The organism is Rhodococcus sp. IEGM 1307 (assembly GCF_030056915.1).
In the GTDB taxonomy this organism is placed as follows: Bacteria; Actinomycetota; Actinomycetes; order Mycobacteriales; family Mycobacteriaceae; genus Rhodococcus_F; species Rhodococcus_F opacus_D.
In genome coordinates this window covers 170,191-285,533 of record NZ_JASHKW010000009.1, presented here as the reverse complement: position 1 = coordinate 285,533, position 115,343 = coordinate 170,191, and the positions used below count along the sequence as shown (strand labels likewise).

The 115,343-nt window shown below is 66.5% G+C and carries 105 protein-coding genes and 3 pseudogenes (3 of these 108 cut by a window edge); 72 read left to right on the top strand and 36 right to left on the bottom strand.

Going from position 1 to position 115,343, the window contains the following annotated elements:
- Positions 1–1,814 carry the 3' portion of an acyl-CoA dehydrogenase family protein gene (locus tag QM841_RS20040; protein WP_283333273.1) on the top strand. The gene continues 649 nt to the left of window position 1, outside the view, so only the last 1,814 of its 2,463 coding nucleotides appear in the window; its start codon lies beyond the left edge, outside the window; its stop codon occupies positions 1,812–1,814.
- Between the two features lie 199 nt (positions 1,815–2,013).
- Here the strand turns inward: QM841_RS20040 and QM841_RS20035 are convergent, their stop codons facing one another.
- The 3 genes from QM841_RS20035 to QM841_RS20025 all read right to left on the bottom strand — a co-directional run bounded on the left by QM841_RS20035 (position 2,014) and on the right by QM841_RS20025 (position 4,632).
- Positions 2,014–2,595: an NAD-dependent epimerase/dehydratase family protein gene (locus tag QM841_RS20035; RefSeq protein ID WP_283333272.1), complete on the bottom strand. Its 582-nt coding sequence runs from the start codon at positions 2,593–2,595 to the stop codon at positions 2,014–2,016.
- Positions 2,596–3,137: 542 nt separating this feature from the next.
- The gene (locus QM841_RS20030; RefSeq protein ID WP_283333271.1) at positions 3,138–3,950 is read right to left on the bottom strand and encodes an MIP/aquaporin family protein; all 813 of its coding nucleotides are present in this window, start codon (positions 3,948–3,950) and stop codon (positions 3,138–3,140) included.
- A gap of 181 nt (positions 3,951–4,131) precedes the next feature.
- Positions 4,132–4,632 carry a carboxymuconolactone decarboxylase family protein gene (locus QM841_RS20025; RefSeq protein ID WP_283333270.1) on the bottom strand — a complete coding sequence of 167 codons (501 nt, stop codon included), beginning with the start codon at positions 4,630–4,632 and terminating at the stop codon, positions 4,132–4,134.
- A 77-nt stretch (positions 4,633–4,709) separates the two neighbouring features.
- On the opposite strand from QM841_RS20025, the gene pdxR reads away from it, so the two are divergent.
- Entirely contained in the window at positions 4,710–6,119 is a 1,410-nt protein-coding gene (gene pdxR, locus QM841_RS20020) for a MocR-like pyridoxine biosynthesis transcription factor PdxR (protein ID WP_283333269.1), read from the top strand.
- Positions 6,120–6,200: 81 nt separating this feature from the next.
- Here pdxR and QM841_RS20015 read toward each other — a convergent pair whose 3' ends face one another.
- Positions 6,201–6,740 (bottom strand): LOG family protein, encoded by a 540-nt coding sequence (locus QM841_RS20015; protein WP_283333268.1) that lies wholly within the window; start codon positions 6,738–6,740, stop codon positions 6,201–6,203.
- A gap of 383 nt (positions 6,741–7,123) precedes the next feature.
- Between QM841_RS20015 and QM841_RS20010 the strand changes: the two genes are divergently transcribed.
- On the top strand, positions 7,124–8,440 hold the full coding sequence (locus QM841_RS20010; protein WP_283333267.1) for an HNH endonuclease signature motif containing protein: 1,317 nt from the start codon (positions 7,124–7,126) through the stop codon (positions 8,438–8,440).
- 493 nt (positions 8,441–8,933) lie between these two features.
- Here QM841_RS20010 and QM841_RS20005 read toward each other — a convergent pair whose 3' ends face one another.
- On the bottom strand, positions 8,934–9,383 hold the full coding sequence (locus QM841_RS20005) for a hypothetical protein (protein WP_280779375.1): 450 nt from the start codon (positions 9,381–9,383) through the stop codon (positions 8,934–8,936).
- Positions 9,384–9,617: 234 nt separating this feature from the next.
- On the opposite strand from QM841_RS20005, the gene QM841_RS20000 reads away from it, so the two are divergent.
- From QM841_RS20000 to QM841_RS19970, 7 genes and pseudogenes are all read left to right on the top strand, one after another.
- Complete coding sequence (locus QM841_RS20000) at positions 9,618–11,756, top strand: catalase (RefSeq protein WP_283333266.1); 2,139 nt, start codon at positions 9,618–9,620, stop codon at positions 11,754–11,756.
- A gap of 305 nt (positions 11,757–12,061) precedes the next feature.
- Positions 12,062–12,265, top strand: a complete 204-nt coding sequence (locus tag QM841_RS19995) for a hypothetical protein (protein ID WP_283333265.1) — start codon at positions 12,062–12,064, stop codon at positions 12,263–12,265.
- An 88-nt stretch (positions 12,266–12,353) separates the two neighbouring features.
- On the top strand, positions 12,354–12,605 hold the full coding sequence (locus QM841_RS19990; RefSeq protein ID WP_283333264.1) for a hypothetical protein: 252 nt from the start codon (positions 12,354–12,356) through the stop codon (positions 12,603–12,605).
- Between the two features lie 14 nt (positions 12,606–12,619).
- Positions 12,620–12,865 (top strand): hypothetical protein, encoded by a 246-nt coding sequence (locus QM841_RS19985; RefSeq protein ID WP_283333263.1) that lies wholly within the window; start codon positions 12,620–12,622, stop codon positions 12,863–12,865.
- A gap of 3 nt (positions 12,866–12,868) precedes the next feature.
- Positions 12,869–13,650 (top strand): annotated as a pseudogene (locus QM841_RS19980) (ferritin-like domain-containing protein).
- Between the two features lie 66 nt (positions 13,651–13,716).
- A complete protein-coding gene (locus QM841_RS19975) occupies positions 13,717–14,274 on the top strand; it encodes a CsbD family protein (RefSeq protein WP_283333262.1) in 558 nt (185 codons plus the stop codon).
- Between the two features lie 29 nt (positions 14,275–14,303).
- Positions 14,304–14,987 (top strand): IF2 family translation initiation factor, encoded by a 684-nt coding sequence (locus tag QM841_RS19970; protein WP_283333261.1) that lies wholly within the window; start codon positions 14,304–14,306, stop codon positions 14,985–14,987.
- A 21-nt stretch (positions 14,988–15,008) separates the two neighbouring features.
- Here the strand turns inward: QM841_RS19970 and QM841_RS19965 are convergent, their stop codons facing one another.
- On the bottom strand, positions 15,009–15,335 hold the full coding sequence (locus QM841_RS19965; protein WP_283333260.1) for a MerR family transcriptional regulator: 327 nt from the start codon (positions 15,333–15,335) through the stop codon (positions 15,009–15,011).
- On the opposite strand from QM841_RS19965, the gene QM841_RS19960 reads away from it, so the two are divergent.
- The gene (locus QM841_RS19960) at positions 15,321–15,638 is read left to right on the top strand and encodes a hypothetical protein (RefSeq protein WP_283333259.1); all 318 of its coding nucleotides are present in this window, start codon (positions 15,321–15,323) and stop codon (positions 15,636–15,638) included. The two genes, QM841_RS19965 and QM841_RS19960, sit on opposite strands and share 15 nt — an antisense overlap.
- 437 nt (positions 15,639–16,075) lie before the next feature.
- Here QM841_RS19960 and QM841_RS19955 read toward each other — a convergent pair whose 3' ends face one another.
- A complete protein-coding gene (locus tag QM841_RS19955) occupies positions 16,076–16,576 on the bottom strand; it encodes a hemerythrin domain-containing protein (protein ID WP_283333258.1) in 501 nt (166 codons plus the stop codon).
- A 199-nt stretch (positions 16,577–16,775) separates the two neighbouring features.
- Here QM841_RS19955 and QM841_RS19950 point away from each other — a divergent pair, with 199 nt between their 5' ends.
- Both QM841_RS19950 and QM841_RS19945 read left to right on the top strand, forming a co-directional pair.
- Entirely contained in the window at positions 16,776–17,240 is a 465-nt protein-coding gene (locus QM841_RS19950) for a DUF4383 domain-containing protein (RefSeq protein WP_283333257.1), read from the top strand.
- Positions 17,241–17,623: 383 nt separating this feature from the next.
- Positions 17,624–18,304 carry a GAF and ANTAR domain-containing protein gene (locus QM841_RS19945; RefSeq protein WP_283333256.1) on the top strand — a complete coding sequence of 227 codons (681 nt, stop codon included), beginning with the start codon at positions 17,624–17,626 and terminating at the stop codon, positions 18,302–18,304.
- Positions 18,305–18,349: 45 nt separating this feature from the next.
- Here the strand turns inward: QM841_RS19945 and QM841_RS19940 are convergent, their stop codons facing one another.
- On the bottom strand, positions 18,350–19,558 hold the full coding sequence (locus QM841_RS19940; RefSeq protein ID WP_280779388.1) for a fatty acid desaturase family protein: 1,209 nt from the start codon (positions 19,556–19,558) through the stop codon (positions 18,350–18,352).
- 176 nt (positions 19,559–19,734) lie between these two features.
- Between QM841_RS19940 and QM841_RS19935 the strand changes: the two genes are divergently transcribed.
- Entirely contained in the window at positions 19,735–20,085 is a 351-nt protein-coding gene (locus QM841_RS19935) for a YtxH domain-containing protein (RefSeq protein WP_283333255.1), read from the top strand.
- A gap of 106 nt (positions 20,086–20,191) precedes the next feature.
- On the top strand, positions 20,192–20,875 hold the full coding sequence (locus tag QM841_RS19930) for a PAS and ANTAR domain-containing protein (protein WP_283333254.1): 684 nt from the start codon (positions 20,192–20,194) through the stop codon (positions 20,873–20,875).
- Between the two features lie 48 nt (positions 20,876–20,923).
- Here the strand turns inward: QM841_RS19930 and QM841_RS19925 are convergent, their stop codons facing one another.
- Together QM841_RS19925 and QM841_RS19920 are read right to left on the bottom strand one after the other, a co-directional pair.
- Positions 20,924–21,415: a hypothetical protein gene (locus QM841_RS19925; RefSeq protein WP_283333253.1), complete on the bottom strand. Its 492-nt coding sequence runs from the start codon at positions 21,413–21,415 to the stop codon at positions 20,924–20,926.
- A gap of 60 nt (positions 21,416–21,475) precedes the next feature.
- On the bottom strand, positions 21,476–21,841 hold the full coding sequence (locus QM841_RS19920) for an HNH endonuclease (protein WP_283333252.1): 366 nt from the start codon (positions 21,839–21,841) through the stop codon (positions 21,476–21,478).
- 92 nt (positions 21,842–21,933) lie between these two features.
- On the opposite strand from QM841_RS19920, the pseudogene QM841_RS43430 reads away from it, so the two are divergent.
- The 8 genes and pseudogenes from QM841_RS43430 to QM841_RS43425 all read left to right on the top strand — a co-directional run.
- Positions 21,934–22,133: pseudogene (locus tag QM841_RS43430) on the top strand (winged helix-turn-helix domain-containing protein); the annotation flags it as partial.
- 61 nt (positions 22,134–22,194) lie between these two features.
- Complete coding sequence (locus QM841_RS19910; RefSeq protein ID WP_283333250.1) at positions 22,195–22,527, top strand: hypothetical protein; 333 nt, start codon at positions 22,195–22,197, stop codon at positions 22,525–22,527.
- Positions 22,528–22,692: 165 nt separating this feature from the next.
- A complete protein-coding gene (locus QM841_RS19905) occupies positions 22,693–23,664 on the top strand; it encodes a MurR/RpiR family transcriptional regulator (protein ID WP_283333249.1) in 972 nt (323 codons plus the stop codon).
- 128 nt (positions 23,665–23,792) lie between these two features.
- Entirely contained in the window at positions 23,793–25,256 is a 1,464-nt protein-coding gene (locus QM841_RS19900) for a tyrosine-protein phosphatase (protein WP_283333356.1), read from the top strand.
- 51 nt (positions 25,257–25,307) lie between these two features.
- On the top strand, positions 25,308–26,342 hold the full coding sequence (locus QM841_RS19895; RefSeq protein ID WP_283333248.1) for an ABC transporter substrate-binding protein: 1,035 nt from the start codon (positions 25,308–25,310) through the stop codon (positions 26,340–26,342).
- Entirely contained in the window at positions 26,326–27,996 is a 1,671-nt protein-coding gene (locus QM841_RS19890) for an ABC transporter permease (RefSeq protein WP_283333247.1), read from the top strand. Before QM841_RS19895 ends, QM841_RS19890 begins: the two co-directional genes overlap by 17 nt.
- Before the next feature lie 27 nt (positions 27,997–28,023).
- Complete coding sequence (locus QM841_RS19885) at positions 28,024–29,127, top strand: ABC transporter ATP-binding protein (protein ID WP_283333246.1); 1,104 nt, start codon at positions 28,024–28,026, stop codon at positions 29,125–29,127.
- Positions 29,124–29,504 (top strand): annotated as a pseudogene (locus QM841_RS43425) (histidine phosphatase family protein); the annotation flags it as partial. The gene QM841_RS19885 and the pseudogene QM841_RS43425, both read left to right, overlap by 4 nt.
- A gap of 251 nt (positions 29,505–29,755) precedes the next feature.
- Here the strand turns inward: QM841_RS43425 and QM841_RS19880 are convergent.
- The 3 genes from QM841_RS19880 to QM841_RS19870 are packed head-to-tail and all read right to left on the bottom strand — an operon-like array spanning position 29,756 to position 32,922.
- The gene (locus tag QM841_RS19880) at positions 29,756–30,517 is read right to left on the bottom strand and encodes an SDR family NAD(P)-dependent oxidoreductase (protein ID WP_283333245.1); all 762 of its coding nucleotides are present in this window, start codon (positions 30,515–30,517) and stop codon (positions 29,756–29,758) included.
- Positions 30,518–30,565: 48 nt separating this feature from the next.
- Complete coding sequence (locus QM841_RS19875) at positions 30,566–31,747, bottom strand: acetyl-CoA C-acetyltransferase (protein ID WP_283333244.1); 1,182 nt, start codon at positions 31,745–31,747, stop codon at positions 30,566–30,568.
- A gap of 32 nt (positions 31,748–31,779) precedes the next feature.
- Complete coding sequence (locus tag QM841_RS19870) at positions 31,780–32,922, bottom strand: acyl-CoA dehydrogenase family protein (RefSeq protein ID WP_009476363.1); 1,143 nt, start codon at positions 32,920–32,922, stop codon at positions 31,780–31,782.
- Positions 32,923–33,023: 101 nt separating this feature from the next.
- On the opposite strand from QM841_RS19870, the gene QM841_RS19865 reads away from it, so the two are divergent.
- Positions 33,024–33,608, top strand: coding sequence for a TetR/AcrR family transcriptional regulator (locus QM841_RS19865; protein WP_009476362.1), 585 nt, complete (start codon positions 33,024–33,026; stop codon positions 33,606–33,608).
- A 6-nt stretch (positions 33,609–33,614) separates the two neighbouring features.
- On the opposite strand, the gene QM841_RS19860 is transcribed toward QM841_RS19865, so the two are convergent.
- Positions 33,615–35,483: a helix-turn-helix domain-containing protein gene (locus tag QM841_RS19860; RefSeq protein WP_283333243.1), complete on the bottom strand. Its 1,869-nt coding sequence runs from the start codon at positions 35,481–35,483 to the stop codon at positions 33,615–33,617.
- Between the two features lie 105 nt (positions 35,484–35,588).
- On the opposite strand from QM841_RS19860, the gene QM841_RS19855 reads away from it, so the two are divergent.
- Both QM841_RS19855 and QM841_RS19850 read left to right on the top strand, forming a co-directional pair.
- Entirely contained in the window at positions 35,589–36,956 is a 1,368-nt protein-coding gene (locus QM841_RS19855; protein WP_283333242.1) for an FAD-binding oxidoreductase, read from the top strand.
- Positions 36,957–37,052: 96 nt separating this feature from the next.
- Positions 37,053–38,408 carry an MFS transporter gene (locus tag QM841_RS19850; RefSeq protein WP_283333241.1) on the top strand — a complete coding sequence of 452 codons (1,356 nt, stop codon included), beginning with the start codon at positions 37,053–37,055 and terminating at the stop codon, positions 38,406–38,408.
- 43 nt (positions 38,409–38,451) lie between these two features.
- On the opposite strand, the gene QM841_RS19845 is transcribed toward QM841_RS19850, so the two are convergent.
- Positions 38,452–38,925: an Lrp/AsnC family transcriptional regulator gene (locus QM841_RS19845; RefSeq protein WP_016881876.1), complete on the bottom strand. Its 474-nt coding sequence runs from the start codon at positions 38,923–38,925 to the stop codon at positions 38,452–38,454.
- A 169-nt stretch (positions 38,926–39,094) separates the two neighbouring features.
- On the opposite strand from QM841_RS19845, the gene pdhA reads away from it, so the two are divergent.
- From pdhA to lpdA, 4 genes are all read left to right on the top strand, one after another.
- Complete coding sequence (gene pdhA / locus QM841_RS19840) at positions 39,095–40,180, top strand: pyruvate dehydrogenase (acetyl-transferring) E1 component subunit alpha (protein WP_283333240.1); 1,086 nt, start codon at positions 39,095–39,097, stop codon at positions 40,178–40,180.
- A complete protein-coding gene (locus QM841_RS19835) occupies positions 40,177–41,178 on the top strand; it encodes an alpha-ketoacid dehydrogenase subunit beta (RefSeq protein WP_280779404.1) in 1,002 nt (333 codons plus the stop codon). Before pdhA ends, QM841_RS19835 begins: the two co-directional genes overlap by 4 nt.
- A 16-nt stretch (positions 41,179–41,194) precedes the next feature.
- The gene (locus tag QM841_RS19830) at positions 41,195–42,469 is read left to right on the top strand and encodes a dihydrolipoamide acetyltransferase family protein (RefSeq protein WP_283333239.1); all 1,275 of its coding nucleotides are present in this window, start codon (positions 41,195–41,197) and stop codon (positions 42,467–42,469) included.
- A 62-nt stretch (positions 42,470–42,531) separates the two neighbouring features.
- Positions 42,532–43,908: a dihydrolipoyl dehydrogenase gene (gene lpdA, locus QM841_RS19825; RefSeq protein WP_283333238.1), complete on the top strand. Its 1,377-nt coding sequence runs from the start codon at positions 42,532–42,534 to the stop codon at positions 43,906–43,908.
- Positions 43,909–43,954: 46 nt separating this feature from the next.
- On the opposite strand, the gene QM841_RS19820 is transcribed toward lpdA, so the two are convergent.
- Positions 43,955–44,584 (bottom strand): cysteine hydrolase family protein, encoded by a 630-nt coding sequence (locus QM841_RS19820; RefSeq protein ID WP_349307413.1) that lies wholly within the window; start codon positions 44,582–44,584, stop codon positions 43,955–43,957.
- 57 nt (positions 44,585–44,641) lie between these two features.
- Complete coding sequence (locus tag QM841_RS19815; RefSeq protein WP_283333236.1) at positions 44,642–46,168, bottom strand: permease; 1,527 nt, start codon at positions 46,166–46,168, stop codon at positions 44,642–44,644.
- A gap of 780 nt (positions 46,169–46,948) precedes the next feature.
- Here QM841_RS19815 and QM841_RS19810 point away from each other — a divergent pair.
- The 5 genes from QM841_RS19810 (at position 46,949) to QM841_RS19790 (ending at position 55,722) form a co-directional block, all read left to right on the top strand.
- Positions 46,949–47,098 (top strand): hypothetical protein, encoded by a 150-nt coding sequence (locus tag QM841_RS19810; protein WP_280779410.1) that lies wholly within the window; start codon positions 46,949–46,951, stop codon positions 47,096–47,098.
- Between the two features lie 149 nt (positions 47,099–47,247).
- Positions 47,248–50,535, top strand: a complete 3,288-nt coding sequence (locus tag QM841_RS19805) for a protein kinase domain-containing protein (RefSeq protein WP_283333235.1) — start codon at positions 47,248–47,250, stop codon at positions 50,533–50,535.
- A gap of 154 nt (positions 50,536–50,689) precedes the next feature.
- The gene (locus QM841_RS19800) at positions 50,690–50,998 is read left to right on the top strand and encodes a hypothetical protein (RefSeq protein ID WP_283333234.1); all 309 of its coding nucleotides are present in this window, start codon (positions 50,690–50,692) and stop codon (positions 50,996–50,998) included.
- A 79-nt stretch (positions 50,999–51,077) separates the two neighbouring features.
- A complete protein-coding gene (locus QM841_RS19795) occupies positions 51,078–52,265 on the top strand; it encodes an epoxide hydrolase family protein (protein ID WP_283333233.1) in 1,188 nt (395 codons plus the stop codon).
- 217 nt (positions 52,266–52,482) lie between these two features.
- Positions 52,483–55,722 carry a protein kinase domain-containing protein gene (locus QM841_RS19790; protein ID WP_283333232.1) on the top strand — a complete coding sequence of 1,080 codons (3,240 nt, stop codon included), beginning with the start codon at positions 52,483–52,485 and terminating at the stop codon, positions 55,720–55,722.
- Positions 55,723–55,771: 49 nt separating this feature from the next.
- Here QM841_RS19790 and QM841_RS19785 read toward each other — a convergent pair whose 3' ends face one another.
- Positions 55,772–56,686: a LysR family transcriptional regulator gene (locus tag QM841_RS19785; protein ID WP_280779415.1), complete on the bottom strand. Its 915-nt coding sequence runs from the start codon at positions 56,684–56,686 to the stop codon at positions 55,772–55,774.
- Between the two features lie 137 nt (positions 56,687–56,823).
- Between QM841_RS19785 and QM841_RS19780 the strand changes: the two genes are divergently transcribed.
- The 13 genes from QM841_RS19780 to QM841_RS19720 all read left to right on the top strand — a co-directional run bounded on the left by QM841_RS19780 (position 56,824) and on the right by QM841_RS19720 (position 71,820).
- Entirely contained in the window at positions 56,824–58,023 is a 1,200-nt protein-coding gene (locus tag QM841_RS19780; protein WP_283333231.1) for an ATP-grasp domain-containing protein, read from the top strand.
- Positions 58,020–58,925, top strand: a complete 906-nt coding sequence (locus QM841_RS19775) for a succinate--CoA ligase subunit alpha (protein ID WP_283333230.1) — start codon at positions 58,020–58,022, stop codon at positions 58,923–58,925. The genes QM841_RS19780 and QM841_RS19775 overlap by 4 nt, the downstream gene beginning before the upstream one ends.
- A 30-nt stretch (positions 58,926–58,955) precedes the next feature.
- Entirely contained in the window at positions 58,956–60,578 is a 1,623-nt protein-coding gene (locus QM841_RS19770) for an acyl-CoA carboxylase subunit beta (protein ID WP_280779418.1), read from the top strand.
- Between the two features lie 40 nt (positions 60,579–60,618).
- Positions 60,619–61,143, top strand: coding sequence for an acetyl-CoA carboxylase biotin carboxyl carrier protein (locus QM841_RS19765; protein WP_280779419.1), 525 nt, complete (start codon positions 60,619–60,621; stop codon positions 61,141–61,143).
- Positions 61,140–62,543, top strand: a complete 1,404-nt coding sequence (accC, locus tag QM841_RS19760; protein WP_283333229.1) for an acetyl-CoA carboxylase biotin carboxylase subunit — start codon at positions 61,140–61,142, stop codon at positions 62,541–62,543. The genes QM841_RS19765 and accC overlap by 4 nt, the downstream gene beginning before the upstream one ends.
- Entirely contained in the window at positions 62,540–63,970 is a 1,431-nt protein-coding gene (locus tag QM841_RS19755; RefSeq protein ID WP_283333228.1) for a beta/alpha barrel domain-containing protein, read from the top strand. The genes accC and QM841_RS19755 overlap by 4 nt, the downstream gene beginning before the upstream one ends.
- Before the next feature lie 6 nt (positions 63,971–63,976).
- Positions 63,977–65,473 carry a pyruvate carboxylase gene (locus QM841_RS19750; protein WP_283333227.1) on the top strand — a complete coding sequence of 499 codons (1,497 nt, stop codon included), beginning with the start codon at positions 63,977–63,979 and terminating at the stop codon, positions 65,471–65,473.
- A complete protein-coding gene (locus QM841_RS19745) occupies positions 65,466–65,891 on the top strand; it encodes a Zn-ribbon domain-containing OB-fold protein (RefSeq protein ID WP_283333226.1) in 426 nt (141 codons plus the stop codon). Before QM841_RS19750 ends, QM841_RS19745 begins: the two co-directional genes overlap by 8 nt.
- Complete coding sequence (locus QM841_RS19740; RefSeq protein ID WP_283333225.1) at positions 65,888–67,432, top strand: class I adenylate-forming enzyme family protein; 1,545 nt, start codon at positions 65,888–65,890, stop codon at positions 67,430–67,432. The genes QM841_RS19745 and QM841_RS19740 overlap by 4 nt, the downstream gene beginning before the upstream one ends.
- Before the next feature lie 3 nt (positions 67,433–67,435).
- Positions 67,436–68,608 (top strand): thiolase C-terminal domain-containing protein, encoded by a 1,173-nt coding sequence (locus QM841_RS19735; protein WP_283333224.1) that lies wholly within the window; start codon positions 67,436–67,438, stop codon positions 68,606–68,608.
- A gap of 74 nt (positions 68,609–68,682) precedes the next feature.
- On the top strand, positions 68,683–70,086 hold the full coding sequence (locus tag QM841_RS19730; RefSeq protein ID WP_283333223.1) for an MFS transporter: 1,404 nt from the start codon (positions 68,683–68,685) through the stop codon (positions 70,084–70,086).
- Between the two features lie 157 nt (positions 70,087–70,243).
- Positions 70,244–71,203 carry a beta-propeller fold lactonase family protein gene (locus QM841_RS19725; RefSeq protein WP_283333222.1) on the top strand — a complete coding sequence of 320 codons (960 nt, stop codon included), beginning with the start codon at positions 70,244–70,246 and terminating at the stop codon, positions 71,201–71,203.
- A 146-nt stretch (positions 71,204–71,349) separates the two neighbouring features.
- On the top strand, positions 71,350–71,820 hold the full coding sequence (locus QM841_RS19720; RefSeq protein ID WP_283333221.1) for a nuclear transport factor 2 family protein: 471 nt from the start codon (positions 71,350–71,352) through the stop codon (positions 71,818–71,820).
- Positions 71,821–71,834: 14 nt separating this feature from the next.
- On the opposite strand, the gene QM841_RS19715 is transcribed toward QM841_RS19720, so the two are convergent.
- The 5 genes from QM841_RS19715 to QM841_RS19695 all read right to left on the bottom strand — a co-directional run bounded on the left by QM841_RS19715 (position 71,835) and on the right by QM841_RS19695 (position 74,574).
- Positions 71,835–72,242: a hypothetical protein gene (locus QM841_RS19715; protein WP_283333220.1), complete on the bottom strand. Its 408-nt coding sequence runs from the start codon at positions 72,240–72,242 to the stop codon at positions 71,835–71,837.
- 48 nt (positions 72,243–72,290) lie between these two features.
- Positions 72,291–72,698: an arsenate reductase ArsC gene (locus tag QM841_RS19710; protein ID WP_283333219.1), complete on the bottom strand. Its 408-nt coding sequence runs from the start codon at positions 72,696–72,698 to the stop codon at positions 72,291–72,293.
- On the bottom strand, positions 72,695–73,783 hold the full coding sequence (arsB, locus tag QM841_RS19705; RefSeq protein ID WP_283333218.1) for an ACR3 family arsenite efflux transporter: 1,089 nt from the start codon (positions 73,781–73,783) through the stop codon (positions 72,695–72,697). The genes QM841_RS19710 and arsB overlap by 4 nt, the downstream gene beginning before the upstream one ends.
- On the bottom strand, positions 73,780–74,172 hold the full coding sequence (locus QM841_RS19700; RefSeq protein ID WP_280779432.1) for an ArsR/SmtB family transcription factor: 393 nt from the start codon (positions 74,170–74,172) through the stop codon (positions 73,780–73,782). Before QM841_RS19700 ends, arsB begins: the two co-directional genes overlap by 4 nt.
- 69 nt (positions 74,173–74,241) lie before the next feature.
- Positions 74,242–74,574 carry a hypothetical protein gene (locus QM841_RS19695; protein WP_280779433.1) on the bottom strand — a complete coding sequence of 111 codons (333 nt, stop codon included), beginning with the start codon at positions 74,572–74,574 and terminating at the stop codon, positions 74,242–74,244.
- A 323-nt stretch (positions 74,575–74,897) separates the two neighbouring features.
- Here QM841_RS19695 and QM841_RS19690 point away from each other — a divergent pair, with 323 nt between their 5' ends.
- Positions 74,898–76,175, top strand: a complete 1,278-nt coding sequence (locus QM841_RS19690; protein WP_283333217.1) for an APC family permease — start codon at positions 74,898–74,900, stop codon at positions 76,173–76,175.
- 115 nt (positions 76,176–76,290) lie between these two features.
- Positions 76,291–76,758, top strand: a complete 468-nt coding sequence (locus QM841_RS19685) for a SixA phosphatase family protein (RefSeq protein ID WP_283333216.1) — start codon at positions 76,291–76,293, stop codon at positions 76,756–76,758.
- A 9-nt stretch (positions 76,759–76,767) separates the two neighbouring features.
- Here QM841_RS19685 and QM841_RS19680 read toward each other — a convergent pair whose 3' ends face one another.
- On the bottom strand, positions 76,768–78,234 hold the full coding sequence (locus QM841_RS19680; protein WP_283333215.1) for a CYTH and CHAD domain-containing protein: 1,467 nt from the start codon (positions 78,232–78,234) through the stop codon (positions 76,768–76,770).
- A gap of 206 nt (positions 78,235–78,440) precedes the next feature.
- On the opposite strand from QM841_RS19680, the gene QM841_RS19675 reads away from it, so the two are divergent.
- Together QM841_RS19675 and QM841_RS19670 are read left to right on the top strand one after the other, a co-directional pair.
- The gene (locus QM841_RS19675) at positions 78,441–78,869 is read left to right on the top strand and encodes a RidA family protein (protein ID WP_280779437.1); all 429 of its coding nucleotides are present in this window, start codon (positions 78,441–78,443) and stop codon (positions 78,867–78,869) included.
- A 51-nt stretch (positions 78,870–78,920) separates the two neighbouring features.
- Entirely contained in the window at positions 78,921–80,915 is a 1,995-nt protein-coding gene (locus QM841_RS19670) for an oxidoreductase (RefSeq protein WP_283333214.1), read from the top strand.
- Here the strand turns inward: QM841_RS19670 and QM841_RS19665 are convergent.
- The 3 genes from QM841_RS19665 to QM841_RS19655 form a co-directional block, all read right to left on the bottom strand.
- A complete protein-coding gene (locus QM841_RS19665; RefSeq protein WP_283333213.1) occupies positions 80,901–82,391 on the bottom strand; it encodes a PucR family transcriptional regulator in 1,491 nt (496 codons plus the stop codon). The two genes, QM841_RS19670 and QM841_RS19665, sit on opposite strands and share 15 nt — an antisense overlap.
- Positions 82,392–82,408: 17 nt before the next feature.
- Complete coding sequence (locus QM841_RS19660; protein WP_283333212.1) at positions 82,409–83,899, bottom strand: PucR family transcriptional regulator; 1,491 nt, start codon at positions 83,897–83,899, stop codon at positions 82,409–82,411.
- Positions 83,900–84,004: 105 nt separating this feature from the next.
- A complete protein-coding gene (locus tag QM841_RS19655) occupies positions 84,005–84,970 on the bottom strand; it encodes a quinone oxidoreductase family protein (RefSeq protein WP_283333211.1) in 966 nt (321 codons plus the stop codon).
- 265 nt (positions 84,971–85,235) lie between these two features.
- Between QM841_RS19655 and QM841_RS19650 the strand changes: the two genes are divergently transcribed.
- From QM841_RS19650 to QM841_RS19640, 3 genes are all read left to right on the top strand, one after another.
- Positions 85,236–86,621: an LLM class flavin-dependent oxidoreductase gene (locus QM841_RS19650; RefSeq protein ID WP_283333210.1), complete on the top strand. Its 1,386-nt coding sequence runs from the start codon at positions 85,236–85,238 to the stop codon at positions 86,619–86,621.
- A gap of 25 nt (positions 86,622–86,646) precedes the next feature.
- Positions 86,647–87,441, top strand: coding sequence for a 2-keto-4-pentenoate hydratase (locus QM841_RS19645; protein WP_283333209.1), 795 nt, complete (start codon positions 86,647–86,649; stop codon positions 87,439–87,441).
- A 321-nt stretch (positions 87,442–87,762) separates the two neighbouring features.
- The gene (locus tag QM841_RS19640; protein WP_283333208.1) at positions 87,763–88,056 is read left to right on the top strand and encodes a WhiB family transcriptional regulator; all 294 of its coding nucleotides are present in this window, start codon (positions 87,763–87,765) and stop codon (positions 88,054–88,056) included.
- 258 nt (positions 88,057–88,314) lie between these two features.
- Here QM841_RS19640 and QM841_RS19635 read toward each other — a convergent pair whose 3' ends face one another.
- The 4 genes from QM841_RS19635 to QM841_RS19620 form a co-directional block, all read right to left on the bottom strand.
- Positions 88,315–89,508, bottom strand: coding sequence for an NAD(P)-dependent malic enzyme (locus QM841_RS19635; RefSeq protein WP_283333207.1), 1,194 nt, complete (start codon positions 89,506–89,508; stop codon positions 88,315–88,317).
- A gap of 43 nt (positions 89,509–89,551) precedes the next feature.
- Positions 89,552–90,304: an SDR family NAD(P)-dependent oxidoreductase gene (locus QM841_RS19630; protein WP_283333206.1), complete on the bottom strand. Its 753-nt coding sequence runs from the start codon at positions 90,302–90,304 to the stop codon at positions 89,552–89,554.
- A 91-nt stretch (positions 90,305–90,395) separates the two neighbouring features.
- Entirely contained in the window at positions 90,396–91,646 is a 1,251-nt protein-coding gene (ribA, locus tag QM841_RS19625) for a GTP cyclohydrolase II (RefSeq protein WP_283333205.1), read from the bottom strand.
- Positions 91,647–91,765: 119 nt separating this feature from the next.
- Positions 91,766–93,103: an MFS transporter gene (locus tag QM841_RS19620; protein ID WP_280779448.1), complete on the bottom strand. Its 1,338-nt coding sequence runs from the start codon at positions 93,101–93,103 to the stop codon at positions 91,766–91,768.
- A gap of 644 nt (positions 93,104–93,747) precedes the next feature.
- Between QM841_RS19620 and QM841_RS19615 the strand changes: the two genes are divergently transcribed.
- The 4 genes from QM841_RS19615 (at position 93,748) to QM841_RS19600 (ending at position 98,154) form a co-directional block, all read left to right on the top strand.
- A complete protein-coding gene (locus QM841_RS19615) occupies positions 93,748–95,103 on the top strand; it encodes a flavin monoamine oxidase family protein (protein WP_283333204.1) in 1,356 nt (451 codons plus the stop codon).
- Positions 95,104–95,115: 12 nt separating this feature from the next.
- The gene (locus QM841_RS19610) at positions 95,116–95,616 is read left to right on the top strand and encodes a flavin reductase family protein (protein ID WP_283333203.1); all 501 of its coding nucleotides are present in this window, start codon (positions 95,116–95,118) and stop codon (positions 95,614–95,616) included.
- A gap of 66 nt (positions 95,617–95,682) precedes the next feature.
- Positions 95,683–97,209, top strand: coding sequence for an aldehyde dehydrogenase (NADP(+)) (locus QM841_RS19605; RefSeq protein WP_283333202.1), 1,527 nt, complete (start codon positions 95,683–95,685; stop codon positions 97,207–97,209).
- Positions 97,210–97,350: 141 nt separating this feature from the next.
- On the top strand, positions 97,351–98,154 hold the full coding sequence (locus QM841_RS19600) for an IclR family transcriptional regulator (protein ID WP_005249938.1): 804 nt from the start codon (positions 97,351–97,353) through the stop codon (positions 98,152–98,154).
- Positions 98,155–98,268: 114 nt separating this feature from the next.
- On the opposite strand, the gene QM841_RS19595 is transcribed toward QM841_RS19600, so the two are convergent.
- The gene (locus QM841_RS19595) at positions 98,269–99,651 is read right to left on the bottom strand and encodes an MFS transporter (RefSeq protein ID WP_283333201.1); all 1,383 of its coding nucleotides are present in this window, start codon (positions 99,649–99,651) and stop codon (positions 98,269–98,271) included.
- A 534-nt stretch (positions 99,652–100,185) separates the two neighbouring features.
- Here QM841_RS19595 and QM841_RS19590 point away from each other — a divergent pair.
- The 4 genes from QM841_RS19590 to QM841_RS19575 all read left to right on the top strand — a co-directional run bounded on the left by QM841_RS19590 (position 100,186) and on the right by QM841_RS19575 (position 104,201).
- Complete coding sequence (locus QM841_RS19590; RefSeq protein WP_283333200.1) at positions 100,186–101,058, top strand: fumarylacetoacetate hydrolase family protein; 873 nt, start codon at positions 100,186–100,188, stop codon at positions 101,056–101,058.
- Positions 101,059–101,348: 290 nt separating this feature from the next.
- The gene (locus QM841_RS19585) at positions 101,349–102,086 is read left to right on the top strand and encodes an HpcH/HpaI aldolase family protein (RefSeq protein WP_283333199.1); all 738 of its coding nucleotides are present in this window, start codon (positions 101,349–101,351) and stop codon (positions 102,084–102,086) included.
- 734 nt (positions 102,087–102,820) lie between these two features.
- Positions 102,821–103,321 carry a flavin reductase family protein gene (locus QM841_RS19580; protein ID WP_283333198.1) on the top strand — a complete coding sequence of 167 codons (501 nt, stop codon included), beginning with the start codon at positions 102,821–102,823 and terminating at the stop codon, positions 103,319–103,321.
- A 46-nt stretch (positions 103,322–103,367) separates the two neighbouring features.
- Positions 103,368–104,201, top strand: a complete 834-nt coding sequence (locus tag QM841_RS19575; protein ID WP_283333197.1) for an IclR family transcriptional regulator — start codon at positions 103,368–103,370, stop codon at positions 104,199–104,201.
- 126 nt (positions 104,202–104,327) lie between these two features.
- Here QM841_RS19575 and QM841_RS19570 read toward each other — a convergent pair whose 3' ends face one another.
- Both QM841_RS19570 and QM841_RS19565 read right to left on the bottom strand, forming a co-directional pair.
- Entirely contained in the window at positions 104,328–104,981 is a 654-nt protein-coding gene (locus QM841_RS19570; RefSeq protein ID WP_283333196.1) for a hypothetical protein, read from the bottom strand.
- A gap of 114 nt (positions 104,982–105,095) precedes the next feature.
- Complete coding sequence (locus tag QM841_RS19565; RefSeq protein ID WP_280779459.1) at positions 105,096–105,344, bottom strand: hypothetical protein; 249 nt, start codon at positions 105,342–105,344, stop codon at positions 105,096–105,098.
- Between the two features lie 292 nt (positions 105,345–105,636).
- Here QM841_RS19565 and QM841_RS19560 point away from each other — a divergent pair, with 292 nt between their 5' ends.
- From QM841_RS19560 to QM841_RS19550, 3 genes are read left to right on the top strand one after another with little or no spacing between them, the layout of a single operon-like run.
- Positions 105,637–106,170 (top strand): thiamine pyrophosphate-binding protein, encoded by a 534-nt coding sequence (locus tag QM841_RS19560; RefSeq protein WP_283333195.1) that lies wholly within the window; start codon positions 105,637–105,639, stop codon positions 106,168–106,170.
- The gene (locus QM841_RS19555; protein ID WP_283333194.1) at positions 106,167–106,781 is read left to right on the top strand and encodes a thiamine pyrophosphate-dependent enzyme; all 615 of its coding nucleotides are present in this window, start codon (positions 106,167–106,169) and stop codon (positions 106,779–106,781) included. Before QM841_RS19560 ends, QM841_RS19555 begins: the two co-directional genes overlap by 4 nt.
- Before the next feature lie 32 nt (positions 106,782–106,813).
- Positions 106,814–108,289 (top strand): aldehyde dehydrogenase, encoded by a 1,476-nt coding sequence (locus tag QM841_RS19550; protein WP_283333355.1) that lies wholly within the window; start codon positions 106,814–106,816, stop codon positions 108,287–108,289.
- Between the two features lie 43 nt (positions 108,290–108,332).
- Here QM841_RS19550 and QM841_RS19545 read toward each other — a convergent pair whose 3' ends face one another.
- Positions 108,333–109,253 (bottom strand): LysR family transcriptional regulator, encoded by a 921-nt coding sequence (locus QM841_RS19545; RefSeq protein ID WP_283333193.1) that lies wholly within the window; start codon positions 109,251–109,253, stop codon positions 108,333–108,335.
- Between the two features lie 117 nt (positions 109,254–109,370).
- Here QM841_RS19545 and QM841_RS19540 point away from each other — a divergent pair, with 117 nt between their 5' ends.
- The gene (locus tag QM841_RS19540) at positions 109,371–110,564 is read left to right on the top strand and encodes a CaiB/BaiF CoA transferase family protein (RefSeq protein ID WP_283333192.1); all 1,194 of its coding nucleotides are present in this window, start codon (positions 109,371–109,373) and stop codon (positions 110,562–110,564) included.
- A 68-nt stretch (positions 110,565–110,632) separates the two neighbouring features.
- A complete protein-coding gene (locus QM841_RS19535) occupies positions 110,633–111,199 on the top strand; it encodes a MaoC family dehydratase (protein ID WP_283333191.1) in 567 nt (188 codons plus the stop codon).
- Here QM841_RS19535 and QM841_RS19530 read toward each other — a convergent pair.
- Entirely contained in the window at positions 111,173–111,589 is a 417-nt protein-coding gene (locus QM841_RS19530) for a hypothetical protein (protein ID WP_283333190.1), read from the bottom strand. The genes QM841_RS19535 and QM841_RS19530 overlap by 27 nt on opposite strands.
- A gap of 174 nt (positions 111,590–111,763) precedes the next feature.
- On the opposite strand from QM841_RS19530, the gene QM841_RS19525 reads away from it, so the two are divergent.
- Positions 111,764–113,164, top strand: coding sequence for an MFS transporter (locus QM841_RS19525; RefSeq protein WP_283333189.1), 1,401 nt, complete (start codon positions 111,764–111,766; stop codon positions 113,162–113,164).
- A gap of 58 nt (positions 113,165–113,222) precedes the next feature.
- A complete protein-coding gene (locus tag QM841_RS19520) occupies positions 113,223–113,882 on the top strand; it encodes a response regulator transcription factor (RefSeq protein WP_005249969.1) in 660 nt (219 codons plus the stop codon).
- Positions 113,883–113,900: 18 nt separating this feature from the next.
- A protein-coding gene (locus tag QM841_RS19515; RefSeq protein WP_283333188.1) for a sensor histidine kinase crosses the window boundary here: on the top strand, positions 113,901–115,343 show its 5' portion. Its footprint extends 3 nt past the window's final position; the window shows 1,443 of its 1,446 coding nt (coding positions 1–1,443); its start codon is at positions 113,901–113,903; its stop codon lies off the right edge, out of view.
- Positions 115,339–115,343, top strand: the start of a protein-coding gene (locus QM841_RS19510) for a TAXI family TRAP transporter solute-binding subunit (RefSeq protein WP_283333187.1). It continues 922 nt past the right edge of the window; 5 of the gene's 927 nt are visible here — the first part of the coding sequence; it begins with the start codon at positions 115,339–115,341; its stop codon lies off the right edge, out of view. Before QM841_RS19515 ends, QM841_RS19510 begins: the two co-directional genes overlap by 8 nt.

The following is a 115,343-nucleotide window of genomic DNA, read 5'->3' as shown; positions in this document are numbered from 1 at the left end:
ACACGATCGTCGTCGCCGCCCGAACCGAAGACGGGACCGGCCTGTTTCTGGTGGAACCATCGGACGCGAGCATGCTGCGGGTCCGGCAACCCGCGCTGGACCTGACCCGCCCGCTCACGACCATCACCTTCGACAGCGCAGCAGCACAACGGATCAGTGGCACCGCAGACATTTCGGAGGCGCTGTCCCGAGCGCTCGACAAGGCGCTCGTCGTGCAGGCGGCGGAGAGGGTCGGTGGCGCTCGCAGGTGCCTGCACCTGACAGTTGACTATGCGAAGACCCGCAACCAGTTCGGTCGTCCGATCGGTACCAACCAGGCTGTCAAACACGGGCTGGCCGATCTGACCCGTGCGCTCGAACCGATCGCCGCCGCCGTCGACGTCGCCGCTCACGCCGCGGATGACGGAGCACCGGAACTGCCGGCACTGGTGAGCCTGCTCAGCGTCGCGGGGACCGAGAGGTACCTGCAGATCGCCGGCGAGACGATTCAATTGCACGGTGCGATCGGATTCACCTGGGAGCACGAGGCTCATGTTCATCTCAAGCGGGCGAAGACGGATCAGCTGATGTCCGGGTCGTCGGCGTGGCACCGCGAGCGTCTGCTCGCCGGAGTCCTCGCCACCGGCACCGCGTTCGAGGCGCCGGCGCGGGCCGACGAACCCGCTCCGCTGGCGGACCTGCGGACCGAGGTCCGCGCCTGGCTGGCCGACCACCGCGCCGAGGGGATGCCACTCGAATACGCGCAGGAACCGTTCGGGCACGAAGACACCGATGCCGAGAAGCACTGGACCGATCTGTTGCGGAAGGGGCGTTGGCTGTGCGTGTCGTGGCCGGAGGAACACGGCGGCCGGGGCCTGGGACCGGTCGAAACTCTCGTTGTGGAAGAGGAGTTCGCGCGCGCGGGACTTCGACGCCCGCAACTCGGAATGGGCGAGACCCTGCTCGCGCCCGCCCTGTTGGCCCATGGGAGCGAGGACCAGAAGCGCCGGTTCCTGTCCCGCATTCTGTCGGGCGAAGACACGTGGTGCCAGGGCTTCTCCGAACCCGAGACCGGATCCGATCTCGCCTCGCTGCGGACCAGCGGAATCGTGAACGGTGACGAGTTGCGGATAACCGGTGACAAGATCTGGACCAGCAACGGAGCCCGGGCCAACATGATGTTCCTGTTATGCCGCACCGACCGCGAAGCACCGAGACACCGCGGTATCTCGTTTGTCCTTGTTCCCATGACGGACAACAGCATCGACGTCGACTCCATCCGGATGGCGTCGGGCGACAGGGGGTTTGCGCAGGAACGGATAACCGATGCCCGCGCCCCCTTGACCAATGTGGTGGGTGGGCTCGGCAACGGTTGGGTGGTCGCGATGACCACACTCGGCGCCGAACGAGCGGGCAAGGCGGCGACGCAGTACGTCGGCTATCGCCACGAACTGGACGTGCTGGTGGAGCGGCTGGACAAGAACGGTCGGCTCGGCGACGTGATCGTCCGCCAGCGGTTGGCAGATCTGGTGGTCGAGGTCGAGTTGATGCGTGCCGTTGGTTCCGTGATCAGTGCCCGAGTCGCAGAGGGGCAGGCCGTCGACGAGTTGCTGGCTATCGACAAGGTCAACTGGTCGGAGTATCACTGCATCTTCGGCTCGACGGCGCTGGAGCTTCTCGGCGCGTCTGCGTTGACCCGTCCTGAGGGGGACGGATATCAACTCGACTCCCTGCAGCGAGTGTTCCTCGAGAGCCGGGGACGCCGGATCGCTCGCGGGTCGAATCAGATTCAGCGCAACATCATCGGCGAAAGAATCCTGGGTTTGCCGAGGTAGACACTCAACTGTAGGTAGTCGACCAGACGTCCGTGCCGGTCGGAACCCCGTGTGCAACATGTTTACGAGCCCGCTTCTCCAGATGTGAGTCCCACCAACGGTCGATGGCGTCAGTACCGGCGGACAGTTCCACGGAACTGTTGGCGGACAACGTCGTCGCCGTGTCAGGACTGTGGAAACAGTAAGAGCCCGGGAACGCTCAGTCGACTATGACGACGACGCCCGTAGGCTCGCCCAGCGCCTCCACCGTTCGTTCGGCAGCTCGGTCGATACCAACCCGAGGTCCCTCGGGTTGTTGCTGCTCGTGATAGGTACCGGGACCGTAGAACTGTCCATAGCGCAATACAACACCGCCCTCGGCGAGAACGGAACGCTCCAATTCTGCGACCGCCCGAGCGGCGGGCCCATCAGGCAATTGCCAGGCGACGCTTTGAGCCAGGATCTTCGGCGACCCGCTCTGCCGAGCGGCCTCGATAAGATTCTGGGTTCCCTCGGTTCGGATGCGAGCGTTCAGATCTGCGTGTTCACTGATCTGCGCCGAATCATCCGGCAGATCGGTCAGCTCGTTCAGCATGACGTCCGGTGTGAAGTCACGAACCGCCTGAATTACAGCCTCCCGATCGAAGACATCACACAGCACCGGTTCGGCACCGAGGTCGCCCAGTAGCTCCGTCTTGCTGGGTGAGCGCGTCATACCGCCGACTACGTGCCCCGCCTGAATCAACCGGGGAATCAGCCGCTGCCCGATCACGCCGGATGCGCCGGCAAGAAATATCCTCATGATTACTCCTTACTATACGAAATGGAAGTGAGCACGAACCGCCGCTGTCAACCGCGGCACGGTGATGTCATACGGGTCCCTGCCTTTTCGGAAGCGCTGGCCTCTGTGCAGGCCCAAGGAGGCCGACTACCGCGGCCCTCGAGGGAAGCAATGGCTCTGGGGAGAAGAGCCGGGACAGATACCCCACTGGAACGGGTTGAACCTGTGACGTTCTGTTGGGCCTCCCCGCTCGTGACCGAATGGGTTGGGGCCGACGCGGTGAGGGGCGATGGGGTGGTGAGGATGGGGAGGGAACGAGTTTTCGATCGACGACTGGTGGACCGATGCCAGACTGTCCGGAGCGCCTGTCGGATGTGCCGACGCGGCGCCGGCGCCGTACCCTCCGACGACTGTGACGGCCGCAACCGCGATCAGCGCACCACGCGCAAAATTCTTCATGTCGAACTCTTTTCTGTGTTTCCAGGCAATCTGATGCCGAGAAGGGAACGGGGCGAACGCGAATCGGTACGTCCCAGCTTGTGAGGTCAGTGGATGCGATGATGTCATCGCTCCGGCCCCAGGTGACGAGTGTCGGAGGGCTGTGGGCTGCGCAAGTATTCATGCAATCGCGGGCCCCGCTCGTGGTGCGGTGTGCGGAACCGCCGGTTGATTACGTGGTCGAACGAGGCCCCGAGTGCCGCTCCCAGGACCGGCGCGACCAGATAGATCCATAGATCGGTGGTACGCCCAGAGAGTGCAGCAGGACCGAACTGGCGGGCGGGGTTGATCGATCCCCCGCTGCGGGGACCGAGGAGGGCGATGACCAGCCCGACCGACACTCCGATGACGTACGGCAGCAGGCATGCACGGCCGGGACAGGCAAGGAAGAACCCGACGACAACGATCAGGACCATCATCGAGCCCATCTCGGCGAGAAAGACGGACGCGGGCTGCCAGTCGGACGCGGCCCTGATCGCGGCGTAGTCGACAGGAGCGAACGAGACCGCATGCCCCCACACCAGGCGCCCGAGCACCGTCCCCACCGCTGAACCCGCAAGTTGGGCGAGTATGTAGGGCGGAACGCTGCGACCAGGGAAGCCGTTCATGAGCCACAGGGCGATGGTCACGGCGGGATTCATGTGCCCGCCAGCGCGTTTGCCGGGTGGACTGAACATCAGGCCGGTGAGGATGATCCCGCTGAGAACCCCGATGACGGCAAGTGCGACGTGCAGGTCGGCGATGTAGAGGGTGGAGGCCGGATCACGCAACCACCGGACGACAGTCACCGCGAGGAACAGCAGGACGGTGGTGAGCGCGAACTCGTCGGCGGCGCGCGCCAGTGGCTGCCGGCGTGGCAGAGGCGAAGCGGTACTCACCATGATCTCCTAGTGTCGGTGTGTCGGTGCGTCGGTGTGCCGGAAGCGGCGTGGATTCCGGACGCATCCGGACAGCAGGTCCCGGTCGTTCTCGGCTACCGGCCGCCCGGATACCAGATTTCAGACGCGAGCCCCTCCGCGAGTTCGCTGGTCGCCCTATCGCGTTCGCTCGATCGGGTCGTTAGGAGTCCGGCGTGTAGTGACCGGGGACCAATCGGGTGGATACGCCGAAGCGGTTCCACGTGTTGATCGTCGCGATGGCGACGATGAGTCGGGCGAGCTCGGTATCGTCGAACTCGTTCGCGGCCTTCGCGTACACCTCGTCCGGGACGAATCCGTCTGTGAGCACGGTGATCGTCTCGGTCAGCTCGATCGCTGCGATCTCCTTCGCCGTGTAGAAGTGTTTCGACTCCGTCCATGCGTTGAGCTGGATGATCCGCTCCGCCGATTCGCCGGCGGCCAGTGCGTCCTTGCTGTGCATGTCCAGGCAAAAGGCGCAGTGGTTGATCTGCGATGCGCGGATCTTGACCAGGTTGAGCAACGTCGGCTCGACGCCCAGCCCGGCGGCCGTGTCGAGGCGGATCATGGCCTTGTAGGCCTCGGGTGCGAATTTTGCCCAGTCCAGGCGGGGTGCGTGCTCGGGGAGAAGTTCAGTGCTTTCGTGTACTTCGTTCATCGTCATGCCAGCAACGCTACGTCCCGAGTGGCTCTAGAGTATGGTCCATTTCTATGCCAGAAATTCATACCAATTCTGGGGGCTTGCCACCTTCCGGGTTCGGTGCCGACCTGCTGGTGGAACTGAGCGGACCCAAGCTGCGCGCCGGTCTCACGGACGCATTGCGAGAGGCCGTGCGCACGGGGCGGCTGGCGCCTGGCACCCGGCTGCCGGCGTCCCGCTCGCTCGCCGCCGATCTCGGTATCTCACGCAATACCGTGACCGAGTCCTACGCCGAATTGGTAGCCGAGGGCTGGCTCAGCGCGCAGCAGGGTTCCGGGACATGGGTGGCCAGGCGGGCCGTGGCGCGCACGGCCGCGCCTGCAGCTGCCCGTGCGAGGCCGACTCAGCGCCGTCCCACGTACGGACTGCTGCCGGGTTCACCGGACCTCACGGACTTTCCGCGCATGCAGTGGCTATCCGCGGCCCGCCGCGCTCTGACCGCGGCGCCGCACGAAGCGTTCGGCTACGGCGATGCCCTCGGCCGGGTCGAGCTGCGTACCGCCCTGGCGGACTATCTGGCGCGGGCCCGTGGGGTGTACGCCGAGCCGGAGCGGGTCGTCATCTGTTCCGGTTTCCATCATGGTCTGACGTTGATGGCGCAGGCACTCAGGGCGCGGCGGGTGCAGGCGGTGGCAGTCGAGTCGTACGGCCTCGACCTCTATCGGGACCTGCTGACCGGCGCAGGACTGCGTACCCCGCCCCTCTATGTCGACGAATATGGTGCCCGTACAGACGAGTTGGCACGATTGCGCGGAGTAGGTGCGGTTTTGATGACTCCGGCGCATCAGTATCCGACGGGGGTCGCGCTGAGCCCGGACCGGCGCTCGGCGGCTGTCAACTGGGCGCGTGCCACCGGCGGCCTGATCTTGGAGGACGACTACGACGGGGAGTTCCGATACGACCGTCAGCCGGTGGGTGCTCTGCAGGGCCTCGACCGCGAGCGGGTGGTGTATTTCGGTTCGGTGAGCAAGTCGCTGGCGCCGGGGTTGCGGCTCGGCTGGATGGTGCTACCAGAGGAACTCGTCCCGGAGATCGTGACGGCCAAGGCGCACGGCGACTACATGTCGAGTGCGCTGGAGCAGCTGACACTTGCGGAGTTCATCGCATCGGGCGCGTACGACCGTCATGTGCGCTCGATGCGGCTGCGCTACCGGCGCCGCCGTGACCAACTGGTCGCGGCCCTGGCGCAGAGGGCGCCCGGCATCCGCGTGACCGGCATGGCCGCCGGGCTGCAAGCGGTCCTCGAACTCCCGCGCGGGACCGAGCGCACGGTCGTGGAGGCGGCGGCCCGGCAAGGACTGGCGGTCAGCGGAATCGCTCAGTTCTGCTACGAAGTGGCGGACGCCGGGTGGCAGTTGCCCGAGCGGGACGCGTTGGTGGTCAACTACGCGGCTCCCTCGGACAGTGCGTGGGCAGGCGCGCTGGACGCATTGTGCAGGGTGATGCCCTAAACAGGGCGGTGCCGCAGCCCGATGCTGCTGACAGTCGGTTCGCACCGGAGGCGCCAATGTGTTCAGTGCGGCATGATTCCATCACCGGCTCCTGACGGAATCCTCCAGGTGGGCCAGTGCGTCGGCACCCTCGTTGGCGAGGTAGACCAGCTCCATCAGGGGTAGCGGCAGGAACCCTTCGTCCTCCATCCGTCGGAGCTGAAGTATCACCCCGTCATAGAAGCCGACCGTGTTCAGCAGGGCCACCGGCTTGTCGAGCAGTCCGTGTTTCCTCAACTCCAGGATTTCAGTCGCCTCGTCCAGCGTGCCCAGGCCGCCGACCATCACCACCACCGCATCCGATCTGGCGAGCAGCAGCGCCTTGCGTTCGGCGAGATCCTTGGCGATCACCATCTCGTCGGCGTCCTTTCTGGCAAAAGCCCGGAGAAACTCGACCGAGATCCCGACGAGCCGCCCTCCGGTCTCCTGTACTCCGTCGGCGACAACCTTCATCAGCCCGGTATCGGATCCGCCCCATACCAGGGTATGGCCGCCGTTTCCGATGAGTTCTGCGAACTCGCGAGCCGGTCGGGTATAGCGCTCGTCGAGGTCGGCGGAGGAGAGGAAGACACAAATGTTCATGGTTGAACTATAGGACTCTGATTAGAGGACTGCGATGTGCGATGCTGAACGCTTAAGGGGGACAACAGCAAACGGGGCCTTATGGTGGAGGCCCGGCGCACCTTCGCGGTCGAGCATGTGCGTGTGATCAGCCACTGGTCATCCCGATCAGGCCGGTGAAGCCCGGCCATCGGCAGCCGTCTCCGGAAGTTGATGTGGTCCGGCAAGGGCCTTGCTGATCGCGCTGGAACGCCGGAACCCGCGGTCCTTCGGCATCCCGCGTTCGCGTGCGTGCGTTTTCGCGGGGGCTGGGGTCGCGGTCGCCTACGTGTGGTGCTGACCAGGCCTGATGCCGATGGCGGGAGGCCATTGACTCGAAAGTGTGTTCGAACTAGAATTCGAGGATGGGGCTCGGGGGAGATATCCAGGGGGCGTTGTCGGACGAGATTCTGGCGACCGCGGTCGGTGATGCGTGGCGTCTGGCCGAGGCGGAGTTGCTCGAATCGGTCGTTCGTATCTCGGAAGAGATTCAGCGGCTTGAAGCCTTGCGCGTCAAGCTCGTCGGTGCCGTCGACCATCGCTGCAAGGTTGATGTGCTGGGGTTTCCGAACGCCAAGATGTGGCTGGCCTCCAAGACGTTGCTCGAGGTAGGTGCTGCGGGGCGAATCGTGCTGTTGGGCCGAGGGTTGCGTCTCCAACCGGAGATCGCGGACGAGTACTTCGATACGAACATTTCGGCGGAGCATGCTGCGCTGATCATGAAGTTCTGCGAACGGCCACCCAAGGGCATGCCACTCGAAGCGTTGGATGACTGCCGAAATGCTTTGCTGTTCGCGGCAACCGGTCCCACCGCGAACACGGATGCGGTGCGCGCCGTGATCGCCAGGCTGGAACGCGCCTTCGAGTCCGACGATCCGCCGCCCAGTGAAGACACCGACCTCAACGAGTTCCACGCCTCCAAGACACTCAACGGCCGTGTCGCCGTCAAAGGCGACCTGGATGCCGTGACCGGCGAGATGCTGCTCTCGGCGCTCTCCGGACTGTCCAAGCCACGGCCCGCGCAGGACGGAACCAAGGACCCCCGCACGCCCGGACAGCGGCGGGCCGATGGGTTCACCGAACTCCTGCGCCGCTATCTTGACTCCGGGATCGCCGGCGAAGAAGGCGGCGAACGGCCACACGTCTCGCTCCACGTGAACGTCAAAGATCTCGCCGACCGCACCGACTGCAGTGCACGAGCACAGCAGGATGCTGCTTCGTCCGACGACTCGCTCTTCGCCGTCGATGGGGTGGCGTGGACGGAGTGGATGGGGCCGCTGAGTCTCAGGGCGGCCCGGCTCCTCAGCTGCGATTCGATTTACACGCCGATCGTTCTCGACGAGAACAGGGCGCCACTCGATCTCGGTATTTCCACCCGGACCGTCACGAAGAGGCAGCGAAAAGCGTTGGTGGCGAGGGATCGAGGATGTGCGTTCCCCGGGTGTGGTGCGCCGCCGTCCTGGTGCGAAGGTCACCACATCGTCCACTGGTCCGCAGGCGGGCCGTCCGACATGGGAAACCTGGTGCTGCTCTGCGGTTTCCACCACCGCTTGCTGCATCACAGTGACTGGGAGATAGAGATGGGAGCGGATCGGCACCCCACGTTCATTCCACCGCGGCAGGTCGACTGGGAACGGAAGCCGCTGCCGGCGCACAACCGGGCCCGGCCCCGAGCCTCCTGACCGCGCGGCACAGTACATCACCGACTCGGCGACAGGACAATTCCTGTCGCCGAGCCGGCATGCCGCCGTGGCGGGTATGCCAGCCACCCGTGGGATCCTGAATCGGTGGCGGCTGCAACAGCCAGCACCGGCGCGATCGGACCTCAGAAAACCGCCATACGGCCCGAGGGCGCTTCCACTGCGGTTGTGTCCGCCCCGGCACGCGGGAATGGCACCTCAGAAATAAAACAAACCAATTGGCCCGTTTTCTGGTAACGTCTGGGCCGTCATGGTGGTCACATGACGACGCGGACGTCTCAGGCACACGAGTCGGTTCACGCGAGGGGTGGAGTGCAGGTGTCGCCCGAGCTGCTGGTTGGGCGGCACCTGCACCCGACGTCGCCGGCGTCGAGACGAATCGTCCGAAGCGCAGTGGTGCTTCGGAACTCAGTGGTGCTTCGGAACTCAGTGGTGCTTCGGAACTGATATCACACAGCTATTTTCATAGCAACAGTCACTTCTTGTCTTCGGCCTTGCCGACGCCTCCTTGATGCGCGGGTCCCACTCCGGAGTCGCTGCCCTCGGTCTCGGCGGCGTGTGCGGCGGGTGTCTCCTCGGCCGGCGAGGCGACGGCACCGCGGGGAGTCTCCCCGGGCTTCGGTGACTGCGTTCCGCCGGAGTCCACGTGGTCGTCGTGCTCCGGGCGTCCTTCTTTCGTACTGGTCGTCCGGCCGTCGTAGGGCGGTGTCGCCGGCTCGGCGTCGCCTGGGGGCAGCGAGCCACCGGCGGGCGCCGGGTTCGTGCCCGACTCCGCGGAGGAGGTGACTTCCTCCTGGTCCAGAGATCCTGGCTTACGGTCCGTCTGGCCTGCTCCGGCCTGGTCCGGGCCTGCGTCTCGTGAGCCCTTGGGGCCACGCTCCGACTGTGGTTCCTCGTGCAACTGCGTGCCTGGTTCGGTACCCATGATCACTCCTTTCCGACGCAGCAGAACGCCGGATTCTTACTTCGTTGGTGATTGATATCTGTTGTAGCTATGCCCTGGGACGCGAATGCGAAACCGCGTCTTCCGATTGGGGCACGATGCGGCGCAGTGCCCGCCCTGATTCGTTTTGCGAACGTTTGGGCACTCCGAGAAGAACGGCCCGTACAGCCACGATGCGGCGCCGATCCCACGGATTTTTCAGCGAGGAGCTACGCCGTGCCCAAGAAGAACCCGCGCATTCCCGGAACTCCCGGTTCCGGTACCCCGACGCTCGCCGAGCCCACGGAACCCACCGAGCCGTTGCCCCCCAAGCCCGATCAGCGGGCTCCCGCGCTCGGCACCGCGACCGGGCTGCCCGTCGAGGGGCCGGACACGGCCCGCGGCCAGCAGGGTGAGCACCTCACCACGGCGCAGGGGGCGCGGCTGTACGACACCGATCACTCGCTGAAAGCGGGAACCCGGGGACCGACCCTGCTCCAGGACCACCATCTGCGTGAGAAGATCACGCACTTCGATCACGAGCGGATCCCGGAGCGCGTGGTGCACGCACGGGGGGCGGCCGCCCACGGCGTCTTCCGCGGATATGGTTCCGCCGACCCGATCAGCAAGGCGGCGTTCCTCGGCAAGGACGTCGAGACGCCGGTCTTCGTCCGGTTCTCCACCGTCCTCGGCTCCCGGGGGTCGGCCGACGCCGTCCGCGACACCCGGGGGTTCGCGACCAAGTTCTACACCAGCGAAGGCACTTTCGACTTGGTGGGAAACAACATCCCGGTCTTCTTCATTCAGGACGGCATCAAGTTTCCCGACGTCATTCACGCCGCCAAGCCGCACCCCGATCGCGAGATTCCGCAGGCGCAGAGCGCGCACGACACGTTCTGGGACTTCGTGTCCCTGCACACCGAGGCCACCGCGCACACGTTGTGGAACATGTCCGATCGCGGTATCCCGCGGTCGTACCGGATGATGGAAGGTTTCGGCGTCAACACCTTTCGGATGGTGAACGCGGCGGGCGAGAGTTCACTCGTGAAGTTCCATTGGAAACCGAAACTCGGTGTGCACTCACTGGTGTGGGAAGAAGCGCAGATCGTCAACGGCATGGACCCCGACTACCACCGCCGCGACCTCGCCGACGCGATCGAGTCCGGCGCGTACCCGGAATGGGAGCTGGGCATCCAGGCGTTCCCGGACACCCCGGACCAGACGTTCGAGGGCATCGACCTGCTCGACCCGACCAAGATGGTGCCCGAGGAACTGGCCCCCGTGCAGCCGATCGGGCTGATGACGCTCGACGCGAATCCGACGAACTTCTTCGCCGAGACCGAGCAGGTGGCGTTCCATCCCGGGCACCTCGTTCCCGGCATCGACGTCACCGACGACCCGTTACTGCAGGCGCGGCTGTTCTCCTACCTCGACACCCAGATCAGCCGGCTCGGTGGGCCCAACTTCGGTCAGATACCGATCAATCGGCCCCAGGCCGAGGTCAACGACATGCTGCGCGACGGCATGCACCAGACGGGCGTCCACCCGGGTGTCGCGCCGTATCGGCCGAATTCCCTCGACGCCGGTTGCCCGTTCCTGGCTGGAGCGGACACGGCGTTCGTCGAGGTGCCGGTGCCGATGCCGGAGTCGACGAAACTACGCGCCGCCCCCGCGAGCTTCGACGACCACTTCTCGCAGGCCCGACTGTTCTACGCCAGCCTCAGCCCGGTCGAGCAGGCGCACGTCGCGGAGGCTTACACGTTCGAGCTGGGCAAGTGCTACGAGCAGGTGATCAAGGAGCGCGCACTCGGTGTCGTCGCGAACATCGACCCCGGTCTGTGTGAGCAGGTGGCCGCGGGTCTCGGCCTCCCGGCGCCCGCGCCGACCGTCGCCTACGACGTGGCCCCCACGCCCAGTCCCGCGCTGTCGCAGGTCGGAGCCGAGTGGCCGCTGGACGGCCGGATCATCGGCATCGTCGCCGACGACGAGTCGGACCTGTCCGAGGTGGCCGACGCGGTCGAAATGATCGGCAAGAACGGCATGGTGCCGCTCGTCATCGGACCGCACGGTGGCAAATTGGGGTCCGGTAAGGGCGCCGTCCCGGTGTCCCGGACGTTCCTCACCATGCGGTCGGTGGAGTTCGACGCCATTCTCGTCGCGGCGCCGGCATCGGACCCGCGGGTACAGGTGTTGCTGACGGAAGCGTTTCGCCACTGCAAGGCGATCGGGGGATGGGCCGCCGGCCGCGGCCTCCTCGAAGCGGCCGGAATCCCGGCAGAGGCCCCGGGCATCGTGATCGCCGACGACGCGTCCGCGCTGTTCGACGGCCTCACGGCGCTGATGAAGTCCCACCGGGTCTGGGAGCGTCAGGTGTGACGTGACCGGATGAAGTGAATGGTCTGGACGAGGGTCTCGACGCCGCCGGTGGTGGTGTCGGGACCCTCGTCGAGCTGTGTTGCGTACCGGCATAGTCGGCGAATACGAAAGCGAGGCAGCGTAACCGGTGAAATTCGCCGTCGGTGCCTACGCTGTAGAATTGCACTGAAGTTACTAATGGGTATACTTGCGGTGTATGGGTTCGCTCCAGCAGAGGGTCGCGCTCACCAACGTCCACCTCATTCGAGGAGACGTACGTGGTGACCCGAATCTGCAATGCCGGGCACCCCATTGAAAGGTCGTCCATGACCTCCACCAACCCCGTCGCCCGCACCGCAACCGGAACCGCAGCCCACGGCCCACGCGCCGATCGCGATCCACGCCGCAGCACCGAGACGAAGGCCGCGTTCAAGACCACCGAATTCTTCGGCTACATCGCCAGCCGGGGCAACGTGAAGACCGGTAGCCGCGAGCACTACACGGACACCGATCGGAATACCGGCGTCTAACCCTTCCTCGCCACGTCGTTGTCGATCGAATCCGTGACACCTCTCTCGAACGAGATGTGTTCGCGCCCCAGACAGTTGGATCGAAATCGTGCCAGAATTGTTCTCACCCTTGTTCGTTGACGGTGCAGCGCCGTCGCAAATCCACACCGCTCCCCCCGTCCACGCCGTGCACCCGTCCCTGGTCGAACTACCCACCGTCCGGCGTGTCCTCGACCTCGCGGCGCTCACCATGTTGTCGGTGGCCGCGGCCGCCACGACATCCTTCTCAATTGCGACCCTCGGTCTGCTCACCGTGATCGGCGCCCGGGTTGCGCTGCGCCGCAGCTTGACTGCACGATAAGAAAGGTTCTCCCTATGTGGATTCTCGTCAGCCGTCTGCTACGCCGATGGAAGATGATCGTTCTCGCTCTTCCCCTCGTGGCCACCGTACTGTCCCGACTCGGTAACCACCTCGAACGCCGCGCTGGTAAACCGACCACCACATCACGCGGGCTGCTCGGAATCTCGCGGTTCGCTCGTCGCAGGGCCGGCGCCGATGACGCCCGCAAGCGTCCGGCCGGCGTACACCGCACACCCGACCTCACTCGACCTCAGGAATAATGCATGACCGACAACACCGCCACAGTGATCAACCAGCTGCGAGTCGTACTGGATCTGACGCACACGGAAATTCAGGTCGCGGAGACCAGGATCGGGCAAGCCCGAACAGAGCCGTCCGCCGGGAGCTGTCGCAGAATGCCGGCAATGCGCGTGAGCGCGCCGGTGCGGTGGAGGAAGCAGTCCGTTCCCTGGGTGGACTTCCCGATGTCGTGGGCCCGTTCCTCGGTCGCGCGACTGCGATGGTGAAGGCGATGGCCGAGCAGGCCCAGCCGTTCGACGGTGCTGGCGGAGGGCGCCCTCGGTGGCCCGGCGGCATTGCGACGCACCCCGATGCAGGCCGCGACCGGGTCCCGGCAACATGGTCGGCGCGCGGACTCGATCGCGCCATCGACACCGTCCGGGCAACCCCGAACCGGATCGGTGCGCTTCTCAGCCGGGGCGCCCACGCCGGTGACGTGGCCACGAAGACGCTCGTCGCCAGTCGCGACGCGGCACTCGAGTCGGCCGAAGAGGTGACCCGCCGAGAAGGCGCGTCCGGCGTCGCGAACGCCATCCGCAATGCCCGAACCGTCAACGGTTCACTCGTCGACGAAGAGCTCCCGATATCCGACTACACGGAACTCAATGTTTCCGGCGCCGTGGCCGCGGTGAAGGAACTCACTGCACCCGCCGAAATCCGCATCATCGTCGCCCACGAAGAGGTGAACAAGAACCGCCACGGGGTGGTATCGGCAGCGCAGACCCGCCTCGCCGCCATCGCGCAGGAAGTCGTCGGCATCAACTGATCTGGCGCCACCGCCCCACGCGGGTGGCGGTTCCGTCGCCCGCCCGAATACCAGGAGAACATTCCCATGAACGAGCAGAACACGTCCGGACAAGCGCGCAAGGGTCTCCTCGACTCGGTCAAGGGCAAGGTGAAGGAAGTGGCCGGGGCAGTGACCGGCAACGACTCGCTGGCCACCGAGGGACAGCTGCAACAGGCCCAGGCGCAGCAACGTAAAGAGGCGAACAGTGCAGAGGCCGTCGCACGGGCGGAAACCTCGCAGGCCGCAGAGGAACTCGGACAGGTGCGTCGCGAGAGTGCCGAGGAACGCGCTGCGATCGGCGCCGAGACGGCAGCCGCCGAGGAAGATGCCCGGAACCGGCAGCACGCAGAGCACAGGGCCGCGGAGCAGCAACAGCACCGCCTGGTTGCGCAGGAGCAGTCCCGCGCGGCGGCCGACGCCCGCGACGAAGCGGCCCGAGCGGAAACTGTCGAACGAGCGAAGACGGCCGCCGCCGCCGAAGAAGCCGTCGACGCCACCGACGAACACAGGCGCGCCGTCCGTGAAGCGAACGCCGCCCGCGACGAGGCAGAACGAGTTCGGCGCGCCGCCGAGGACCTCACTGGCGACGCCGGCCTGTCCTGATCCACACCCCACGAATCATCGGAGATTCCATGAACATCCTCACCGTCCCCATCACGATCTTGCGGTTGCAGTACACGATCCTGCGGATTCCTCTGCAACTCGTCGAAGACCAGCTGATGTCCCGGCTGGCAACCGAATCACCGGCCCGGCTGATGTACGAACGCACCCTCGGAGTGCTCGACGGCGCCGTCGGCAGTGCGCTCGGCGATCGTGACACCGAGCGTCGCGGCGACGCACTCACCGAGCGCAGCGACGCACTGGCGCGGGCAGCGGAACTCGACCAGGAAGCGGCACGCACCGAGGGCGAGGCCGACACCGCACTGGAAATCAAGCGTAAGCAGGTTCACGACGAGCAGGCGGCGGCGCGCGAGGCGAAGCAGCGCGACATCGAGCAGGCACGCCGACGTGAGGACGAGCGCAAACAAGCCGCCGAACGAGACGCCGAGCAGCGCAAGCAGGTCGCGAAGAAGAACGCCGATCAGCTTGCCGCCCAACGCACCCAGGCTGCAGAGGCCGAGCACCGCGCCGAGCAGGCCACACTCCGGGAGGCGGAGAAAGCGGCGGCAGCGCCGGCCAAGGCCCAGCTGAAGGACGCCGCGAACAAACAGGACGAGGCAGCGGACAAACGCGCTCGCGCCGACCGCGTCGAGAAACTGGCCGAAGCGGAAAAGTCCAAGCGCCGCAACGAGACGGTAGCCAACGGGCAACGCTGACCGGACAGCCTGATTGGGTGCTCAGGTCGGCCCGCCGCGAGTCTCGTCCGTTCTGAGTCGAGCGTTGTCGCTCTCGAGCCGGCTATTGGCCTCGACGAGCCGAGCGTTGTCGCTCGCGAGTTCCATATTGAGGTGCTCGAGGTCGAGGACGCGAGCGATGCCCGTCAGGTTGACCCCGTCCGCAATCAGCTCGGCGATGCGCCGCAAGCGTAGGAGGTCGTCGTCGCTGTAGCGGCGGGTTCCGCCGCTGGTGCGCGCCGGGTTGATCAGGCCGTGCTGCTCGTAGAAACGTAGCGCCTGGCCGATCCGACATACCGCGGAGGGATGAACACGATGGTGTACGCACAAATCAGCCCCTCGACCGTGGAACCGGAACTGCCACAGGCCGAGTACGAATGGGATGACCTCGAGTGTCTGATGCTGGCCGCCGAGGTGGACCTGATCTTCGCCGACGCGCTCGCCCCCGTCCACACGGACTCGGCACCGGCTGTGACCGCCGACGCCGACGGCGAGAACACCAGGACCCCGCTGCGCGCGGTGTCGCCCACCACGCGACGCTGGGTTCCGAACCCGGAAGTATCTGCCACCCAACGCTCGCCACCGCAGGGGGACAATCGACGGCCACCGGTGTGGAAGGTAGGTGATGAATAGCGCATGAATACCTCTGAGGTGCAGCACCCACCTCTCTGTCTGCGATGTCCATCCGTGTGCCCCCGGCGCTCGAGGTGAAAGCAATTGCGATGACACGGATTACTCTCGCTCGCCGCGGGGTACTTCGATACTCACGTCCTCGTCGTGTCCGGACGCGACGACGGCCAGGCTCCCCGGTTAAGCCCATAGCCGGCGGGGCCGCCCAAAGCGAGAGGGCGGCAACAAGCCCGGCGCAGAGCACGATTGGAGGCAACGCTGACCGGCGGGGTCTCCGGGGACGGTTCGCCGCGTCCGTGGCGACTTCCCCCGCGTCGGTGAGGGACTGCCTCCCCGCAACGCGGCGGCCGCCTGAAATGGTGCGCGGACGAACACGGTCCTCGCCGCACCGACAGCGTGTCCGGTCAGGTTCGCCGTGCCGGCCCTCCACGCGATCGCCGCTACTTGATCACCGCGTCGACCGTCTTCTTCAGGGCCGACGGCTGGGCGGGAGACCTGGGTGCCTTGTCCCTCAGCTCCAGCATCCGCGCCCCCATTTCCCGGAGTTGTTTACGCCCCAGCTCTTCTCGCACCTTCGGGAACCACTCCTGTTCTTCTTCTTCGATGTGGTGCTCGACGCTCTCGATCAGCACGGTGGTCTTCGCGTCGAACCTCTCGTCGTCGGGTTTCATGGCTGCCGGCTCGACGACCAGCACGTCCGCGACGTGGTGCTTTTCGTAGGATTCGAGGATGTCGTCCTCGAGATCGGGGGCGAGATCACGCACCTCCGGGTACATGCCCTCGTTCTCGATGTAGGTGTGCACCGTGAGGGCTTCGATGATGTCGTCGACGATGCGTCCTTTTTCGACGCGGGCGTTCGGCCCGGCACCGCGGAAGTCGCGGAACAGTTTCCGGATCTCCCTGTGGTCGTTCTTCAGGAGCACGATCGCATCAGTGGACATGTATACCTCACAGTTGGTCGGGACGTGCACGTCATCCATCGCAACTGACCGCGGGCACGGTGACGTCGTCCTTACGCTGTACCCAACCGCGCCGTTCGCTAACACGGCCCGCTGTTCCCGTGACTGTTTCACGGTGGGATGCAGGGGTACCACTCGGGAACAGACATTCGAGTTCCTACCCTCCGAGAAAGGCACTCCCATGACTCGACCGGCTGCGTCACCAACGACGCGCTCACCACTCCAACTCGCCGCCCTGATCGTCGGTGCGGTCTTTCTCCTGGTCGGAGTCCTCGGCTTCATCCCGGGTATCACCACCAACTACGACATGCTCACCTTCGCCGGCCACCACTCCGAAGCCAAGCTGCTGGGCGTGTTCGAGGTCTCGATCCTGCACAACATCGTGCACCTGTTGTTCGGTGTCGCCGGTATCGCGATGTCCCGCCGAGCGGACACCGCCAAACTGTTCCTCATCGGTGGCGGAGTCATCTACCTCGTCCTGTGGATCTACGGCCTGCTCATCGACCAGAACAGTGGCGCGAACTTCGTGCCCGTCAACAGTGCCGACAACTGGCTGCACTTCGCACTCGGTGTCGCCATGGTTGCGCTCGGGTTCCTGCTCTCCCGTAACACCGCGGCGACCGCGCCCCGAGCCGGGAGGCTGTGAGCACCGGACCGTCCTCCGGATGACCAGACACTCGGCCCGGGGTGCGCCGGCGGGGCATCGATTCGGTGATTATCGTTCTCGGTGAAGGGTATTCGGCTTCCATGCGCAGCGAGCTCGGACTGAGAGTCCTGGAGTATTCCCCGCATCCGGCTCGCTCGACGAGGGAGGGGCGAGCAGAACGGGTGCCACGGCGTCACTCGCACCGCTGCTGCTTCATCCCGACCACCGCGAAAACGGCGTGCTGCTTCCTTCACCGAAACAGCGCCGCACTCCCTGCCAATGGAAAGAACCTGCATTTCGGGTTCGGCACATGAGCCGGGGTGCTTATGGTGGTATGGGTGGCTTCCTGTAGCCATCCTTTTCGATCGAACCGAGGAGCGGTAATGAGCGATTCCGGCGCCGGGGACCTCAGTCGCACCATGGCTGAGCTGGCTCGCAGTCTCTCCGGTCCACGCACCCTCGACGAACGCCTGCGCGCAGTCACCGCCGCAGTGGTCGAGCTGATGCCGCACGAGACATGCGCGGGTATTCTGCTCATATCCGGCGGCAAGAAATTCGAGACCGTTGCGCCGACATCCGAGCTGCTCCGAAAGCTCGACCACGCTCAGCAGCAACTCGGGCAGGGACCGTGTGTGGCGGCGGCGCTCAACAACCTCGTGGTGCGAAGCGACGACTTTCGCTCGGAACCGCGATGGCCGCAGTTCGCTGCCGCCGCCGTCGATGTGGGAATTCTCAGTTCGATGTCTTTTCAGTTGTATACCTCCGAAGGAAAGATGGGGGCACTCAACCTCTTTGCATTCACTCCGAACGCGTTCGGTCCCAACGAGGAGGTAGCGGGCGAGGTTCTGGCCGCCCACGCCGCGCTGGCGCTCACCGCTGTACGCACCGAAGAGCAGCTGCGGTCGGCGGTCGCCTCACGTGACGTCATCGGGCAGGCGAAGGGCATGCTGATGGAGCGATTCGACATCGACGCGATCCGTGCGTTCGAGCTGCTCAGCAGACTCTCCCAGGAAACCAACACCCGGTTGAGTGTTATCGCGCAGCGGATTACCGAACGCAGATGAGAGTGCCGGCCACGAACCGGCACTTGCCCCATCCTCCGGCGATCCTCAGACTCCCGCCCGAGCGCGAAGCGCTGACAGCAGCCCACGACGCTTGCCCGTGACCGGATCGATCTGTGGGCGCGGGTCGGTGAACTTGTGTTCCGATGCCGTTTCAGGCGCGTCGTCGGCGGTTGCTGTGAGGAACTTGTTCGGCAGCGCCAGCTTGGCGATGGTCCGCCACGACTCGAAGTACTGCGTCGACATCGAACCCGTGGTGTAGGGCAGGTCGTACTTCTGGGCCAGCGCCTGCACCCGCACGGAAATCTCACGCAGGCGGTTGCTCGGCAGGTCCGGAAACAGGTGGTGCTCGATCTGGTAGCAGAGGTTGCCACTCATGAACTCCATGACCGGGCCGGCCTCGAAGTTCGCGCTACCCAGCATCTGCCGCAGGTACCACTGACCGCGCGTCTCGCTCTCGAGGTCCTTCGTAGTGAACTTCTCGGCGCCGTCGGGGAAATGACCGCAGAAGATCACGGCGTTCGTCCACACGTTGCGGATCATGTTCGCCGTCAGGTTCGCGGTGAAGGTCGTCAGGAACGCCGGACCGGTGAGCGCCGGGTAGACGACGTAGTCCTTGCGCACCTGGCGGCCGACCTTCTCGAGCACCTCGCGGAACCGGCGTTCGAGCTCGTCGCGGTCGAAATCGCCCGTGGCCACCTTGCCGAGCTCGAGGTGCTGGAGGGCAACGCCGTACTCGAAGAACAACTGCAGCAACAGATTGTAGACCGGGTTGCCGACGCTCAACGGCGTCCACTGCTGATCGCGAGTGACCCGCAGCATGCCGTAGCCCACGTCGTCATCCATTCCTAGCACATTGGTGTACTTGTGGTGAACGTAGTTGTGGGTCTGCTTCCAATGCTCCGACAGGCCGGCGATGTCCCACTCCCAGAACGACGAGTGGATCTCCGGATCGTTCATCCAATCCCACTGACCATGCAACACGTTGTGACCGAGTTCCATGTTCTCGATGATCTTGGCGGTGCCGAGCATCGCGGTGCCCGCGAGCCATGCCGGCGGAAACAGGCTCGCGAACAGCATTGCGCGCCCACCGATTTCGAGTGACCGCTGCAGTCGGATCGCGTTTCTGATGTAGCGGGCATCACTCTCCCCGCGCGAGGCTTCGATGTCTCGCCGGATCGCGTCGAACTCGATCCCGAGGGCTTCTACATCGGCCTCGCTCAGGTGGGTGTACATCTTGACATCCGAAATCGCCATGACCTAACGCTACGGCAAGTTACGCAACCGTAGGTTACGTGCAGATGAGATGTGGGTGAGTTCGGAGGTCGTCGCCGGCGCGGTTTGGGTTCGGCAGTTGAGGGCAAGCTGTGCAGGAGGGCGTTCGGACGATGATTCGGCCGACCGCTCGTGCCCCACAACAATCAGGAGATGTCATGCAGAAAGCGTTGATCTTCGCAGCTGGCGCGGCCGCGGGGTTCGTCCTGGGCACTCGGTCCGGCCGGCAGACCTACGAGAAGATGAGGCATCAGTCCGTCGAACTCTGGCACAACCCCACCGTGCAGGAGAAGGTGAGCGAGGCCACGGAGGCCGTGAAGGACAAGGCGCCGCAGGTGCAGCACAAGGTCGGCGAACTGGCGAAGAAGGCCACCCACCGCGGCTCCGACACGAACACCCCCGCCAATGGAGTGTCACTGGGGGACGCTGCGGGCCGCACTCCGATGACCACGGAACCGGCAACCGTCACGTCGCCGACGGAGGGCAAGCACACCCAGGGCCCGAACTGAGCGAGTAGGCGGTAGTGCGGGCAGCTGATTTCTGCGCATTCGGATGTCAGTTCTCGGCATACTGTGACAGTGGCGTCGAGGCGAGGGTGGTCGAGCACGGCCGGCTGTGGGTGTCGTCGTGGACAGTCATGAGCTCCTCGGCTCGAACGCTCCCCCACAGGGCGGAAGTTTCCGGTTCTACCTCGACGGCGAGCGCTGGGAATGGTCCGATCCCGTCGCTCGGATGCACGGCTACCACCCGGGCGAGATCATCCCCACCACCGAACTGATGCTCTCCCACAAGCATCCGGACGATCATGCGCAGGTCGCCGCACTCTTCGACAGGATGATCCACGCGGGTGAGCCGTTCAGCAGCAAGCACCGCATCATCGACACCGACCGCCGCATCCACCACGTCATCGTGGTCGGCGATCAGATGCTCGACGAGAAGTGCCAGGTCATCGGCACCTCGGGTTACTACATCGACGTCACCGAAACGTTGGAGACCGACCTCCGCGAGTTCAACGCGGCGCTCACCGAGGCCGTCGCCGAACTCGAACAATCGCGGGCGGTGATCGAGCAGGCCAAGGGTGCACTCATGCTCGTCTACGGCATCTCCTCCGAGCGTGCCTTCGGCATCCTCACCTGGCGCTCACAGGAGACCAACACCAAACTTCACACCCTCGCCCAGCGCTTCGTCGACGCCCTCGCCGCCGAGGCGACCCTCCCCGAATCGTTTCGCGCCCGGTTCGACCACCTACTCCTGACCGCACACGTGCACCTCGACACCCATCCGGGGGCACCGGGCTGACTGGTGGCCGGCATCCCGCAGAAACCGCTCCCGACCAGGTGTCCCTCCCTATGCGGTGGTGACGTCCGGTGGGTCGGGAAGGTCGACCTCGAGAACGAAGTCGAGCCAGATGAGTGCGTCGGCCAGGGTTTCCGCGCGCATGGTGAGGTCGAATTGCTGTTCGGCGGCGGTGAGCGACCGCTGCACCTCTTCGTGATCCTCGGCGAGAAAGGCCGACACCGTCCGCAGCACCCACCGCGCCGATGCCGGCAGGGCATCGACGTCGACGTACCCGCCGTCCGTGAAGCGCAGGTCGAGGATGAACCTCTCTCCCGGGCCTGCGGCGCCCAGGCGCGCGATCACCACTCCGACGATGGAATCGACAACCCAGGCGAGCAGATCGCCGTAGAGCGACCGCTCTCCGACGGGGTGCGGTTCGGCGGACACTCGGGATATCTCGCACGAGAACCGGGCGGCGTCGCGGTCTCCGACCAGTTTCATCAGGCGACCACCGAGTGCAGCGGCCGTCGAGCCGGCGGGGCGGCCTGCGTTCGATCCCATACTGGAGAGTGCCCGGACCCGGGCGCAGCCACACAGGCCGCCATCACGCGCTCGCGCACATCACTGGCCGCCCCGGCAGCGCCGCAGTTGGCCGGACAGGTACCGCTTGGCGCGGCGATGCCCACCCACGTGGTCGAGTTCGACGTCCAACGCGTTCAGGAGGGTCGCGAGCAGGCTTGCCTGCGGGGCCCAACCGTGTCGGCTCCGGCACTGCGCGAGCCAGTCGACCGGACCGGTGTGGCCGCGGTCCGCATTGCATCGCGGGCAGGCGGCGGCCTCGTTGGCTGCGATGCTGGGTCCGCCCTTGAGTCGTGGCACGAGGTGTTCAGTGGTCGGCGGAATCAACGGTCCGAAACGACGACCGCACCACAGGCATCGTCCGCCCTGCCGGTCGACGGCGAGGGCGAGTCGGGCGGTGCGGTCCACCCGTCGATCGTGACCGATCCGCCCGCCGATGGCCAGTGCTCCGCCGGCCCACGGGCCGAGACCAGTTTCGCTACCTCTCCTCCTCCACCGAACTTCTCGACTTCCTGATGGTCACTGCGGTTCCGGAACGAATCAGCGGCGACCTCGCGGGGTCCTTGCCGACACGACCCGCGGGCAGCTGCTCGAGGAGGTCGAAGAGCGGGATCTTTTCCTGCGCAGCCTCGACGTCGACCGCGACTGGTTCCGTTATCACCATCTGTTCGCCGAGTTTCTCCGCCGCCGACTCGAGCGCGCCAGCCGCGATCAGCACACGAACAACCGAAATCGACGAAGATTCCCAGATCCGGCTGCTCGTGACCGCTCACGCCTACGACCATGCCTGTGCCCGTGTGGAAGCGGTGGTACGGGCACTCGAAACAGCGCGGCGACCGCGGGCCCTCCTCGAGGCCAGGATTCTGCACGCCCGGTGCCTGGCCGCCGCGGGAAGGGCCACGGACGCGAAACGGGTCCTCATTCCCGTTACCGCCGACTGCGCCGAATACGGACTGCCCCGCCTGGTGGCCGACGGCGGCGAACCCGTCACCGGTCTCCTCACCGAAATCGCCGACGATCAACGCCGCGGCCGCTGGCAGCCCGAATGGCCGTCCATCCCGGAGACGTTCCTTGGCCAGACGCGCCCGCACTAGTGTCGCGGAGTGCACCCCTCGCGCCCGAGAGGTATCGCACCTAGCGCACCCTCACCCACCCGGACTGTGAAATCCGATCGTCACCGGTGGCGAGCCGATGGACGGTGTGCAACCGTTCGATGACGCCGTGGTGAACCGGCGCCGCCCCTCGTCGACAGCCGTGCAATGGTGGCTACCCTGACGATCCTGACACCGCCGGAGTCCACCGGCGTGGGGACGAACAGGACAGCAGCCGACATGTCGCATTCCTTCGCCGACCCGTGGCGTTCGAGCGCCACTCTCGCCCGGCTGCGTGCCGGTCTGGCCACACTCGGCCCCGGTGAACAGCGAGTCGCGCGGGCTGTACTCGCTGAGCCGGCGGCGGTGGTCGAGCTGTCGACGGCGGAACTCGCGGCGGCATCGGGCACGTCCCCGGCTACTGTGGTGCGCGCATGTCAGAGACTGGGATTTCGTGGATTTCAGCATCTCCGGCTCGAACTGGCCCGCGTCACAACGGACCCCGAGCATCAGGCGGCTACCCCGGTGGACGCGGCGTTCGGGGCTGCCACCGAGGCGCTCACCGCGACCCACGCGACGATCGATGCCGCCGGATTCGCGGTCGTCGTGGACCTGATCGTCCGGGCCCGACGGATCCTGATGGTGGGTAACGGCTTCTCGTCCCCACCGATCCAGGACGCGGCGTTACGTTTCACCACCGCAGGTCGCAGTGTGGAGGCGCCGCTCGACATCCTCGGGCAGCAGTTCTCGGCGCGGTTGCTGAACGCCGAGGATGTGTGTCTCGCGGTCAGCTACTCCGGCGCGAACACCCACACGTTGAGGGCGTGCGCGGCGGCGCGTGAACGGAACGCGTCGGTAATAGCGATCACGAGTTACTCCAATACCCCGCTGACCCGTATCTCCGAGCACGTCTTGTGGGCAGGAGCAGGTCTGCACGAGAACGAGGCGGATTCGTTCTCGGCGAGGATCAGCCAGTTCACGATCCTGTATGCCCTGCAACGTGCGGTGCTGGGCCATCCCGAGCGGGGTGCGGTGGACACCGGGGCGCGCGACGTCGTCGCTGACGCGCTCAGCGATTCACTTCCCGATGAACCGCATCGTACGAGCGGTTGCGACACTCGGAACCCCTCTGACTGTTAGCGTTCCCGCCACCGATTGTTGGGCGACGCGGTCCCACCCGTTCAATCCCGCCCCACACGATGTCACCGACGGAACGCCGTTCCGGAACGAATGGAACGTTGAGTGGTGAAAGGTGGATCGTGGAGGCGATGGAGGTTGCCGGCACATTTAATGTGCGGGCGGTCGCGGGGCCCGGCCTCTCACCGGGCGTACTGTTCCGCTCCGCAGCGCTCGATCACCTTCGCGACGAAGGTCGGAACAGTTTGCGCGCGTGTGGTATCCGCACGGTGATAGACCTGCGCGACGTCACCGAACGTGCCACCGCGGATACGACGGGCGACTGGTCAGTGGCGCACCATCCGCTGTACGACCCGCGCACGGGTCCGCCGCAGATCGGGGACGTCGCCGTCGTCTACCGGACACTGCTCGACGAACGTGGCGGCGCCCTCACGGAGGCGCTACGCGCCCTCGCCTACGCCCCCGCCCCGGTCTTGGTGCACTGCACCGCGGGTAAGGACCGCACGGGACTGGTCGTCGCCCTGGCTCTCGCGGCAGTGGGCGTTCCGGACGCGGTGATCCTCGACGACTACGCCCGGTCGGGAACGCAGGTGCGACCCCACCGTGAGGAACCGGTGCGGCGACTGTTGGCGGGGCTTTCACTCGACCCCGCCGACTACACCCGGGCACTCGAACTCCACCTGGATTCGCCACCGCCGGCGATGGCCTCCGCCCTCGCTCACGTCCGCGGCCGGTACGAAACAGTCACGAACTATCTTCGTGCCCACGGGTTCACGGAGACCGACTTCGAGGCGCTGCGCGTGCGATTGCTCGACACCACCGAACTCACGGTGCTGCACCTGAGCGACGTGCACGCCACCGCCGCCGCACCGCTCTACACACAGGTCGACGGCACCGCCCGGGTGCGGCAGGTCGCCGAGCGCGTGGAATCGTCGATGCTGCGTCCGGACGTCGTCGTGGTCACCGGAGACCTGTCGCACCACGGTGAATCCTCGACCTACCCGGCCCTCGCCGCGGCGTTCGCCGAGTTGCGCGCCCGGCTCGGATGCCCGGTGGTCGTCGTCCCCGGAAACCACGACGAATCATCGAGCTTCACAACGGTTTTCGGGCGAAACCCGATAGAACACGTGCACGGATTCCGGGTGATCGGGCTCGACACCGCGGCCGGATCGGTGTCGCGGGAGGACCTGGACCGGCTGCGCGCCGAGCTTGGCTCGCCCGCACCGAACGGCACGATCCTGGCCCTGCACCACCCACCGGTACCGTCACCGGCGGCCACACTCGCCGGACGTGAACTGGCGGCCCCGGATGAACTGGCCGCGGCGCTCGACGGCTCCGACGTCATGGCGATCCTCGCCGGCCATTTCCACCACCCGATGAGTGGGATGTTCGCCGGGATCCCGTTGTGGGTGGGTGGTTCGCTCGCCTACCTGCAGGACATCGGGACGTCCGCCGACACCGTCGTCGGGTTCGATGCCCCGACGTATTCGATAGTCCGCTGCTCACGGCACGGGGTGAGCGCGCTGCCTATTCCCCTGCACACCCCCGACGTGCTGTTCAGGTCGAGCCCCACCCTCACCGCCGCCGCGCCCTGACCCGAACTCCTCATCCCATCGATACCCACCCCTTTCGACCAGGAGAAACTTGTGAAATCCCTGTCCCGCCGCATATCGGTCGCCGCGCTCGGCACCGTCGCCGTGCTCACCCTCGCCGCGTGCTCCGAGCCCGCCGCATCCGACGCCGAACAGACCGGCACCGCCGCGAGCGGCGACGCCCAGACTCTGACGGTGTACACCTCCGAACCGCAGGCCAAGATCGATGCGCTCGTCGCCGCGTTCACCGAGGAGACGGGCATCGACGTCGAGGTGTTCCGCGCGGGCACCGGCGACCTCACCGCCCGCATCGAGGCCGAGCGCACAACCGGCACGATCGGCGCCGACGTGCTGCTCGCCGCCGACGCCCCGACCTTCGAGGGCTACAAGGCCGAAGGGCTCCTGCAGCAGTACACCCCCGCCGACGTGGACGCACTGAACCCGGACGTCGTCGACCCCGACGGCTTCTACGTGGGCACCCGCATCATCCCGACGGTGATCGCGTACAACACCGCGGCGGTCGACGCGCCTCCCACCTCGTGGAAGGACTTGGCCGACCCGAAGTACCTCGGCAAGATCACGCTGCCGAACCCCGATGTGTCCGGTGCCGCCGCCTTCAACACCGCGGTGTGGCTCAGCACCCCCGAACTCGGCGAGAGCTGGCTCGAGGCACTGGCCGCGAACGAACCGGTGGTCGCCGAAAGTAATGGACCGGTCGGGCAGGCCGTCGCGGCCGGAACGCAGCCGGTGGGCATCGTCGTCGACTACCTGGTGCGGGAACTGGCGGCGAAGGGATCTCCGATCGGGCTGGCCTATCCCACGGACGGCATTCCCTACATCTCGCAGCCGGCAGGCATCTTCACCGACTCGGACGCCGCCGAGGCGGCACGCAAGTTCGTCGACTTCCTCGTGAGCAAGCAGGGTCAGGAACTGGCCGTCGAGCAGCAGTATTTGCCGGTGCGCGGCGACGTCGGCACCCCCGACGGAGCACCGGCACTGTCCGAACTCGCGCTGCTCACCCCGGATCTGCAGAAGATCACGCAGATCCAGGACGAGGCAGTCCGGAAGTTCAATGGCCTCGTCGGTTAGCACCGAATCTTCTCCCGCCGCCCGAGCCCTGCCCGGGCGGCGGTTCGAGCCCGTCGGCGCCGTGCGGGTGGCGGTGTGGTTGTTCGTCGCGGCGGTGATCGTCGCGCCGCTCGCCACTGTCGTGTCACTCGGCTTCGGCGGCAACCACATCGGACAGCTGATCGACGACGATATCGTCGGCGCCGCGACCCACAGCGTGGTGTCGGCCGGTCTGTCGGCGGTGTTCGCGGTGGTTCTCGCGACCGTGATGGCGTTGCTGCTCGACCGCACCGATCTGCCCGGTCGCGGTATTCTGCGCCTGATTCTGTTGTCGCCGCTGCTGATCCCGCCCTTCGTCGGGGCGATTGCGTGGACCGGCCTTCTCGGCGCGAGCGGAATGGTGAACCGGGTCTGGTCCGAACGGTTCGGTGGTCCGCTGTGGAACATCTACGGCGGCGACGGCGTCGTGTTCCTGCTGACGGTGCACTCGTACCCGATGGCGTACCTGATCGTCGCGACGGCGTTGCGGAGGGTGCCCGGCGACCTCGAACAGATCGCCCGCATCGGCGGTGCCTCACCTGTGCACGCGATGCGCACCGTGACGCTGCCGCTGCTGCGGCCCGCCCTTCTCGCCGCGTTCACCCTCACGGCGGTGTCGAACCTGGCCGACTTCGGGATTCCCGCCCTGATCGGTCTGCCGGACCGGTACGTGACGTTGTCGACGATGGTGTATCGCTACATCCAGTCCGGCACGGTGGACCGGCCGCTCGAGGTGGTCTCCACCATCGGGATCGTGCTGCTGCTGCTCGCCGTACTCGCGGTGGTCGTCGATCGGCGACTGTCTCGGCGCAGCCGGCAACTCGACGGCCCGGTCACCGCCCCGCAACTGCTGCCGCTCGGCGGTGTCCGGATCCTGTCCGGTGCACTGGCCTGGACCGTGGGTCTCGCGCTGACGGGACTCCCGATCCTCGCGCTGGCGTCCCAGGCGCTCCTCCCCGCGCCCGGCGTGCCGTTGACCTTGGACAATCTGACACTCGACAGCATCGTGGCAGCGGTGACCGCGCCGGGAACCCTGGTCGGCGTACAGAACTCCCTCTTCCTCGCCGTCGGTGCGGGAATCGTGTGCGCGGTCGCCGGGCTGGTCGTCGGAGTGCTCACCACCCGCACCCGTGCGCGGGACAACACGAGCCTGGATCTGCTCACGATGCTGCCGCAGGCCGTGCCCGGGCTGGTCATCGCTGTGGGCTGGCTGATCGTCGGCCGCTACACGAGCTTGTTCGACACACGCTGGGTGATCCTGTGCGCGTACGTCACCGCATTCCTGGCGATCGTCGTGCAAGCGGTGCGTGCGCCGTTGTCCACCACCCCCACCTCGCTGGAAGAGGCTGCGCGCGCGTCCGGTGCGTCCCGCCTGCGGTCATTACGGGACGTGCCGTGGGCGATGACGGTGCCGGCCGCGACGACAGGCGGCATGCTGGTGGCGTTGACCGCGGTGCGCGAGCTGACCATGTCGGTGCTGCTTGTGGCACCGGGCACCCAGACCCTCGGGGTGTCCATCTTCAACCTGCAGCAGGCCGGCGACTACAACGCCGCGTCCGCGCTGTCCCTGCTCGTCGCGCTCGTCGGCATCGCGGGTATCGGCCTGCTCGCCGGCAGCCGCGCCGGGCGCTTTTGACCCATTCACAGATCGGAAGTCATCGTCATGTCCGCGATCACCCTCACCGGTGTCGACCTTCACTACCCCGACCGCACCGTGGGACTGTCCGGTATCGACCTGGACGTGCGTGATGGCGAGTTCGTCGCGCTCGTCGGACCGTCAGGTTCGGGTAAGACCACCCTGCTGCGGACCGTCGCCGGTTTTCTCGCCCCCACCGCCGGCCTCGTGCGCCTGGGCGACGAGGTCGTCGCCGACGGCGCACACACCGTGCCCCCGGAGAAGCGCAACCTGGGAATGGTCTTCCAGCAGCATGCGATCTGGCCGCACCGCAGCGTCGGGCGCAACGTTGCGTACCCGCTCGAGGTCGGGAAGGTGCCGCGCGCCCGGCGGGCCGAGCGGGTCGCCGAAGTGCTCGAGCTGGTGGGACTGCCCGGGTTGGCGAAGCGCGATCCGGCGACCCTGTCCGGTGGTCAGCGCCAGCGCGTCGCGCTCGCCAGGGCACTGGTGGCACAGCCGCGCGCGTTGCTGCTCGACGAGGCGCTGTCTGCGTTGGACGAACCGCTGCGCGATCGGTTACGTCTGGAACTGCGCACCCTCACCCGCACGCAGAACCTAACAGTCGTGCACGTCACGCACGACCGCGCCGAGGCCCTCGCCCTGGCCGATCGGGTCGTCGTGCTCGACAGCGGGCAGATTCAGCAGGTCGGCACACCGGAGGAACTGGTGCAGCGACCGCGCTCGGCATTCGTCGCGAAATTCCTCTCGGACGCGAATCTATTGCACGGCACCGTGTCCGATAACGGGTTCTCGAGCGCCGACGGCACCGTTCACGTGGGGCGGGATCGGCTGGCCGACACGTCGTCCGGCGTGGGCACCCTCGCCGTGCTGCCCACCGACATCGCGGTGACGACGGTGGAGAACGTGGGAACCACGCAGGGGATCGTCATGTCGTCTCTGTTCGGGCGTGACGCGAGCGACGTCGTCGTATCCTGCGACGGTGCGCAATTCCGTTGTGCTGTAAGCGGAACCCGTCCGGTGGTCGGCGACCGCGTCGGGCTGACGATTCGCCGAGCCCTGTTCTACCCGGACCCGACGCAGGTCGCCGCACCCGCTCTCGGTGCGGCAGCGCTGGCAAGTACGTCGCGATGAGCCAGACGACCCGATTGGCGCTGGTGCGTCACGGCCGCACAGACTGGAACCGGCGAGGGCTGCTGCAGGGCCACACCGACACACCACTCGACGACGTCGGCCGCGCGCAGGCCCGCGATACCGCGCGGATGCTCGGAGCCGATGCGTGGGATACGGTGGTCACCTCCCCGCTCTCGCGAGCGGTCGACACCGGCAGGATCATCGCCGCGCACCTCGGAAACGGTATCGCAAGAACATACTCCGACCTCATCGAACGAAGCTACGGTGCCGCCGAAGGGCTGACCCGGGCGGACGCCGAGCAGCGATGGCCCGACTGCGACTTCCCCGACCTCGAGCCCCTCGAGGCGGTTTCTGCACGTGGACGCCGCGCCCTCGATGCGATCGTCCCGGATGCCGGATCGTGGTCATTACGCACGGGGCGCTCATCCGCGCGGTGCTCGGCGATCTCTGTGGCATTGCGGTGCCGCGCATCGTCCACGGCGCGGTCAGCGAGATCGAATGGGCAGGAGTGTGGCGGATACGGTCGGTCAACCGCACGACCACAACACGGTCCCCGAGCCGTTGACCGTCCCGGCGTTCATCGGCGGCACCCGCTGACTGGGTGCCGCCTGCAGCGACCGTCGGTCGCCTACCTGGGACCCATCCGGATGGCTCCGTCGAGGCGGATGGTTTCGCCGTTGAGCATGGCGTTGTCGATGATGTGCGCGGCGAGGGCGGCGTATTCGGCAGCCTTGCCGAGCCGGGAGGGGTGCGGCACCTGCTGTCCGAGGGACTTCTGGGCCTCCTCGGGAAGCCCGGCCATCATGGGCGTTTCGAAGATTCCGGGCGCGATGATGACGACGCGGATGAGGTGGCGGGCCAGTTCGCGGGCGATCGGCAGTGTCATCGCGGCGACGCCGCCCTTCGACGCCGCGTAGGCGGGCTGACCGATCTGGCCGTCGAATGCGGCGACGGAGGCGGTGTCGATGATGACGCCGCGTTCCCCGTCGACGGGGTCGGTCTGGGCGATCTTCTCGGCGGCGAGGCGCAGGACGTTGAACGTGCCGACGAGGTTGATGCGGACGACGCGTTCGAAGTCCGCGAGGGGAAGGGTGCCGGCCTTGCCGAGAACCTTGCCGGGCGTGGCAATTCCGGCGCAGTTGACCACCACGCGAAGGTCGCCGAGCGACGCGGCGAAGTCGATCGCGGAGGTGACGTCACCGGCGGAGGTGACGTCGGCGGCCGTGAAGTAGGCGCCCTTCCCGATTTCCTTGGCGGCCACTTCCCCGTCGGACGACGGAAGGTCGAGCAGCACGACCTGGGCGCCGCGCTCGTGCAGGGCCCGGGCGGTGGCGTTGCCGAGTCCGGATGCTCCGCCGGTGACGACAGCGACGGCTCCATCGATCTTCACAAAGTTCTCCTCGAATAGGGTTGCGGCAGTGTTGGGTAAGCGGGGTTGTCAGGGGACGCGCAGGATCAGGGCGTCGCCCTGTCCGCCGCCGCCGCAGAGAGCGACGGCGCCGGTGCCGCCGCCGCGGCGCTGCAACTCGAGCGCGAGGTGCAGCGTGATCCGGGCGCCGGACATGCCGATCGGATGACCGAGGGCGATCGCACCGCCGTTGACGTTGACCCGGTCGGGGTCGACGCCGAGTTCCCGGGTCGAGGCGATCCCGACCGCCGCGAACGCCTCGTTGATCTCGATCAGATCCAGCTCGGCCGGCGCGATACCTGCCGCATCACAGGCTTTCGCGATGGCACCCGACGGCTGGAACTGCAGACCCGAATCCGGTCCGGCGACCATGCCGTGCTCGCCGATCTCGGCCAGCCAGGTCAGCCCCTCCGCCTCGGCGCGTTCCTTGCTCATCACCACCACCGCGGCGGCACCGTCGTTGATCGTCGACGCGTTCCCCGCGGTGACGGTGCCACCGTCCCGGAACGCGCCACGCAACCGCGCCAGGGTTTCGGGCGTGGTGTCGGGGCGGATGCCCTCGTCGCGGCGCAGCCAGGTGCTCTCACCGCGGCGGGCGGGGATCTCGACCGGGACGACCTCGTCGTCGAAGATCCCGTTGTCCCATGCCTTGGCGGCCAGCTGGTGGGAGCGGGCCGCGAACGCGTCCTGGTCCTCGCGGGCGATGACGTCCCTGTCGTTGCCGGCCTCGGTGAGCAGGCCCATCGGCTGATCGGTGAACGCGTCGTGCAACCCGTCGAGGGCCATGTGGTCGACGAGGGTGACGTCGCCGTACTTGAAACCGCCGCGTGAACCGGGCAGCAGGTGCGGTGCCTGGCTCATCGACTCCATGCCACCGGCGACGATCACGTCGAATGCGCCGGACCGGATGAACTGGTCGGCGAGGATGATCGACTCGACCCCCGACAAACAGACCTTGTTGATGTTCAGCGACGGGGTGCTCATCGGGATGCCGGCCTTCGCGGCGGCCTGACGGGCGGGCATCTGCCCGGCGCCGGCGGTGAGGACCTGACCCATGATGACGTACTGCACCTGGTCCGGGGCCACACCGGCCTTGCCGAGCGCCGCGTCGATGGCGATTCCGCCGAGGTCGGCGCCGGAGAACCCGGCGAGCAAACCCTGCAGCCGGCCGATCGGGGTGCGGGCGCCTGCGACGATCACAGAGGTGGGCATGAGTGGAGGAGCCTTTCTCGAAGGTGGATGCGTCAGTTCGCGGCGAGGGTGCGGCTGATGACCAGGCGCTGAATCTGGTTGGTGCCCTCGAAGATCTGCGTGATCTTCGCTTCCCGCATGTACCGCTCGACGCGGAAGTCGCGGGTGTAGCCGTAGCCGCCGAGCACCTGGACGGCGTCGGTGGTGACCTTCATGGCGGCATCGGTGGCGACGAGCTTGGCGACAGACGCGTTGCGGGAGTACGGCAGGCCGGCGTCGCGGCGGCGGGCCGCGTCGATGTAGGTGGCGCGCGCGGAGTCGACGGCCGCCGCCATGTCGGCGAGCAGGAAGCCGAGCCCCTGGTGGTCGATGATCTTCTTGCCGAACGCAGTCCGTTCCTGGGCGTAGGCGACTGCCTCGTCGAGGGCGGCCTGCGCGAGACCGACGGCGACGGCGGCGATGCCGAGCCGGCCGGAATCGAGTGCGCTGAACGCGATCTGCAGACCCTGGCCTTCCGTGCCGATACGTCGTTCCGCGGGCACGAAGGCGTCGTCGTAGTGCGCGGACGTCGTGGGCACGGCGTGCAGGCCCATCTTCTCCTCGGGCTTGCCGAACGTCAGGCCCTCGGTGTCCTTGGGGACCAGGAAGCAGGAGATTCCCTTCGATCCCTCACCGGTGCGGGCGAAGAGGTTGTAGAAATCGGCGATGCCGCCGTGGGTGATCCACGCCTTCGCGCCGTTGACGACGTACCCGCCGTCGGTTGCGGAGGCCTTGCAGGTCAGTGCGGCGGCGTCGGATCCGGCCTGCGGCTCGGACAGGCTGTAGGCGCCGATGGTGTTGCCGCCGAGCATCTCCGGGAGCCACTGCTGCTTCTGCTCGTCCGTGCCGAACGCCATCAGCGGGTGGCAGGCGAGGCTGTGGACGCTGACCGCGACCGCGACCGATGCCCAGCGGGCGGCGATCTCCTCGAGCACCTGCAGGTACACCTCGTACGGCTGCGCGCCGCCGCCCCACTCCTCCGGGTACGGCAGGCTCAGCAGTCCGGCCTCGCCGAGGGTGGCGAACACGCCTTCGGGGTAGGTCTCCGCCTTCTCGTGCTCGTCGACGATCGGCGTCAGGACCTTGTCGGCGACGTCACGCGTGAGCTGGATCAGGTCACGGGCTTCGTCAGTAGGCAGCAAGCGATCGACGGCCACGGTTTCTCCTCGAGAAGGCTACGGAAAACAGTACTGGATTACGCCCCAGGGTACTGATTGCGAAATAGTACTGCAAGGCATCGCCCAGTACTATTTCTGTCATGGAGCAGCCCACCCGAACCGGTTTCGCCACCCGACGGCGCACCCAGCTCTTCGACGCCCTCGTCGACCTGATCCTGGTCGAGGGGTTCGCCCACTTGACGCTCGACGAGATCGCGAACCGGCTGCGCTGTTCGAAGTCGACGCTGTACACCCTCGCCGGCAGCAAGGAACAGCTGGTCCGGGCCGCCACCGTGCACTTCTTCCGCCGCGCGACCGACGACGTCGAGTCGCACATCGAGCCGATCACCGGGGCCCGCGAGCGGATCACCGCCTATCTGTCGGCCGTGGGCACCGCACTGTCGGCCGCGTCCGACCAGTTCATGACCGACCTCGACGCCTTCCCGCCGGCACGGGAGGTATACGAACGGAACACGCAGTTCGCGGCCGGCCGGGTCCAGGAGTTGATCACCGAAGGCGTCGCCGGCGGGGACTTCCGCGACGTGCACGCCGCCTTCGCCGCCGACCTCGCCGCCACCATGATGGTCCGCATCCAGCAGCGCGGGGTCCGCGACAGCACCGGGCTCGACGACGCGCACGCCTACGCCGAACTCGCCGCCATCCTCACGGGCGGCATCAGCGCCTGAACCGTGTCACCGAGTTCGTGCGCCGAGTAGTTCTGCGGTTCTCCGCAACCGCATCAGCACCTGCAGATCGAGAGCCTTGTCGGGGTCGCGCCAGTCCGGGCCGAGGAGGCGGTCGATCGCGTCGAGACGCTGGTAGAGGGTGTTGACGTGCACGCCGAGACTCGACGCGGTCGCCGAATGGTGACGGCCGTGAGCCAGATACTCGGACAGTGTTTCCAGCAGTGGCACTCCGCGTTTGGCCTGCTCGGCCATCAGCGGGCCCAGTTGCGCCTCGGTGAGCTCGTCGAGGTGCTCACGCGCCATGTGGCTCAGCAGGATCCGGTAGATGCCCAGACCGCGCGCGGACGAGACCTCGCCTGCGCGTCCCAATGTGTCGAGCACATCGACGGTCTGCTGGGCTTCGACGTAGGCGCGCGCGAGCGCCTTCGCGCCACGCGCGGGCTCCGCGATACCGATCGTCGCGCCGAGCCGTCCGGCGGTGAACACCGCCTGGGCGGAGGCCGAATTTTTGGCGGGCACGACCGCCAGGGCGCGGGAGCCATGCTCCGCTGCAACGGTTCCCGAGGGGAAGGGCAATGTCCCGAGAGCGGTGCGGACCGTGTCCTGGCCCGCGGCGATCGCCACGGCGACGCAGTACGTCGTGTCGGGGTTGAGTCCGGCCAACCGCAGTTGGCGGCGCTCGTCCTGTGCGGTGGCGGCGGGATGGGTCAGGAGGTCGACGAGAAACGCATCCCGTGCGCGACGCGTCGCCTCCCCCGCCGCACGTTCCTCGGCGAGCGACAGTGCGATCGCGGGTGCCGCGCGTTCGAGCAGGAGGCGAGTGGTCGGCTGCCCGGCTCCCACGGACAGGAGCGCGCCGAGCATCTCGCCGGCAGCCGCGACACGCTGCGCGATCACCTCGCCGCGTTCGGCGTGGTCGTTGCCGCCCGCGCGCAGCTCACGGACCGCCGCCGACACCTCGTCGGCGTGCGGCATCAGGTCCACGGGCAACTCGGATTCGTCCTGCACGAAATAGGCCGGTTGCCGGGAGAGTTGGGCGACCTCCTGCACCAGACGCTGCACCCCGGCGCCGAGCAGCACCACCTGAGTCAGCGTCCGATCCCATTGCAGTATCTGTTCGAGCTCGGTTGTGCGCTGCGATAATTCGGCGTTCACCGATTCGAGCCGTGCGATGGTGTCTCGCTCACGTTCCAACGAGCGAACGTTCTCGATCGCGATCGCCGCATGGGCTGCCAGCGCCGACAACAGCGCGATCTCGGATTCGGTGAAGGCCCGTTCCTGACGCTTGCACGCGAACAGGGCACCGATGACGCGGTCGGCGACGCGCAGGGGCACCCCGAGCAGGCCGCGCATGTTCTCCGACCGCGCTGCGCTGTCGGCTCCGGTGATGTGCCGGAACGCCGGTTCGCTCTGGTAGTCGGGCGTCCACTCCGGCGCGGACCTGCGGACGATCAGGCCCACGAGTCCTTCGTCCAGGGACAACCGGATTCCGACGAGGTTCGGGGTCAGGGCCCCGCTGGTGACCTCGATGACGAATTCCTCGTCGTAGACCGACCCCATGTAGGCGAGATCCACACCGAGCAGCTGCCGCGCCTGATCGACCACTTCCTGCAGCAACACCCGGTCGTAGCGGACGGTCGTCAATCGGGCGGCGATGTCGTTGAGCGCCGCCAACTCCCTACTGCGCTGTTGGCGCTGGTCGAGCTGCGCCCGGAGCCGAAGTGCGGCGTTGGCTTCGCGTTCGACCGCGGCCCTGTCGGACGCGTCGGATTCCTCGATCAACGTGCGCCGGAGGGCATCGAGTTCGTCGATGGGTGCGTCGTCGAGCAGCAGTTCCATCCAGCCGCGATCGGCAGTACTCACTGGTGCCTCCATCCATGGATTCCTGGATTTGATAGATGAAATCTACATTGGCCGAGATGCAGATCACAGCTAGATTCGAGACATCACCTTCTCGCCCGCAAAGGACCGGTTTTCGCCATGTTGATCGATGCAGTGTTGGCATCCCTCCCCGCGGATCGCGTCGTGCGCGACCCCGACGTCGTCGCGAAGTACCAGCACGACGAAGCCGAGTGGGCGCCGTACGCCGCTCCACTCGCGGTCGTCAGGCCCCGAACGGCCCTCGAAGTCCAGGCTGTCGTGCGCGCCTGCCTCGACCACGACACCGCCGTCGTCACCCGGGGCGCCGGGACCGGTCTGTCCGGCGGAGCGAACGCCACCGACGGCTGCGTCGTCCTCGCCCTCGAGGGCATGAACGCGATCAAGGAAATCGATCCGCTCGAGCGGTATGCCGTCGTCGAGCCCGGCGTGGTGAACGACCATCTCCGCGCCGCGTGCGCCGAACACGGACTCTGGTATCCGCCGGATCCGGCCAGTTCGCCGTGGTCGACGATCGGAGGGAACGTTGCCACCAACGCGGGCGGACTGTGCTGCGTCAAGTACGGCGTCACCCGTGACTACGTGCTCGGCATGCAGATCGTGACCGGCACCGGTGACCTCGTGCGCCTCGGACGCAAGACCGCCAAGGGTGTGGCCGGTTACGATCTGGCGGGTCTCATGGTCGGGTCCGAGGGAACGCTCGGCGTCATCACCGAAATCACCGTCAAGCTGCGTCCACTCCAGGACCCGCAGCGCACGGTGGCCGGCTACTTCGACTCCATAGTCGACGCGGGCCGGGCCGTCAGCGCGGTGGCCGCGGCGGGACTCACCCCGTCGGCGCTCGAACTGGTGGACAAGCAGTGCCTCATCGCCGTCGACGCGTGGAAGAAAATGGGACTGTCGGTGGAGGCGAACGTCGTTCTGCTCGGCCGCATCGACACCGCGGGAGTCGTCGGCGACCAGGAAGCGGAGAAGATGCTGTCGTGCTTCGAGGAAGCCGGAGCCACCTGGTCTGTCGTCTCCACCGACCAGGAGGAAGCCGACGCGTTGTTCGCTGCGCGTCGTCTGGCCTACCCCGCGATGGAGCGGCTCGGACCGGTCCTCACCGAAGACGTGTGCGTGCCGAAACGGGCTGTCCCCGAGATGCTTGCGCGCATCGAACAGATCGGTATCGACCACGGGACCACCATCGCCAACATCGCACACGCCGGCGACGGAAACCTGCACCCACTCCTCATCACGCCGCGCGACGACGAGGCCGCCCGCGCCCGCGCGCAGGCCGCGTTCGCGGACATCATCGACGCGGCACTGGAACTCGGCGGCACGGTCACCGGCGAGCACGGTGTCGGTCTACTGAAGATGGACGGCCTCGCCCAGGAACTCGATCCGGTCGTCCTGGGCATGCATCGAGCGGTGAAGAACGCCCTCGACCCACACGGAATCATGAACCCCGGGAAGATCTTCTCGTAAACCACCCCGAGCACCAACGCCTGTCACGCAAGCTTTTCGGCCGAGCGGGACACGGCGGTCCGACCCATGCCCACTCTTCAGGAAGCCGAGTCATTCATGTCGTCTGTACTGCAGAAACCCGAGATCGAGGCGAGGGTGGTCCGGAAGGTCGCCCGGCGGCTCATTCCGTTCCTCGGCCTGGCCTACTTCGTCAACTATCTCGATCGGACCAATATCGGGCTGGCGAAGCTGACGATGAGCGAGGAACTCGGACTCACCGAGACCATGTTCGGTCTGGCCTCCGGGCTCTTCTTCATCGGATATCTCCTGTTCGAGGTGCCGAGCAATCTCGCGTTGCACAGGTTCGGGGCACGCCGGTGGATCGCCCGGATCATGCTCACGTGGGGAATCATCGCGGCGGCCATGGCCTTCGTGCCCAATGCCGGCTCGCTGTACACGCTGCGCATGCTGCTGGGTATCGCCGAGGCGGGTTTCTTCCCGGGTGTGCTGCTCTACCTGACCCTGTGGTTTCCCCGCGCCTATCGGGTCCGGCTGATGGGCCTGTTCCTTCTCGCGCTCCCGGTGTCGTCGGCGCTAGGCGCCCCGCTGTCGAGCGCCATCATTCAATACTGGGACGGGCTGTTCGGACTGTCCGGGTGGCGGGTCATGTTCCTGCTCGAGGGGATCCCCGCCGTCGTGCTCGCGGTGGTCACCTGGTTCTACCTGACGGACCGGCCCTCGCAGGCCACATGGCTGGACGAGGACGAAAAAGTCTGGCTCACTCGTGAACTCGAATCCGAGGCGGCCGAATCCGGTTCCCACATCAGCGGCTCGGTTCGCCGGGCGCTGACCGACTCCCGCGTGTGGATGCTGGGGCTCGTCTACTTCGGAATCACCTACGGCTTGTACTCGCTCAGCTTCTTCCTGCCCAGCATCGTCGCCGGTTTCAAGAAGACGTTCGACACCGACTTCTCACTGGTCACCACCGGGTTGATCGTCGCGGTCCCGTTCGCGGTCGGTGCTGTCGCAATGGTGTTGTGGAGCAGGCACTCCGACCGGACCGGGGAGCGGATCTGGCACGTCGCCATCCCCACCCTGATCGGAGCCGTCTCCATCCCGATCGCCCTGTACATGCAGTCTCCGCTCACGACGATGATCGCGGTGACCGTCAACGCGGTCGGTGTGTTCTGTGCCCTGCCGGTGTTCTGGTACCTGCCCAGCACGTTCCTCACCGGCGCGGGCGCCGCGGCAGGCATCGCCGTCGTCAACTCGGTGGGCAACACGAGCGGTTTCGGGGCCCCGTACGTCACGGGATGGCTGTTCGACGCCACCGGGAACTCACGCGCAGGCCTGTGGGTCGTCGGGGCGGTCATGCTCGTCGCCGTGGTGCTGGTTCTCGTACTCAGATCGCGGGTAACTCCCACTCGCAGTGTCGAAGACGTCGGCGGGGAGGTCGTCGCCGCACATCGCTGATCGGAGAACAGGCGCTGCCGGGCGGTCGACGGCAGCGCCTTCGTCATTGCTCCTCGGCGATCCGCTCGAGCAGCGGCCGGGTTCGGTAAGGGATGGCGTCGCGCATCGCGACGGACACGGTGGTGCGCTCGATCCCGGGCACGGCGAGGATGAGGCCGGCTACCCGATACAGATCGTCGGCATCGACGGCGACCACGCCGATGTGCAGGTCCGCCGCCCCGGAGATGCCGACGACCTCCACGACCTCGGCGATGTCCCGCAGGTGTTCGATGACGTCCTCGAGGCGATGCTGATCGACCACCGCGGTGACGAACGCCTGCAGGGGGTATCCCAGATCGCGGGGTGACACGCAGCGGTCGACCGGTGCGAGCACTCGTTGCTCCTCCCAGCGAGACATCCGTGCTTGCACGGTATTCCGTGCCATCCCCAGCAGCGAGGCCAGCTGCACCCCGGTGGCGCGAGGGGCGTCGCACAGGGCGAGCAGCAGCCGGGCGTCGGTCCGATCGAGTTTCGTCATGTAGCGCAGTATGCCAGAGTTTGGCGCTTGCTATTTGAGCATTCTGCTTATTTTGAATGACAGCACTTGCGCATGATGAATCCTGATGATTGTGTGAATGCAACATTCTGACCGACACGGTCACTCGCGGGTGGCGAGCTCTCCCGGTACATCACTTTCGGAGGTTTTCGTGTTCGACAATGACGATGTGGTGCAGCTGGTCACCGAAACCGGTGCGCGAGTAGAGCATCCGGACTACTCCCGGTACGTCGACGATGTCGACATCACCGCGGTGCGTGCGCTGTACGAAGACCTGGTCGTGGTGCGACGCATCGACGCGGAGGCGACCGCGCTGCAGCGTCAGGGCGAACTGGGGCTGTGGGCTCCGCTGCTGGGGCAGGAAGCCGCGCAGGTCGGGTCGGCGCGCGCCCTCCGTCCGGACGACTTTGTCTTCGCCAGCTACCGCGAACACGGTGTCGCGTACTGCCGCGACGTCGACCCCACCCACATGCTCAGGTTCTGGCGGGGGTCGACGCACTCGGGCTGGAACCCGTTCGAATACAACATGACGACCCCCGCGATCATCGTCGGCGCGCAGGCGTTGCACGCCACCGGGTATGCGATGGGCATGCAGTTCGACGGCTCCGACGGCGCCGCGATCACCTACTTCGGCGACGGCGCCACCAGTCAGGGCGATATCTCCGAGGCCTTCGGGTTCGCCGCGAGCTTCAACGCGCCCGTGGTGTTCTTCTGCCAGAACAATCAGTGGGCGATCTCCGAACCGGTCAGCCTGCAATCGCGGGTGAGTATCGCCGCGCGGGGCCGGGGCTTCGGGGTTCCCAGCGTGCGCGTCGACGGCAACGATGTCCTCGCCGTGATCGCCGTGACCCGGGCCGCGCTCGAACGGGCACGGGAAGGCAGCGGACCCACCCTGATCGAGGCGGTCACCTACCGGATGGGTCCGCACACCACGTCCGACGACCCGTCCCGGTACCGGCCGGCCGCGCTCGACGAGGAATGGAAACGCAAGGATCCCCTCGACCGCATCCGCGCCCTCCTCGAGTCGGCGGGCGCGATCGACGACGACTACCTCGCCACCGTGCAGCAGCGCGCCGATGACACCGCAGCGGCGTTGCGCCGTGGATGCCTCGAGACCGTCGAACCCGAGCCGATGTCCCTGTTCGACAACGTGTACGCCGAACCTCATCCCCTCGTCGACGAAGAGCGGCGCCAGTTCGCCGCCTACCTCGACAGTTTCGAAGGAACCGACGCATGAGCACAGCCATCTCCGCGGCCGCCCCGACCACGCTTCCGCTCGGCAAGGCCCTCAACGCCGGCCTGCGCCGCGCCCTCGAGAACGACCCGAAGGTCGTGCTCATGGGAGAGGACATCGGCAAACTCGGCGGTGTCTTCCGCATCACGGACGGACTGCAGAAGGACTTCGGTCCCAACCGTGTCATCGACACCCCGCTCGCCGAATCCGGGATCATCGGCACCGCAGTCGGTCTCGCGATGCGCGGATACCGCCCGGTGTGCGAGATCCAGTTCGACGGGTTCATCTACCCCGGCTTCGACCAGATCGTCTCGCAGGTCGCCAAACTGCACTACCGCACGAGCGGAAACGTGAAGATGCCGATCACCATCCGCGTCCCGTACGGCGGCGGCATCGGTGCGATCGAGCATCACTCCGAGTCGCCGGAGGGGTATTTCGCCGCGACCGCCGGTCTTCGCGTCGTCACCTGCAGCACCGCCGCCGATGCGCACACGATGATTCAGCAGGCCATCGCGTCGGACGATCCGGTGCTGTTCTTCGAACCCAAGCGCCGGTACTGGGAGAAGGGGCAGATAGACCCGGCGGCCGAGACGAGTCCCCTGCACAAGGCCCGGGTGGTCGCACCGGGCACCGACGCCACCGTCGTCGCCTACGGGCCGCTCGTGACAACTGCACTGCAGGCCGCGAAAGTCGCTGCGGGCGAGGGTAGGTCGATCGAGGTGATCGATCTGCGGTCCATCTCCCCGCTCGACGTCGACACCGTCGCCGCGTCCGTGCAGCGCACCGGACGCCTGGTGATCACCCACGAGGCGCCCGTGTTCCTCGGGATCGGTGCCGAAATCGCTGCCCGCATCAGCGAGCGCTGCTTCTATCACCTCGAAGCGCCGGTGGCCCGCGTCGGCGGCTTCACCGTCCCGTATCCGCCGGCGAAACTCGAGGAGCACTTCCTGCCGGACGTCGACCGCATCCTCGACGCCGTCGACCGCACCTTCACCGCGTAGGAACCAGGAGTTCGCCATGCCCACTGTCCAGACATTCCTGCTGCCCGACCTCGGCGAGGGCCTCACCGACGCCGAACTGCTGACCTGGCTGGTGAAGGTCGGCGACACCGTGACGCTCAACCAGATCATCGCCGAGGTCGAGACGGCGAAGGCGTCGGTGGAGTTGCCCTCGCCCTACGCCGGAACGGTGGTCGCGTTGCACGCCGAGGAGGGGACAACTATCGACGTCGGCAGCCCGTTCATCGACGTCGCGGTCGCCGGCGAGGGCCAGGCGGACGCGCCCGAGCCGACCGCTCCCGCGGCCCCGGCCGAGCGGACCCCGGTCCTGGTCGGCTACGGCGTGGCCGAGGACTCCTCCAGCCGGCGCCGGCAGCGGCGTCCGGCGGGAACCCGGGTCGACGTCACCCCGGCGCCGCGCACGTCGCGGCCGCTGGCCTCTCCCCCGGTGCGGTTCGCCGCGAAGCAACACGGAGTCGACCTCACCGAAGTGGACGCAACCGGGGTGCACGGTGAAGTCACCAGGGACGACCTCGAGCGCCACCGCACCGCCACCCCGGTCACGACGTCGGCGGCGACGGTCCCGGCGGACGCCGACGAGGAACGCATCCCGATCAAGGGTGTCCGCAAGCACACCGCCGCAGCGATGGTCCGCAGCGCATTCACCGCCCCGCACGTCACCGAGTTCGTCACGGTGGACGTCACCCCGACGATCGACCTCCTGGCTGACCTGCGCGACACGAAGCACTTCACCGACGTGCGCCTGACACCACTGACGTTGGTGGCCAAGGCATTGCTCGTGGCGCTGCGCACCAACCCGACCCTGAATTCGTCCTGGGACGAGGACGCCCAGGAGATCGTCGTCAAACGCTGCGTGAATCTCGGCATCGCGGCCGCCACCCCGCGCGGGCTGATGGTGCCGAACATCAAGAACGCCCACACCCTCGGTCTGCGAGACCTCGCGATCGCCCTGTCGGATCTGACGACCACGGCGAAGGAGGGCAAGACCGGGCCCGCCGATCTGGCCGACGGCACGATCACGATCACCAATGTCGGCGTCTTCGGTGTCGACGCGGGCACGCCCATCCTCAACCCCGGGGAGGCGGCGATCCTGTGCTTCGGGGCGATCCGCAGGCAGCCGTGGGAACACCAGGGAGAGATCGCGTTGCGGTCGGTCACCACACTGAGCCTGTCGTTCGATCATCGACTGGTCGACGGCGAGCAGGGATCGAGATTCCTCGCGGCCATCGGTCAGATCCTGTCGGACCCGTTGACGTTGATCGCACTGAGCTGAAATCCAGTCCACTTCGACCTTGCTGCACGTCCCATGGCGTGCCCGACCGAGGGAGTTTTCCCATGTCCGACCAACCGGACGTCCTGATTCTCGGCGGTGGATCCGGCGGGTACGCCTGCGCCTTCCGCGCCGCGCAACTGGGTAAGACCGTCACCCTGATCGAAGAGGACAAGGTCGGCGGAACCTGCCTGCACCGAGGGTGCATCCCCACCAAGGCGCTCGTGCACGCCGCCGAGGTCGCCGACACCGTCACGCACGCGTCGGCCCTCGGGATCGGGGCGACGCTCGACGGAATCGACCTCGGCGGTGTCCACGCGTACAAGAACGCGACGGTCGACCGCCTGTACAAGGGCCTGCAGGGGTTGGTCCGCGGCCATAAGATCGAGGTGGTGCACGGCACCGGCCGCTACGGCGGAGGGCGCACCGTGCACGTCGGCGATCGCACGATCACCGGCACGTCGCTGGTGCTCGCGACCGGCTCGCAGGTCCGGAGCCTGCCCGGACTCGAGATCGGTGGCCGCATCCTCACGAGCGACGAGGCACTGACGTTTCCCGAACTTCCGAAGCGCGTCGTCGTACTCGGCGGCGGTGTCATCGGGGTCGAATTCGCCAGCATCTGGGCATCGTTGGGTGCCGCCGTCACCATCGTCGAAGCGCTGCCCCGGCTCGTCGCCGCCGAAGACGAGTGGTCGTCGAAGCAACTCACCCGGGCCCTCCGCAAACGCGGCATCACCATCATGACCGGCACCCGATTCGCGAAGGCGGTCCAGGACGAGAGCACGGTCAGCGTCACGGTGGAGTCGGGCGACACGATCGAGGCGGACCTGCTGCTCGTCGCGGTCGGCCGCGGACCCCGGACCGCCGACATCGGACTCACCGAGAACGGCGTCGTACTCGACCCCCGCGGTTTCGTCACGGTCGACGACTCCCTGCGGACCTCGCAGCCGGACGTGTACGCGGTCGGTGACATCGTCGCCGGTCCGCAACTGGCGCATCGCGGATTCCAGCAGGGAATCTTCGTCGCGGAAACGATCGCAGGCCTGAGCCCGGCACCGATCGAGGACAGCGGCATCCCCCGGGTGACGTACTCCAACCCCGAGGTCGCGTCGGTCGGGCTCACCGAAGACCAGGCCCGCGAGCGGCACGGAGACGTCGCCACCGTCGTCTACGACCTCGCCGGCAACGGCAAGAGCCAGATCCTCGGAACCAGCGGCGGCGTCAAACTGGTGCGCGCCGGAGCCACGGAGGGACCGGTTGTCGGGATCCACATGGTCGGAGAACGCGTGGGCGAACTGATCGGCGAGGCCCAACTGATCGTCAACTGGGGCGCCTACCCCGACGAAGTCGCCACCCTGGTTCACGCGCACCCCACTCAGGCCGAAGCGCTCGGCGAGGCACACCTCGCTCTCGCGGGAACACCACTGCACAGTCACAGCTGATCGCTGGCCGACCTCGCGGGTCGCGCCCGTCGCCGGCGGAAGCCGTTCACGATCCTGCAGTCCAGAACGTCTCGAGCTTCTCGGCCGTGATCACGGTGCCGAAGTTCTGTGCGACGACGGACACCGAAGCGTCGTGGGCAGTTCGGCTGTAGGTGGCAGCGCAGTCTTCGACGAGCGAAACCCAGTATTCGTGAAACAGCGCGCTACGCAGACTCGACTCGACACACACCTCGGTGGCGACGCCGGTGAAGAGCAGGGAATCGATGCCGAGGGAACGCAGGGTGAGGTCGAGGTTGGTGCCGACGAATGCGCTGAACCGGTTCTTCGTGATCACCACGTCGCCGTCCCGCGGAGCGACGGCATAGTAGTCTGCTCCGGGTGTTCCTGTGCGGCAAGTAATTCCGGTGCGTGCCGCGTCCGGTCCCTCGCCCACGCGGCCGAGCCACTGGGGTGTATCAGTGGTTTCGTCGTGCAGGGTGCGTACGAAGATCACCCGGACCCCGGCCGTGCGCGCAGACGAGACGAGGTGGTCCAGGCGCGGAGCCATCGCCACCGGGGCGGTCACGTCGAAGCCCTTCTGTGCCAGCGACCCGTCGGGGGAGCAGAAATCGTTCTGCATGTCGATGACGATCAGTGCGCACCGGGCGGGGTCGTAGCGGAACGGGACCGAGCTCAATTCGTGGTGTCCTTCCATGTCAGGGGTTGTGCGGAAACCTTGTTCGGCGATGAGCCGCTACCAGATGACGACGGCGGCTCCGGTGGCCAGCAGCAGTCCGGCCATCACCGGGACGACGAGGTGGCGGACCAGTTCGGCAACCGGTATCCGGCAGAAACCGGCGACCACCACCAGCGACGACCAGATCACGAGAGTTCCCCCGCCCGTCCACGTGGCACCGTTCTGGGCGATGGCCGCCAAGGTCGCGGTGTCCATCCCGGACTGCGGCGCCAGCGCGGCAGCCAATCCACCGGTGAGGGGTAGGCCGGCCCACCCCGAACCGTCGAGACCGACCGCCATACCGATGAAGAGCATGCTGAGCGCGACGAATACGCCGTTGTCGGGGATGTACGGCTGCACGCGTTCGACGGTGTCGAAGAGGAAGGCCGGACCGGTGGTGTCGTCGTCGAGTCCGAGAATGGCGCCCGAATAGTCGGGAATGCCGATGTACACGAACCCTGCGACGGGAAGGATGATGCCCATCGCCTTGAAGGCGTACGACAGACCGTCGACGAAGTGGGTGGCGCAGAATTCGAGAGCCTCGGATCGCCGTGACGTGATGGTCACGAGTGCCATCAGGATGATTGCCGTGCCTCCCACCAGGGACGCGCCGCCGCCGTCCTCCCAGGGGACGATGTCGGTGAAACGACCGACCAACATGTAGGCAAGGACGGCGAGGAACGCGGCGGGCACGCCGATCGCCCACGCACGGGTCAGTGTCGGGCGATCCGTGATTCTCGTTCCGTCGTCCTCGAAGCCGGGCAGTTCCTCGTCGAGCACGTCCGTGGCGGTGGGTGAGACCGCGACGTCCTGACCCGGCGGGAAACCAGCAGACTTGCCGGCGGGCGTGCCACCGACACCGCCGGTGGGATGCACGGTTCCACCCATCGGTTCGGTGCCCGGAACTGGGTCCGTACGCATCCTGCGGCGGACGGTCAGGAAGTAGGCGAGCACCGCCGCGGTGACACCGACGATCAATGAGATCACCAGGGCACGGTCGGCGATGTCGTCGGCGGGAACGCCTGCGCCGCTCGCGGAAATCGACGGCGCAAGACCGATCACGTAGTCGGAGGCGATCGACATTCCCTGCCCGGAGATCGCGAGAACCACCGCGGCTCCGAGCGGCGGCAGACCCACCTTGATCGCGGCAGGAAGTAGGACCGCACCGATCAGGGCCAGTGCCGGGGTCGGCCAGAAGAACAACGAGAGAAGATAGGTGAAGACGAACAACACGATGTAAGCGACGCGGCCATTGACCATCCACCGGCTGATGGGGCGCACCATCACCTCATCGGAACCGATCGCCCGCATCGCCGCGAGCATCGAGGTCACCGCGGCGATGACGATGAAGATCTCGAACAGCGCGGTGCCGGAAGTGATGGTGGCCCGGAACACCGACATGATGGCATTCGGGACGCTGCCGCTGTACGCAAGTGCTGTGGCAAATGTCGCGACTACCGCGGGGATCATGACGTTCTTGCGTAGCGCCATGGCCACGATCAGAGAAGCGAGGCCGACTAAGAACACGATCTGCGCAGCGCCCACGTGCGACTCCTTGTATCGAACTACTTGCGGCGAGTACCTCGGAAGTGTGCGGGCGAGGACGGCCGAGTAGCGACCTATGTCGGGTCACGACGCGGGGCGCCGCAGCCCGGTTGTCGCATGATCGTGGCCTACCTTTGATGTGTCGTCAACGTCAAAGTGACTATGCGAGAGCCCATTCGATGTGCAAGGTGCGCAGAAAATGACAACCGCGTTTCGGCTTCGGCGGGTCGTGTGAACGATTACAGTATTCTGCGGCTTCCGTTGGCCACGTATAGGATGTCGCCGGTCGCCGGCACATCGTCGCCCGTCTTGACCGCACCACGTGCAGGCGCACGAGGAGCCGCCCGCGGCAGAGGAAGAGGGGGGCGTCCCCGGCCACGAGCGGCGGACGGCCTCCCAGCCGAGGGGGACCGGTCAGGGGGCCTGGCTGCCACTCGGGGCCGTCGAGCCCGGGGCAGCGTGGATGCCGGGTACCCGCCGACGTGCGGGGCTACTCGCTTCGGGCAGGAAAAATTTCGTCCTAGTGACGATGCTGCCCGCGACAGTCTGACCTGCGAAGATCATCCTTCTCGCGGGCGACCCCGCCGGACGCGCTCGAGAGCGCGGGTGTTTAGTTGTGCGTAACACGATCTGTGCGGGTGGCGAGTTCCCGGCGAGACGACGTTCTCGGCGCCGTTTCGGCCGGAGCTCTGCTCGTCCAGCGCCGGCGGCGCCCTCGTCAGGGTCAGCTATCTCAACGTCTCCAGCGGTGACCGCGGGTCGGTGGTCGTGAAGCCGTGCGTGAATTTCCTGGAGCCCGCACCGGAACGCGCCACCGTGCGCACGGGTTCCGGTCCGGTTGCGTTCACAGTGTCCGTCATCGGTTCGGGGTTCTACCCGCGGGCCGGCCAGCCCTCGCTCCCCGGAGTCGGAGGCTTCGTCGCCCCCTGACCGGGAATCCTCGAGTACTCCGCCCAGGGTAGGTCGTAAGTCGGCCATCGGATGGGGGGCGTCGGCGATATCCTTGGGTATCTCCTCGAGAGGCCAGCGGTGGTGCACTTCTTCGACAGTGGCTCGGACCGGAAGAATCGGTCCGGTCGATGACCGACGACGATCCCTTCGCGACGCAACGCGACGCGTCGGGTTCGGTCACGGCCGATCTGGCGGCTGCTGGATTCGAGGACGCGCAAGAGATCGGCCGCGGCGGTTTCGGTGTTGTCTACCGCTGCACCCAGGCGGCCCTCGACCGCACTGTGGCGGTCAAGGTCCTGACCGCCGACCTCGACGAGCAGAACCGGGAACGTTTCGTCCGCGAGCAGCGCGCGGCGGGCCGGCTGACCGGGCACCCCAATGTCGTCAATGTTCTCCATGTAGGTGTCACCGACAACGGTCGGCCGTACATCGTCATGCCGTACCACGCCCAGGACTCACTCGACACGCGGATCCGCCGCCACGGACCGCTCCCGCTCGACGAAGCGCTGCGACTCGGGGTGAAAATGGCCGGTGCCCTCGAGACTGCCCACCGCCTCGGGATCCTGCACCGTGACGTCAAGCCCGGGAACATCCTGCTCACCGACTACGGTGAGCCGGCACTGTCGGATTTCGGCATAGCCCGGATCGCCGGCGGATTCGAAACCACCGCCGGCGTCGTGACGGGTTCGCCGGCGTTCACTGCCCCCGAGGTGGTGACCGGCGAACCCCCGAGTGCTGCTGCCGACGTGTACGGCCTCGGTGCCACGTTGTTCGCTGCGATGACCGGTCACGCTGCCTTCGAACGCCGTAGCGGGGAGCAGGTGGTGGCCCAGTTCCTGAGGATTGCCGCCGAGCCTGGTCCGGACCCACGGAAGCACGGCATTCCCGAGGACGTCAGCACGATCATCGAACGTGCCATGTCCGGCACCTCGGAGGGCCGTCCCTCCGCCACGGAACTCGGTCAGCAACTCCGAGCATCTCAACGCCTCCATGGTTTTCCCGTCGACGAGATGGCACTGCACGCCGAAGCGGGAGCCGTGCAGCCGAAGGAGGACGTGATGGTGCCGCCGCCTCACCAACTCGTCTCTCATGCACACGAATTCTTCCGCGAAGTGACAAGTTTCGTCGGACGCCGCAATGAAGTAGCCGCGGTGAAGGCGCGTCTGTCGGATTCCCGGATAGTGACCCTCACCGGATTTGGTGGGGTAGGGAAAACCCGGCTGGCGTGCCGCGTCGCCTCGGAAGTGCGCAGAACCTACACCGGCGGCGTCTGGTTTGTGGATCTCGCCGCGATCTCCACTCCAGACCTTGTCGTCAGTGCGATTACCGAGGCGCTCGACATTCGCGACGGAATGAATGCGGACGGTAGTCACTACCTGTTCGAATTCCTCGGTGGAAGACATGCACTCATCGTCCTGGACAACTGCGAGCACTTGATCGAGGCGAGCGGAAGCGTCGCCGCCGAGATTGTTCGGCGGTCGGACCGTGTGGAGATCCTGGCAACCAGTCGGGAACCTCTCGGTGTGCTGGGTGAGACCGTGTTCGAGGTACCCCCCATGCCGGTCCCCGACGAAGCTCAGCTCGCCGACGGGCAGAACGCCAAGAGCTTTCATTCCGAGGCGGTCGATCTTTTCGAGCAACGCGCTGCCTCCGTCGTCCCCGGATACACCCTCGACGACGAGAGCCGCCTGGAGGTTGCCCGCCTGTGCCAGCGGCTGGACGGCATCCCTCTGGCGATCGAACTCGCAGCGGTCCGGATCAGGTCCCTACCCCTCGACCGCGTCCTGTCGCGCGAGGGCGCACTCTTCGAAATTCTGACGCGGGGAAACCGTGGCGGACCGGTACGGCATCAAACGCTGCGTGGCGCCATCGATTGGAGCTTCAATCTGTGCTCGCCGGAGGAACAAGTCCTGTGGGCACGGCTGTCCGTCTTCGCGGGCGGATTCGATTTCGACGCGGTCGAGAGCGTGTGCACCGATCCGGACATCGTTCCGGACGCGTTTGACCTGATCTCCAGTCTTGTCGAAAAGTCGGTCATTTCCACCGTTCAATCCGGATCCACAGTTCGATACAAACTATTGGAAAGTATCAAGGACTACGCGGCCGAGAAACTTGCCGAGCACGGCGACGAGAATGCGTGGCGCAGAAGACATCGAGACTACTTCCTGCGTTTGGCCGAACGCAGCGAGAGCCAGTCACTGGGGTCAGGGCAGCTGGTATGGAACCGTCGTTTGCGGCACGAGCGGGCGAATCTGCGGGCGGCGCTGGAGTACTGCCTGTCTACCCCCGGGGAGGCCCGAACCGGTCTTCGGATGGCGGGTGCGTTGTGGTTCTTCTGGAACGCGAGTGGCCTGCTGCGCGACGGGCGGTACTGGCTGACCCGAGCCTTGGAGGCAGACCGGGAGCCGAGCAGCGAGAGGGCGAAAGCGCTCTGGGTGATCGCTTGGAACGCCATGGTTCAGGGCGACAACCCGACCTCCAAGCAGTATTTGCTGGAATGCAGCGCCGTCGCGGAAGCGATCGGTGATCGAACCGCCCAGGCGTTTGCAGTTCAGTTCCGGGGTGCGGCGGAGATGCTCGGAAACGGAAATCTCGACGTCGCACTGGAGTACCTCACTGCCGGCATGGCACTTCACGCCGAGTCAGGGGAGGTCAACTCCCTGACACTGCTGGGCGGCGCTCAGCTCGCTTTAGTGCACTGCCTGTCCGGAAACCTGGAACAATCCCTTGCCTGGGCGGACGACACCATCGCCTCAGGTAGGTCGCTGAAGGAGCACTTCTCGACGTCATGGGCGCTGTGGGCCCGCGGACTTGCCCTGTGGACCCAGCGCAAGTACCCGCAAGCCTCGGACTCGTTGAAAGAAGCGCTCGAGCTGAAGCAGTCATTGAGTGACTGGTTGGGCGTGAGTACATGCACCGAGATTCTGGCGTGGATCGCGATCGAGGAAGCAAACCCCGTCCGATCCGCCCGCCTGCTCGGTATCGGGCGCACACTGTGCGGCGAGATGGGGAGCGCTCCACTCTTCGGAAACGACACGTTGATCCGCACGCGGACTCGTTACGAACAACGCACCCGTCAGCTGCTGGGTGACTCTGCGTTCGAGAAAGAATCCCGGGCCGGTGAGCGTCTCGAACACCTCGCGTCGATTGAATTCACGTTGCAAAAGCGCACGTCCCAGCCCGCAGCGGCGGCCACTCCTGCAGCGAAGGTGAAACTCACACCTCGTGAGAAAGAAGTGGGAAAGCTGGTGGCCGAGGGACTGACGAACAAGGAGATCGCGGAAAGGCTGGTTATCTCGCCCCGTACCGCAGAAGGACATGTAGATCGCATCCTCACGAAGACCGGGCATCGATCCCGCGCGCAGCTTGCCGCCTGGATCGCCCGCGAAGAGAGCATCGAGTCCCGAAATCCGTAGTTCGGGCAGTGCCCCCGCTACGTTGGGTGCGGACCCGGGCTGAACTCATCGAGGGCTTCACTGGTCCCCGCGGATACCTGCGTAGGAAATGCGGGTAGTGAAGCACGTAGATCTTCGCCGTCCCACTCGCCGCGCAATTGCGAGTCTTATCGGCATGAACAGCACACACCAACACCACACCAGGACACACACCACCAGCACCTCCTGGAAGCGGTTCGCCACCGTCGGAGTCGCCGCCGCCGCACTCGCCGTCATCCCCGCCGGCGTCGCGGCCGCATCCACCAGCACACCGGCGCTCAGCCCCCTCGCCGCCGTCGCCAGCCACGACATCCCCCGCGATCACGACAACACCATGCAGCAGCGCCGGCACGACCGTCAACGCGACCAGAGGCAGGACCGCCGCGCCGAAATCACCATCGGCAACGAGATCCTCGACGGCTGGGGCAGCAGCACCCCGAGGTAGACGGTCGCACCGTCGAACGCAGGCGCCAATCCAACGAAAACCCTTCTCGACCAACAACCGACACAGCAAGGAAACCTACATGTCTTTCACCACCGACGTCACCATCCGGCCGTTCACAGTCCAGTTCCCCGACTCCGAACTCGAGGCACTGCGTGAGCGCATCGAGACCACCCGGTGGCCCGAAACGGAAACCGTCGCAGATCAGTCGCAGGGCACACCGCTCGCGACGAGCAAGGCACTGGCGCAGTACTGGGCCTCGGAATACGACTGGCGCAAGGTCGAGGCGAAGCTGAATGCTCTGCCGCAGTACATCACTGAGATCGACGGATTGGACATCCATTTCATTCACGTCCGCTCGAAGCACGAGGATGCGTTGCCGCTCATCGTCACACATGGGTGGCCCGGTTCGATCGTCGAGCAGCTGAAGATCATCGACCCCCTGACCAATCCCATCGCCCATGGTGGTGACGCGTCGGATGCTTTCCATCTGGTGATTCCGTCGATGCCCGGCTACGGCTTCTCGGGCAAGCCCACGACGACCGGCTGGGGCCCCGACCGCATCGCACGTGCCTGGGTGGAGCTGATGAAGCGCCTCGGGTACAACCGGTACGTGGCACAGGGCGGGGACTGGGGCGCGATCGTGACTGAGGCGATGGCGGTGCAGGCGCCGCCGGAGCTGCTCGGCATTCACACCAACATGGCCAAGGTGGTTCCACCCGAGATCGACCAGGCGCTCCTCACCGGGCATCCCGTGCCCGCCGATCTGTCCGACGACGAACAGGCTGCGTGCGACCAGCTGGCATTCTTCTATCAGCACATCGGCTACGCCGTGGAGATGGGATCGCGGCCGGAGACACTGATCGGATTGGCGGATTCGCCCGTCGGTCTGGCCGCCTTCATGATCGACCACGACCCGGCGAGTTTGGCGCTGATCTCGCGGGTCTTCGCGGGACAGCCCGAAGGCCTGACGCGAGACGATGTACTCGACAACATCACCCTGTTCTGGCTGACGAACACGGCGTTGTCAGCGGCTCGTCTCTACTGGGAGAACAAGGCCCCGTTCTTCGCCGCCGGTAGCGTCTCCATCCCGGTTGCCGTGAGCGTCTTTCCCGACGAGCTCTATCAGGCACCGCGCAGTTGGGCAGAGAAGGCCTATCCCAACCTCATCCACTTCAACAAGCTCGACAAGGGCGGGCACTTCGCCGCCTGGGAGCAGCCCCAGCATTTGGTAAACGAGCTCCGCGTGGGATTGCGGTCGCTTCGATAACGACCATGACGTGCGCGCCAGCGCACGAGCTGAGAGCGACCGGGTGGCTCATTCCGAGCCACCCGGTTCGCCTTCGGCCGTCCAGCCAACCCCGTGTTCACCATTCTCATCGACTTCGCAGCGGTGCGGCGCGGCGATATCCTGGGGTACATCGTCGAGAGGTGAGCAGTGTGGCATTCGTCGGCAGTGCCTCGAGCGGGATGAATCGATGTAGTCGATGACGGACGTCGATCCGTTCGCGACGCAACGCGACGTGTCCGGTTCGGTCACGGCGGAGTTGGCGGCGGCCGGATTCGAGGATGCCCAGGAGATCGGCCGCGGCGGTTTCGGCGTCGTGTACCGGTGCACGCAGGCTGCGCTCGACCGCACCGTGGCGGTCAAGGTCCTCACCGCAGACCTCGACGAGGAGAACCGGGCACGGTTCCTGCGTGAGCAGCGTGCGGCCGGCCGGCTGACCGGTCACCCCAATATCGTCACCGTTCTCCACGCCGGTGTCACCGGCAACGGCCGGCCCTTCATCGTGATGCCGTACCACGCTGAGGGGTCGCTCGACGAGCGGATCCGGCGTCACGGACCGCTCCCGCTGGACGAAGCGTTGCGACTCGGGGTGAAGATGGCCGGCGCGCTGGCGGCCGCGCACCGCCTCGGGATCCTGCACCGCGACGTCAAGCCCGGGAACATCCTGATCACCGACTACGGCGAGCCTGCGCTGACGGATTTCGGCATCGCCCACATCGCCGGCGGGTTCGAAACCACGGCCGGCGTCGTCACGGGTTCGCCGGCGTTCACCGCCCCCGAGGTGGTCGCCGGTGAGTCCCCGAGTCCGGCCGCCGATGTGTACGGCCTCGGCGCCACCCTGTTCGCTGCTTTCACCGGTCATGCGGCGTTCGAACGGCGAAGCGGTGAGCAATTGGTGGCACAGTTCCTGAGGATCACGTCCGAGCCGGTTCCGAACCCGCGCGAACACGGCATTTCCGAGGGGGTCAGCGCTGTCATCGAACGTGCCATGTCCGCCGAGGCCGGCGCTCGCCCCTCCGCTGTGGAACTGGGTCGGCAACTGCGCGAGTCCCAACTGCATCACGGCTTCCCGGTCGACGAGATGGCAATGCACACCGAACCGGCCGCGGTGCAGGGCGGAGCGTCAGTCCGGCCGTCGTGGTCACCGGCGGATTCGGGCCGAACGGGTGGACTTCCGCTGGAGCTGACCAGTTTCGTCGACCGCCGCACGGAACTGGCCGAGGCGACGAACTTGTTGTCGACGTCGCGGCTGGTGACGTTGACCGGAATCGGCGGGGTGGGAAAGACCCGGCTTGCTCTACGCGCAGCCGCCAAGGCGCAACGAAACTTCTCCGACGGTGTGACGCTGGTGGAACTGGCTGAGTTGCTGGATGATTCGCTGTTGTCGGGGGTCGTGGCGGCCGCACTGGGGTTGCGCGACCAGTCTGCCCGACCCTCACACGAGGTGCTCGTCGAGTTCCTTGCCCCGCGTGAAGTGTTGCTCGTGCTGGACAACTGCGAGCAGGTGGTGGCCGCGGCCGCGAAACTTGCCGAGATCCTGCTCCGCGTGTGCCCTCGGCTGCGTATTCTCGCGACGAGTCGCGAACCGCTCGGAATCGGCGGGGAAACAGCGCTTCTGATTCCCCCGCTGCCCGTCCCTGATCCCGACCACCTGCCGAAAGGACTGCCCCGCAACGATGCGGTCACTCTCTTCGCGGAACGCGGCGCCGCCGTAGTCCCGGGATTCGAGCTGACCGAGGAGAACAAGGTCACCATCGCCCGAATCTGTCAGCGGCTGGACGGGCTGCCGCTACCGATCGAACTGGCGGCGGCCCGGCTTCGCGCGATGACGCCCGACCAGATCCTGCAGCGCCTCACCGACCGCTACCTGCTGCTCACTCGCGGCAGCAGGGACGCGCCCTCGCGGCAGCAGACGTTGCGGATGTGCATCGACTGGAGCTATGACCTGTGCACCCCTGCGGAACAACGGATGTGGGCGCAGCTCTCGGTGTTCGCGGGCAGTTTCGAACTCGAGGCCGCGGAACAGGTCTGCGATGGTGACGACGTAGACGACCTCCTCGACACCGTGACGTTCCTCGTCGACAAGTCGATCCTGACGAGAGAAGAGTCGGGTTCCGCGGTGCGGTTCCGAATGCTCGAGACCGTCCGCGCCTACGGACGGGAAAAGGCGCAGGAGAACGGCGACTACATCGCGCTTCGCCGTCGGCACCGCGACTGGTGTGAGCGGCTGGCGGTCGAGGCGGAAACCGAATGGATCAGCTCCCGGCAGCTCGCGTTGATCTCCAGACTGGGTCGGGAACAACCGAATATCCGCGAGGCGCTGGATTTCTGTGTGTCCGACAGTCCCGCAACGGGACTGCGGATCGCTGCCGCACTGTACCCGTTCTGGCTGTCCCGGGGATTGCTCAGCGAGGGTCGGCGATGGCTCGGTCGCCTCCTGGCTCGACAACCGGCCGAGCCTACCGGCGATCGGGTCAAGGCGCTCTACGCCGCCAGTGTGCTGGCCGGAGTGCAGGGCGACATTCCCGTGTCGGACACGCTGGCGGAGGAAGCGCAGGCGGTCGCCGCTCAGACAACCGACCCGCTGGTGCGTGCGCACGCCGACCACACGGTCGGATACGCGGCACTGTTCGCGGGGCGCCTCCCCGACGCCCGCGCACACCTCGAGAAGGCCGTCCGAGGGTTCACGGCACGCAACGACCTTTACGAGGTGGCTGCAGTCGTCGGCCTCGGCATGACGCATGACCTCGTGAACGACACGGAACGAGCCATCGAATGCCATGAGCGCGTCCTCGCGATCACCGAGGCGCAGGGCGAATCGGTGTATCGGTCGTATTCGCTGTGGGCGCTGGCCGTCGCGGTGTGGCGGCTCGGGGAGAGAGCACGAGCGGTCCAGCTCCTCGGGCAGGCGCTCCGAGTCGAGCGTCGGGTGAACGATCGACTCAATGCCAGTGTGTGTCTGCAGGCACTCGCATGGATAGCCGCCGAGGAACAGGACATGGAACGCGCGGTCGTATTGCTGGGCGCCGCAGACGAGTTCACCCGGTCGGTGGGCAGTTCGACGGTGTTGGTGCCCGGCCTGAGCGTGTACCAGGACGAGTGCGAACGCCGGACCCGAGAGGCGATGAGTGAGCAGGCCTTCACCGCGGCCCGCAGAAGGGGCACGGCACTCGGTTTCGACGCAGCCGTCGCCTACGCGCTGGGCGAGCAGATTTCGCCCTCTCCGACGTCCGCCGGTCCGTCGCCTGCACCGACGAAGCGGGAGCGTGAGGTTGCCACCCTCATCGCCGAGGGGCTGACCAACAAGGAGATCGCCGCTCGGCTGGTGATCTCGCCCCGCACCGCACAGGGGCACGTGGAACATCTCCTGACGAAGCTGGGATTCAATTCACGTGCGCAGATCGCGGCGTGGGTCGTGGAATCGCAGGGCGAAGGGTGAGATCAGGGCGAGAAGCGACTGCATGATCCCCTGGCGATGGCGCGATCAGTTACCTGGTGATCGGGTGGTCGCGTGACCAGTCCGCGCTGACCTCGCGTAAAGCCTGGATGAGTTTGCGCACGGCCGGTGCCGGCTGAGTGTCCGCCCGCCTGATCATGCAGACGGTCAACTGAGGCGGATTCCATTCCGTTGCCGGAGTGACAACTTCGTCGGCGCAGTGGTCGCGGAGCGTGTGCCGGGGCAGCATTGCGATGCCCACCCGGGCCGCGACCATGAGCAGGCTCGTGTGCGGGTTCGTCGTCTCGTAGACGATGTCCTGTGCCGGCGGTGCGAACGCGGTGTCCACCAACTCCCGCAGGGCGAAACCGTGCGCGGACACCACCCAGGACTGGCCGGCGAGGTCCTGAATTCCCACTGTCGACTTGCCGGCCAGAGGATGTCGCCGGGACACGCACAGCACGACCTCGTCGGAGATCAGATCGGTTGCGGTGAGGCTGGCGTCGGAGGCCGGGTCGTTGGCCCTCACGACGAGTCCGAGGTCGAGTTCGCCGTTCGTCACGCTGTCGCGCACACCCTGGGAGCCCGATTCCCACACCGAGAAGCGCACGTTGGGGAACGAGTTCCGGTAGAGGGGAACCACTCTCGGTAGCAGTATCTGGCTGGCCGTGGTGACGGCACCCAGGCGCACGCTGCCGCTGCGCAGTCCGTTGATCAGCCCCGCCTCCTCGCGGAGCGCGCGATCGGCCTGCAACACCTGCCGAATGTGCGGTAGCAGAATCCGGGCCTCCGCGCTGGGGAGAACCCCGTTGGCGCGGCGGATCAAGAGGACGACATTGAGGTCCTCCTCGAGGCGCCGGATCTGCTGGCTGAGGGTCGGCTGCCCGATGCCCACCTCCTGAGCGGCCTTGCGCAGCGAACCGAGGCGGATCGCGGCCTCCAGATAGCGCATCTGCTCCGACCTCATGCCGCGACCCTAGACCCGAGTGATCGATGATGGCAATCACCCTGGTCGCCTGCGCTCACTTCCGTGAATCAGTTACCCGGATCACACTGGGAAACGAATCGAGAGGCCCGGGGAGGGCCCCAAACGAAGGAGACGCGATGCCCCGCGCCACTGAGAGCGCCGCAATGCCATGGCTGCGCAGGGTCGGCCTTGCGACGCCCGAGTTGGTCGTCGTGACGCATGAGCACGAACTTCTGCCGGACGGGCCGGCGTTCGGCCCGCCGTGGGTCGTGAAGCCGGACATCGCCGGCAGCGGCAAGGGCCTCGCCGGCCTCGTGCACATCTGCAGGTCCCGGGACGAGCTGTCCTCCGCCGTCACCGCAACTCTTCGGAGCGGTGCGCCCGCGGTGGTGGAGGAATTCGTCGAGGGCGAGGAGTGCTACCTCTCCATCGCCCTGGACGAGACGACTCGTGGTGCTGTCGTGCGCGCCGCCGCCACCGGTGGAGTCGGATTCGATGCGCACCAGGCGGCTGCCGTGACGGTCGGCCTGGCGGAAGGCCCCGACGACCACGCGGTCGCCGGCCTGCTCGACCGGGCCGCCGTGTCGGACCCTCGGTTGCGCAGTGCGATCGGTGATGCGCTTCAGGTTCTCTGGAGCGCCTTCTGCAGTGCGGAGGCCGTCCTCGTCGAGGTCAACCCGTTCCGCTGGGACGGTCAGCGACTGGTCGCCGTCGGTGTGGCGGTCGAATTCGACCCCCACGGTCATCCCGACGCACAGGCACTCCGTCCGTCGGCACTGGTGGATGCCGACCCCGTCGTGGACCGCGCACCCACCCCACGCGAACTGGCAGTCCGCGAGGCCGACGCCGCCGAACCGAACAGGGCGGGCATCAAGTTCTTCGAGTTGGACGGCGACGTCGCCTGCATGATCACCGGCGGCGGTGCGGGGCTTCTCGCCCTGGACTACCTGACCGACCTCGGTATCCGTCCCGCCTGCTACCTCGACGCGTCGCCGGGTGCCGGTAGCGCGAAGCTGCAGACGCTGTTCAGTTCGGCGCTCTCCGTCCCCGGGCTTCGCGGGGTGCTGTTCGGCGGCGCCGTGCTGAGTCTCGCCGATGCCCGCGACGTGGCGGTCGAGTTCGCTGCTGCCGCGGATCGGGCCGGATTCGACTCCACACGGGTGCCGACCGTCGTCCGGCTGGCCGGCCCACACGAAGCGGAGGCGCACGCCGTCCTCCGTCGGCGTCTGCCCGGGGCTCTCGTCCTGGATCGCGCGGCCTCACTCGAAGACGCATGCGACCTACTGCTGACCGCGATGGAGCAGTCGCCGCAGGAACTGGAAGGACTCGTCCGATGATTCGTGAGCTTCTCGAAGCCCGTTCAGGTCTTCTCGTGCAGGGCATCACGGGCAGGCAGGGGCAGCTGGAAACGCGGTGGATGCTCGATTCCGGTGTCGACGTGGCCGCCGGTGTCACCCCCGGCAAGGGGGGTTCCGCGGTGCTCGGCGTGCCGGTCTTCGACACCGTCGCCGAGGCAGTGGCGGCGACAGACTCCCGGGTCGCGATGAGCTACGCGCCGCCGCACGCCGCCGCGGATGCGGTCGTCGAAGCCGCACAGGCGGGCGTCGAACTGATCGTGGTCAGCTCGGAGAACATCCCGCAGCATCGCTGGCTCCGGGCACTCGCGGTCGCGCGAGAGCACCACTGCCACGTCATCGGCCCGAACTCCCAAGGTGTCGTCGTCCCCGGCGTGGGCCGAATCGGCTGCCCCGGCGGTAACGAACCGTGGCAGCGATTCGCGCCCGGCTCGGTGGGCATCGTCTCCCGCAGCGGCGGCATGGCCTCCGAACTGGCGATGCTGATGCGCAACTGGGGATGGGGAACCAGCGTGCAGATGTCCATCGGCGGCACGCCCGCGGTCGGGACGACCCTCACCGAAGGCGTCGAACTCGCCGCGAGTGACCCGAACACCCGTGCTGTGGTGGTGTTCGGCGAACCGTCCGGCGGCCAGGAAATCGACCTGGCAGTCGCGGTGGCAGACGGACGAATCGACGTGCCGGTCATCGCGATGGTGGCCGGGCGTGCCGCAGATTCCCTCCCGACGACGCTGCCGTTCGGGCACGCGCCGCGCAGCGCCGACGGAGCCACCGTGCAGGAAAAGTGTGCAGCGCTCGCCGATGCGGGCGTCCTCGTGGCCCGCTCCACCCACCACGTGCGCGCCCACCTCGCGGACGTACTGCCGGCCGCTGCGCTTCGCTGACCGTCATCCCAGACAGAAGGAAATCTCGTCATGACCCAGATCGAATCCGGAGCGGCGGCCCCGGTCCTGACCGTCGGCACCAGCGCAGCGGACAGCACCGGCCGGCCGTGGTTCGAAGCGGAGATCGCCAAGCGCCGTGAGTTCGCTCTGGCGATGGGCGGCCCGGACAAGATCGAGCGCCAACACGCGCGCGGCCGACTGACGGCGCGCGAACGCATCGAACGGCTCGTCGACGACGGATCGTGGCGCGAGATCGGCATGATGACCGGATCGGCCCGCTACGACGAACGCGGGCAGCTGATCTCGGTCGAACCGTCGAATGTCGTGTGCGGGCAGGCGAAGATCGACGGTCGGGACGTCATCGTCGTCGCCGAGGACTTCACAGTCCGAGGGGGATCGTCGGAGGCGACCAACCCCGAAAAATGGCAGTACGTAGAGCGTTTGGCATTGACGTACCGGTGGCCGGTGATCCGGCTGGTCGAGACCGCCGGCGGGAGCGTCAACCTCCTCGAGCAGATGTCCGCCACCAAGATTCCGGGATACCCGCACTGGCCGATGGTGGAGTTGCTGGCCACAGTTCCCGTCGTCGGCGTCGCGCTCGGCGCGGCCGCAGGCCTCGGCGCGGTCCGGGTGTGCGCGAGTCACCTATCGATCATGACCGCCGAGGGTTCCTACCTGTTCGCGGGTGGACCGGCAGTCGTGAAGAAGGCGGTGGGCGAGGACGTCACCAACGCCGAGCTCGGCGGCGCGGGTGTGCATGCGCGTGCATCGGGTGTCGTCGACAACGAGGCGGCCGACGAGTTCGAGGCACTCGACGACGTCGTCCGATTCCTGTCGTACCTTCCGTCGAGCGTTCACGAGCTCCCTCCGGTGAGGGCCTGCGCCGATCCGGTGGATCGTCGTGACGAGGCCCTGTCCACGACGATCCCGGAAATCAAGCAGTATTCGTACGACATGCGCACGCTGCTGGCCTCGGTCTTCGACGACGGTAGCCTGTTCGAGATCGGACGGTATTTCGGACAGTCTCAGATCACGATGCTCGCCCGTCTCGACGGTCACACCGTGGCGGTCCTCGCGAACGATCCCAGGTGGCTCGGCGGATCGTTGACCGTCGATTCCGCGGAGAAGATCACCAGGTTCGTCGACATGGCCGACACGTTCCACCTGCCGGTGGTGAACCTGATCGACCAGCCCGGGACGTTTGTCGGCCGCGACGCCGAGCAGAAGGGCACCCTCCGCAAGGGCATCAGGACGGCCATGGCCCTCGAGCAGGCTCGCGTCCCCTGGCTCTCGCTGTTCGTGCGTCGGGCCTACGGGCTGGCAGGCGCCGCCTACGGGCCGATAGGTGGTGGCAGCATCAACCGGCGCCTCGCCTGGCCGACGGCGCACTGGGGATCGATCCCCATCGAGGGCGGCGTCGAGGCCGCCTACCGGCGCACCCTGGCTGAAAGTGATGACCCGGACGCGCTCCGTGCCGAACTCTACGCGCGGTTCCAACCCGTGGAGAACCCGTTCCGAACTGCGGAAAGGTTCGGAATCCAGGACGTCATCGACCCCCGCGACACCCGTCCGATGCTGTGCGAATGGGTACGTCAGGCCTACCGAATCCTGCCCGCACAGCTCGGCACGACCGCACGCACCATGCGGGCCTGACCGACACCTCATCGCGAACGCCACTTACGAGGAGCAGACCATGAATCTCCAACACGCAGACGTCCGACGCATCCTTGAACTACTCGACACCGCAGAGCATCTCGATTCGCTGGACCTCCGGATCGGCGACGTCGTCCTGCAGGCGCGTAAACCGGGCGCCGCGCCGACGAGTGCGCTGCCGGTCGAAGCCCTGGCGCCGACGACCGCCCCCGCCACCCCGGCCCCCGCCCCGGCCGTGACGCCGCCGCCCGCGCCGGCCGCCTCGGTCACCGTGAGCAGCCCGGCACTCGCCGAAGTCCCGGATCGGATGATCGCCATCCGGGCACCCATGCCGGGCACGTTCTACCGCACGCCGGCACCGACTCAGCCGCCGTTCGTGGAAGAGGGTCAGCAGATCGAGGCATCCGCGACACTCTGCCTGATCGAGGTGATGAAAATGTTCAACTCGGTCCCGACGCCGACAGCGGGCCGCGTTCATTCGATCCTCGTCGAGCACGGTCAGGCCGTCGAGCACGAGCAGATCCTGATGATCGTCGATCCCACCGACGCGGAGGCCGCAGCATGACCGACGACATCCCAGTCGTTCGGCACGACATCCGGAGAGTGTTCGTCGCCAATCGCGGCGAGATCGCGGTCCGCATCATCCGGGCGTGCCGTCACCTCGGCGTCGAGACCGTGGTCGGGGTTTCCGACGCGGACGTCGACAGCCTGGCCGCGCGGATGGCCGACGAGGTCGTAGTCCTCGGTCCGCCGCAGCCGACCCACAGCTACCTCCGCGCGGACCTGCTGATCCGGGCGGCGAAGCGGACCCGTTGCGACGCGGTCCATCCCGGCTACGGATTCCTGTCCGAACGAGCGTCGTTCGCCCGTGCCTGCCGCGACGCCGGCCTGATCTTCATCGGCCCGACACCCGAGTCGATCGACAGCATGGGCGACAAGATCACGGCGGTGGGCCTGGCATCGGAGGCCGGGGTTCCCTGCGTGCCCGGCTCGGGGGCAGTGTCCGATCCGGACGAGGCTCTGGCGATTGCCACGGAGATCGGGTTTCCGGTGCTGATCAAGGCGACCGCGGGCGGCGGGGGCCGCGGCATGCGGGTCGTGGGGTCGGCGGCGGAACTCCCGGAACTGTTCAGGTCCGCGTCGTCGGAAGCCCAATCGGCCTTCGGCGATCCCACCCTGTACGTCGAGAAGTTCATCGAACGCGCACGGCACATCGAGATCCAGGTCATCGGTGATCAGTTCGGCAACGTCGTCCACCTCGGTGAGCGAGAGTGTTCGACGCAGCGGCGGCATCAGAAGCTGATCGAGGAGGCGCCCTCGCCTGTACTCGGGGAGAGCGAACGGGAAGCGATGGGCGAGAGCGCGGTCCGCCTCGCCCGGAACGTGGACTACGTCGGTGCGGGCACCGTCGAGTTCGTGGTCGACGACCGCGACAACAGCTACTACTTCCTGGAAATGAACACCCGCATCCAGGTCGAGCATCCCGTCACCGAAATGATCAGCGGGCGCGATCTGGTGGCCGAACAGATTCGTATCGCGTCCGGGCTACCGTTGTCCTTCACACAGGACGAGGTGATCCTGGACGGTCATGCGATCGAGTGCCGCATCAACGCCGAAGACCCCGATCGCGGCTTCTTCCCCAGTCCGGGGTTGGTCGAGGAGTGGGGACCACCGAGCGGGCCGGGCGTTCGGGTCGACACCCACTGCTACTCGGGATACACGGTCTCGCCGTACTACGACTCACTTCTCGCGAAGATCATCGTGCACGCCCCCACCCGAGCCGAGGCGATTCAGAAGATGAGCACCGCCCTGTCCGAGTTGACGGTCACCGGTCCGACGACCACCGCCACGTTCCACCACTCGGTGCTCGCTCACCCCGACTTCGCCGCGGGAGCGGTCACCACCAGATGGGTCGAGGACACCTTCCTTCGCCAGTCCCTCACCGAGGCGGGAGCATCGGCATGAGCAACCATCAGATCACCTTCACCGACACCAGCCTGACCGACGGCCAGGCCGCGGTATGGGCGGGTGCATTGGACAATCGGATGGTCCTCGCACCCGCCGCCGCGCTGTCGTCCAGCGGCCTCGCTGCGGTCGAGGTGCTGAGCCCGGCGGTGCTGGACGAATGCCTGGCCCGCGACGAACACCCGCTGCAGCGGGTGGAACTCGCCCATCGGCACTACGGCCCCGTTCCGTTGCGGGCCACCGTCAACCTGCTGACCGGGCATGGGCGGCCGGGTGCCGACGTCCTCGGACCCACGGCGATCGACGGCTGGCTGACGGCACTGGCAGCTGCGGGCCTGCGGCAGGTGGTCCTGCTGGATCCGTTGCTGGACCTGGTCCGCCTCAAGGCCGCTCTGGAATCTGCCACCACGGCGGGGCTGACCGCCATTGCCGCGCTTCCTTATACAGCCGATGACGGAGTGTCCGACGAAACCTATGCGGAGCGCGCCGCATCGCTCATCGCTGCCGGCGCCCACCGGGTGATGCTGCGAGACGAGAGCGGAGTCCTGACACCGGACCGGGCGCGCACCCTCGTCCCGGCACTGGTGTCGGCGCTCGGTGACACTCCCCTCGACCTGCACACCCGGTGCCACACCGCACTCGGAACCGTCGTCGCCCTCGAGGCCGGCCGGCTCGGCGTCCGCGGCATCGACACCGCACTGCCGTCGGTCGCCAACGGCGCCTCCCTTCCGTCGCTGCCGTCGTTGATCCGCGTCCTGCGACGCGAAGACGTTCAGGGTCTGCCCGACCTCGACGTTCTGCTGTCCGCCGATGCGATCCTCGCCGGGATCGCCGATCAGGAAGGCTTGCCCGCGGCAACCCCGTGGCCATTCGATCTGGCGACGTACGTCCATCAGCTGCCGGGTGAGGTGGCGGCCGACGTGCGAAGCGTTCTGCGTGAGCGTGGACGGTGGGCCGACCTGCACGAGTTTGCCGCCGAATGCGCGGCCGTGCGCCGTGAGATGGGCTCGCCGCCGATGGTGCCCCCCTTCGCCCGGGCGATCGCCGAGCAGGCGATGTGCCACTTCGGTGGGGAGCAGAGGTACGAGACCCTCCGGCCGGTTCTGCGCAGGTTGCTGCAGGGCGTGTACGGCACGGTGAACGGTGACCAACGCGTCGACCTCCAGGCGCGGGTCGGCTCGGTACTGACGTCCGAATGTGACTCCCCGACAATCGAAGCAGATCTCGCTGCCGATGAGGACGTTCTGCTCGCGTGGATAGCGGGAGTCACGGTCGCGACCGTCCCGCGGAGAGTGGACGTGCAGCCCTACGAAGCATTGACACCCTACGAAAGCCTCACCCGTGGATTGCTCGGGCGGGCCGGTCGCTACGCCACGCTGACCGTGTCTGCGCCCGGTCTCCGCATCCATCTGCAACAGGAAGGGTGAATCACCGTGCTCACCAACCTTCGTCACCTCGTCGAGGCCGAATTCGCCCGGACGGGTCGGCGCCGGACGATCGCCCTCACCGACGGCACGCTCCGGGACGCGCACCAGTGCCTGTGGGCGACCCGGATGCGCACCGAACACATGCTGCCCATCTCGAGCAGGATCGCCGACGCGGGATTCGGTGCCGTCGAGGCCATCGCCATGGTCGGCTTCGACGCGGGAGTTCTGTTCCTGAATCAGGACCCGTTCGAACGGGTGCGGCTGCTCGCTGACCGGATCTCGACGGCTCCGCTACGTGCGGCGGTCCGCAGCAACCTGCTCCACGGCTTCTACCCGCAGCCGGACGACATCAACGAGCTGTTCGTCGAGCGGATGTTCGTCAACGGGATCCGTGACTTCGCGGTCCTCGACTCCCTGCATTCGTGGGACAACGTGGCACCCGGTATCCGCATCGCGAAGCGGCTCGGCGCGAAGGTCACGATTGCTCTCGTGTTCAACCTCGCACCGGGTTACGACGACGAATTCTACGTGCGGCAGGCACGGGAGGTCATCGACCAGTTCGGCGTGGACACGATTTCTCTTGCCGACGCGGGTGGCAGCCTGACCGTCGAACGCACCCGGACGCTGGTACCGGCGCTGCGAGCGGCGATCGGCGAGACCCGGTTGGAGCTGAACACGCACTGTTTGACCGGGATGGGTCCGCAGGTCGCGCTCGAAGCGGCCGTGTACGGAGCGGATCAAATCCTGACCGCCGTCGATCCGCTGGCCAACGGCAACTCGTTGCCGTCGGCTCAGATGATGGCCCGGGATCTGCGTGCACTGGGGTTCGATGTCGACGTCGACGACCGATCACTCGACGAGGTCGGCGACTACCTGGGCAAGCTCGCCGCGCAACTGGACTACCCCGTCGGAGTCCCCGCGGAGTACGACCCCGCCAATTACCAGACGCAGTACGCCGGTGGCGCCATGACGAACCTCGAGGCTCAGCTGAAGGCCGCAGGAATTTCCGACAGACTGCCGGCGGTGATCGAGGAGATCGGCCGGGTCCGTGAGGAATTGGGTTCCCCGGTCATGGCTACGCCGTTCCCCGCCATCGTCGCCGCCCAGGCCGTCATGAATGTCCTGAACCCCGAGCGCTACGCCGTGGTTCCGGACGAGGTGAAGAAGTACGTGTGCGGATACTTCGGTGCGTTGCCGCTGCCCGTCGACGACAACGTCAAGGATCTCGTGATGAACAACGGGTCGCGCGACATCTCCGAAACACCGCCACAACTCGACCCGATACTGCCGGAACTGCGCAGACGGTACGGCCACCTGTCGCCGGACGAGATGATCCTGCGGTACATGTACGGCGACCAGAAGATCGACGCACTCGTCCCGGTCGAGGACACCTTCTCCGTCCAGCAGTCGATCGTGGAGCTGGTGGCCGGACTCGGTCGGATGCGGAGCAAGCACACCGTGCGCCTGGTGGCTCCCGGCCTCGAACTGCGGGCCAATGGCTGACACCCCGGTACGGCCGGAACCCCGGCCCACCGCCGAGACCGAGGCGTACTGGGATGCGGCCCGGGAGGAACGCCTGGTGGTCCAACGGTGCGAGCAGTGCGGGCGTCATCAGTTCTACCCCCGCGCCTTCTGCACGGTCTGCCTCTCCGAGAACCTCGAATGGGTGGACTCGGCGGGAGCGGGAACCATCTACACCTTCACGATCTGCCGGGTTCCCGCCAATCCGTCGATGGCCGACAAGGTTCCCTATGCCGTGGCCGTCATCGAACTCGACGAGGGTGTGCGCTTGCTGACCAACATCGTGGACTGCCCGATCGATCGCATCCGCGTCGGTGCCCGCGTCGAAGTGCGCTTCGAACGGATCAGCGCCGAGACGATCCTTCCCCAATTCACTCTGACAGAGGTGGACGACCGATGATCACCGACTACTTCGACACGGGTGCTGCCCGGTACCCGGACCGAACGTTTCTGCAGTCCGACACACTGCGGCTCAGCTACCGGGACGTCGTCGTCGCGTCGCACGCGATCGCGCACGGACTGACCCGGGAAGGGCTGGCGAGCAGCAGGATCGGAATTCTGTCCCCCAACCATCCCGACGGCTTCGTCGCGATGCTCGGGATCCTGCGCGCGGGCGCCACCTATGTGCCACTCAACGCCCGCGACCAGATCGAGGACCTGATCTGGTTCATGCGATTCACGGAGATGTCGGCGCTGGTGTACCACGAGCAGTACCTCCCCCACATCGACCGGATCCGGTCCGAAGTACCCACGCTCACCTCCTGCATCGCGTTCGGCGAGCACTCTGCGGCAGGGCTCAGCACCGAGGCCTGGAAGCGGGAGCACAGCGGACAGACCTGCAACACTCGACGAGGCCTCGACGACATTGCGCTGATCAAGTCCTCCGGCGGCACCACCGGCCGCCCGAAGGCCATCATGCAGAGCCACCGCTGTCTGCTCGCCGCCTACCGGATCGCCAACCAGTTCACCGCACCCGCGAAGGATCCGGTGCATCTGGTGGTTGCGCCGCTGACCCACGCTGCGGGAGCAACGGCAATGGGGCTCTCGGCCTTCGGCACCCGCAATGTGATCGCGCCGTCGACCGATCCCGCCACCGTGCTCGAACTGATCGAACGCGAGCACGTCACGCACCTGTTCCTACCGCCGACGATGATCTACCGGATCCTGGCGCATCCCGACGCCCACACACGTGACTGTTCCTCCCTCGAGTACGTCATCTACGGCGCCGCACCCATGTCCGTCGACAAACTCGAAGAAGGACTGAGGCTGTGGGGTCAGGTCTTCGTCCAGTTCTACGGTCAGTCCGAGGCACCGGGCGTGATCACGTGCCTGTCTCGGCAGGATCACTACCTCCGCGACGATCCCGCGGGTGTGAAGCACCTCGCGTCGGCAGGCCGGCCGACCGGGGCCTGTGAGGTGGCGCTGATGGATGAGGGCGGCAACGTCGTCCCGGCCGGTGAGCGCGGGGAGATCGTCGTCCGAGGTGAGCTGGTCTGTCCCGGGTACCTCGACAATCCCGAGGCCAACGCCGAAGCCCACCGCTTCGGCTGGCACCACACCGGAGACATCGGGGTCTTCGACGAGAGCGGATACCTCTATGTCGTCGACCGGACGAAAGACGTGGTGATCTCGGGTGGTTTCAACATCTACCCCAGCGAGATCGAACAGCTGATCTGGTCGCATCCCGCCGTTCAGGATTGTGCGGTGGTCGGCGTGCCCGACGAGGACTGGGGTGAGCGGCTCACCGCGGTGATCGAACTGAAGTCGGAGTCCGAGGCGACCGCCGAGAACATAATCGAGATGTGCCGCAACCGGTTCGGCAGCATGAAGACCCCCAAGCAGGTCGAGTTCTGGGAGTCGCTGCCGCGCAGCGCGGTCGGCAAGGTCCTCAAGAAGGACGTCCGCGCCAAGATCATCGCCGCACACCTGCGGGCGGACTGAGAGATGGCGGACAACAGAGCACTGGCGGGGCGGTACGCCATCGTCGGGGTCGGCGAGGCCGGTCTGGGCAAGGCGCCGGCCGGTGCCACGGCGCTGTCGCTGCAATGCCGGGCCGCCCGCTCGGCGATGCTCGAGACCGGACTCGGCCCGGCCGACATCGACGGGGTCTTCGCGCACTGGGACGACCGCGCGAACGCACTGCTCGTGGCGGAGTACCTGGACATTCACCCCCGGTACGTCGACAACACGGTGGTCGGTGGCCAGTCCAACATCACCCACCTGGTCCACGCGATGGCGGCGATCGACGCAGGATTGTGCGAGGTCGCCCTCGTCACCTACGGCAGCACACAGCATTTGGACAAGAGTCGCGCGCGGGGCGGCGTCGTCCAGGACCCGCGCTCACCGATGGGCCAGTTCGCGACGCCGTACGGCATGCTCAATCCGGTCGGGTACTACGCCATGCTGGCCCAGCTGTACGCGAGCCGGTTCGGCTGCGTTCCAGAGCATCTCGGGGAGGTAGCCCTCGCGGCTCGCCGGTGGGCGCAGCTCAATCCGAACGCGGCGCGTCGGGAAACCCTGACCATGGAGGACTATCTCGCGTCACCGGTCATCGCCGACCCACTCCGCAAGCTCGACATCTGTCAGATCAACGACGGTGCCGGTGCCATGATTCTGACGAGCGCGGGACGTGCCGCCGATCTGGCGCAGAAACCGGTGTCGATTCGGGGTTTCGGTGATACCTACCGACATCACATGACCCCGCTCGGTACGGAGGACTGGCTCGACAACGGAGCGCTACGTGAGATCGCCGACGACGCACTCGCGATGGCGCGGCTCGACCGGCAGGACATCGACGTCGTCCAGATCTACGACGCCTTCACCATCAACGTGCTCGTCGCGCTCGAAGGGCTCGGGTTCTGTGAACCAGGCGGTGCCGGCCCATTCGTCGGAGGCGGGCGAATAGCTCCCGGCGGGACATTTCCGCTGAACACCTCCGGTGGAGGGCTCTCATTCAATCATTCCGGTCAGTTCGGAATGCAGTTGATGATCGAGGCCGTCCGTCAGCTACGCGGCGAATGCGCCGCACGCCAGGTTCCGGATGCGCGTACCTGTCTGGTCCAGGCCGGAGGGATGGTCATGTCCGCGTACATGGTGATGATCCTCGGCACCGACTGACCCATCACTGAATCTGCGCCCGGTTCCGCATCTTTCGACTTCGTCGACCCCGAATACACCCAAGGAGGTTCGTCATGGACAAAACCACTGCGGTACCAGATGTCATGGTGACTGCCAACCTGCTGTCGCGTCTCGACCGTCTGCCGATGACCAGGACAGCTCTGCTGACAACCATACTCGTGACGGTCATCTGGGTCGCCGAAGGATTCGAAACGGGGGTCATCGGCCCGATCTTGCTGCTCGTGAAGGAGCCCTGGGGTCTGACGGCTCAGGGAACCGCTCAGCTCGGGATCGCGTCCACCGGCGGCATCATCGTGGGGGCAGCCCTCGCCGGTCGCATCATCGACCGGTACGGCCGTAAAAGTGTCCTGCTCTGCGGTGTTTCGTTGTTCTCGCTGTTCTCTGCCCTGTGTGCAGTGTCGGCGGACGTCGGGTGGATCATGGCGATGCGGGTTCTCGGTGGACTCGCACTGGGTGCGGTCTTTCCCATTCCGTACCTCATGCTCTCCGAACTACTCGGTACCCGGTCCCGCGCCCGAATGATCGCGGCGGCGTCCGCGGTGCTCGCGCTGAGCTATCTGGTCCCGCAGGCGGCGGCCCTCGTCATGGTCGGTCATCTGCCGGTCGATCTGGCCTGGCGCATCCTGTTCCTCCTCGGTGGCCTGCCGATCCTCGCGGTGCCGCTGATCTACCGGAATCTGCCCGAAAGCCCTCGGTGGCTGCTGCTGAAGGGCCGCACAGACGAAGCGCGCGCACTGGTCGAGCAGTTGGAACGCGAGGCCGGGTACCACCACGAGAATGACCTCGTACACCCCGAGATCGCCACCGTCGTGCGCGCCGAGTACGAGTCCGGCGCCGAACGGGGAAGCGGGACAGCCGATCTGTTTCGCAGGCCGTTGCTCGGCAGATTCATGCTGTGCCTGCTGATCTGCGCCGGCGCAAGCGCGGGCGCCTATGTGCTCTTGGTCTACGCCTCGGTCATGTACGCGGATATGGGGATGACAACCCAGGGAGCGTTGGTCACCACCATCGGAATCATCATTGCCGGCGCGGTGGGGGCGATCGCGGTGGGACAGTTCGCCGACAGGCTCGGCCGCAAGAAGACCTTTCTCCTCTACAGCGTCGGCGCCATCTTCGGATTCAGTGCGCTCGCACTGTCTCAGAACGTTGCACTCGCTGTCACGTGCGGGTTTGTCAGCGCGTTCTTCTGCACGGGTCTGGTTCCTTTCACCAAGCTGTTCACGTCCGAACAATTCCCCACCCATGCGAGGGGTACCGCCGCCGGATTCGTGGAATCCGCGAGCAGGTGCTTCGGTGGAGTCCTCGTCGTCGCATCGATCCCCTTCATCCAGAACAAGCTGGGAACGAGTGCACCGTTCTGGCTCATCTGCGCGATCTTCCTCGTGTGCCTCGGACCCGTCATGCTCGGTGCTCGGGAAACCCGAGGCATGAGCATCGACCGAGCAGGAGCGGTCTGAAGTGTCATCCTTGCAGGAGTTCCGGTCGGCCGACTCGGACATTCCGCACCGTTGACGGTGACAGAATGGCGACTACGGGTGATCCGAGTCGACGGGAGACGTCGTGGACGGAATGTTCGGAGCTCATCGGCCACGTAGGCGAGCGGCCTGGATTGCGATGGCCGCGATGCTCCTGACCGTGGCGGCGTGCGGGCAATCGAGTAGCGACTCCGCCGTCGACGATGCCCCGCTGGGAAAACCCACGGTCACGGCCACGGCAAGTGTCGGAAAGGGGCCACTCCTCGATGTGACGGTGGACCCGTCCACCGGTACCGCCTATGTCACCAGCAGCGGTGACGACTTGTTGTCGCTGATCGACGCCGACGGCGGCATCAGTGCCATCGAGGCGGGCCGGGCACCGAGCGGGGTGGCGGTGGATCCGTCCACCCACACCGCGTACGTGACGAGCCTGGCCGAGGGAGAGGTGTCGGTGGTCGACATCGCATCCCGGGCCGTCACGGCCACCATCCCCGTCGGTGCCCTACCCCAGGGCATCGAGGTGGATCCGTCGACCCACACCCTCTACGTCGCCAACGTCGAAGACGGTTCGGTGTCCGTCATCGACACCGAAACCCGCACCGTCTCCGCCACCGTCGAGGTCGGGGACCGACCCGGGGGAATGGGCGTCGATCCGTCCACCCACGCGCTGTACGTCGCGACGACGGGGCCGGGCGGGACGGTGTCGGTGATCGATGCCGAAACCCTCACCGTCACAGACACGATCGCCGCCGGCCGCAGTCCTCACGACGTCGCAGTCGATCCCTCGACCCGGACGGCGTTCGTGCCGAATGCAGACGACGGTACGGTGTCGGTGATCGACCTCGAAACCCTCACCGTCACAGACACACTGCGAGTCGGGAAGCAACCCTACGGGGCGACCGTCGACCCATCGGCGGACACCGCCTACGTCACCAACATGGATGACGGGTCGGTGTCCGTGATCGACACCGAGACCCGCACCGTCACCGACACCGTCCCGGTCGGGAGCGGTCCGCAGGGTGTGGCCGTCGACCCGACCAGCCACACCGCCTACGTCGTCAACGTCGCCGACGATACGGTGTCGGTGATCGAGCGGTAGCGGTGCCAGCTCCCCTACGCGGTCAGGTTCGGTCATCCCGAACGAGCTGGAGCCACGACTGCGACGCTACCGAATCGTCGGCGCGCGCGGGGCGGGGTGTGCCACTGTTGGGAGAGACCGAAAGCCGCGGCCCACCTGGAGACGGTATGACACGAAAAGCGATCGGCGTCGTCGTCGCGATAGTGGTGTTCGGTGGATTGGCCGGATGCGGCGGCGACACGACCGAGACGGCGTCGGTGTCGGTGTCGGCGACGGCATCGGTCAACGCCACCGAGGCGCAGGACGCGGTTCTCGCTCAGGAAGCGAGGTGGCTGACGGCCATCACTGCCGGCGACCGCGACACGATCGAATCGATCCTGAGTCCCGACTTCAAGCACATCACCAGCGAGGGCACACTGCTTGGTCGTGACGAGGAGATCGCGAGCATCGTTCCGGTGACGTTCACGATGAATGCTACCGAGCAGACCGTCGACATCGTCGGCGACACCGCCGTGATCCACGGCGTCAACACCCTCACCGAGTCGGGCAATGTGCTGGCCCGGGAACGCTTCACCGACGTGTTCGTCAAGCAGAACGGCACGTGGATGGCCCTGTCGGCGCAGGAGACCGCGATCTGACCGTCAGCCAGGTGTCAGGGAACGAAAAAGGTCCCGAAGCCCGGTGTTCCGATCGCCTGCGGGTCGACGAATGCGAGGACCTGACCGGAGCCCGGACGAATGGTGACGGGTTGCGCATCCAGCGTCGGGAACGCTGCGGATCCGGACGCACCCGTGCCGAGACTCACCCAGTGGACGACCGCGAAGTGCGGGTTTCCGTCCCCCGGAGTGCGGCGCACGTGCAACACTGCGGCGCCTGGTTGTTCGCCGACGGTCGCGGCGAGTCGGGGCGTGGGCAAGTCGACGAGCGGGATGACGGGGTCGACCTGGAACGGAACCGTGCTCGGTGCGGCTGTCGCGGTCCCCGACGCCAGGAAGCCGGAGATCGCGAGGGTCGCAAGGACGGTGGCGCCGACACGTCCGACAGCGTTGAGTGCGGTCATACGGATCGACCCTAGTCACTCGACCGCGACTCGGTGCCGGTTCGCGTCTCAGGCGGTGGCGGGGACGAGTTCGGCGATCAGGGCTTCGACTCGCGCCTTGATCTCGTCGCGGATCGGACGAACCGCGTCGACGCCCTTGCCTGCCGGATCGTCGAGCGCCCAGTCCCGGTAGCTGACCCCGGGGAAGACGGGGCAGGCGTCGCCGCAGCCCATTGTGATCACCACGTCGGAGGTTTCGACCGTGTCGGGGGTGAGGATCTTCGGGGATTGGTCGGAGATGTCGATCCCGATCTCGGCCATGGCCTCGACCGCTGCCGGGTTGACGGTCTCGGCCGGCGCGGACCCGGCTGAGCGGACCTCGATTCGATCACCGGCGAGGTGGGCCAGGAATCCGGCGGCCATCTGGGAGCGGCCGGCGTTGTGGACGCAGACGAACAACACACTGGGCCTGGTCATGACGGCGAACCTTCCGTAGCGGACGCGCGAAACCGGGAACGGAGTGCGAGCGACACATAAACCAGCCCGACGAGGACAGGGACCTCGATCAGCGGTCCGACGACACCGGCCAGGGCCTGCCCCGACGCCGCGCCGTAGGTGGCGATGGCGACGGCGATGGCGAGTTCGAAGTTGTTGCCCGCGGCGGTGAACGCGAGAGTGGTGGTGCGCTCGTAGCCCAGGCCCATGACGGCGCCGAGCGCGTAGCCGCCGCCCCACATGATCGCGAAGTACGCCAGCAGCGGGACCGCGATCCGGACGACGTCCCACGGCTGGGACGTGATCCGGTCGCCCTGCAGGGCGAAGAGGATCACGATCGTGAACAGCAACCCGTACAGCGCCCAGGGCCCGATCTTCGGGATGAACTTGGTTTCGTACCAGGTGCGGCCCTTGGCCTTTTCGCCGAAGCGGCGGGTGAGGTAGCCGGCAACCAACGGGATGCCCAGGAAGATGAGCACCGACTTCGCGATCTGCCACGGGGAGGTGTCGATGGTGGTCTGCTCGAGGCCGAGCCAGCCGGGCAGCACGGACAGGTAGAACCAGCCGAGCGCGGCGAACATGATCACCTGGAAGACCGAGTTGATCGCGACCAGCACGGCGGCTGCCTCGCGGTCACCGCACGCGAGGTCGTTCCAGATGATGACCATGGCGATGCAGCGGGCCAAGCCGACGATGATCAGCCCGGTGCGGTACTCCGGCAGATCCGGCAGGAGCAACCAGGCGAGGGCGAACATCAGCGCCGGACCGAGCACCCAGTTCAGTACCAACGATCCGATGAGCAGTCTGCGGTCGCCGGTGACGGTGTCGAGTCGGTCGTAGCGGACCTTGGCGAGCACCGGGTACATCATGATCAGCAGGCCGAGGGCGATCGGCAACGAGATGCCGTCGATCTCCACCGCGGACAGGGCATCACCCAGGCCGGGAATCATCCGGCCGAGGAGCAGTCCGGCGACCATGGCGACGCCGATCCACACCGGCAGGAACCGGTCCAGGGTGGAGAGTTTGCCGACGACGGCCGGGTGTTCGGTGGTCGAGACCTCGCTCATGCCGGAACCTCCGTGGAGGTGCAGGTCTCGGACGGGACGACCGGTCCGCTCTCGGTCAGCAGCACAGCGGACAGCTGCTGCAGCGCCGACGGGATCACCCAGTAGTACACCCAGGTGCCGCGACGCTCGCAGTCCAGCAGGCCGGCGGCGCGCAGCACCTTCAGGTGATGCGAGATCGTCGGCTGCGACAAGTCGAACGACTCGGAGATGTCGCACACGCAGGCTTCGCCGCCGGCGTGGCTGGCGATCAGGCTCAGCAGGCGCAGGCGCACCGGATCGCCGAGGGCCTTGAACATCCGGGCCAGATCCCCGGCCCAGTCCTCGGTCAATGGTTCACGCGCGAGCGGCGAGCAACACGCGCCACCGTCCGACAACTCCTGATTCGACATGCGTCGATATTGACAGATGTCGAATCAGGGCGCAACGTAGCGGACGGCCCAGGTGCGGATCAGGCCGTACTACTCGGCACGTCCGGACGGGAAGTGCACCGACCCGTCATTCCCGATGCAACCACCCTGGACGGGGCCGCTGCCGAAGAAGACGCCGTTGAGTTGCCCACTTTGTCCGGGAGCGTTCGATCCGACCCCGGCACCGCCGACGCCGATCGCCCCGCACTGGTAACTGTTGTTGTCGGCGGGGGTGTTGGGGTCGGCGTGGACGTGGAGCTGCGAGCCGGGTGTGCTCGGGTCCCCATGAAATGCCGGTGCCGCCGCCGCGACGCCCGAACCGAGCGCAAAACAGGCGGCGATCGCGGCCGAGGTAATCGCCGTGCGCAACGCGAACGTGTTCATCTGATGTCACCTTTGATTCGATTGTCGCCCGGCGCCTCACCGGCCGATGATTCTCGGGTTACACATGATTTCGGTGTAGCCATTTTCCCGATGAAACAATTATGGTCCGAGCGGTTGGCGGAAATCACCCCTTCCAGCGCTTATCGGTGTTTTACACGCGATGCCCGCACCCACTCGCCACGGTCGACGCAGCCCTGGCGTGACCGCGAGCGGCGTCGTCGCACCGAAACTGCTTGACCCCGAGGGGTTCACGTGCGAGTTCCGGACAACCGCTAGCGTTGGAGTGCCCGACACTCGCACGTCCGAAGGGGAGACTGCCACGCATGGCCGCTGACGAGATTTCGGAAGGCAACGACGCGCACCCCACCGCGACGCCACGGTTGCGCCGGCGGCTGGGAGTATTCGACTCGGTGATGATCGGCCTCGGGTCGATGATCGGGGCGGGGATCTTCGCCGCGCTGGGGCCTGCCGCGGCCGCCGCCGGAGGCGCCCTGCTCGTCGGGTTGGCGGTGGCCGCGGTGATCGCGTACTGCAATGCTCACTCCTCGGCCCGGCTCGCCGCGCTGTACCCGCAATCCGGTGGCACCTATGTCTACGGCCGTGAACGCCTGGGACCGTTCTTCGGGTATCTCGCGGGCTGGGGATTCGTGGTCGGCAAGACAGCCTCGTGTGCCGCGATGGCCCTGACCGTCGGCGCCTACGCCTGGCCCGGCCGCGAGCACCTCGTCGCGGTGATCGCCGTCGTCGCCATCACGGCGGTGAACTACCTGGGTGTGCAGAAGTCGGCCCTGGTCACCCGGGTCATCGTGTTCACGGTGCTCGCGATCCTCGCTGTCGTCGTCGTCGTGTGCCTGACCGGTTCCGATACCGGCTTCGACGGCCTCGCGATCACCTCCGGGCACGGCGTGGCCGGAGTTCTGCAAGCCGCCGGCCTCCTGTTCTTCGCGTTCGCCGGGTACGCCCGGATCGCCACGCTCGGCGAGGAGGTGAAGGACCCGGCCCGGACCATCTCCCGGGCGATACCCATCGCTCTGACGATCACGCTCGTCGTGTACCTGTGCGTCGCGATCGCCGTCCTGACGGCGCTCGGCGCCGACGCACTCGCGGCCGCGACGGACCCGCTCGCGCAGGCCGTTGCCGCTGCGGGGTTCGGGGGCCTCGAGCCGGTGGTCCGGGTGGCTGCGGTGATCGCCGCGCTCGGCTCGCTGCTCGCCCTGATCCTCGGGGTGTCACGGACCACGTTCGCGATGTCGCGGGACGGCCACCTGCCACGTCTACTCGACGCCGTCCACCCCCGGTTCGCGGTGCCCTACCGAGCCGAGCTGGCGGTCGGTGTGGTGGTGGCGCTCCTCTCCGCGACAGCGGATCTGCGCGGCGTCATCGGGTTCTCCTCGTTCGCGGTGCTGGTCTACTACCTGATCGCCAACGCATCGGCCTGGACCCTGTCCTCGAAACCGTGGTCGCGGCTGGTTGCCGGCGTCGGCGCCCTCGGGTGCCTCGTTCTCGCCGCATTCCTCCCCTTCGCCTCGGTGATCTCGGGTGTGATCGTCCTCGGGCTCGGCGCTGTGATCTACGGGATCCGCACTTCCCTCCGTACCTGACGGTCGGGGTGTGTGCGCTACCCCGCAGAGCATTTCGATTCTCAGGTCGCGGTGGCCAATTGTCGTCTCGCGTGGGAGTCTTCAACGACCATCCTTGCGCCGGGAGAAGGTGAGAATGTTAATCCTGGTTCGGCACTCCCATGCAGGCGAGAAGAAGCTGTGGCACGGCCCCGACGCCGAGCGGCCGCTGAGCCCACTCGGGCACGAGCAGGCCCACGGTTTCGTCGCGGCGCTGGGCGGAATCGAGATCGCGAGTCTGTTCTCGAGTCCCACCACCCGCTGTCGCCAGACCCTGTTTCCACTCGCCGAGGCGCGCGGTCTGCCTGTCCACGATCACCCGCTGCTGGCACCGGACGCGTCCCCCGACGAACTGTTCGCCGTACTCCACGGGCCCGACGCCGACCGGGCAATCTTCTGCACGCACGGGGAGATCCTCAACGCGCTGGCGGAGTTCGCGCGGTCGCGAGGGGTACCGGACGTCCCGCCCTCGGGCGCGACCGCGAAAGGCGGCGCGTGGTTCGTCGACTGCGGTGCAGGTCCGTCCCCGACGCTGCGTTACCTCGCGCCGATTCCGGCGGGCTGATCTCGACCTCTAGGTCGACGCGAGCCGGGCGGCGTCCTCCCGGGCCTGCCGTGCCTTCTGCAGTTCCAGGCCGTACAGCAGGCCGAACGTGAAACCGTTCTCGCCGGGCGTCGCGCCGGCGCGGGCACCGAGAGTCCGGAGCGTCTCCGCGGCGACGACGCTGTCCTGGTGCTCGCCGAGAATCTTCTGCATCTTCTTGAACCGTGCCGCTTTCTTCTTCGCCGTCTTCTTTCCCAGAATCGGTGCGGCGAGTTCGGCGGCGTACCGGGCTCGTTTGGCGGCCTTCCGCGCGCGGTGCAGGGCCGCATCGTCGTCGCCGGCAGTCGCGGTGGTGACGCGTGTGAGCGCCTTGCGTTCGGCCTTCCGCACGCACTTGTCGATCACGCGGGGATCGTCGCCGGCCTCGGCGGTCAGCGGTGGACTGGTGCGCCACCGCGCCAGCGTGGCCAGCAGCGCACGGTAGCGGTCACCGTCGAGGGCTTCCATTACTTCCTTCGTACGACGGAGTTGCTCGGCGAGCAGATCGTTCTCGATGCGTGCGGCGACCGGGCCCATCACCAGTTCGGAAGGCAGGGCCGCGAGGGCGTCCGCGAAGCGTGCGCGTTGCACCTGCCGATCCCGCACCTCCCCGAGCAACCCGGCGTACCAGGACAGTTCCGCGTCGAGTTCTGCCCGCGCGATCGGTTCGAACAGGCGCTTGAACACCCGTAGCGTGCTGCGGAAACGTCGGATTCCCACGCGGGTGGGGTGGACCGGGTCCAGCCCTCGACGCAACCACACGTCGCCGGCGACGATCGCCTGAACCTGAGCGTCCAGGTAGTCGACGAGCACCGCTTCCACGGTCGTTCGGGTCGTGTCCCTGCCGTCGACCGCGAGGTGCGCGACGGTGAGCACACGGCTGAGCTTCGACGGATACGGGGACGGCTGCGCACCGCGGCGGGTGAGGCGCTTACCGATCTTCCTGAGCAGTTTCTCGTTCCCGGCGTCGCCGAGTTCGACCTCCACCTCGCGCCACTCACTCAGGACAGCGCGTTCACCGGCGACGGCACCGCGCACCCGGTCGTCGGCCACTTCCGCCAGCAGGCGGTCGTCGCGGTCGAGGAGTCGCTGTGTGCGTCTCACGGTTTTCAGCGTCGCCACCGGATGCACAGGTTTACCCAGCGCGACACCCGCAATCATGGTCGCCAAATCGTCAGGAAGCGCGTCACTCTCACCCGAAGGCATCCGAATCTCGGTGCGGGCCTTGTCTGCGGGAACCTTCAACTGCCACCCCACATCGGCGTCCCCGGTCCGGCGGCGGAACGTGATCTTCTGACGGAGCAGATCGCGGTCATCCGTGTCGTAGTAGACGCTGTTCAGATTCACCGTGCCCTGCTCGATCCGTCCACCGGCAGGCAACACGTCCTCGAGATCCGGAAGGACGAACTCGAGCCCCACCTCGTACTTGTCTTCCCGCTCGCGCTGCATCGACACCATGGATCCAGTCTGCACCCCGAATATGTCCGGAGCACCCGCAACGGCGGAGAAGTGGAGACGTACGGGTGGACAGTGCGGCGGTTCGGATTTAGTCAACAGTACGGTTACCCCCTGGTGATCCATGCCATAGCGTTCCCATTCGTCAGCCGGCGAGTGCGACGCCAACGAGGTCCCGCACTCCCGGGACGCCCACCGAAAGGATCATCATGACGACCACCGAGAACATCGTCGAAACCCGCCCCGCCCCCTTCACCTGGGCACAGTCCGCCCAGTACAGCCAGGGCGCCAAGGCAGGCGACTTGGTGTTCACGTCCGGTCAGGCCGGTTACGACGACGCCGGCAACCTCGTCGACGGTGGCTTCGAGGCCCAGGCACGCCAGGTGTTCCGCAACATCGAGAAGATCCTGCATCAGCACGGCGCCTCGATGTCGTCGGTGGTCAAGCTGACCGCCTACCTGGGCAACCGCGACGACTTCGACGCATTCAAGAAGGTCCGCGCCGAATTCTTCACCAGCCCCTGGCCCGCGGTGACCGCGGTGCAGAACTCGTTCCTCGTCGAGGGCATGCTGTTCGAGGCGGACGCCGTCGCCGTGTCCGGCGCCCAGCGAGTCCTCGCCGACACCGACGCCAGCTAGCCCCTGGCTGGACTCCGACCCTTTCCATCACCAGTACAGAACTGGGATTCCATGTCTGACACACTCTTTCCCACCCTGTTGTCCCCGCTGCAGGTCGGTGACGTCACCCTGAAGAACCGGATCTTCTCCTCCGGGCACGACACTGTGATGGTCCACGACGGCGCGGTCACCGACCAGCTCGTCGAATACCACCGCGCCCGGGCAGCCGGCGGTGCCGGGCTGATCATCATGCAGGTCGCCGGTATCCACGAAACCGCGCGGTACACCTACCACGTGCTCATGGCCACCGACGACAGCTGCATCGCGGGATATCGGCGCGTCGCCGAGGCCGCCCACGAGCACGGGTGCGCCTTGTTCGGCCAGGTGTTCCATCCGGGCCGGGAGATCATGGAATCCCAGGACGGTGCGCTTCCGGTCGCGTACGCCCCGTCGGCCGTTCCGAACGAACGATTCCGGGTCATGCCCCGGCCGATGTCCCAGGCGATGATCGCCGAGGTCGTGGCTGGATATGCGGCCGGGGCGCGCCGCCTCCAGCGGGCCGGCCTCGACGGTGTCGAGATCGTCGCCAGCCACGGCTACCTGCCCGCCCAGTTCCTCAACCCCGAACTGAACCTGCGCACCGACCAATACGGTGGCGACCTCGACAATCGGATGCGGTTCCTGCGCGAGATCATCTCGGCCGTCCGAGAGGCGGTCGGACCGGGGTTCGCGGTTGGCGTCCGCGTATCCGGCATCGAACACTCCTCCGTGGAGGACGAGCCCACCGACATCGTGGAGGTGTGCCGCAGGCTCGACGCGGACGGGTCGCTGGACTACCTGAACATCACCGAGGGCACATCCGCCAGCCGGTCCGGATCGTTGCATATCGTTCCGCCGATGAGCGAGGAAGCCGCCTACACTGCACCCGCCGCAGCGAAGATCAAGGCGGCTGTGTCGATTCCGGTGCTCGTCGCCGGGCGGATCAACCAACCGCAGGAAGCCGAGATCGTCATCGCCAAGGGACAGGCGGACGCCTGCGCGATGACCCGCGCCCTGATCTGCGACCCGGACATGCCTGCCAAAGCGCAGGCCCAGCGTCCGGACGACATCCGGGCCTGCATCGGCTGCAACCAGGCGTGCATCGGCCACTTCCAGGCCGGCTACCCGATCTCGTGCATCCAGCGCCCCGAGACCGGACGCGAACGCGAGTTCGGCACCCTGGTGATCACCCCGAAGCCGAAGGACGTCATGGTCGTCGGCGGCGGGCCCGCCGGGATGAAGGCGGCCGCGGTCGCCGCCCAGCGCGGTCACCGGGTCACCCTGTACGAGGCAAGCGGGCGAGTCGGTGGGCAGGTGTTGCTGGCCGAGCGGCTTCCCGGCCGGTCCGAGTTCGGTGGCGCCGCAACCAATCTGCAGTCCGAACTCGACCGCTACGGGGTCATCGTGAAAACCCGCGTCGAGGTGGATGCGACGATGATCACCGCGGAACGTCCCGACCACGTCATCATCGCGACCGGCGCCACCCCCTATCGGCCGCCGCTCGAGCTGGACGGGGACATGCCGGTGCTCGAGGCGTGGGATGTGATCGGCACGGGCGGCGGCAACACCCCCAAGGGTGAGATCGTCGTGGCGGACTGGCGAGGCGACTGGACCGGCCTCGGAGTCGCAGAAATGCTCGCCCGGGAAGGGCGCAAGGTGACCCTGTGCGTCAACGGCTACGCGGCCGGTGAACAGCTGCAGCAGTACACCCGTATCGCGATGCTGCGGGCGGCTACCGAGGCGAAGGTTCGGGTGATCCCGCATGCCCGCCTGTTCGGGGCCGACGACGACACCGTCTACCTGGTCAACACGCTGACCGGCGAACCGATCATTCTCGACGGCGTCGACGGACTCGTCCTCGCCCTCGGCCACCAGCAGAACGACGCCCTGCTCGCCGAGGTCGAATCCACCGGCATCCCGTTCACCGGAGTCGGCGACTGCCTCGCCCCGCGCACCGTCGAAGAGGCGGTCCTCGACGGCTTGCGGGCTGCCGCTGCCCTCTACGAGCCCTGTTCAGTCGGTGAGTGAAAACGCGTGGGCGCGTGCACGAAGCGCCAACCACAGCATCGCGATGTCCGATGAAGCCTTCAGGTTTCGTCCTGTCACCGACTCGATCTTCCGGAGCCGGAAAGCAAGGGATTGCCGGTGGATTCCGAGCTGGTCCGCTGTCGCGGTCCAGCTTCGGTCGTGAGTGAGGAAGGTTTCGAGAGTCTCGACGAGGTTCGACTCGTGTCCCCGGTCATACAGCAGGAGATCTCCGAGGATTGCGTCGGTAGCTTGCCGGGCGTCGGTCAGGGTGCGCGGCACGAACAGTGGCACATCGGTGGAGTATCGAGCGGCGGGTACGCCGGTCGATCGGGCGGTGTCCAAGGCCCAGCTCGCCTGGCGGGCGCTGTCCGAGATCTGTCCGATCGCGGTAGCCGACGGCGACGCTCCCATCGCCCGGGTTTTGCCGCTGAGCAGGTCGATGGTCTCGGAGCACCTTACGGTGGGGAGCAGCATGTAGGCGTGCTCGTCGAGTATGGCGGTCACGTTCGGAACGCCTCGGTCTCCCGCTATCGTCCTGGCAGCGGGAAGGAAGTCGGTATCGAAGCTCAACACCGTCCACTCGGGCGCGGACAGGTCGAATTCTTCGAGGAGTGGTGTGACAGCTTCGGGTGCGTCGGAGCCGGCGAGGATTCGCTGCAGCAGGGCTTCACCGACTTCGTCGGCGTACTCCCGCTCCCTGGTGACCTTTTCGACTTCGACGCCGATCAGGGTCCGCACGTGCAGCAATGCAAAGGCATCGACATCCGTCGCCGGGCTTCCCTCCATGACCAGCATGCATTTGCGGTGAGTGGGGAGTGCATGGGCGGTCATCACGTAATCCGCGCCTTCTACGAGCGTGAGGTGGGCAGGGAGTCGATCGAGTGTGCCCGCGACACTCGACGTCAGTGACCGGATGGCGTTCTCGGACAATGCATTGTCCGTGGCGAGAACCTCGGTGCCATGCTCTACGTCGACGACGTGCAGGGTGAATCGCAGTTCTCGCGAGAGTCTGACCAGAAGACTCGTGTCCGCCAGCACAGTCGAGCGTGCGTGCTCGTAGAGTCGGCTCAGTCGTGCGACCGTGCTGACTTGAACACTCTGACTCGCAACCGCCACGGTCCGTCCTATTGCCGCGAACGGGGTCGTGTGGCTGCACCGAAGGATGGGGAAGTTCAGTCTGTCGGCCCTATCCAGCATCGCGGCCGTCAGCGGTGGTGCGGTCTCATCGTCTCCGATGATGACGCCTGCCAGTCCCTTTTCGTGAAGGCGTTCGATGAACGTGCACTGTTCTCGTTCGTCCGACGGCACACACAAACCGGCGGTCATCAGCAGCTCGTCCGCCCCCAGCCAGTCCCAGGGGTCGAGTTCCGAGGTGTGCGCCCACGCGATCCGACGGTCGAGCCCCCCGACACCGGCGACGGCCGCGCACCCGAGCTGGTCCATCGCGATGAGGTCACCGACAGTCAATCTCGACATCGTCTTATCCTCGTCTCTCAGTCCTGGCCGCTGCTGATCCGGCGGGTGATCAGTGCCATCCAGAAATCGGCGATGTCGGCGGAACTCTTCATGCTGCGGCCCGTCAGACTCTCGATCTTGCGTAGTCGGTATCCGAGCGTCTGACGGTGGATGACAAGCCGTTTCGCTGTGGCCGACCAGTTCCGGTCCATGGACAGGAATGCATCCAAAGTCTCGACGAGATCACTGTGATGAGCCGCGTCGTAGTCGATAATCTTCCCCAGTACGGCCCGCGTCGCGAAATGCGCCTCGGTCAGTGTGCGGGGAAGGAACAGGGGTGCCGCGGTCGAATACTCGGCAAGGCCGCCACCGGCTGCCCGCGCGGCCTGGAGAGCCCACCGCGCCTGACGAACGCTGTCCGGAACTCGCCCAGTCGTCGCGTTCCGTGCCGACATGCCCATCGCATCGATGTGGCGGTCGAGTAGATCCGCCGCCGCGTCGGCGTCGGCGCTCGAGACCATCAGATAGCCCTCTCCCCCCGCGGAGCACGACAGATACGGAAATCCGCGGTCTCCGATGAGAGTGCGAACGACGTGGAGGTGAGTAGTGTCGAATCCGATTACGCACCAGTTGGTTTCGGTCAAATGCAGTTGGCCGAGCCGAGGAGCAGCCGCCTCCGCGCTGATCGATCCGGCGATCATCTGCTCGAGCAGCTGCGCCCGCGCGACGTCGGAGCGTTCGCGTTCTCGGGTCACCCGCTCTACTTCCACGCCGACCAGGCTCTGCGCATGTAGCAACACGAAGGCATCGACTTCGATGTCGGTGTGCCCCGCGGCGACGAGCATGCACTTGCGGTGGGTCGCGAGGGCGAATGCCGTCGCCGTGGTTTCGGCACCGGCTTCGATCGCCACTCTCGGCGGAAGACGGTCGAGCCGTCCGTCGACGCGGGTGCGCAGTTGATCGACGAGTTCATCTTCCAGTGGATGTGCATCGCGAAGCACTTCGCTGCCGAGCTCGACATCGACGACATGGAGCCGGTGTCCAAGCTCCACCGACAGTCGATCGAGTAGCGAGGTCTCGTCCTCCGGCGACGCGTGCGTGGCGTCGTAGAGCCGACTCAAGCGCGCAATTCGACTGACCTGGACGCTCTGGGCTGCGACGGCGACGGTGCGGCCGATCGCTGCAAACGGTGTTGCATGACCGACCGCGACGACGGGGAAGTGAAGCTCGTCGGCTTCGGACAGCATGCCCTGGGTGAGCGGGGGCGCCAGCAGGTCGTCGCCGATCGCGATGCCGGCCAAGCCTGCCTCGCTGAGACGTCGAATGAACCGCGTCTGTTCGTCCGCCGCTGCCGGCAGGCTCATTCCGGTGGTCATCAACAAGTCGTCTGCACTGAGCCAGTTCCACGGATCGGGCAACTCGCACACATGCGCCCACACCACGGGCCGGTCTACACCGGCCTCACCGGCGACCACGCTGCACGCAAGTTGCCTCATGGCTACCAAGTCGCCGACTGTCAGATTTGACACGAATCACTCCCGGTATTTCACGCCGGTACAAACATCGCCGGCAGAATTATACGCCCGTATGACTCCTCGGCCGCGTGTCTCGGGGTGACGGTCGCTGCCCATTCGTCAGGGGATGAGCACGACGGAACCGGTCGTCTTCCGGTCCTCCAGGTCCCGGTGCGCGTCGGCGGCGCGTTCGAGCGGGTACCGCGCGCCGACACGGACGTTCAGCGAACCGTCCGCGATGGCCCCGAACACTTCTCCTGCCCGCCACGTCAGTTCCTGCCGGGTGCGGACGTAGTGCGCGAGGGTCGGACGAGTGAGGAACAGCGAACCCGCGGGATTGAGCCGCTGCGGGTCGAACGGCGGCACCAGGCCGCTCGCCGCGCCGAAGAGTGCGAGGGTGCCACGGATCCGAACGGAGGCGAGGCTCGCGTCGAAGGTGGCTGCGCCTACACCGTCGTAGGCGGCGGCGACTCCCTCGCCGTCGGTGAGTTCGCGTACCCGAGCGGCGATGTCGTCGTCGTAGCGGAGTACCTCGGCCGCGCCGGCCTCCCGCGACAACTTCTCCTTCGCGTCCGACGAGACGGTGGTGAACACTCGCGCACCGAGTTTCGTAGCGAGTTGGGTCAGCAGCAGTCCCACTCCACCGGCGCCGGCGTGGACCAGCACGGTGTCGCCGGACTGCACCGGGTACGTCGAGTACGCCAGGTAGTGGGCGGTGAGGCCCTGCGCCAGTGCGGACGCCGCCTGCGGCGCGGGAACGCCCTCCGGCACCGCGATCGCGATTTCGTTGGGCACCACCACCTTCTCGGCGTAGTTGTCCGTCGCGCCGCACCAGGCGACGCGGTCGCCGGGGACGAAGTCGCGGACGTCGGCGCCGACGGCCTCGACGACGCCGGACCCCTCGTCGCCGGGAACGTACGGCAGCGGGTGCGGGTACACGCCGGTCCGGAAGTAGGTGTCGATGAAGTTGACGCCGATCGCGTCGGTTCGGACGAGAAGATCGGTTGGCCCGGGCTCGGGATCGGGAATCTCGGTGAGTTCGAGGACTTCGGGGTGGCCGAGGCGGGCGACCTGAATTGCGCGCATGGGCAATGTCTACATGCTGAACCGAAATTTGAACACACCGACCATTGGGTGATCTTCTCTCGGTAGCTTCCTCGCCGCGCTGCAGAGACCGCTTCGGCCTGCGCCGCGAACAGCGCACGCCTCCGCCGCACTTGCCGGGCGGTGTAATGCCGTGGCACCGATCCCGGCGGTGCACGAAATGAGGTATTGACGCCCGCACATTTCACCTCTTACAGTGGTGTTCAACACATGAACTACGTGTTCAAAAAGTGAACGGAGATAGACAATGGCGTCTCAGCGCATGCGACTTTTCGCTTTCGACTACCAGGGCCCGGCGCACCTGTCGGCCGGCCTCTGGCGGCATCCGAAGGATCAGGGCGCGAACTACAAGAACCTCGCCTACTGGACCGAGTACGCCAAGCTGCTCGAAGAGGCGCGATTCGACGGCATCTTCTTCGCTGACAACGTCGGCTACCACGACATTTATGAGGGCAGCGCCGACGCGGCCCTCGCCGACGCCGCGCAGATCCCCGCGCAGGATCCGTTCATGGCCGTCTCCGCAATGGCGGCGGTGACGAAGAACCTCGGGTTCGGGTTGACCGGGTCCACCTCGTACGAGCACCCGTACGCGCTGGCCCGCAAGTTCAGCACCCTCGACCACCTCACCGACGGCCGCGTCGGCTGGAACCTGGTGACCTCTTACTCCGACAGCGCCGCCCGCAATCTCGGTACCGGACAGCAGGTTCCGCACGACGAGCGGTACGACATGGCCGCCGAGTACCTCGAGGTCTGCTACAAGCTGTGGGAGGGGTCCTGGCAGGACGACGCGGTCGTCCGGGACGCCGAGCGCGGCATGTACATCGATCCGAGCCGGGTGCACAACATCGAGCACACGGGCAAGTACTTCTCCGTTCCCGGCTTCGCGTTGTGCGAGCCGTCCCCGCAGCGCACCCCGGTGATCTTCCAGGCCGGCGGCTCCTCCAAGGGCCGCGCCCTCGCCGCAGCCAGCGCCGAGGCGGTGTTCGTCAACGCCGTGTCCATCCCGGCGCTGAAGAAGCAGGTCGACAGCCTGCGTAGCCTCGCAGCCGAGGCCGGCCGTGACCCGGAGAACGTCAAGGTCCTGCAGATGCTCAACGTCGTCTGTGCACCGACCGACGAACAGGCCCACGCCAAGTACGAGAGCTACCGCAAGCTGGTCAGCTACGCCGGGGCGATGGCCCGCTACAGCGGCTGGACGGGATTGGACATGTCCCAGTTCGACCCCGACGTGCCGCTCAAGCACGTCAAGACCAACGCCGGCCAGACCATGGTCGACCTGTTCTCGAAGATGGACCCCGACAAGGAGTGGACCCCGCGCGACATCGCCGAATTCATCGGCATCGGCGGCACCGGTCCCACCATCGTCGGCTCACCGACCACCGTCGCCGACGAGCTGACCCGGTGGATGGACGAAACCGGCATCGCCGGCTACAACTTCGGGCACGCGGTCAAGTACCAGGACATGGCGGACTTCATCGAACTCGTCGTCCCCGAACTGCAGCGCCGCGGCACCGTGTGGAGCGAGTACGAAGGCTCGACCCTGCGCGAGAAGCTGTACGGCAAGGGCGCCGTCCGGCTTCGCGACGATCACCCCGGTCTCCGCCTCGGCAACCGCACCGTCGCAGCCGTCTGACCCCACCGACCGAAAGAGGACACCCATGCAGACCGCCGAACTCCACGACGTCGCGACCACCCTGCGTACCGCACGTGTGAACGGTGCACCGATCACCGCACCGACCAAGACCTGGCCCGCCCTCGACGCGGATTCCGCCTTCGCCGTCCAGCGCATCAACGTCGAGCACGCGATCGCAGGCGGTGACCGCCTGGTCGGGTACAAGCTCGGCAACATCGCGAAGGTCATGCAGGAAGCCTTCGGCCTCGGCCAGCCCGATTACGGATTCTTGCTGGCCAGCATCTTCGCCTACGAAGGCACCACCCTTGAACGGGAAAACTACATCGAGCCGTTCGTCGAACTCGAACCCGCATTCGTGCTGAAGAGCAGTCTGCGCGGACCCAATGTCACGGTCGCCGATGTCATCAACGCCATCGACTATGCGGTGCCCGCCATCGAGATCATCGACTCCCGTGTCCAGAACTGGGCCATCGACCTTCCGGACACGCTGGCCGACAACGGATCCACCGGCGCGGTCCTCCTCGGCGGCACTCCCCGCCGCCTCACCGACCTGACCCTGCGCGACATGCGCGGCTCCCTGCATTTCAACGGCCGCGAGGTCATCACCGGCAACACCCGCAACATCCTCGGCAATCCCCTCGCCGCGGTTGCCTGGCTGGTCAACCGCCTCGCCGCCTACGACGTCGAGTTCCAGGCCGGCCAGGTCATCCTCCCCGGCAGTTGCCTGCAGGCAGTTCCCATGAACCGGCCCGGCCGCTGGGTAGGCGAGTTCGAAGGCTTCGGCACCATCGAATTCGACGTTTCCACCGCCAACAACTGACGCGCCCTCTCGACGGGCTCTGCGCTCTGCCCCGTCGAGTCGGTCCACGAGAAATCCTCGCGGGGAGAGCATTCCCCGCGGCAACACGTTCGTTCAGGAATCAGGAGCGCCTTCTTGACTGAACGAACTGCGCGGGTGCCTGACCTGATGTGTCGGCGTCAGGCACCCGCTCTCCACGTGCGACGCACCGCCGTACCGGCCACGCCTGACTGCCGGTTACGGCGGTGCGTTTGTCGTAGGACTACCGATGCCGTCCGCCCGTGCACCCCGCCGCCTCTCGGCGGGGCTTCGGACCCCGCACCGTCGACCCCGGGAAACCGAATGACCATCACCGAGCATCAATCCGACCGCCCCTCTGGCTGGGACTGGCGACATGAGGGATCGTGCCGCGGAACCGACACCGAGATGTTCTTCTCGCCCGACGATCGCGAACAGCGAACCGTCCGCGCACGGCGCGAACGCCGTGCCAAACAGATCTGTCAGGACTGCCCCGTGCTCCCGGAATGCCGAACCCACGCCCTCACCGCCGCGGAACACTACGGCATCTGGGGTGGCATGTCCGAGACCGAACGCGCCCGCCTCGGCCGGCGGCACACCCAGCGGCGTGCCCGCTGACATCCGCCACCGCGCCGCTGAACCATCCGTATCAATCAGTGATGAGCACGAGTACCGGTGGAATATCCGTAACGGCGGGCAGGATCGGCCCCGCCGCGGCCGGTATCTCCGGTCACCGACGAATCAGACTGTTCCCCTGTCGATGTCTGTCGTCCGCACCTGACCAGGACTCGACCAGTTTCGGGCCGGACACGCCGAACACCCCGTCCGCGGAACCTGGGTGCGGGTTCGCGGACGGGGTGCTCGGGTGGATCCTCGCTAGTCGGTGACGCCTTCTGCACGGGCAGCGGCGGCGACTGCCTCCGCGACAGCGGGGGCGACGCGAGGATCGAGCGGGCTGGGAACGATCTTGTCCACAGCCAGCTCGTCACCGACGACCGAGAGGATTGCCTCGGCGGCGGCGAGCTTCATACCTTCGGTGATCCGGCGGGCACCGGCATCGAGCGCACCCCGGAACACCCCGGGGAAGGCCAGCACATTGTTGATCTGGTTCGGGAAGTCACTGCGCCCGGTGGCCACGATCGCCGCATGCTTACGGGCGATGTCCGGGTGGATCTCCGGGTCCGGGTTCGACAACGCGAACACGATCGAATCCTGCGCCATGGTCGCGATCAGCTCCTCCGGCACGGTGCCCGCGGACACCCCGAGGAACACATCCGCCCCATTGAGGGCTTCGGCGGTGCCGCCGCGGCGGCCGGCCGGGTTGGTGCGTGCGGCCAGATCGACCTTGATCTCGTTCAGGTCCTTGCGGTCGGCGGAGACGATGCCCTTCGAATCGAGGACCGTGACATCGGCGATCCCGGCGGCGAGCAGGATGTTCGCGCAGGCGACACCGGCGGCGCCGGCACCGGAGATGACGACCCGCAGCTGGTGGATGTCGCGGTCCTGGACTGTGACCGCACCCTTGAGGGCGGCCAGGACGACGATGGCGGTGCCGTGCTGGTCGTCGTGCATGACCGGGCAGTCCAGGGCCTCGATGACGCGCTTTTCGATTTCGAAGCAGCGCGGTGCGGAGATGTCCTCCAGGTTGACCGCCCCGAAGCTCGGGCGCAGCCGGATCAGGGTTTCGACGATCTCGTCGGGGTCCTTGGTGTCGAGGACCAGCGGGATCGAGTTCAGGCCCGCGAAGTTCTTGAACAGGGCGGACTTGCCCTCCATCACGGGAAGCGAGGCGCGGGGGCCGATGTCCCCGAGACCGAGTACCGCGGAGCCGTCGGAGACGACGACCACCAGGCGGCTGGTCCAGGTGTACCGGTCGGCGAGGGTTTCGTCGGCGGCGATGGCGCGGGAGACCTGCGCGACGCCGGGGGTGTAGGCGATGGACAGGGCGCGCTGCGTATCGAGGGCGGTCGTGGTCTCAACCGAGAGCTTCCCCCCGATGTGGCCGGCGAAGATCTCCTCGTCGGTCAGCTCGACCTTCTGCGGTGCGGTGGATTCGGACACGACAGTCAAGGGTGTACTCCAAAGGTGTTGGGAGGAACTCGGTGGTGGGATTTCAGTGCGCGTCGGCGAACCGGGCCGTGGGTGCGGAGAGCACCTTGCCGGACCAGCTGCGGTGGGCGGGGTCGGCGAGAAAGACGAGGGCGGTGTCGAAATCCGGTGTGATGTGCTGGTCAGGGAATTCGGGTGAGGGGAGTTCGTCGATCAAACGGATGGTGTTGACCTGTACGGTTCGCGCGCTGATGTCGTGTGCCGCGGCGGCGGTGAAAGCCTCGATCGCGCCGTCGATCACCCGACGGGTCAGGGTGGATTCCCTTGTGTCAGCGGCTAATCGGTCTACGCCGACGACGGTGACGATGGACCCTGCGCGGTTGCGGCCACTCATCGACTGCGTCGCCCGGCGCACGGTTGTGAACAACATCCGCAGATGAGCGAGGAGGAATCGGTCCCAGTCGTGGGGGTGGATCGACTGGAGTGACGTGCCGGTGGATTCGGGCCCGGGGATCCACGCGGAGTGAATGACGGTGTCGACCCGGCCGTGGGTGTCTTCGATGCCGGTGAAGAGCCGGTCGACCTCCCCGTCGATCGTGAGATCGGCGACGGCGGCGGTCGCGCGGCCACCGATGCCGGTGATGTCCTGGGCGACCCGCTCGGCCGCCTCCGAAGTGAAACTGTGTGCGATGACGTCGAATCCGTGCGTGCCGAGAGCGCGGGCGGCATAGGCGCCCTCAGGCTGTTCGACGCCGGTGACCAGAACCAGTCTGTCTCGTGCGGGTGGAGTCTGCGGGTTCAGCGGAATGGAGTCCACCAGGGCTAGTCCGTCCTTCTGGGATAGCTCGATCGTCAGGGTGCGCCGGTGTCGGCGAGGATCCGCTGCGCACCGGCCACGGCGACGGTTGTCAGCCGAGCCGCTGCAGGGTGTGCCCCATGCGGTCGCGTTTGGTGGTCAGATACGACCGGTTGTAGACGGTCGGTGACGACTCGTGTGGGATTTGTTCGGCGACGGTGATGCCGTGATCGCTCAGGGCCCGAACCTTGTCGGGGTTGTTCGTCATCAGCCGCACTCGGCCCACCCTCAGGTCGTCGAGGATTTCGCAGGCGACGCGGTAGTCGCGGCTGTCGACCGGCAGGCCGAGGCTGACGTTGGCGTCGATGGTGTCGAGGCCCTCATGTTGCTGGAGTTCGTAGGCGCGCAGTTTGTGACCCAGGCCGATACCACGGCCTTCGTGTCCGCGAAGGTAGATCAGGACGCCGGTGCCGGCCTCGGCGATCGCGCTCATGGCGGATCGGAACTGGGGGCCGCAGTCGCAGCGCAGGGAGCCGGCGAGGTCACCGGTGATGCATTCGCTGTGCAGCCGGACCAGCGGGGCGTCGTCGGCGGCAACGTCACCCATCACCAGGGCCAGGTGCTCGACGCCGTTGCCGGGTGCTTGATAGGCGAGCGCGTCGAATGTCCCGACCTCGGTCGGCAGGGTGCTGCGACCGGACCGGAGAACGATGTTCTCGGAGCGGGCGGCACTGTGGCGCAGCGGTGTCACCGTGCTCGCCGCGCGTGAGCGCCAGGCGCGCAGTTCGGCGATGGAGATCATCGGGATCGAGTGCCGTGCCGCGAGTTGCCGGAGGTCGTCGCGGCGCATCATCTCGCGCCGGTCGGGGGTGACGATCTCACAGAGCAGGGCGGCGCCGCTGAGCCCGGCCATGCGGCACAGGTCGACTCCGGCTTCGGTGTGCCCCGGGCGCTCGAGAACACCTCCGGGCTTCGCGAGCAGCGGCATCACGTGGCCGGGCCTGGCGAGGTCGGCGGGGTGCAGGGCGGGGTCGGCCAGTGCCCGGATGGTGGCGCCGCGATCGCCCGCACTGATTCCCGTGGTGGTGCCGTGCCGGTAGTCGACGCTGACCAGGAAGGCAGTGTTGTGGGCTTCGGTGTTGTCGGGGACCATCAGGTCGAGACCGAGCTTGCCGGCGCGGGCCTCGTCGATGGCGACGCAGAGAAACCCGGATGTGTGTTCGAGGAAGAACGCGACCGCATCGGTGCTCGCGTATTCGGCGGCCATGATCAGGTCGCCCTCGTTCTCGCGGTCCTCGTCGTCGACGACGAGGACCATTCCCTTGTTTGCCAGTGCGGTGACCGCGTCCGAGATGGTCGACATGATCGCTGGCTCCTTCCTTGGCGAACACACGGAGTGTGGTGGGACGTTCTGGGTCGAGGCGGAGTCGCGGGCTGACATCGTTGTCGGCCCGACGACTCCGCGCTCGGGATTGTGGGTGGTTACCGCTGGTGCGGAGCGGAGGTTTGGCTGAGGCTGCGGCCCATCGTTTCCGGGGCGAGGAGCTGGGAGACCGAGGCGCCGACGACGCAGATGCCGGCGGCGATGAGCATCGTGGTGCCCGCGCCGAGGTTGTGCATCGACCAGGGCAGCAGGAACGTGCCCAGACCGGCGCCGACGCGGCTGAACGCGGTCGCGAAACCCGTACCGAGGCCGCGGATCTCGGTCGGGAAGATCTCACCCGGGTAGACACCGGTCAGCGCGGTGCACATGGCGTTGGCGAACGCGAAGACCAGGAAGCCGATCAGCACCAGTACCGGCGGTGCAGAGGTCCACAGCCCGATGGCGGCGAGGACCGCGGCGCACACCCACTGCTGCGGGATGGTCAGCTTCCGCCGGCCGATGCGTTCGATGAGCAGGACCGAAACAACCACACCGGCGAGGGCGAGGCCGTTGACCCCCAGGGCGCCGACGAGTCCGTCACCGAGACCGTAGTCGGCGAGCACGCTGGCCGCGAAGGTGGCGATGGCGAAGTACGGTGCCACCACGCAGAACCAGAACACGGAGATGAAGATCGTCGCGCGCCGGTAGGCCGGGGAGAACAACATCCCGAAGGTGCCCTTGCGGGTTTGCTCGTTGGTGATGTCGAGGACGTCGGCGGGGTCTTCGAGATACGTATGGGCGATCTCGGTTGCCTCTTCGGTGCGGCCCTTGTTCATCAGCCAGCGCGGGGATTCGGGCATACCCAACCGGGCCAGGAGCAGGATGACGGCGGGCAGAGTGCTCGAGCCGAGCACGATGCGCCAGTCGAGGGACCACACGGTGGTCATCAGGAAGCCGGCGATAAAGGCCGTCATGAATCCGAGGTACCAGGCGACCTCGTTGCAGGCCATCAACCGGCCGCGCAGACGGGCGGGAGCGAATTCGGCGAGCAGTGGCCAGCCGACCGAGTAGTCGGCGCCGATCGCGACGCCCATCAGAAGCCGGACCAGGAACAGCTGCCACGTCGAGTCGACGAAGAACTGCAGGACCGAACCGACGGTGAAGATCGCCAGATCGATCGTGAACAGCGGCTTGCGGCCGAGTTTGTCGGCGAGCCAGCCACCGAGGGGGCCGCCGATGAAGATGCCGATCAGCGCGGACGCCCCGATCAGCCCCTCCCAGAACAGCGACATGCCGAGATCGAGGGTGATGGCCCCGATGACGGTGCCGATGATGCCGAGGATGTAACCGTCGATGAACATGCCGCCGGCGATGACACCGGTCAGCTTGACCAGGAAGCGCTGCTTGTCGACTGACTGTTGGCCGATGTCCACGGCCTCGTTGTTCGTGATGGTCATCAGGCCTCCTCGCTCGTGCGCTTGGGCATGGCGATCACGACCGACGACGGTGGGCAATCGCCGTGCGCAGTGGCGGATGGGCGGGAAGCAGATGTTCGCACGTGTTGTCACAACCTTCGTGAAATGGTGCACGGCCGCGGAATCCGAGGGATCTCCGGCGACTGCGGGTCGGTGGGATGGGCTCTATCGGTAGGGCGCTGCAGCTCAACCGCGCTACGTGTTCATAAACTGAACGATGTGGTCAAAAGTGTGACATGGGACTCAGGGCGCGTCAAGACCTGTCCCGGGACGCGCGATGAATCCGGGGCGTGCCGCCTCGCGGTCGGCGCCGGCGAATCGCGCCCCACTTATGGCGCCAGCTGGGAATTCGGTACCCGCACCGCAAGTCGCCAGCGCCTGGGCCCGTGCGGTCATGGGTCGGTGATTGGCCGGGGGCTGCGTCGCTCGAGTGCGGGCTGTACGCATGCTTCCCCTGAGCGCGCTCCGCCCGGCACACGCCCGGCGTCCGTCGCTCTTGACAGATTGTGACCTACAGCTCAGGATCAGTGGCGAGAGATTTTGAACGAGACGTTCAGTTTATGAACATCACGGGTACGCAGGGGTCCCGAATCCGTCCCCTGAGTTCACGGCGGTGAGGAGTGGATATGGCGGACAATGCCCACCAGCAGCACGAAGCCGATGTCGTCGTGGTCGGCGGCGGCATCGCCGGGTTGATCGCCGCCCGGGAACTGTCCGGCACAGGACTGAGTGTCGTGGTGCTCGAAGCGCGCGACCGGCTCGGCGGACGGGTGTGGACCGACCATCGTCTCGGTCGGGACCTCGAGATCGGCGGCACCTGGATGCACTGGGTGCAGCCGCACGTGTGGGCCGAAATCACCCGATACGGACTCGAGGTGACCCGCGGACCGCGCGCGGAGCAGGCGTACTGGCTCGCCGGCGACCAGGTGCGCACCGGCACGCTCGATCAATTCATGGAACTGATCGATCCCGGTATGCGTCGGCTGCTCGCCGACACCATGAAGTTCGTCCCCCGGCCCGATCTGCCGCCGGCAGCACCCGAGCTCGCGAATATCGACCGGTACAGCGTGCAGGACATGCTCGACCGATTACAGCTGAGCGAGGACGAATACCAGGCGAACGAGGCGGCCTGGGTCGGCCACTTCAATGGCCCTCTCACCGAGGGGGCATTCACCACCGCCCTGCGGTGGACCGCCGCCGCCGCCGGCTCGTGGCATTTGATGCACGAGGCGTCGGCAGTATTCCGCCTCGCCGACGGCACCCAGTCCCTGGTGGCGGCGATCGCCGCCGACACCACCGCGGAACTGCGCACCGGCGCGGAGGTCACCCGCATCGATCACGACGCCGAACGCGCTCACGTGCACCTGAGCGACGGTCACGTGATCACGGCGCGTCGAGTCGTGATCACCGTTCCCCAGAACATCCTCGGCGATCTCTCCGTCACCCCACCGCTCAACGACGGCAAGCTCTCCGCAAGCAAGGAGAAGGCGGCCTCACGCGGCGTCAAGTGCTGGATCCGGGTGCGGGGTCCGATCGCCCCGTTCTTCGCGTACTCCTCCGCCGCCCACCCGCTGTCGGTCGTGCGCACCGAATACCTCGGCGACGACGACGCGGTCCTGGTGGCGTTCGGCGCCGACTCGACGCGGCTGGATCCGAACGATCGCGATGCCGTGCAGCGGGCACTGACCGTCTGGCGTGACGATCTCGATGTCCTCGAGGTGACCGGACACGACTGGATGAGCGACCCGCACTCGCGGGAGACCTGGATGATGCACCGCCCGAACCAGGTCACTCGCTACCTGGGCGCGCAGCAAGCTACCGAAGGCGTCCTGCACTTCGCGAGCAGTGACATCGCCAATCTGTGGGCCGGATTCATCGACGGCGCCATCGAGAGTGCACTGCGTGCCGCACGAGACATCGCCACCGAACTGCACCCCGACCACTCCGCCCGCGCCGCTGCCGGGTCCGGCACCACGATCTGACAAGGAGTCATCATGCCTACTTCCACCATCGACCAGGCGCACTACCGCAACGTGATGGGGAACCTGCCCACCGGTGTGGTCGCCCTGTCGGGTATCGGTGTGGACGCCGAGTTCCCGTGTGGGCTGGTGGTCGGTACCTTCCAGTCGTTGTCGCTGGATCCGCCGTTGGTCAGCTTCAGTGTCGCGCACACCTCCACCAGTTGGCCGAAGGTCCGGGCCGCCGGACGACTGTGCGCCAGCGTCCTCTCTGCCGGCCAGGAATCGGTCTGCCGCGCACTCTCGAGGAAGCAGCCCAACAAGTTCGCCGACATCGACTGGTCCCTCTCCGAGGCCGGATCACCCCGGATCGACGGCGCCCACGCCTTCGTCGACTGCGAGGTCACCCACGAACTCGACGGCGGCGACCACGTCATCGTCATCGCCCGGGTGTTGCAGATGGACACCGGACACGGCGAGCCTCTCGTTTTCCATCAGGGCCGACTCGGTGGAATCCGGCAACTCACCGCCGCCTGACCCACACACCCCGGCTGCGCCGCACTCCGGCGCGAGCCTCGAACTCAGAAAAGGATTTCGCATTTCATGACTGACACCCGTTCGATCGAGCAGGACACCACCGACGCACAGCTCGACCGCCTCCTCGACGCCGCGGCCGCCGCCGCACCGCTCTGGGAGGACCGCACCCCCCACGGTCGCGCCGCTGTGCTCGTCGCGATCGCCGACGCCCTCGAGGCGCACGCGGAAGCGCTGGTCGCCGAGGCCCTCACCGAAACCGGGCTTCCCCAGGCTCGGTTGAGCGGTGAACTGAACCGCACCTGTGTGCAGTTGCGGATGTTCGCCGAGGAACTGATCGACGGCACCTTCCTGGACGTGATCATCGACCGCGCAGATCCCGACTTCGTCCTCGGCGCCCGCCCGGACCTGCGCCGGTATCAGATCCCCGTGGGCCCGGTCCTGGTCTTCGCCGCCAGCAACTTCCCCTTCGCGTTCTCCGTCGCCGGCACCGACACCGCCTCGGCGCTCGCTGCCGGCTGCCCGGTGGTGCTCAAGGCCCATCCCGGCCACCCCCGCACCTCCGCCGCCACCGCCGAGGTCGTCGCCGGGGCACTGTCCGCGGCCGGCGCCCCCGACGGCACGTTTGCGCTACTCAGCGGTTTCCGGGCCGGCACCCGTGCCCTCGAGGACCCGCGGATCGCCGCTGCCGCCTTCACCGGGTCCGTCGCCGGTGGCCGTGCCCTGTTCGACATCGCCGCCGCCCGACCCAACCCGATCCCCTTCTTCGGTGAACTCGGCAGCGTCAACCCGGCCGTCGTCACCGCCGGTGCACTCGACGAGCGTGCCGAGGCGATCGCGTCCGGGTTCGTCGGTTCGTTCACCCTCGGAGCCGGACAGTTCTGCACCAAACCCGGCATCCTGCTGGTGCCCGCCGGATCGCCGGTCACCGAGCAGATCACCGCCCTCTCCCAGCAGGTGCCCGCGGCGCGGATGCTCACCGCGAAGATCGCCGAGGGTTACCACCATCGGATCGAGGCGGCCGCCGCGGCACCCGGCGTCGAGGTCCTCGTCAAGGGCACCGCATCGACCGGCGAGAGTGGGGTACCCGAGGTCACCCCGACGCTGCTACGCACCACCGCCGAGCAGTTGGTCGCCCAGGCGGACACGCTGCTCGAGGAGAGTTTCGGCCCCGCCGCGATCATCGCGGAGTACGGCTCCGAGGACGAGGTGAACCGAGTCCTGAACGGTGTCGACGGCACCCTCACCGTGACCGTCCACACCCGCACCGAACCGACCCCCGACGAACGCGACCAGCTCCGCAGGATCACCCGGATCGCCGCCACCCGCGCCGGGCGACTGGTGTTCAACGGGTGGCCCACCGGCGTCGCGGTCACCCCCGCCCAGCACCACGGCGGCCCCTACCCCGCCACCACCGCGGTCTCGCATACCTCGGTGGGCACCACCGCGATCCGCCGATTCCTGCGCCCGGTCACCTACCAGGACGCCCCGGAAGTGCTCCTGCCCGCACCGATTCAGGAACGCAACCCCCTCGAGATCCCCCGCACGGTCAACTCTGCCGGCGAATCGTCCACTTGGGGCCGCGCCCAGTCCTGACAACCGACGAGCGCGCGGATGCGCCCGAGAGTTCCCCACCCAGCCGCCCCGGCGTTCACTATATGAACGCCGGGGCGGTAGAGTGGTCGTGGAAGCGCGCACCCGAGGGTGTGGTGCGCACCGACGCGACAAAGGGGTGGCATGAGCGAAGTACCCGAACCGACGGAGATGACGAACAAGTCGGTGACCAAAGCGGTTCGGCTGCTACGGGAGTTGGCCGCGCACCCGCGCACCGGCGCCACCGTGACCACGCTCGCGAAGGGGGTCGGGATCTCCCGGCCCACCGCGTTCCGTCTGCTCTACAGTCTCGAACGCACCGGGCTCGTGGACCGAATCGACAACAACTACATCCTCGGCTGGGAAATGGCCCGCCTCGGACGGCGCGCCGACCCCTACGCCGGACTCGTCGCGCGCGCACAACCGCTGCTGCAGGAGCTGGCCGACAAGTTCAACGAATCGGTGACGCTGTCCGTGCCGAATTCGCAGGACGGCCTGGACCTGGTCGCCGAGGCCGCCGGCTCGCACGTGGTCGGGATCATGAGCCGCATGTCATCGCACATGGTCGGCCAGCAATATCCGCTGCACGCCAGCTCCACCGGCAAGGTACTGCTCGCCGAGATGCCGCTGGACAAGGTGCTCGCGCTGCTGCCCGAGAAGCTCGAGGCCTATACGCCCCACACCATCACCGATCGTGCCGTTCTGCTCCGGGAACTCGATCAGGTCCGCGAGCAGGGGTTCGGCATCATCGACAACGAACTCGAAGAAGAACTGATTTCGCTGTCGCGGCCGGTGCGGGACTCCTCCGGCACGCTGGTGGCGATCTTGACGCTCAACAGCCCCCGCTACCGCTTCGGGCGCGACCGCATTCCCGAAGCGCTCCAGCAGATGCAGGCCATCGTCGAGCGCCTCGTCGAGGTGTTCTGGCAGGACGCGGTGGGCGAATAGTCCCGCCGATCAGCCATTCTGCGTGAATCACCGGGAACCGGAGCCCTGGTACGGACTCCGGTTCCCGGTGCTCTCTGCGGATGCCTCTCGTGATTCCGCTTGGGGGCGTTTCGGTCAGGTTCGTGCGGGCTGACCGACGCGGGGGGCCGAGGTTTCGCTCAGGTTGCGGCCCATCGTTTCCGGGGCGAGGACCTGGGAGACTGCGGCGCCGACGACGCAGATGCCGGCGGCAATCAGCATCGTGATCCCGGCGCCGAGGTTGTGCATCGACCAGGGCAGCAGGAAGGTGCCCAGGCCTGCACCGACGCGACTGAACGCGGTCGCGAAACCGGTTCCCAGGCCACGGATCTCGGTCGGGAAGATCTCCCCCGGGTAGACCCCGGTCAGGGCGGTGGACATGGCGTTGGCGAACGCGAAGACCAGGAAGCAGATCAGCACCACCGCGGGCGGGGCGGACGTCCACAATCCGATGATCAGCAGGACCACCGCGCAGACCCACTGCTGCGGGATGGTCAGCTTCCGCCGGCCGACACGTTCGATGAGCAGGACCGAGACCATGACACCGACCAGGGCGAGGCCGTTGACCCCGATGGCGCCGACGAGTCCGTCACCGAGGCCGTAGCCCTCCAGCACACTGGCTGCGAACGTGGCGATCGCGAAATACGGTGCCACCGCGCAGAACCAGAAGATCGAGATGAAGATGGTCGCCCGCCGGTAGGCCGGGGAGAACAGCATCCCGAAGGTGCCCTTGCGGGTGCCCTCGTTGGCGATGTCGACGACGTCGGACGGGTCCTCGAGGTAGGCGTGGGCGATCTCGGTTGCGTCTTCGGTGCGCCCCTTGTTCATCAGCCAGCGCGGGGATTCGGGCATGCCCAGCCGAGCCAGGAACAAGATCACCGCCGGAACGGTGCTCGAGCCGAGCACGATGCGCCAGTCGAGGGACCACACGGTGGTCATCAGGAAGCCGGAGACGAAGGCGAACATGAAGCCGACGTACCAGGCGACCTCGCAATAGGCCAGCAGTTTGCCGCGCAACCGTCGGGGGGCGAATTCGGAGAGCAGTGGCCAGCCGACGGAGTAGTCGGCCCCGATCGCGATGCCCATCAGCAACCGGACGGCGAACAGTTGCCAGGCCGAGTCGACGAAGAACTGCATAACCGATCCGAGGATGAAGATCGCCAGGTCGATCGCGAACAGCGGCTTGCGGCCGAGTTTGTCGGCCAGCCAACCGCCGAGGGGGCCGCCGACGAAGATGCCGATCAGCGCGGAGGCGCCGATCAGCCCCTCCCAGTACAGCGACATATCCAAATCGAGGGTGATGGCACCGATGACGGTGCCGACGATGCCGAGGATGTAACCGTCGATGAACATGCCACCGGCGATCACACCGGTCAGTTTGACCAGGAATCGCTTCTTGTCGACCGGCCCTGGGTCGGCCTTCGTGCCGACCGGGCCGTCCTCATACTCTCCGACGGAATCCGTGTTGGTAATCGTCACCAGGTCACTCCTTGCTGGTGCGCGTCGACATGACAGCCGACGTGGACGGTGCGAATGCCGTCCGGGGCGGGGAAAGGCGGGGATGAAGTGTGCGCGTGTGTCGGCGGCACCGTGTTCAACCACCGACATTGCAATCGTTCAATAAGTGAACGCCACGCTCAAAATTGTGACATGGACCTCATGGCCAGTCAAGACCCCGCCCCCACGTCTGCGACCAGTCGCGCCGCCCCCGGGTTGGTTTCCGGGTCGATCGGGGTGGCACGATCTCTCGAATATCGGATTCTCGTGCCGTAACTCGCGGTCATCGCGTGCTGGCGCGCCTCAGTGCGCGGCCGTCGCGATAGGTCCTGCGACCGCCGTGAGTCTGGCCTTCGTCTTGACAAGCTGTGACCCGCACCGCACTATCAACAATTACGCAAAATGAACGCTCTGTTCAGAAACTGAAGATTCGTGGCCAAATGAATCACAGTTGCCGGACGATCCTGCCTCTGGTGGACGGAATCGACACGCAGGGCACACGATGGGAGAGTTTCAGTGCGGTTGATCAATCTCGATGGCCGCCTACAGGTGTCGACGCGAGGCGGCCTCGTCGATGTCGAGGCGGAAAGCCACGGCTATTTTTCTGCCGAACCGCAGAAGATTTACGAGCGGTGGGCGGAGTTCGTCACCTGGTACACGGGTAACCGCGACCGGGTCACCCCGACGCAATGCGGCGGAATCGACCCGGCTCGGCTGGGGGCGCCGGTGCCGGCTCCGCGCCAGGTGTTCGCCGTCGGATTGAACTATGCCGACCACGCGGCGGAATCCGGGGTGGAGCGGCCCGAGTCGCCGGTGATCTTCACCAAGTTCGCCTCGGCGATCTCCGGCCCGGTCACCACGGTCCCACTTCCCTCGGAAACGGTGGACTGGGAGGTCGAACTCGTGGTCGTGATCGGCCGGGGTGGCCGCAACATCCCGGCCGATCGGGCATGGGAGTCCGTCGCGGGGTTGTCCGTCGGACAGGATTTGTCCGACCGCGGCCGGCAGTTGGCCGGACCGGTTCCGCAGTTCAGCCTGGCGAAGTCGCATCGCGGGTTCGCCCCGATCGGACCTGCTTTGGTGACGATCGACGAATTCGACGATCCGAACGATCTCGCGCTGGAAGCCGGCATCAACGGCGAACTCGTCCAGTTCGGACGCACCGCGCAGATGATCTTCCCGGTTCCGGCGCTGATCGAGCACCTGTCGCACACCCTCGAGCTCTATCCCGGCGACGTGGTGTTCACGGGAACGCCCGCCGGTGTGGGGGTGGGCCGGACACCACAGCGGTTCCTGGGCCCCGGTGACGTGCTGCGTAGTCGTATCACCGACATCGGCGAACTCGTCCAGACCTTCACCTCCCGCGAACCGGTCGCTGCGCTGGGGTGATCGGGGCACCCTGCCAACGGTTGACCGCAATTCTCCTGACGGGCCACGGCGGGCTCGAGTACCGCACCGACGTCGCTGTCCCCGGAGCCGATCGGGGTGAGGTGATCGAGGTCGCCGCTGCAGCGATCGACAACCACGGCCGCCTATCCGTTGTCCGACATCGTCCGCGCGCAGGAAGATTTCCTCGCCGAGTACATCGGCAAGCTGGTGCTGATTCCACCGACGCCACAGAAGTGACCGGGAGCGTCACCCACGGTCCCCCGTAAATCCATCGAATGGAGCGCAACACAATGACCTCGACCTCACCGTCGCTCGGCGCATGGCTGACACTCGACTCCGTCTTCGCCGTCGAACTCATGGTTCGCGCGGGATTCGACTGGGCCGTCATCGATTTGCAGCACGGCGCAATCGGTACCGACGCTGTCGTGCCTCTGCTCTCGGCCGTGCAGGGCGCCGGCGTCGAAGCCTGGGTACGCACGCAGGCGACGAACTACGCGCAAGCCAACTGGGCGCTCGACATGGGAGCCGACGTCGTCGTCGTGCCGCAGATCGGCTCGGCCGCCCAGGCACGTGAGGCAGTGGGTTTCTGCCGCTACGCCCCCGAGGGCCATCGCTCATGGGGACCGGTTCGGGCGGCACTGCGCCCAGCCTCGGCACCCCCTCAACGTGTTTACCTGATGATCGAGGACGCGAACGGCCTGGCCGAAGCCGAGAACATCTGCGGAACGCCCGGACTCGACGGGATCCTCATCGGTACGGCAGACCTCACGCTGTCCCTGGCCGGTTCCGCCTCGGATATCTTGGGGGGAGCCACTTTCGATGCCGTTCGCAGAATCGTCGAGGCATGCACTCGCCATGGACTGGACGTCGCTGCCTACGGCGGTAGTCAGGAAATGACCACGGCCTGCGCCGAGAACGGAATCCGGACCATTGCACCCGCCGCAGACTACGAAGTGCTCCACGAGGGAGCGCAGGCGGCCCTGGCGCAGGCCCGCGGGACGTACGCCGCGCGAGGTGTCCGCCTCTGACGGTGGCGTTGTTTGCCTGCCCTACTACGTCAGGCGATCCACACGGCAACCGGATCGCCGAGCACGGCCTCGTCGACCTCGATCCCGGACCGGGACTGTTAGTGGGCAGGATGCCGCCGTCCTCGATCAGCCCGCCTGCCTTCGAGATCTTCAGCCCGATGCAGTCGGCGACATCGTGCGCAGAGTCGAAGGCGATGTCGTCGTCCTGCTGGGCGAGTTCGTCGACGATGATCGGATACGGGCAGCGCTGGCGGCGACGGGCAGCGAGGTTGACCTGAAAGTGTTCGTATTCCGAACGCATCGATCGAAAGTGTGACGGGGACCTCGGTGGCCGTCGAGCCTGTCTCGGGCCGAGTCTGAATCGATCGTCTCCCGCCGACGCCTTGCACCCCCTGGCTCGACTCCGTGCGGCCAACGTCGCCCGGGGGGCGAGCTCGACTGCGCTCGAGAGCTATGGCTTTCTAACCATATGGAGCGCAATCAATTCGAACAGAGCTGCAGAATCGATTCGGACGAACAATTCTGACATTCGGGCGATCGAGGAGCGGTGTGGATCCTCACCCGACCTCAGGCCGCTCGTGTACTCGACCAGCGACCCTCAATGCTTGACAGGGTGTGACGTAGGACGCAATACTTACGTCGGTCTGAACGATGCGTTCACTTTATGAACACATCTTGAGTCCATCTCGCTTGACCGGCGCGTGCGCCAGCCTATGACCCGAAGAGGAGTCGTCATGCTTACTTCCACCATCGACCAGGCGCACTACCGGAATGTGATGGGGAACCTGCCCACCGGTGTGGTCGCCCTGTCGGGTATCACCGCCGACGCGGAGTTCCCGTGTGGGCTGGTGGTCGGTACCTTCCAGTCGTTGTCGCTGGATCCGGCGTTGGTCAGCTTCAGTGTCGCGCACACCTCCACCAGTTGGCCGAAGGTCCGGGCCGCCGGACGGTTGTGCGCCAGTGTGCTGGCCGCGGGCCAGGAGTCGGTGTGCCGCGCCTTGTCGAGCAAGCTGCCCAACAAGTTCGCCGACATCGACTGGTCCCTCTCCGAGGCCGGATCACCCCGGATCGACGGCGCCCACGCCTTCGTCGACTGCGAGGTCACCCACGAACTCGACGGCGGCGACCATGTCATCGTCATCGCTCGGGTGTTGCAGATGGACGCCGGACACGGCGAGCCTCTCGTTTTCCATCAGGGCCGACTCGGTGGAATCCGGCAACTGACCGCCGCCTGACCCACGACTCGGCCGAGGTGAGATACGCCAAAGAAACGGGTGAGCAATGAACGAGCAGAAGACGGCTGCACTGGTCGCAGTCAATTTGAGCGAGCCGTCCGAGATTGCCAACAAGTCGGTGACCAAGGCTGTTCGTCTACTGCGCGAGCTCGCTTCCCGACCCAAGACCGGTGCGACGGTGAGTACCCTTGCCAAAGCGGTCGGAATTTCCCGTCCCACCGCGTTTCGTCTGCTTTACAGCCTCGAGCGGACCGGCATGGTGGACCGCATCGACAACAACTACATCCTGGGCTCGGAAGTGTCCCGACTCGGACGGCACGCCGACCCCTATGCCGGTCTCGCTGCCCGGGCTCTGCCACTACTGCGGGAGCTGGCCGACCAGTTCAACGAAACGGTGACGTTGTCGGTGCCGAATGCGAAGGATGAACTCGACCTCATCGCCGAGGCCGCCGGATCGCATGTCGTGGGCACCACATCCCGGATGTCGCATCACATGATCGGCAAACAGTTTCCACTCCACGCCAGCTCCAGCGGCAAGGTGCTCTTGGCTGAGTGGCCGATCAAGAAGATCGTGGGCCGGTTGCCCGAAAGGCTCGACGCATTCACAGCGCACACCATCACCGACCGCACAGCCCTGCTGGCCGAGCTCGATCAGATCCGCGAAAGCGGCTTCGCACTCATAGACAACGAACTCGAAGAAGAATTGATCTCCCTCTCCCTTCCCGTCAGGGATTCGTCGGGGAATCTGGTGGCGATCGTGTCCCTCAACGGTCCGCGATATCGGTTCGGCCCCGACCGCATTCCCGAAGGCCTTCACCAGATGCAGCAGCTCGTCGAGCGTCTCGTCGATGTCTTCTGGCAGGATTCGACAATCGCTTGACCGGTACCGCAACAGATATGCCCCTGAACGCAGCATGTCGATCACCACGAAACGGGAACGTACTGAGCGGGATACATATAGTGTTCGGCGCCGCCGCGGACCTCCCGTTGCCGATCCGTCAGCAGCTCACCCAAATCTGCCATCTACGTTTCCGTGATCGACGCGCTCGACGAGGTCAGGATCGCACCATTTGCGGGACCGCAGTGACAACAGCACAACCACCCGGAAGTATCGGGAATCGCGACGGAAGGTCGGTGTGGTGACGCCGTACCGCTCGATGAACTCGTGCTGTTCGACGAACCGAAGGTCACCGGACGTGCCGGGCACCGAGTACTGGCGATTCGGCATGCGCCACGTGCCCGTGTCGGGTACGTCCCACATCTGCACGTTGGCGGGCAACAGTTTCCAGCCCTGGTCGGTGTGCAGTTCGAGGTTCGCGACGACCTCGATGGTCGCGACCACTCCGCTGACGGACAGTACTGGCTGAGGGGAGAAACCCGGGTACCTGTCGACGTAGAAGACTCCTCGGCCGACACCGTTCGGCCGACTCTCGACCTCCTCGGCCAGTGATCGGAGCTCGGCGGGAAGCTGCTGCTCGTCGAGCCACGAGAGGGCAGTGGTCACGGTGTCACCCGGGTGCCAGACGGAGTCTGCGGAGACAGGCTCGTCGTCGACGAAGACCGTGAACGTCTGGGGTGAGGCATGGTCAGGCGTGCGCCGTGGTCGTTCGTCGAGCATCGTCAGACCCCGCGCAGTAGGCGGACCGATGGGCGAAGCCATCGGGTGCGGGGTTACCGTGCAGCACACGATACGCGCCCGCCGCATCGGTTCGACCGCCGCTGCCGCACTGAACGCGGCAGCGGCGCCGGCGGAGGGCAGCTCGATCGATGCGAATCAGTACGGCAGAGACGAGCAGCTGGGGCGGTCGACGATGGCCTGGCCCTCGCAGAGCATGGCCTGCTCGTCGTCGTCGAAACGGTCGCGCCGATCCCGGTCGCGGGCATCGCGGTCCGACTGTGCGGCCACCGCGACATCAGTCCCCGACGAGGCGGGCATGGCGTGCGCGATTCCGGCTGCGCCGGTGAGAGAGAACGCGACCGCGGCGAACATCAGGCCGGCGCGAATGGCAGTGTGGCGAAACATGCGGTGTCCTTGGTGGTGTGTGGTCGAGTATTCCTTGTCCACAACAACACTGCCGTCCGGACATGCGGTTCGACAGACACCCTAGGGTGCGCGTTGCCCACCCCTGTGTGAACGCCGGGAACGCGTCCGGGCTGAGCGGTGCCGTCGTGAACGTAGATGACCAAGGGCTGTTCGGGTTCTACCCGCCGCAAACAAAACCTTTGATGGCAGTATCACGAAATTCTATTACCACCCCGCCATCATGTTGTTTCATGATCTTTGGGAGCGTCCATCGTCATGAATCGGAGCACCCATGAATTCCACCGTCAGCGCACCTGGCTGGCAGAAGTCCGTCTTCGACGTTCTGCGCGAAGGAGATGTCAAGCAGATCGCCTACGTACCGGACGCCGGCCACTCGTACGCAATCCAAGCAGCGATCGCCGACCCCGGCATCGAAGACGTCGTCCTGACCACCGAGGAAGAGGGCGTCGGACTTGTCAGCGGCGCGTGGCTCGGCGGGCAGCGCGCGGTCCTGCTCATGCAGAGCAGCGGAGTCGGCAACTGTGTCAACATGTTTTCCCTGCTGGAGATGTGCAAGTTCCCGTTCCTCACGCTGGTGACGATGCGTGGTGAGTACGCCGAGTTCAACCCCTGGCAGATCCCCATGGGTTCGACCACGCAGCAGGCCCTCGAACTCATGGGCATCACAGTTTTCCGGGTCGACGACCCCGATCAGGTCGGCGAGGTCGTCTCCGCCGCCTTCGATCAGGCTTTCCTCGCTGGTGAGCGCGTCGCAGTGCTCCTGGGCCAGCGGCTCATCGGACGCAAGAAATGGGAGCGCAAGTGAACGCACACGACTCGACCATCGGAACCCTCGCCGGCGAACGCCTCGACCGACGCGATTTCGTCGCGACACTGCTCGACCGGGCGCCGGAGGCACTGGTCGTCACCGGTCTCGGCTCCCCCTCCTATGACGTGTTCGCCGCCGGGGAGCGTGACCGCAACTTCTATCTGTGGGGCGCCATGGGCGCCGCCGTACCCACCGGCCTGGGCCTCGCGCTCGCTCGCCCGGACGAGTCCGTGGTCGTCATCACCGGTGACGGGGAGCAGCTCATGGGCATCGGCGCGCTCGGATCGGTCGCGGTCAAGGCCCCGAAGAACCTCACCATCGTCGTCGTCGACAACGGGCACTTCGGCGAAACCGGCATGCAGCGCAGCCACTCGAGCCTCGGCGCCGATTTGGCCGGCATCGCGTCGTCGTTCGGCATTGCCTGCACCGAACGGGTCCGCGACATCGCCGACGCCGAGCGTGTCGCACGGATCGTCACCGCCCGGGAAGGTACGACCTTCGTTCAGGTGTTCATCGAGCAGACCGAGCCGCCGCGCGCCCTTCCGCCCCGGGACGGCACGGCGGTGAAGAACAAGTTCCGTGCCGCGCTCGGCCTCGACACGTTCTGATGGCCGACACCGAAGCGAAAGAGAACACTGTCATGCAGAAATACCTGCTCCATATCGACGGCCAGCAGCGCCCGTCCGCTGACGATTCCTACTTCGAGACCGACAATCCCTTCACCGGCCGGCCGTGGGCGCAGATCGCGCGCGGACAAGCATCGGATGTCGAGGACGCCGCCCAGGCCGCGCACCGTGCCATGACCACGGGGCCGTGGGCGAGCATGAGTCCCAGCGCCCGCGGTCTCGTCCTCCAGCGCGTCGCCGACGTGCTCGAGGAGAACGCCGAATTCCTCGCCCGCATCGAGGTCCGCGACAACGGCAAGCTCTACAACGAGATGTTGGGCCAGTGCCGGTATCTCGCGCAGTGGTACCGGTACTACGGCGGTCTCGCCGACAAGACCGAAGGCCGCGTCGTTCCCGTCGACAAACCGGGATACTTCACCTACACCCGGCGCGAGCCCATCGGGGTCGTCGGAATCATCACTCCATGGAACTCACCGCTGCTGCTGCTCACCTGGAAGCTGGCACCCGCGTTGGCCGCTGGTTGTTCGGTGGTCGTCAAGCCCTCCGAATACACCTCCGCCTCGACACTCGAATTCGTTCGTATCCTCGAGCAGGCGGGCCTGCCTGCGGGAGTGGTCAACGTGGTCAGCGGATTCGGGCCGGACGTGGGCGGGCCGCTGGTCGAGCACCCCCTGGTGCGCAAGGTGGGATTCACCGGCTCCGACGCGACCGGGCGGCACATCGGCGCCGCGGCGGCGCGCGGCCTCAAACGGGTTTCGCTCGAACTCGGCGGCAAATCACCGAACATCGTCTTCGCCGACGCCGATCTCGACGCTGCGGTCAACGGCGCGGTGTCCGGAATTTTCGCCGCGACCGGTCAGACCTGCATCGCCGGAAGCCGGCTTCTGGTGCAGCGTTCCGTGCACGACGAGGTCGTCGCCAAGCTGGTCGCGCTGGCCTCGACCGCGCGGCTCGGTGACCCGATGTCCCCCGACACCCAGGTGGGGCCGATCACGACTCGGGACCAGCACAAGAAGGTCCTCGAGTACATCGACATCGCCACCGCCGAGGGCGCACAACTCGCGCTCGGTGGCGGCGTGCCCACCGGCACCGGAACCGATGGGTGGTTCGTACAGCCGACAGTGTTCACCGGGGTGAGCAATCAATCCCGGTTGGCGCAGGAGGAAGTCTTCGGCCCGGTGCTGGCGGTGATCCCGTTCGACACCGAAGACGAGGCGATCACCATCGCCAACGACTCGAAGTACGGTCTCGGTGCCGGGGTCTGGACTACCGATCTGCCTCGCGCGTTCCGCATGGCGGAGGCGATCGAGTCCGGGACGGTCTGGGTCAACACCTACCGCGCGGTCAGCTTCATGCTGCCGTTCGGCGGGGTGAAGGACTCCGGTATCGGCCGGGAAAACGGTGCCGAGGCAATCGACGAGTACCTCGAAACCAAGAGCGTGTGGATCAACACCGGGGCACCGACCGGAAACCCGTTGGTCCTGCGCTGACCCCCGCGCCGAGGGGCGTCTGTCGACTGAGAGGCAGGCACGATCATTCGCGTCGAGGAGGCCCGGCGGGTTCGGTGGTGTTCTCGACGAGCGTCTCGAGGACGAACCTGTGAAAGCCTGCGGCGACCGAGGAGGTGAGGGGTCGATCGGCCCGGATCATGCCGATCGTTCGCCAGGCATCGCGATCGCGGAGTTCGACCAGTGCAGTTCCGTCGGGAGGGGCGGCGGCCGCAGATGGAGCAGGCACAACTCCCACGCCCACTCCGGCCGCGATCATGGCGCGCATCGTGCCGACCTCGGTGACTGAGAACGCGATTCGCGGGGCGAAGCCGGCAGCTCGGGCGAGACGGTCTGTGAGTTGGCGCAGCCCGTACTCCGGCGTGAGCGCCACGAAATCGTCCTCGGCGACTTCGGCGAGACTCACCGTCTTGCGGCGGGCCAACCGGTGACGGACGGGAACGAGCAAGCGAACCGGTTCGGTGGCCACTGGTGTCCACACGAGGTCGTCGACGGAGGGCTCGGGGGCTACGAAGCCGAGATCGGACCGCCCGAGCCGAATGTCGTCGACTACCGAATCTGCTGCAGCACCGCGTAGTTCGAATCTCACTTTGGGATGTTCGGCGCGATACCTGCTGATCAGTTCCGGGACCAACCACTCGCCGAGACTGTGCAGGAAGCAGAGGGAGACGGTGCCCTCGTTCGGATCCGCAAGGGTGCTGATCCGGTTGTGTGCGGAATCCACCTCGCTCAATGCGCGCAACGCATGTGCACGGAGAATCTCGCCGTACCGGTTGAGGTGGAGCCGATTGTGCCGCCGGTCGAACAAGCGCACCCCGAACCCCGTCTCCAGCCGGGCTATGGCCCGCGACAACGTCGGTTGCGTGACATGCATCTCCGCGGCGACAGCGGTGATGTTCTCCGATTCGGTGAGGGCGACGAACCACCGCAACTCCTGCAAGTTCACTGCCTGAGCTTATACGCGAGTCGTATGAGACTCGGCGGATATCGGCATTTCACAAACACCCGCGGGAGCGCGACAGTGAAAGGGCACTGACACGACTGCCCCGGCAAGGAGAATGACGTGAGTACCGAGCGTTCGGATTTTGTTTCCCACCCTGTGCATCGGCCCTTGGAGGGTGTCGTGGTGGTCTCGCTCGAACAGGCGATCGCGGCACCGTTCGCGACCCGGCAACTCGCCGACCTCGGTGCGCGGGTGATCAAGATCGAACGTCCCGGCGTCGGAGATCTCGCACGCGGATACGACCGAACGGTCCAGGGGATGGCGAGTCATTTCGTGTGGACTAACCGAGGGAAGGAGAGCATCGAGCTCGACGTTCGCTCCGAGGAGGGCAACCGGATCCTGCACCAACTCGTCGACCGCGCCGACGTCCTCGTCCAGAACCTGGCACCCGGCGCGGCAGGGCGCCTCGGCATCGGGGCCGACCGCTTGCGGGAAACCCACCCACACCTGATCACGTGCGATATCTCCGGATATGGCCGCGGCGGCCCCTATGAGGCACGAAAGGCCTACGACCTGCTGATCCAATGCGAGGCCGGACTGGTGTCGATCACCGGAACCGAGGACGAGCCCTCGAAGGTCGGACTGTCCATCGCGGACATCTGCGCCGGCACGTATGCCTACTCGGGGATCCTCACCGCCTTGCTCGATCGTGGGCGGACCGGCCGAGGCGCCAACCTCGAGATCTCGATGCTCGAGGCGCTCGGCGAGTGGATGGGGTACGCCGACTACTACGCCCGATACGGCGGGTCGGAGCCGAAGCGGACGGGAGCGAGCCACGCGACCATCGCGCCGTACGGACCGTTCACTGCGGCCGACGGGGAGGTCGTCAACCTGGGTCTGCAGAACGAACGCGAATGGGACGTGTTCTGTCGTGTCGTGCTGCATGCGCCGGAGCTGATCGACGATCCGCGGTTCGTCACCAACGCCGACCGGGTCGCACACCGCGCCGAGCTCGATGGCGTCATCGACGACGTTGCCGCAGGCCTCACCGGCGCGGACCTCGTCCACAGGTTGGAAGCGGCGAAGATCGCGTATGCCCGGCAGCGCACGATGGACGAGTTCGCCGAGCACCCGCAGCTCGCGGCACGCTCCCGGTGGGCGCAATTCGATTCCCCCGTCGGACGGCTCGAAGGACTACTTCCCCCGGTGACGGTGATGGGCGCCGAACACGAGATGCGCCCCGTACCAGGTCTGGGGGAACACACCGACAGCATCCTGACGTGGCTCGACGAGTACGCAGCGGTCGGGTCCTGACACACACTCTTCCCTCCGCCGTCGGCCGAGTCGCGCCGTCGGCGACGAACTACCGAAGGAGAACTACCTTGAGCAGCAGCGAAAACCAGGTCGAGCAGTCGGCGCCACCGGTCACCGGCTGGCCCGGCCGCTACTTCGAAGACTTCGAGATCGGAGACGTGTACCGGCACCCACTCGGCCGCACGGTGCTGCCGGTCGACAACTCGTGGATGACGCTCCTCACCCAGAACACGGCGCCGATCCACTTCGACGCGCACTACTCGAGTCAGACGACGTGGGGTAAGCCGCTCGTCGACTCCACCTTCACCCTTGCCCTCGTCACCGGGCAGAGCGTCACCGACATCTCCCAGCACGTGCACGCCAACCTCGGTTGGGACCGGGTGCGCCTGCCGAACCCGGTATTCGAGGGCGACACCATCTACTCCCAATCGGAGGTCCTCACCAAACGAGAGTCCTCGTCCCACAGGGACATCGGCATCGTCACCGTGCGCACCATCGGGTACAACCAGGACGGCACCATCGTCATCACCTTCGAACGGACCCTCATGGTGTATCGCAAGGGACACGGACCGCACACTGCAGGCGTCGACCCCAAGTGGGACGACCGGTCACGGCGCGCAGCCGGGATCGAGTAGTTGATCGAGTTGCCGGGCAGGCAGGGCCGGCGCGGCAACACCCTGGGCGTCGAATACCGAGCCTTGTGGACGTTTGTGGCTGTTCTGCCATGCCCCGCGACTGGCCGGTCTCGGCAGATCATCAACCACCCCGACGATGACCCAGAAGGCTTCTTCGCCGAATTCATCGACCGAGCCTGGAATTCGCGGTACTTCTCGAGCGCTCTGTATTCCGCCAGTCTGCGGCACAAGGTCCGGGCCGGTTCCGTGCGTGGAATCTTCGAGTCGATGGTGGAACTCTCCGACCAGGGCGATCTGATGAACCGCTTCCTGGCGATACCCGCGCCCAAGATGTTCATGTATGGACAGCAGAACGCATCGTTGTCGTATTTGGAACACCTGTCTGCCCATGGTGTGGAGGTCGCCGAAATCCGGATTTTGTGCCGCCCGCGCTCCGAGCTACCTGCGGCAGTGCCGTCTAAAGCGAATGTAAGGAAAGCGGACCATCCCTTCCCTCTCGCTGTGGCGGCGACCACATTGGTGTCAGTGGCTATGCATCATCACAGCAGTCGAGGAAGGAACATCATGCGACACACGACTTCGAACCCAACGTCGTCGACCGGCGAGAGGCGGGTTGTTGCGAACGTGGTTCGCGGCTGCATCGGCAACCTCGTGGAGTGGTACGACTGGTTCGTCTATGCAGCGTTCAGTGTGTTTTTCGCGGCGTCCTTCTTCCCGCAGAGCAGCACGACTGCCCAGCTTCTCTCCACCGCACTGGTTTTCGCCGTCGGATTCCTGATGCGCCCGATCGGTGGGTACATCCTGGGCCGATACGCGGACCGGTACGGGCGCAAGAACGCGCTGACGTTGTCGGTGCTGATGATGGCCGCAGGATCGCTGATCATCGCTGCGACACCGAGTTTCGAGGCGATCGGCATGCTCGCCCCGGCACTGCTGGTGATGGCGCGACTGATCCAGGGACTCTCCGTCGGAGGCGAATTCGCTTCGAGCGCAACGTACCTGTCCGAAGTCGCGACGCCCGGCCGCCGCGGCTTCTACTCGAGCTTCCAGTACGTGTCGATCATCCTGGGTCAGCTCGCTGCGCTCGGTGTCCAGATCATTCTGCTGCAGCTGCTGACCATCGACCAGATGCAGGCCTGGGGTTGGCGTATTCCGTTCGTGATCGGCGCGATCGCCGCCGTGACCGTGATGCTCTTCCGTCGCGGGATGGACGAGTCGGACCAGTACAAGGAGGAGGCGGCCCAGATCGCTGCCGAGAAGGCGTCCGGCACGCAGCCGTCGGCCAAGCGCGGCACCCTCCGACTGCTGCTGCAGTACCCGAAGCAGCTCGCGATGGTCTTCGGCCTCGCGATCGGCGGCACCGTCGCGTTCTACACGTACACCACGTACCTGCAGAAGTACATGATCAACACCTCGGGGATCGCCCCGGAAACGGTGGCGTGGATCAACTTCGCCGCACTGTTCATCTACATGCTGCTGCAGCCCGTGGCCGGACTGATCTCCGACCGCATCGGTCGCCGCAAGGTCATGCTGTTCTTCGGTGTCGGCTCGACCGTGCTGACCGTCCCGATTCTGACCGTTCTCGGCAACACCACCAACGCGTTCGTGGCGTTCGGCCTGATGATGACCGGACTGGTCATCGTGACCGCCTACAGCGCTCTGAGCGCGATCGTCAAGGCGGAGCTGTTCCCGACGAAGGTCCGCGCGCTCGGCGTCGGGTTGCCGCACGCGATCACCGCCGCCCTGTTCAGCGGCACGGCCGAGCCTCTCGCGCTCGCGCTCAAGCAGGCCGGACATGAATCGGCCTTCTTCTACTACGTCGTCGGCTGCTCGGCACTGACCCTAATCGCCGCGCTGTTCATGGCCAAGGGCAAGGGCGGCACCACCCTCGATCCGGAGACGGAGAATCCCGCCCGCGACGGACGCGAGGAAGACCGCGACGACCGCCGACTCGAGCGTGTCTGATCCCTCGTCCTCCGGCATTGTTCCCCGGGCGCACCGCGGCCGGGGGACAATTCCGGTTATGCGCATCGCGGTGGTCGAGGACGACGACGGCGTCGGCAACGCACTCGTTGCGGGTCTGACCCGGCAGGCGCACCAGCCCGTGCGGATGAAGTTCGGGTCCGAACTGCTGCTGCACCACGGCGAGGTGGACTTCGTCCTGCTCGATCTGGGGTTGCCGGACCGCGACGGGCTCGAGGTGTTGCGTCAGCTCCGCCAGGTCAGCGCCGTCCCCGTCATCATCCTGACCGCCCGCGACGACGAACGTTCGGTGGTGCGCGGCCTGCGCGGCGGCGCCGACGACTACCTGGTCAAGCCGGCCCGCATGTCCGAGCTGTTCGCTCGCATCGAAGTGGTGCGCCGGCGAAGCATGGCCGTCGAAGGCGGCGCACCACGAGAAGTGGTCACCGGAGACGTCCGCGTCGACCTCGATTCCCGCACCGTCACCGTGGCGGGAACAGAGGTCGACCTGACGTCGAAGGAGTTCTCCCTCCTCGAGATCCTGCTCGAGAACCCGGGGGCTGCGGTCAGCCGTCAGCAACTGATGGACCGGGTGTGGGGTGACGCGTTCGTGGCGGTCTCGCGTTCTCTCGACGTCCACATCGGCACTCTGCGCGCCAAGCTGGACCGACCCGGGTTGATCAGCACCATCCGTGGTTTCGGCTACCGGTGGGTGTGCTGACCTCGGGGTCGAAACGACATGCGCCGACGGTTACTGCTGATTCTCGCGATACTCGGATCCTGCGCGGTCGCGAGTTTCGCGATTCCCCTCGCGCTCGCGACCGCGGACTCGCGGACGCAGGAGTTCACACTCGGCCGCGAGGGAGACATCCAACGGTTCGCCGTCCTCGCCGAGGAGTACGTCAGGACCGGCGACCCGGCCCGGATCGCCGGCGAGGTCGAGGCATACGACGACGTGTACGGCGAGGGCGTTCTGGTGGTCTCCACGCGTGGTGTCCCGACCCTCGGGGTAGGCCTCGACGGCAACGAACCCGGAATCGAGGCCGCGATTCGCAGCGGACTGCGCAACGAGCGGGTCTCCACCGTCGACCGGCTGTTCCCGTGGAGCGCCGACGAGGCCCTGTTCGTCAAGCCGGTCGGGTCGGGCGCTCAGGTGAACGGCACCATCGTGGTGCGTGCCTCGACCGCCGAGGCCCGCTCCGACATCCTCCGGCAATGGGCCGTGATCGCGGCCGGTGCCGTGCTGGCACTGGTCGCTTTCGGTGTCCTCGCGATCGCCTTGAGCCGGTGGGTGCTCGGACCGCTCGCGAACTTGTCCAAGGGAATCGTGCAACTCATCCGCCGGATGCCCGACGCGAGGACACCGCCGAGTTCCGTGCCACCGCGATCCGTGCTGCCGGCCACGGCCGCAGGCGGGCCGCCCGAGGTGCGCCGGCTCGCGCATTCGTTCGACGTGATGTCTTCGGCGGTGCTGCGGGCAGCGGACGCGCAACAGCGCCTGATCGCCGATACCGCCCATCAACTGCGGAACCCGCTCGCGGCGTTGCAGTTCCGCCTCGACCTCCTCGACGACGGGATACCGGACAGCGCGCGCGAGGACTATCACAGCGTGACCGAGGAGGCCAAACGCTTGCAGACCATTCTCGACAGTCTTCTCTCGCTCGCCTCGGCCGAGACGCCGCGCTTCGGGGCCGATCGGTCCGAGGCGGTCTGCGACGCACTGTCGGTGGTGGCCGACCGGGTCGACTTCTGGTCGGTGACGGCCCGCGAACGTGGTGCGCGTCTGGCCACCATCGCAGACCCCGACGTCGACCATGTTCCGGTCGCGATCGCCGAGAACGATCTGTCCCAGGTGCTCGATGTGCTGATCGACAACGCCTCCCGATACGCAGGCCCGCACCCCACCATCGAAATCGGCGTCGTCGTGGAGCCGTCACCGGACCGCTCTCGGGTGTGCGTGTGGGTGGCCGACGACGGTCCAGGTGTCCCGGAAGAGTTGCGCGGCAAGCTCACCGAGCGCTTCTTCCGGGCCAACAACCAGGTCGGGACCGGTCTCGGCCTCTCCATTGTCGAGGTGGTCGCCGCAGCCTACGGCGGCCGTCTCGTCATCGACGAGGCCCCCGCCGGCGGACTGCGCGTACGCTTGTGGCTCGAACCGCACGTGGAGAAGCTGGACGATGAT

Bases quoted from the DNA above. Each gene is read 5' to 3' on its own strand.
- QM841_RS19565 (WP_280779459.1), bottom strand. From the start codon at position 105,344: ATGTTTCGCCACACTGCCATTCGCGCCGGCCTGATGTTCGCCGCGGTC.
- QM841_RS20005 (WP_280779375.1), bottom strand. From the start codon at position 9,383: ATGGGTACCGAACCAGGCACGCAGTTGCACGAGGAACCACAGTCGGAG.
- QM841_RS19975 (WP_283333262.1), top strand. From the start codon at position 13,717: ATGAACGAGCAGAACACGTCCGGACAAGCGCGCAAGGGTCTCCTCGAC.
- QM841_RS19680 (WP_283333215.1), bottom strand. From the start codon at position 78,234: ATGGTGTCGATGCAGCGCGAGCGGGAAGACAAGTACGAGGTGGGGCTC.
- QM841_RS20015 (WP_283333268.1), bottom strand. From the start codon at position 6,740: ATGAACATTTGTGTCTTCCTCTCCTCCGCCGACCTCGACGAGCGCTAT.
- QM841_RS19875 (WP_283333244.1), bottom strand. From the start codon at position 31,747: ATGCCCACCTCTGTGATCGTCGCAGGCGCCCGCACCCCGATCGGCCGG.
- QM841_RS19675 (WP_280779437.1), top strand. From the start codon at position 78,441: ATGACGACCACCGAGAACATCGTCGAAACCCGCCCCGCCCCCTTCACC.
- QM841_RS19710 (WP_283333219.1), bottom strand. From the start codon at position 72,698: ATGACCAGGCCCAGTGTGTTGTTCGTCTGCGTCCACAACGCCGGCCGC.
- QM841_RS19550 (WP_283333355.1), top strand. From the start codon at position 106,814: ATGCAGAAATACCTGCTCCATATCGACGGCCAGCAGCGCCCGTCCGCT.
- QM841_RS19970 (WP_283333261.1), top strand. From the start codon at position 14,304: ATGAACATCCTCACCGTCCCCATCACGATCTTGCGGTTGCAGTACACG.
- QM841_RS19685 (WP_283333216.1), top strand. From the start codon at position 76,291: ATGTTAATCCTGGTTCGGCACTCCCATGCAGGCGAGAAGAAGCTGTGG.
- arsB (WP_283333218.1), bottom strand. From the start codon at position 73,783: ATGAGCGAGGTCTCGACCACCGAACACCCGGCCGTCGTCGGCAAACTC.
- QM841_RS19765 (WP_280779419.1), top strand. From the start codon at position 60,619: ATGAATCTCCAACACGCAGACGTCCGACGCATCCTTGAACTACTCGAC.
- QM841_RS19570 (WP_283333196.1), bottom strand. From the start codon at position 104,981: ATGGCTTCGCCCATCGGTCCGCCTACTGCGCGGGGTCTGACGATGCTC.
- QM841_RS19860 (WP_283333243.1), bottom strand. From the start codon at position 35,483: ATGGAGGCACCAGTGAGTACTGCCGATCGCGGCTGGATGGAACTGCTG.
- QM841_RS19835 (WP_280779404.1), top strand. From the start codon at position 40,177: ATGAGCACAGCCATCTCCGCGGCCGCCCCGACCACGCTTCCGCTCGGC.
- QM841_RS19740 (WP_283333225.1), top strand. From the start codon at position 65,888: ATGATCACCGACTACTTCGACACGGGTGCTGCCCGGTACCCGGACCGA.
- QM841_RS19845 (WP_016881876.1), bottom strand. From the start codon at position 38,925: ATGACGAAACTCGATCGGACCGACGCCCGGCTGCTGCTCGCCCTGTGC.
- QM841_RS19525 (WP_283333189.1), top strand. From the start codon at position 111,764: ATGCGACACACGACTTCGAACCCAACGTCGTCGACCGGCGAGAGGCGG.
- QM841_RS19725 (WP_283333222.1), top strand. From the start codon at position 70,244: ATGGCCGCGATGCTCCTGACCGTGGCGGCGTGCGGGCAATCGAGTAGC.
- lpdA (WP_283333238.1), top strand. From the start codon at position 42,532: ATGTCCGACCAACCGGACGTCCTGATTCTCGGCGGTGGATCCGGCGGG.
- QM841_RS19720 (WP_283333221.1), top strand. From the start codon at position 71,350: ATGACACGAAAAGCGATCGGCGTCGTCGTCGCGATAGTGGTGTTCGGT.
- QM841_RS19530 (WP_283333190.1), bottom strand. From the start codon at position 111,589: ATGGGCAGACAGGTGTTCCAAATACGACAACGATGCGTTCTGCTGTCC.
- QM841_RS19520 (WP_005249969.1), top strand. From the start codon at position 113,223: ATGCGCATCGCGGTGGTCGAGGACGACGACGGCGTCGGCAACGCACTC.
- QM841_RS19600 (WP_005249938.1), top strand. From the start codon at position 97,351: ATGAGCGAAGTACCCGAACCGACGGAGATGACGAACAAGTCGGTGACC.
- QM841_RS19605 (WP_283333202.1), top strand. From the start codon at position 95,683: ATGACTGACACCCGTTCGATCGAGCAGGACACCACCGACGCACAGCTC.
- QM841_RS19830 (WP_283333239.1), top strand. From the start codon at position 41,195: ATGCCCACTGTCCAGACATTCCTGCTGCCCGACCTCGGCGAGGGCCTC.
- QM841_RS19650 (WP_283333210.1), top strand. From the start codon at position 85,236: ATGGCGTCTCAGCGCATGCGACTTTTCGCTTTCGACTACCAGGGCCCG.
- QM841_RS19690 (WP_283333217.1), top strand. From the start codon at position 74,898: ATGGCCGCTGACGAGATTTCGGAAGGCAACGACGCGCACCCCACCGCG.
- QM841_RS19890 (WP_283333247.1), top strand. From the start codon at position 26,326: ATGGCCTCGTCGGTTAGCACCGAATCTTCTCCCGCCGCCCGAGCCCTG.
- QM841_RS19585 (WP_283333199.1), top strand. From the start codon at position 101,349: ATGACCTCGACCTCACCGTCGCTCGGCGCATGGCTGACACTCGACTCC.
- QM841_RS19850 (WP_283333241.1), top strand. From the start codon at position 37,053: ATGTCGTCTGTACTGCAGAAACCCGAGATCGAGGCGAGGGTGGTCCGG.
- QM841_RS19900 (WP_283333356.1), top strand. From the start codon at position 23,793: ATGGAGGTTGCCGGCACATTTAATGTGCGGGCGGTCGCGGGGCCCGGC.
- QM841_RS19985 (WP_283333263.1), top strand. From the start codon at position 12,620: ATGTGGATTCTCGTCAGCCGTCTGCTACGCCGATGGAAGATGATCGTT.
- QM841_RS19620 (WP_280779448.1), bottom strand. From the start codon at position 93,103: ATGACCATCACGAACAACGAGGCCGTGGACATCGGCCAACAGTCAGTC.
- QM841_RS19940 (WP_280779388.1), bottom strand. From the start codon at position 19,558: ATGGCGATTTCGGATGTCAAGATGTACACCCACCTGAGCGAGGCCGAT.
- QM841_RS19865 (WP_009476362.1), top strand. From the start codon at position 33,024: ATGGAGCAGCCCACCCGAACCGGTTTCGCCACCCGACGGCGCACCCAG.
- QM841_RS19935 (WP_283333255.1), top strand. From the start codon at position 19,735: ATGCAGAAAGCGTTGATCTTCGCAGCTGGCGCGGCCGCGGGGTTCGTC.
- QM841_RS19610 (WP_283333203.1), top strand. From the start codon at position 95,116: ATGCCTACTTCCACCATCGACCAGGCGCACTACCGCAACGTGATGGGG.
- QM841_RS19770 (WP_280779418.1), top strand. From the start codon at position 58,956: ATGACCCAGATCGAATCCGGAGCGGCGGCCCCGGTCCTGACCGTCGGC.
- QM841_RS19755 (WP_283333228.1), top strand. From the start codon at position 62,540: ATGAGCAACCATCAGATCACCTTCACCGACACCAGCCTGACCGACGGC.
- QM841_RS19730 (WP_283333223.1), top strand. From the start codon at position 68,683: ATGGACAAAACCACTGCGGTACCAGATGTCATGGTGACTGCCAACCTG.
- QM841_RS19700 (WP_280779432.1), bottom strand. From the start codon at position 74,172: ATGTCGAATCAGGAGTTGTCGGACGGTGGCGCGTGTTGCTCGCCGCTC.
- QM841_RS19905 (WP_283333249.1), top strand. From the start codon at position 22,693: ATGGTGGCTACCCTGACGATCCTGACACCGCCGGAGTCCACCGGCGTG.
- QM841_RS20010 (WP_283333267.1), top strand. From the start codon at position 7,124: ATGGGGCTCGGGGGAGATATCCAGGGGGCGTTGTCGGACGAGATTCTG.
- QM841_RS19885 (WP_283333246.1), top strand. From the start codon at position 28,024: ATGTCCGCGATCACCCTCACCGGTGTCGACCTTCACTACCCCGACCGC.
- QM841_RS19640 (WP_283333208.1), top strand. From the start codon at position 87,763: ATGACCATCACCGAGCATCAATCCGACCGCCCCTCTGGCTGGGACTGG.
- QM841_RS19715 (WP_283333220.1), bottom strand. From the start codon at position 72,242: ATGACCGCACTCAACGCTGTCGGACGTGTCGGCGCCACCGTCCTTGCG.
- QM841_RS19665 (WP_283333213.1), bottom strand. From the start codon at position 82,391: ATGTCGAGATTGACTGTCGGTGACCTCATCGCGATGGACCAGCTCGGG.
- QM841_RS19950 (WP_283333257.1), top strand. From the start codon at position 16,776: ATGACTCGACCGGCTGCGTCACCAACGACGCGCTCACCACTCCAACTC.
- QM841_RS20025 (WP_283333270.1), bottom strand. From the start codon at position 4,632: ATGACGATGAACGAAGTACACGAAAGCACTGAACTTCTCCCCGAGCAC.
- QM841_RS19775 (WP_283333230.1), top strand. From the start codon at position 58,020: ATGATTCGTGAGCTTCTCGAAGCCCGTTCAGGTCTTCTCGTGCAGGGC.
- accC (WP_283333229.1), top strand. From the start codon at position 61,140: ATGACCGACGACATCCCAGTCGTTCGGCACGACATCCGGAGAGTGTTC.
- QM841_RS19580 (WP_283333198.1), top strand. From the start codon at position 102,821: ATGCTTACTTCCACCATCGACCAGGCGCACTACCGGAATGTGATGGGG.
- QM841_RS19945 (WP_283333256.1), top strand. From the start codon at position 17,624: ATGAGCGATTCCGGCGCCGGGGACCTCAGTCGCACCATGGCTGAGCTG.
- QM841_RS19615 (WP_283333204.1), top strand. From the start codon at position 93,748: ATGGCGGACAATGCCCACCAGCAGCACGAAGCCGATGTCGTCGTGGTC.
- QM841_RS19560 (WP_283333195.1), top strand. From the start codon at position 105,637: ATGAATTCCACCGTCAGCGCACCTGGCTGGCAGAAGTCCGTCTTCGAC.
- QM841_RS19655 (WP_283333211.1), bottom strand. From the start codon at position 84,970: ATGCGCGCAATTCAGGTCGCCCGCCTCGGCCACCCCGAAGTCCTCGAA.
- QM841_RS19745 (WP_283333226.1), top strand. From the start codon at position 65,466: ATGGCTGACACCCCGGTACGGCCGGAACCCCGGCCCACCGCCGAGACC.
- QM841_RS19795 (WP_283333233.1), top strand. From the start codon at position 51,078: ATGTCTTTCACCACCGACGTCACCATCCGGCCGTTCACAGTCCAGTTC.
- QM841_RS19670 (WP_283333214.1), top strand. From the start codon at position 78,921: ATGTCTGACACACTCTTTCCCACCCTGTTGTCCCCGCTGCAGGTCGGT.
- QM841_RS20035 (WP_283333272.1), bottom strand. From the start codon at position 2,595: ATGAGGATATTTCTTGCCGGCGCATCCGGCGTGATCGGGCAGCGGCTG.
- QM841_RS19925 (WP_283333253.1), bottom strand. From the start codon at position 21,415: ATGGGATCGAACGCAGGCCGCCCCGCCGGCTCGACGGCCGCTGCACTC.
- QM841_RS19785 (WP_280779415.1), bottom strand. From the start codon at position 56,686: ATGAGGTCGGAGCAGATGCGCTATCTGGAGGCCGCGATCCGCCTCGGT.
- QM841_RS19855 (WP_283333242.1), top strand. From the start codon at position 35,589: ATGTTGATCGATGCAGTGTTGGCATCCCTCCCCGCGGATCGCGTCGTG.
- QM841_RS19780 (WP_283333231.1), top strand. From the start codon at position 56,824: ATGCCCCGCGCCACTGAGAGCGCCGCAATGCCATGGCTGCGCAGGGTC.
- QM841_RS19645 (WP_283333209.1), top strand. From the start codon at position 86,647: ATGCAGACCGCCGAACTCCACGACGTCGCGACCACCCTGCGTACCGCA.
- QM841_RS19800 (WP_283333234.1), top strand. From the start codon at position 50,690: ATGAACAGCACACACCAACACCACACCAGGACACACACCACCAGCACC.
- QM841_RS19805 (WP_283333235.1), top strand. From the start codon at position 47,248: ATGACCGACGACGATCCCTTCGCGACGCAACGCGACGCGTCGGGTTCG.
- ribA (WP_283333205.1), bottom strand. From the start codon at position 91,646: ATGTCGACCATCTCGGACGCGGTCACCGCACTGGCAAACAAGGGAATG.
- QM841_RS19695 (WP_280779433.1), bottom strand. From the start codon at position 74,574: ATGAACACGTTCGCGTTGCGCACGGCGATTACCTCGGCCGCGATCGCC.
- QM841_RS19575 (WP_283333197.1), top strand. From the start codon at position 103,368: ATGAACGAGCAGAAGACGGCTGCACTGGTCGCAGTCAATTTGAGCGAG.
- QM841_RS19735 (WP_283333224.1), top strand. From the start codon at position 67,436: ATGGCGGACAACAGAGCACTGGCGGGGCGGTACGCCATCGTCGGGGTC.
- QM841_RS19960 (WP_283333259.1), top strand. From the start codon at position 15,321: ATGGTGTACGCACAAATCAGCCCCTCGACCGTGGAACCGGAACTGCCA.
- QM841_RS19955 (WP_283333258.1), bottom strand. From the start codon at position 16,576: ATGTCCACTGATGCGATCGTGCTCCTGAAGAACGACCACAGGGAGATC.
- QM841_RS19995 (WP_283333265.1), top strand. From the start codon at position 12,062: ATGACCTCCACCAACCCCGTCGCCCGCACCGCAACCGGAACCGCAGCC.
- QM841_RS19790 (WP_283333232.1), top strand. From the start codon at position 52,483: ATGACGGACGTCGATCCGTTCGCGACGCAACGCGACGTGTCCGGTTCG.